Origin of the sequence: Pseudonocardia lutea, assembly GCF_042658055.1 — a bacterium.
GTDB classification, from domain to species: domain Bacteria; phylum Actinomycetota; class Actinomycetes; order Mycobacteriales; family Pseudonocardiaceae; genus Pseudonocardia; species Pseudonocardia lutea.
This window is the reverse complement of record NZ_JBHSQK010000087.1, coordinates 1-105,174: the sequence shown is the minus strand read 5'-3', so window position 1 is coordinate 105,174 and position 105,174 is coordinate 1. Positions and strand designations below refer to the sequence as shown.

At 74.2% G+C, this 105,174-nt stretch carries 94 protein-coding genes, 1 tRNA gene and 1 pseudogene; 34 read left to right on the top strand and 62 right to left on the bottom strand.

Features of this window, described 5'->3' with window-relative positions:
* Nucleotides 1-251 (bottom strand): annotated as a pseudogene (locus ACFQH9_RS27165) (TerC family protein); the annotation flags it as partial.
* A gap of 152 nt (nucleotides 252-403) precedes the next feature.
* Nucleotides 404-1,420, bottom strand: coding sequence for a hypothetical protein (locus ACFQH9_RS27160; RefSeq protein ID WP_379570385.1), 1,017 nt, complete (start codon nucleotides 1,418-1,420; stop codon nucleotides 404-406).
* Between the two features lie 173 nt (nucleotides 1,421-1,593).
* On the opposite strand from ACFQH9_RS27160, the gene ACFQH9_RS27155 reads away from it, so the two are divergent.
* Nucleotides 1,594-3,594: a hypothetical protein gene (locus ACFQH9_RS27155; RefSeq protein WP_379570383.1), complete on the top strand. Its 2,001-nt coding sequence runs from the start codon at nucleotides 1,594-1,596 to the stop codon at nucleotides 3,592-3,594.
* 26 nt (nucleotides 3,595-3,620) lie between these two features.
* Here ACFQH9_RS27155 and ACFQH9_RS27150 read toward each other — a convergent pair whose 3' ends face one another.
* Entirely contained in the window at nucleotides 3,621-4,367 is a 747-nt protein-coding gene (locus ACFQH9_RS27150) for a Crp/Fnr family transcriptional regulator (protein ID WP_379570381.1), read from the bottom strand.
* 115 nt (nucleotides 4,368-4,482) lie between these two features.
* On the opposite strand from ACFQH9_RS27150, the gene ACFQH9_RS27145 reads away from it, so the two are divergent.
* The 3 genes from ACFQH9_RS27145 to ACFQH9_RS27135 all read left to right on the top strand — a co-directional run bounded on the left by ACFQH9_RS27145 (nucleotide 4,483) and on the right by ACFQH9_RS27135 (nucleotide 8,971).
* A complete protein-coding gene (locus ACFQH9_RS27145; protein ID WP_379570379.1) occupies nucleotides 4,483-5,235 on the top strand; it encodes a hypothetical protein in 753 nt (250 codons plus the stop codon).
* On the top strand, nucleotides 5,232-7,172 hold the full coding sequence (locus ACFQH9_RS27140; protein ID WP_379570377.1) for a hypothetical protein: 1,941 nt from the start codon (nucleotides 5,232-5,234) through the stop codon (nucleotides 7,170-7,172). Before ACFQH9_RS27145 ends, ACFQH9_RS27140 begins: the two co-directional genes overlap by 4 nt.
* Before the next feature lie 161 nt (nucleotides 7,173-7,333).
* Nucleotides 7,334-8,971, top strand: a complete 1,638-nt coding sequence (locus ACFQH9_RS27135; protein ID WP_379570375.1) for a flavin-containing monooxygenase — start codon at nucleotides 7,334-7,336, stop codon at nucleotides 8,969-8,971.
* Between the two features lie 99 nt (nucleotides 8,972-9,070).
* Here ACFQH9_RS27135 and ACFQH9_RS27130 read toward each other — a convergent pair whose 3' ends face one another.
* From ACFQH9_RS27130 to ACFQH9_RS27105, 6 genes are read right to left on the bottom strand one after another with little or no spacing between them, the layout of a single operon-like run.
* Nucleotides 9,071-10,993: an oxidoreductase gene (locus ACFQH9_RS27130; protein ID WP_379570373.1), complete on the bottom strand. Its 1,923-nt coding sequence runs from the start codon at nucleotides 10,991-10,993 to the stop codon at nucleotides 9,071-9,073.
* Nucleotides 10,990-11,184 (bottom strand): ferredoxin, encoded by a 195-nt coding sequence (locus tag ACFQH9_RS27125; protein WP_379570371.1) that lies wholly within the window; start codon nucleotides 11,182-11,184, stop codon nucleotides 10,990-10,992. Before ACFQH9_RS27125 ends, ACFQH9_RS27130 begins: the two co-directional genes overlap by 4 nt.
* A 10-nt stretch (nucleotides 11,185-11,194) precedes the next feature.
* Nucleotides 11,195-12,421, bottom strand: coding sequence for a cytochrome P450 (locus tag ACFQH9_RS27120; RefSeq protein WP_379570369.1), 1,227 nt, complete (start codon nucleotides 12,419-12,421; stop codon nucleotides 11,195-11,197).
* The gene (locus ACFQH9_RS27115) at nucleotides 12,418-13,218 is read right to left on the bottom strand and encodes an ester cyclase (RefSeq protein WP_379570367.1); all 801 of its coding nucleotides are present in this window, start codon (nucleotides 13,216-13,218) and stop codon (nucleotides 12,418-12,420) included. The genes ACFQH9_RS27120 and ACFQH9_RS27115 overlap by 4 nt, the downstream gene beginning before the upstream one ends.
* Complete coding sequence (locus ACFQH9_RS27110) at nucleotides 13,218-14,027, bottom strand: enoyl-CoA hydratase/isomerase family protein (protein ID WP_379570365.1); 810 nt, start codon at nucleotides 14,025-14,027, stop codon at nucleotides 13,218-13,220. Before ACFQH9_RS27110 ends, ACFQH9_RS27115 begins: the two co-directional genes overlap by 1 nt.
* Entirely contained in the window at nucleotides 14,024-15,553 is a 1,530-nt protein-coding gene (locus ACFQH9_RS27105) for an acyl-CoA carboxylase subunit beta (protein WP_379570363.1), read from the bottom strand. Before ACFQH9_RS27105 ends, ACFQH9_RS27110 begins: the two co-directional genes overlap by 4 nt.
* A gap of 214 nt (nucleotides 15,554-15,767) precedes the next feature.
* On the opposite strand from ACFQH9_RS27105, the gene ACFQH9_RS27100 reads away from it, so the two are divergent.
* On the top strand, nucleotides 15,768-17,636 hold the full coding sequence (locus ACFQH9_RS27100) for an acetyl/propionyl/methylcrotonyl-CoA carboxylase subunit alpha (protein ID WP_379570361.1): 1,869 nt from the start codon (nucleotides 15,768-15,770) through the stop codon (nucleotides 17,634-17,636).
* Nucleotides 17,637-17,700: 64 nt separating this feature from the next.
* Here the strand turns inward: ACFQH9_RS27100 and ACFQH9_RS27095 are convergent, their stop codons facing one another.
* Both ACFQH9_RS27095 and ACFQH9_RS27090 read right to left on the bottom strand, forming a co-directional pair.
* Nucleotides 17,701-18,354, bottom strand: coding sequence for a TetR/AcrR family transcriptional regulator (locus ACFQH9_RS27095; RefSeq protein ID WP_379570359.1), 654 nt, complete (start codon nucleotides 18,352-18,354; stop codon nucleotides 17,701-17,703).
* Nucleotides 18,355-18,452: 98 nt separating this feature from the next.
* The gene (locus ACFQH9_RS27090) at nucleotides 18,453-19,286 is read right to left on the bottom strand and encodes a mycofactocin-coupled SDR family oxidoreductase (protein WP_379570357.1); all 834 of its coding nucleotides are present in this window, start codon (nucleotides 19,284-19,286) and stop codon (nucleotides 18,453-18,455) included.
* Between the two features lie 201 nt (nucleotides 19,287-19,487).
* On the opposite strand from ACFQH9_RS27090, the gene ACFQH9_RS27085 reads away from it, so the two are divergent.
* Nucleotides 19,488-19,907 carry a DUF7144 family membrane protein gene (locus tag ACFQH9_RS27085; protein WP_379570355.1) on the top strand — a complete coding sequence of 140 codons (420 nt, stop codon included), beginning with the start codon at nucleotides 19,488-19,490 and terminating at the stop codon, nucleotides 19,905-19,907.
* A gap of 199 nt (nucleotides 19,908-20,106) precedes the next feature.
* Here ACFQH9_RS27085 and ACFQH9_RS27080 read toward each other — a convergent pair whose 3' ends face one another.
* The 6 genes from ACFQH9_RS27080 to ACFQH9_RS27055 all read right to left on the bottom strand — a co-directional run bounded on the left by ACFQH9_RS27080 (nucleotide 20,107) and on the right by ACFQH9_RS27055 (nucleotide 26,098).
* Nucleotides 20,107-20,532 (bottom strand): nuclear transport factor 2 family protein, encoded by a 426-nt coding sequence (locus tag ACFQH9_RS27080; protein ID WP_379570353.1) that lies wholly within the window; start codon nucleotides 20,530-20,532, stop codon nucleotides 20,107-20,109.
* 5 nt (nucleotides 20,533-20,537) lie between these two features.
* The gene (locus ACFQH9_RS27075) at nucleotides 20,538-21,674 is read right to left on the bottom strand and encodes an NDMA-dependent alcohol dehydrogenase (RefSeq protein ID WP_379570352.1); all 1,137 of its coding nucleotides are present in this window, start codon (nucleotides 21,672-21,674) and stop codon (nucleotides 20,538-20,540) included.
* A 52-nt stretch (nucleotides 21,675-21,726) separates the two neighbouring features.
* Nucleotides 21,727-23,298, bottom strand: coding sequence for an AMP-binding protein (locus ACFQH9_RS27070; RefSeq protein WP_379570350.1), 1,572 nt, complete (start codon nucleotides 23,296-23,298; stop codon nucleotides 21,727-21,729).
* Nucleotides 23,298-23,708, bottom strand: coding sequence for a nuclear transport factor 2 family protein (locus ACFQH9_RS27065; protein ID WP_379570348.1), 411 nt, complete (start codon nucleotides 23,706-23,708; stop codon nucleotides 23,298-23,300). The genes ACFQH9_RS27070 and ACFQH9_RS27065 overlap by 1 nt, the downstream gene beginning before the upstream one ends.
* Before the next feature lie 111 nt (nucleotides 23,709-23,819).
* Entirely contained in the window at nucleotides 23,820-25,340 is a 1,521-nt protein-coding gene (glpK, locus tag ACFQH9_RS27060; RefSeq protein WP_379570346.1) for a glycerol kinase GlpK, read from the bottom strand.
* The gene (locus tag ACFQH9_RS27055) at nucleotides 25,337-26,098 is read right to left on the bottom strand and encodes an IclR family transcriptional regulator (RefSeq protein WP_379570344.1); all 762 of its coding nucleotides are present in this window, start codon (nucleotides 26,096-26,098) and stop codon (nucleotides 25,337-25,339) included. Before ACFQH9_RS27055 ends, glpK (ACFQH9_RS27060) begins: the two co-directional genes overlap by 4 nt.
* A 166-nt stretch (nucleotides 26,099-26,264) precedes the next feature.
* Here ACFQH9_RS27055 and ACFQH9_RS27050 point away from each other — a divergent pair, with 166 nt between their 5' ends.
* From ACFQH9_RS27050 to ACFQH9_RS27035, 4 genes are all read left to right on the top strand, one after another.
* Nucleotides 26,265-27,095, top strand: coding sequence for an MIP/aquaporin family protein (locus tag ACFQH9_RS27050; RefSeq protein WP_379570342.1), 831 nt, complete (start codon nucleotides 26,265-26,267; stop codon nucleotides 27,093-27,095).
* A complete protein-coding gene (gene glpK, locus ACFQH9_RS27045) occupies nucleotides 27,095-28,612 on the top strand; it encodes a glycerol kinase GlpK (protein ID WP_379570340.1) in 1,518 nt (505 codons plus the stop codon). Before ACFQH9_RS27050 ends, glpK (ACFQH9_RS27045) begins: the two co-directional genes overlap by 1 nt.
* Nucleotides 28,613-28,655: 43 nt before the next feature.
* Nucleotides 28,656-30,365: a glycerol-3-phosphate dehydrogenase/oxidase gene (locus ACFQH9_RS27040; RefSeq protein WP_379570338.1), complete on the top strand. Its 1,710-nt coding sequence runs from the start codon at nucleotides 28,656-28,658 to the stop codon at nucleotides 30,363-30,365.
* A 187-nt stretch (nucleotides 30,366-30,552) separates the two neighbouring features.
* A complete protein-coding gene (locus ACFQH9_RS27035; RefSeq protein WP_379570336.1) occupies nucleotides 30,553-31,131 on the top strand; it encodes a DinB family protein in 579 nt (192 codons plus the stop codon).
* A 21-nt stretch (nucleotides 31,132-31,152) separates the two neighbouring features.
* Here the strand turns inward: ACFQH9_RS27035 and ACFQH9_RS27030 are convergent, their stop codons facing one another.
* From ACFQH9_RS27030 to ACFQH9_RS27005, 6 genes are all read right to left on the bottom strand, one after another.
* Nucleotides 31,153-32,175: an LLM class flavin-dependent oxidoreductase gene (locus ACFQH9_RS27030; protein ID WP_379570334.1), complete on the bottom strand. Its 1,023-nt coding sequence runs from the start codon at nucleotides 32,173-32,175 to the stop codon at nucleotides 31,153-31,155.
* Complete coding sequence (locus ACFQH9_RS27025; protein WP_379570332.1) at nucleotides 32,172-32,540, bottom strand: nuclear transport factor 2 family protein; 369 nt, start codon at nucleotides 32,538-32,540, stop codon at nucleotides 32,172-32,174. The genes ACFQH9_RS27030 and ACFQH9_RS27025 overlap by 4 nt, the downstream gene beginning before the upstream one ends.
* Nucleotides 32,537-33,649 carry an LLM class flavin-dependent oxidoreductase gene (locus ACFQH9_RS27020; protein ID WP_379570330.1) on the bottom strand — a complete coding sequence of 371 codons (1,113 nt, stop codon included), beginning with the start codon at nucleotides 33,647-33,649 and terminating at the stop codon, nucleotides 32,537-32,539. Before ACFQH9_RS27020 ends, ACFQH9_RS27025 begins: the two co-directional genes overlap by 4 nt.
* A gap of 1 nt (nucleotide 33,650) precedes the next feature.
* Complete coding sequence (locus ACFQH9_RS27015) at nucleotides 33,651-35,036, bottom strand: phytoene desaturase family protein (protein ID WP_379570328.1); 1,386 nt, start codon at nucleotides 35,034-35,036, stop codon at nucleotides 33,651-33,653.
* 81 nt (nucleotides 35,037-35,117) lie between these two features.
* Entirely contained in the window at nucleotides 35,118-35,498 is a 381-nt protein-coding gene (locus ACFQH9_RS27010; protein WP_379570326.1) for a MaoC family dehydratase, read from the bottom strand.
* The gene (locus ACFQH9_RS27005) at nucleotides 35,495-35,947 is read right to left on the bottom strand and encodes a hypothetical protein (RefSeq protein WP_379570324.1); all 453 of its coding nucleotides are present in this window, start codon (nucleotides 35,945-35,947) and stop codon (nucleotides 35,495-35,497) included. Before ACFQH9_RS27005 ends, ACFQH9_RS27010 begins: the two co-directional genes overlap by 4 nt.
* Nucleotides 35,948-36,061: 114 nt before the next feature.
* Here ACFQH9_RS27005 and ACFQH9_RS27000 point away from each other — a divergent pair, with 114 nt between their 5' ends.
* Nucleotides 36,062-37,681: an AMP-binding protein gene (locus ACFQH9_RS27000; RefSeq protein WP_379570322.1), complete on the top strand. Its 1,620-nt coding sequence runs from the start codon at nucleotides 36,062-36,064 to the stop codon at nucleotides 37,679-37,681.
* Between the two features lie 64 nt (nucleotides 37,682-37,745).
* On the opposite strand, the gene ACFQH9_RS26995 is transcribed toward ACFQH9_RS27000, so the two are convergent.
* Complete coding sequence (locus ACFQH9_RS26995) at nucleotides 37,746-39,341, bottom strand: class I adenylate-forming enzyme family protein (RefSeq protein ID WP_379570320.1); 1,596 nt, start codon at nucleotides 39,339-39,341, stop codon at nucleotides 37,746-37,748.
* Between the two features lie 124 nt (nucleotides 39,342-39,465).
* Between ACFQH9_RS26995 and ACFQH9_RS26990 the strand changes: the two genes are divergently transcribed.
* The 5 genes from ACFQH9_RS26990 (at nucleotide 39,466) to ACFQH9_RS26970 (ending at nucleotide 43,871) form a co-directional block, all read left to right on the top strand.
* Nucleotides 39,466-40,377, top strand: a complete 912-nt coding sequence (locus ACFQH9_RS26990; RefSeq protein WP_379570318.1) for an AAA family ATPase — start codon at nucleotides 39,466-39,468, stop codon at nucleotides 40,375-40,377.
* A gap of 221 nt (nucleotides 40,378-40,598) precedes the next feature.
* On the top strand, nucleotides 40,599-41,387 hold the full coding sequence (locus ACFQH9_RS26985) for a vWA domain-containing protein (RefSeq protein WP_379570316.1): 789 nt from the start codon (nucleotides 40,599-40,601) through the stop codon (nucleotides 41,385-41,387).
* Nucleotides 41,388-41,403: 16 nt separating this feature from the next.
* Complete coding sequence (locus ACFQH9_RS26980; RefSeq protein ID WP_379570314.1) at nucleotides 41,404-41,724, top strand: putative quinol monooxygenase; 321 nt, start codon at nucleotides 41,404-41,406, stop codon at nucleotides 41,722-41,724.
* Between the two features lie 64 nt (nucleotides 41,725-41,788).
* A complete protein-coding gene (locus ACFQH9_RS26975) occupies nucleotides 41,789-42,769 on the top strand; it encodes a threonine ammonia-lyase (RefSeq protein ID WP_379570312.1) in 981 nt (326 codons plus the stop codon).
* Nucleotides 42,770-42,797: 28 nt separating this feature from the next.
* Nucleotides 42,798-43,871 (top strand): NAD(P)-binding domain-containing protein, encoded by a 1,074-nt coding sequence (locus tag ACFQH9_RS26970; RefSeq protein ID WP_379570310.1) that lies wholly within the window; start codon nucleotides 42,798-42,800, stop codon nucleotides 43,869-43,871.
* A 5-nt stretch (nucleotides 43,872-43,876) separates the two neighbouring features.
* On the opposite strand, the gene ACFQH9_RS26965 is transcribed toward ACFQH9_RS26970, so the two are convergent.
* The 9 genes from ACFQH9_RS26965 to ACFQH9_RS26925 all read right to left on the bottom strand — a co-directional run bounded on the left by ACFQH9_RS26965 (nucleotide 43,877) and on the right by ACFQH9_RS26925 (nucleotide 51,875).
* A complete protein-coding gene (locus ACFQH9_RS26965; RefSeq protein WP_379570308.1) occupies nucleotides 43,877-44,377 on the bottom strand; it encodes a DUF2127 domain-containing protein in 501 nt (166 codons plus the stop codon).
* On the bottom strand, nucleotides 44,374-45,564 hold the full coding sequence (locus ACFQH9_RS26960; RefSeq protein ID WP_379570306.1) for a YncE family protein: 1,191 nt from the start codon (nucleotides 45,562-45,564) through the stop codon (nucleotides 44,374-44,376). Before ACFQH9_RS26960 ends, ACFQH9_RS26965 begins: the two co-directional genes overlap by 4 nt.
* Before the next feature lie 143 nt (nucleotides 45,565-45,707).
* Entirely contained in the window at nucleotides 45,708-47,141 is a 1,434-nt protein-coding gene (gndA, locus tag ACFQH9_RS26955) for an NADP-dependent phosphogluconate dehydrogenase (RefSeq protein ID WP_379570304.1), read from the bottom strand.
* A 97-nt stretch (nucleotides 47,142-47,238) separates the two neighbouring features.
* Nucleotides 47,239-47,826, bottom strand: a complete 588-nt coding sequence (locus ACFQH9_RS26950) for a hypothetical protein (protein ID WP_379570302.1) — start codon at nucleotides 47,824-47,826, stop codon at nucleotides 47,239-47,241.
* A gap of 116 nt (nucleotides 47,827-47,942) precedes the next feature.
* Nucleotides 47,943-48,812, bottom strand: a complete 870-nt coding sequence (gene ygiD / locus ACFQH9_RS26945) for a 4,5-DOPA-extradiol-dioxygenase (protein WP_379570300.1) — start codon at nucleotides 48,810-48,812, stop codon at nucleotides 47,943-47,945.
* 11 nt (nucleotides 48,813-48,823) lie between these two features.
* Nucleotides 48,824-49,627 (bottom strand): SCO1664 family protein, encoded by an 804-nt coding sequence (locus ACFQH9_RS26940; protein ID WP_379570298.1) that lies wholly within the window; start codon nucleotides 49,625-49,627, stop codon nucleotides 48,824-48,826.
* Nucleotides 49,628-49,633: 6 nt separating this feature from the next.
* Nucleotides 49,634-50,224, bottom strand: coding sequence for a DUF3090 domain-containing protein (locus ACFQH9_RS26935; protein ID WP_379570296.1), 591 nt, complete (start codon nucleotides 50,222-50,224; stop codon nucleotides 49,634-49,636).
* 61 nt (nucleotides 50,225-50,285) lie between these two features.
* Entirely contained in the window at nucleotides 50,286-51,029 is a 744-nt protein-coding gene (locus ACFQH9_RS26930) for a histidine phosphatase family protein (protein ID WP_379570294.1), read from the bottom strand.
* 24 nt (nucleotides 51,030-51,053) lie between these two features.
* Complete coding sequence (locus tag ACFQH9_RS26925) at nucleotides 51,054-51,875, bottom strand: undecaprenyl-diphosphate phosphatase (protein WP_379570292.1); 822 nt, start codon at nucleotides 51,873-51,875, stop codon at nucleotides 51,054-51,056.
* A gap of 93 nt (nucleotides 51,876-51,968) precedes the next feature.
* On the opposite strand from ACFQH9_RS26925, the gene ACFQH9_RS26920 reads away from it, so the two are divergent.
* Nucleotides 51,969-52,916: an aldo/keto reductase gene (locus ACFQH9_RS26920; protein WP_379570290.1), complete on the top strand. Its 948-nt coding sequence runs from the start codon at nucleotides 51,969-51,971 to the stop codon at nucleotides 52,914-52,916.
* A gap of 110 nt (nucleotides 52,917-53,026) precedes the next feature.
* Nucleotides 53,027-53,275, top strand: coding sequence for a DUF5703 family protein (locus tag ACFQH9_RS26915; protein ID WP_379570288.1), 249 nt, complete (start codon nucleotides 53,027-53,029; stop codon nucleotides 53,273-53,275).
* Here ACFQH9_RS26915 and ACFQH9_RS26910 read toward each other — a convergent pair.
* Together ACFQH9_RS26910 and ACFQH9_RS26905 are read right to left on the bottom strand one after the other, a co-directional pair.
* Nucleotides 53,272-54,063, bottom strand: a complete 792-nt coding sequence (locus tag ACFQH9_RS26910; RefSeq protein ID WP_379570286.1) for an SDR family NAD(P)-dependent oxidoreductase — start codon at nucleotides 54,061-54,063, stop codon at nucleotides 53,272-53,274. The genes ACFQH9_RS26915 and ACFQH9_RS26910 overlap by 4 nt on opposite strands.
* Nucleotides 54,064-54,094: 31 nt before the next feature.
* Complete coding sequence (locus tag ACFQH9_RS26905; protein WP_379570284.1) at nucleotides 54,095-55,411, bottom strand: M20/M25/M40 family metallo-hydrolase; 1,317 nt, start codon at nucleotides 55,409-55,411, stop codon at nucleotides 54,095-54,097.
* Between the two features lie 106 nt (nucleotides 55,412-55,517).
* On the opposite strand from ACFQH9_RS26905, the gene ACFQH9_RS26900 reads away from it, so the two are divergent.
* Nucleotides 55,518-55,601 (top strand) — tRNA-Leu (locus ACFQH9_RS26900).
* 146 nt (nucleotides 55,602-55,747) lie between these two features.
* Here the strand turns inward: ACFQH9_RS26900 and ACFQH9_RS26895 are convergent.
* The 5 genes from ACFQH9_RS26895 to ACFQH9_RS26875 all read right to left on the bottom strand — a co-directional run bounded on the left by ACFQH9_RS26895 (nucleotide 55,748) and on the right by ACFQH9_RS26875 (nucleotide 59,995).
* Nucleotides 55,748-56,665 (bottom strand): lysylphosphatidylglycerol synthase domain-containing protein, encoded by a 918-nt coding sequence (locus ACFQH9_RS26895; RefSeq protein ID WP_379570282.1) that lies wholly within the window; start codon nucleotides 56,663-56,665, stop codon nucleotides 55,748-55,750.
* A gap of 194 nt (nucleotides 56,666-56,859) precedes the next feature.
* Nucleotides 56,860-57,909 carry a glycosyltransferase family 4 protein gene (locus ACFQH9_RS26890; RefSeq protein ID WP_379570280.1) on the bottom strand — a complete coding sequence of 350 codons (1,050 nt, stop codon included), beginning with the start codon at nucleotides 57,907-57,909 and terminating at the stop codon, nucleotides 56,860-56,862.
* On the bottom strand, nucleotides 57,906-58,307 hold the full coding sequence (locus ACFQH9_RS26885) for a 6-pyruvoyl trahydropterin synthase family protein (protein ID WP_379570278.1): 402 nt from the start codon (nucleotides 58,305-58,307) through the stop codon (nucleotides 57,906-57,908). Before ACFQH9_RS26885 ends, ACFQH9_RS26890 begins: the two co-directional genes overlap by 4 nt.
* A gap of 19 nt (nucleotides 58,308-58,326) precedes the next feature.
* Nucleotides 58,327-59,298 carry a zinc-dependent alcohol dehydrogenase gene (locus ACFQH9_RS26880; protein ID WP_379570276.1) on the bottom strand — a complete coding sequence of 324 codons (972 nt, stop codon included), beginning with the start codon at nucleotides 59,296-59,298 and terminating at the stop codon, nucleotides 58,327-58,329.
* Nucleotides 59,291-59,995, bottom strand: coding sequence for a RibD family protein (locus ACFQH9_RS26875; protein ID WP_379570274.1), 705 nt, complete (start codon nucleotides 59,993-59,995; stop codon nucleotides 59,291-59,293). Before ACFQH9_RS26875 ends, ACFQH9_RS26880 begins: the two co-directional genes overlap by 8 nt.
* A gap of 137 nt (nucleotides 59,996-60,132) precedes the next feature.
* Here ACFQH9_RS26875 and ACFQH9_RS26870 point away from each other — a divergent pair, with 137 nt between their 5' ends.
* A complete protein-coding gene (locus ACFQH9_RS26870) occupies nucleotides 60,133-60,903 on the top strand; it encodes a Mut7-C RNAse domain-containing protein (RefSeq protein WP_379570272.1) in 771 nt (256 codons plus the stop codon).
* Between the two features lie 4 nt (nucleotides 60,904-60,907).
* Here ACFQH9_RS26870 and ACFQH9_RS26865 read toward each other — a convergent pair whose 3' ends face one another.
* Complete coding sequence (locus ACFQH9_RS26865; protein WP_379570270.1) at nucleotides 60,908-62,230, bottom strand: MFS transporter; 1,323 nt, start codon at nucleotides 62,228-62,230, stop codon at nucleotides 60,908-60,910.
* Nucleotides 62,231-62,376: 146 nt separating this feature from the next.
* Complete coding sequence (locus ACFQH9_RS26860; protein WP_379570268.1) at nucleotides 62,377-65,835, bottom strand: indolepyruvate ferredoxin oxidoreductase family protein; 3,459 nt, start codon at nucleotides 65,833-65,835, stop codon at nucleotides 62,377-62,379.
* Between the two features lie 166 nt (nucleotides 65,836-66,001).
* Between ACFQH9_RS26860 and ACFQH9_RS26855 the strand changes: the two genes are divergently transcribed.
* The 3 genes from ACFQH9_RS26855 to ACFQH9_RS26845 all read left to right on the top strand — a co-directional run bounded on the left by ACFQH9_RS26855 (nucleotide 66,002) and on the right by ACFQH9_RS26845 (nucleotide 68,312).
* Nucleotides 66,002-66,454, top strand: a complete 453-nt coding sequence (locus tag ACFQH9_RS26855) for an Lrp/AsnC family transcriptional regulator (RefSeq protein ID WP_379570266.1) — start codon at nucleotides 66,002-66,004, stop codon at nucleotides 66,452-66,454.
* 77 nt (nucleotides 66,455-66,531) lie between these two features.
* Nucleotides 66,532-67,407, top strand: coding sequence for an alpha/beta fold hydrolase (locus ACFQH9_RS26850; protein ID WP_379570264.1), 876 nt, complete (start codon nucleotides 66,532-66,534; stop codon nucleotides 67,405-67,407).
* A gap of 83 nt (nucleotides 67,408-67,490) precedes the next feature.
* Complete coding sequence (locus ACFQH9_RS26845; protein ID WP_379570262.1) at nucleotides 67,491-68,312, top strand: alpha/beta fold hydrolase; 822 nt, start codon at nucleotides 67,491-67,493, stop codon at nucleotides 68,310-68,312.
* Nucleotide 68,313: 1 nt separating this feature from the next.
* On the opposite strand, the gene ACFQH9_RS26840 is transcribed toward ACFQH9_RS26845, so the two are convergent.
* Genes ACFQH9_RS26840 through ACFQH9_RS26805 form a run of 8 tightly spaced genes read right to left on the bottom strand, consistent with a single transcriptional unit; the run spans nucleotide 68,314 to nucleotide 79,385 of the window.
* A complete protein-coding gene (locus ACFQH9_RS26840) occupies nucleotides 68,314-70,047 on the bottom strand; it encodes an acyclic terpene utilization AtuA family protein (RefSeq protein ID WP_379570260.1) in 1,734 nt (577 codons plus the stop codon).
* Nucleotides 70,044-70,850: a TIGR03084 family metal-binding protein gene (locus ACFQH9_RS26835; protein WP_379570258.1), complete on the bottom strand. Its 807-nt coding sequence runs from the start codon at nucleotides 70,848-70,850 to the stop codon at nucleotides 70,044-70,046. Before ACFQH9_RS26835 ends, ACFQH9_RS26840 begins: the two co-directional genes overlap by 4 nt.
* A gap of 2 nt (nucleotides 70,851-70,852) precedes the next feature.
* Nucleotides 70,853-71,629 (bottom strand): enoyl-CoA hydratase/isomerase family protein, encoded by a 777-nt coding sequence (locus tag ACFQH9_RS26830; protein WP_379570256.1) that lies wholly within the window; start codon nucleotides 71,627-71,629, stop codon nucleotides 70,853-70,855.
* Nucleotides 71,626-73,125, bottom strand: a complete 1,500-nt coding sequence (locus tag ACFQH9_RS26825; protein WP_379570254.1) for a class I adenylate-forming enzyme family protein — start codon at nucleotides 73,123-73,125, stop codon at nucleotides 71,626-71,628. The genes ACFQH9_RS26830 and ACFQH9_RS26825 overlap by 4 nt, the downstream gene beginning before the upstream one ends.
* The gene (locus tag ACFQH9_RS26820) at nucleotides 73,122-75,110 is read right to left on the bottom strand and encodes an ATP-binding protein (protein WP_379570252.1); all 1,989 of its coding nucleotides are present in this window, start codon (nucleotides 75,108-75,110) and stop codon (nucleotides 73,122-73,124) included. The genes ACFQH9_RS26825 and ACFQH9_RS26820 overlap by 4 nt, the downstream gene beginning before the upstream one ends.
* A 5-nt stretch (nucleotides 75,111-75,115) precedes the next feature.
* Nucleotides 75,116-76,714: an acyl-CoA carboxylase subunit beta gene (locus tag ACFQH9_RS26815; RefSeq protein WP_379570250.1), complete on the bottom strand. Its 1,599-nt coding sequence runs from the start codon at nucleotides 76,712-76,714 to the stop codon at nucleotides 75,116-75,118.
* Nucleotides 76,714-78,237, bottom strand: a complete 1,524-nt coding sequence (locus ACFQH9_RS26810) for an AMP-binding protein (protein ID WP_379570248.1) — start codon at nucleotides 78,235-78,237, stop codon at nucleotides 76,714-76,716. The genes ACFQH9_RS26815 and ACFQH9_RS26810 overlap by 1 nt, the downstream gene beginning before the upstream one ends.
* Before the next feature lie 8 nt (nucleotides 78,238-78,245).
* On the bottom strand, nucleotides 78,246-79,385 hold the full coding sequence (locus ACFQH9_RS26805) for an acyl-CoA dehydrogenase family protein (protein ID WP_379570246.1): 1,140 nt from the start codon (nucleotides 79,383-79,385) through the stop codon (nucleotides 78,246-78,248).
* Nucleotides 79,386-79,472: 87 nt separating this feature from the next.
* On the opposite strand from ACFQH9_RS26805, the gene ACFQH9_RS26800 reads away from it, so the two are divergent.
* The 3 genes from ACFQH9_RS26800 to ACFQH9_RS26790 are packed head-to-tail and all read left to right on the top strand — an operon-like array spanning nucleotide 79,473 to nucleotide 83,063.
* On the top strand, nucleotides 79,473-80,108 hold the full coding sequence (locus ACFQH9_RS26800) for a TetR/AcrR family transcriptional regulator (RefSeq protein WP_379570244.1): 636 nt from the start codon (nucleotides 79,473-79,475) through the stop codon (nucleotides 80,106-80,108).
* Between the two features lie 56 nt (nucleotides 80,109-80,164).
* Nucleotides 80,165-81,868, top strand: a complete 1,704-nt coding sequence (locus ACFQH9_RS26795; RefSeq protein ID WP_379570242.1) for an AMP-binding protein — start codon at nucleotides 80,165-80,167, stop codon at nucleotides 81,866-81,868.
* Nucleotides 81,869-81,896: 28 nt separating this feature from the next.
* A complete protein-coding gene (locus ACFQH9_RS26790; RefSeq protein ID WP_379570240.1) occupies nucleotides 81,897-83,063 on the top strand; it encodes an acyl-CoA dehydrogenase family protein in 1,167 nt (388 codons plus the stop codon).
* Nucleotides 83,064-83,069: 6 nt separating this feature from the next.
* On the opposite strand, the gene ACFQH9_RS26785 is transcribed toward ACFQH9_RS26790, so the two are convergent.
* A complete protein-coding gene (locus tag ACFQH9_RS26785; RefSeq protein ID WP_379570238.1) occupies nucleotides 83,070-84,098 on the bottom strand; it encodes a carbon-nitrogen hydrolase family protein in 1,029 nt (342 codons plus the stop codon).
* Between the two features lie 113 nt (nucleotides 84,099-84,211).
* Here ACFQH9_RS26785 and ACFQH9_RS26780 point away from each other — a divergent pair, with 113 nt between their 5' ends.
* The 3 genes from ACFQH9_RS26780 to ACFQH9_RS26770 all read left to right on the top strand — a co-directional run bounded on the left by ACFQH9_RS26780 (nucleotide 84,212) and on the right by ACFQH9_RS26770 (nucleotide 87,260).
* Nucleotides 84,212-85,147 (top strand): AraC-like ligand-binding domain-containing protein, encoded by a 936-nt coding sequence (locus ACFQH9_RS26780; RefSeq protein ID WP_379570236.1) that lies wholly within the window; start codon nucleotides 84,212-84,214, stop codon nucleotides 85,145-85,147.
* 80 nt (nucleotides 85,148-85,227) lie between these two features.
* On the top strand, nucleotides 85,228-86,886 hold the full coding sequence (locus tag ACFQH9_RS26775; protein WP_379570234.1) for a long-chain fatty acid--CoA ligase: 1,659 nt from the start codon (nucleotides 85,228-85,230) through the stop codon (nucleotides 86,884-86,886).
* A 200-nt stretch (nucleotides 86,887-87,086) separates the two neighbouring features.
* A complete protein-coding gene (locus ACFQH9_RS26770) occupies nucleotides 87,087-87,260 on the top strand; it encodes a hypothetical protein (RefSeq protein ID WP_379570232.1) in 174 nt (57 codons plus the stop codon).
* A gap of 46 nt (nucleotides 87,261-87,306) precedes the next feature.
* Here ACFQH9_RS26770 and ACFQH9_RS26765 read toward each other — a convergent pair whose 3' ends face one another.
* From ACFQH9_RS26765 to ACFQH9_RS26725, 9 genes are all read right to left on the bottom strand, one after another.
* A complete protein-coding gene (locus ACFQH9_RS26765) occupies nucleotides 87,307-87,567 on the bottom strand; it encodes a hypothetical protein (RefSeq protein WP_379570230.1) in 261 nt (86 codons plus the stop codon).
* A 133-nt stretch (nucleotides 87,568-87,700) separates the two neighbouring features.
* The gene (locus ACFQH9_RS26760; RefSeq protein WP_379570386.1) at nucleotides 87,701-88,786 is read right to left on the bottom strand and encodes an HNH endonuclease signature motif containing protein; all 1,086 of its coding nucleotides are present in this window, start codon (nucleotides 88,784-88,786) and stop codon (nucleotides 87,701-87,703) included.
* A 742-nt stretch (nucleotides 88,787-89,528) separates the two neighbouring features.
* The gene (locus ACFQH9_RS26755; protein ID WP_379570229.1) at nucleotides 89,529-90,593 is read right to left on the bottom strand and encodes an NAD-dependent epimerase/dehydratase family protein; all 1,065 of its coding nucleotides are present in this window, start codon (nucleotides 90,591-90,593) and stop codon (nucleotides 89,529-89,531) included.
* The gene (locus ACFQH9_RS26750; protein WP_379570227.1) at nucleotides 90,590-91,216 is read right to left on the bottom strand and encodes a TetR/AcrR family transcriptional regulator; all 627 of its coding nucleotides are present in this window, start codon (nucleotides 91,214-91,216) and stop codon (nucleotides 90,590-90,592) included. Before ACFQH9_RS26750 ends, ACFQH9_RS26755 begins: the two co-directional genes overlap by 4 nt.
* On the bottom strand, nucleotides 91,213-92,226 hold the full coding sequence (locus ACFQH9_RS26745; protein WP_379570225.1) for a branched-chain amino acid ABC transporter permease: 1,014 nt from the start codon (nucleotides 92,224-92,226) through the stop codon (nucleotides 91,213-91,215). The genes ACFQH9_RS26750 and ACFQH9_RS26745 overlap by 4 nt, the downstream gene beginning before the upstream one ends.
* Nucleotides 92,223-93,077, bottom strand: a complete 855-nt coding sequence (locus tag ACFQH9_RS26740) for a branched-chain amino acid ABC transporter permease (RefSeq protein WP_379570223.1) — start codon at nucleotides 93,075-93,077, stop codon at nucleotides 92,223-92,225. Before ACFQH9_RS26740 ends, ACFQH9_RS26745 begins: the two co-directional genes overlap by 4 nt.
* Nucleotides 93,074-93,802 (bottom strand): ABC transporter ATP-binding protein, encoded by a 729-nt coding sequence (locus tag ACFQH9_RS26735; RefSeq protein WP_379570221.1) that lies wholly within the window; start codon nucleotides 93,800-93,802, stop codon nucleotides 93,074-93,076. Before ACFQH9_RS26735 ends, ACFQH9_RS26740 begins: the two co-directional genes overlap by 4 nt.
* Nucleotides 93,799-94,560: an ABC transporter ATP-binding protein gene (locus ACFQH9_RS26730; protein WP_379570219.1), complete on the bottom strand. Its 762-nt coding sequence runs from the start codon at nucleotides 94,558-94,560 to the stop codon at nucleotides 93,799-93,801. Before ACFQH9_RS26730 ends, ACFQH9_RS26735 begins: the two co-directional genes overlap by 4 nt.
* Nucleotides 94,557-95,783 (bottom strand): ABC transporter substrate-binding protein, encoded by a 1,227-nt coding sequence (locus tag ACFQH9_RS26725; RefSeq protein WP_379570217.1) that lies wholly within the window; start codon nucleotides 95,781-95,783, stop codon nucleotides 94,557-94,559. Before ACFQH9_RS26725 ends, ACFQH9_RS26730 begins: the two co-directional genes overlap by 4 nt.
* A 442-nt stretch (nucleotides 95,784-96,225) precedes the next feature.
* Between ACFQH9_RS26725 and ACFQH9_RS26720 the strand changes: the two genes are divergently transcribed.
* The 3 genes from ACFQH9_RS26720 to ACFQH9_RS26710 are packed head-to-tail and all read left to right on the top strand — an operon-like array spanning nucleotide 96,226 to nucleotide 99,000.
* Nucleotides 96,226-97,311 (top strand): ABC transporter substrate-binding protein, encoded by a 1,086-nt coding sequence (locus tag ACFQH9_RS26720; RefSeq protein WP_379570215.1) that lies wholly within the window; start codon nucleotides 96,226-96,228, stop codon nucleotides 97,309-97,311.
* Nucleotides 97,308-98,108, top strand: coding sequence for an ABC transporter ATP-binding protein (locus ACFQH9_RS26715; RefSeq protein ID WP_379570213.1), 801 nt, complete (start codon nucleotides 97,308-97,310; stop codon nucleotides 98,106-98,108). The genes ACFQH9_RS26720 and ACFQH9_RS26715 overlap by 4 nt, the downstream gene beginning before the upstream one ends.
* Nucleotides 98,098-99,000 carry an ABC transporter permease gene (locus ACFQH9_RS26710; protein ID WP_379570211.1) on the top strand — a complete coding sequence of 301 codons (903 nt, stop codon included), beginning with the start codon at nucleotides 98,098-98,100 and terminating at the stop codon, nucleotides 98,998-99,000. Before ACFQH9_RS26715 ends, ACFQH9_RS26710 begins: the two co-directional genes overlap by 11 nt.
* 121 nt (nucleotides 99,001-99,121) lie before the next feature.
* Here the strand turns inward: ACFQH9_RS26710 and mftD are convergent, their stop codons facing one another.
* Together mftD and ACFQH9_RS26700 are read right to left on the bottom strand one after the other, a co-directional pair.
* On the bottom strand, nucleotides 99,122-100,297 hold the full coding sequence (gene mftD, locus ACFQH9_RS26705; RefSeq protein WP_379570209.1) for a pre-mycofactocin synthase MftD: 1,176 nt from the start codon (nucleotides 100,295-100,297) through the stop codon (nucleotides 99,122-99,124).
* Nucleotides 100,298-100,530: 233 nt separating this feature from the next.
* Nucleotides 100,531-100,830 carry a hypothetical protein gene (locus ACFQH9_RS26700; RefSeq protein ID WP_379570207.1) on the bottom strand — a complete coding sequence of 100 codons (300 nt, stop codon included), beginning with the start codon at nucleotides 100,828-100,830 and terminating at the stop codon, nucleotides 100,531-100,533.
* A gap of 647 nt (nucleotides 100,831-101,477) precedes the next feature.
* Here ACFQH9_RS26700 and ACFQH9_RS26695 point away from each other — a divergent pair.
* Together ACFQH9_RS26695 and ACFQH9_RS26690 are read left to right on the top strand one after the other, a co-directional pair.
* Nucleotides 101,478-102,350, top strand: a complete 873-nt coding sequence (locus tag ACFQH9_RS26695; RefSeq protein WP_379570205.1) for a LytR/AlgR family response regulator transcription factor — start codon at nucleotides 101,478-101,480, stop codon at nucleotides 102,348-102,350.
* Nucleotides 102,351-102,503: 153 nt separating this feature from the next.
* On the top strand, nucleotides 102,504-103,478 hold the full coding sequence (locus tag ACFQH9_RS26690) for a hypothetical protein (protein ID WP_379570203.1): 975 nt from the start codon (nucleotides 102,504-102,506) through the stop codon (nucleotides 103,476-103,478).
* The last annotated feature ends 1,696 nt before the right edge of the window (nucleotides 103,479-105,174 follow it).

Sequence of the window (105,174 nt, the reverse complement as noted above, 5' to 3'; positions counted from 1 at the left end):
AGGTTGTCGACCGAGAGGCTCTTCTCGACGATGTAGCCGCTGAAGTACTCGATGCCGAACTGGCTGCCGGCGAAGGACCAGAACACGACGCCGAAGACCACGGCCACGGCGATGTAGAAGACCGACCAGAGCACCGCCTCGCGGAACCCGACCCGGTGCGGCTTCAGAGCCGCCACCACGAGGTCCAGCGCGAGCAGCAGGACGACCGCCCCGATCGTCACAGCCCACGCCAGCCCGCTGACCTCGAGCACCTGTCCTCCTCGCGGTCGTCCCGCAGTCGTCTCGCTCGTCACGGTCCTGCACGGCCGGCCCCGACGGGCGCCGCCTCCGGCAGGCTACCGATCCCGGGGCCCGTCCGCCCCCGATCAGGACGAAAACGACATTGGCCGCGGTTCGGTTCCCGTCAGCGGGTGCGCTCCACCCGGCAGGTGGCCGAGACGGTTCGGGTGCCCGGCGGCAGCGCGGCGCGTTCCTGCGCCCCGCCGCCGTCGCCGTCGTGCTCGTGGCTCGCCTGCAGCCACGCCCCGGCTCCGGCGTCCGCCTCGACCACGAACAGGTCCCGCACGGACCCGACCGGTGAGTCGAAGGTCAGCACGGACGAAGCGGGACCGGTGTCGGTGCGCAGCGCGGCCTCCGCGGAGAAGGGCAGGCCCTCGGTGAACGGCCGCGCGATCAGCCAGTAGGTGCGGCCCGGGTGCGCGGGCCGCACGACCTCGAGATCCACCCGGATCCGGACGGGGATGCCCGGCGCGCCGTCGTCCGCGGCGACCGACAGAAAGCGGACGTCGCCGCCCGGGCCGCCGACCTCGCAGTTCACCCCGGTCGGGCCGGCCGGCACCGCGAGGGCGGCCGCGCCGGGCAGGGCGAGCGGCGCGACGGGCACGGTGTCGTCCGGTGCCCCGTCCCCCGGTGCACCCGCGCCGAGGAGCAGGCCGAACCCGGTGCCCGCGGCGAACAGCGCGAGCCCGGCGAGGACGAGGGCCGCGACGCGGATCCGGCGGGTGGAGCGCCGGGGCGGGGACGGTGCGGCGGCGGGCCCCGTCCCGGGGCGGTCGGTCGGCGCGTCGGCCGGGTCCTCCGGGTCCTCGCCGGCCGCCCAGGCCTCCCGCGCGGCCGTCCAGCGGGCCTCGAACGGTTCCGGGTCCCGACCGTGCACCACCAGGAAGGCCTTCACCGAGGGCCACCGCGGCAGCGTGCTCCGGCCCTCCGACGTGCGGCGCGGGCCGAGCATCCGGGAGCAGGTGGCCGAGGAGACCGTCACGAGCCCGGGATGGTCGGCGCGGGCGCGCACGATCGCCTCCTCGACCTGCCGCAGCCGGTCGAAGGGCCCCTCGGTGTAGATCTCGCGCAGCGCCGTGACGACGGCGCGGACCGGCTCCGGCAGGTCCTCCTGCACGGGGTCCAGCCCCTTCTGCGGCATCGCCGCCGCCTCCCTCCCCGCCCCCGTCCCGCGTCGACCGACAGTGATCGACTCGTTGCAATGTTGCCGTTGGTTACACCTGTCCGCCGAACGATCACGGAACGGCACCGGGTCCCGGAGCATCGGGCGATCGACGAGACTGCTCCCACGGACCGGCAGGAGGTGAGCACGGGGTGGGCGGACCCACGCGCCTGACGCTGCGTCTCGACGCCCCGGTCGGCACCGCCGTCCAGCTCGGGACACTGGCCGTCCCGCTCGGCCCGGCCGCCGTGCCGGCGGCCCTCCCGCCGCGCCCGTTCGGCTTCGTCGGGCGCCGTCGCGAGCTCGCGGAGATCACCCGGGCGGTCCGCGGCCCGGTGCGCGCGGTGCTGCTGACCGGGCGCCCGGGTGCGGGGACCACGGCGCTGGCCGTCGAGGCCGCGTACCGCCTGGCCCCGCTCTTCCCCGACGGCGTGCTCGCCGAGGACCTGCGCGACCCGGGCGGGGTCCTCCCCGGCCCGGACGCGCCCGCCGCCCGGCTGCTCGCCGGGCTGGGCCTGCCCGTCCCCGGCGGGGCCGCGCAGGCCCGCGCGGCGCTGCGGTCGGCCCTGGCCGAACGGCGCGTCCTGCTCCTGCTCGACGCGGTCGCCGACGCCGACCTGGTCGCCGGGCTCCTGCCGGCCCGGACCGGCTCGTTCGCCCTGCTCACCGCGGCCGGGCCGGTGGCGCTGCCCGAGGACGCCGCGGTGCGGGTGGAGGTGGGCGGCCTGGACCTCGACGACGCCCGCGCCCTGCTCGGCGGCCCGGGTCCGGGCGTCGACGCGCTCGCCGCGGTCTGCGACGGCCTCCCGCTCGCGCTGCGGATCGTCGCCGCGCGGCTGGCCGCGGAGCCCGACCTCACGCCGGACCGGCTCGCCGCCACCCTGCGCGACCGGCACCGCACGCTGACCGGGCTGCGGATCGGCGACCGGACGCTGCGGGCCTCGTACGCCGCGGCCTACGCGCACCTCGGACCGACCGAGCGCCGCGTGCTGCGCGGGCTCGGGGCGATGCCGCTGGCGGACCTGACCCCGGCGACGGCGGCGGCGCTGGCCGGGTTGGACCCCGGGTACGTCGAGCCGGCGCTCGCCGTGCTGGCCGCGGCCCACCTCGTGGAGCGGCGGCCGGGCACGCCCCCGCGCTACGCGCTGCCCGGCCCGGCGCGGCGGTTCGCCGAGGAGGCGCTGCGCGACACCGGCGGCGAGCGGCTGACCACCGCCGGCCGGGAGCGGGTCGCGCGCACCTACGTCCGCGCGCTCGACCGCGTCCGGCCCACCCCGGGCCGCCCGGCGGACCACGCCTGGTTCGCGGCCGAGTGGGACAACCTCGTGGTGGTGGCCGAGGACCTCGAACGCGGCGACCGGTCCTGCCTGGACCACCTCGCGGACGTCCTCGCGGACCGCGACGCGCTGCGGGCTCCGTGGCCGCGCTGGTACCGCGTGCAGGCCGCGGCGCTGCGGTGCGCGGAGGCGACGGGCCCACCGGAGCGGCGTGCCGAGCTGCAGGTGCGGATCGGGGTCGCGCAGCGCGAGCGCGGCCGCGCGGACCTGGCGCTCGCCGCCCTCGACGGGGCGGAGCAGCGGTTCCTCGGCGCCGGTGATCCCGTCGGGGCCGCCGGGGCGCTGCGGGCGCGGGCCGAGGCGCACCGGGAGCGGGGCGAGCCGGACCGGGCCGAGGAGCTCTACCTGCGGGTGGTCGCGATGCTGCGTACCCACCGCGGCGCCGAGGCGATGGAGACCGCGGCGTGGGCCCTGCACGGGCTGGGGGCGGTCTCGTGCGCCCGGGGGCGCATCGAGCGGGCGCTGCAGTGCGAGGCGGGCGCGCTGGAACGGTTCCGCGTGCTGGACCACCCGGCCGGCCAGGCCGCCGTCCGGCAGGGCATCGGCGACGCCCGCCGGGCCGCGGTGGCCGCGGGCGACGGGCCGGGCGAGGCGCGGGCGCGCCGCTGGCTCGCCGCCCTCGCTCACCAGGACTCGAACGGGTGCTCCGTCGGCAGCGCGGCGCCGTCGTGGCCGAGCAGCGCGAGGACGTCCTCGTCCGTGGCGAAACCGGACGGGGCCGGCCGGGTGCCCTCCTCGGGCTCGTCGGAGCTCACCGCGCGTCCTCCCGCTGATCGGTCCTCGGACCCGGATGGTCGCCGGGATCGGCAACCGTGATGTCGCACCCGTGCCACCTGCGGCGATCAGCCCCCGGACTCCCCCAGCCGCCGCTCGAGGCCCGCGAGGTCGAGCACCCGCAACTTCCGCGGCGAGGACCGGTAACCGGTGTCGACCAGCCCCGCCTCCTGCAGCCGGGCCAGTTCGAGCCCGACGATCCGCGGCCGGGCCCCGACCAGATCGGCGATCTTCGGCTGGGCCAGCGGCACGTCGACGACCACGGAGCCGCCGGGGCCCGGGACGCCGAACTCACGGGCGTGGTCGAGCAGCACGCGACCGATCCGGGTGCCGATCCGGCCCTGCGTGTACCGGACCCGCCGGTCCGTGACCGCCCGCATCTTGGCGACGACGGCGGCGGTGACCGCCCGCTGCGCCTCCGGGTCCGCACCGAGGAACCGGTCGAGTGCCGGGCGGGGCAGCACCCGGCACCGGGTGCGGACGGCGGCGCGGACCATGGCCGAGCGCGGCCGGCGGTCGACGTAGCCGAACTCGCCGAGCAGGGAGCCGGGCCCGCGGAAGGCGAGGAACACCTCCGCCCCGTCCGCGGCGGTGACGCTCACCGTGGCGAGGCCCTCCTCCAGCAGGAGCATCGACTCCGAGGCGGAGCCCTGGAAGAGGATCGTCGTGCCGGGGACGAACTCGGCGGGGTGTCCGAGGGCGCGCAGCGCCTCCCAGAGCGCGGGATCCAGGGCCGGGTCCGGAGCCGGCGCGGCCCGGGGCGCGACGCCGGCCCGCGGGCCGTGCGCCCCCTCGATCCGCTCCTGGGTCGTCACCGACCCCACCCCCCGGTGCCGTGCGGACCGGGCGGCCCGCACGCCGAACCTACCCGGACGGAGGCCCCACCTCGTAGGCTCCCTGTCGGCGGCGGTTCGGGGTACGGGGGCACGGGTGGTCGGACGCCGGGGGGACGCGGGCGAGCGGTTGTGCGTCGCGGTCGACCTGGAGGGCTACGGCAGGCGCTCGGACGCGGCGCAGGAACGGGCGCAGGAGGCGCTGGCAGGGCTGCTCGACACCGCCTGGCGCGCGGCCGGGGCGGGCGGGGTGGCCGGGCCGCTGCGCCAGCCCAACGGCGACGGCGAGGTGGCCCTGCTCGGGCCGGAGGCCGAGCCGACCGCGGTCGTGGCGATGCTGGTGGCGCTGCGCGCCGGGTTGGCGGCGCTCAACCGGTCCGCCCCGCAGGAGCGGCTGCGGCTGCGCGCGGCCGCCCACCGCGGCCCGGGCCGGCCGGCCCGCAACGGCTTCGCGGGCAGCGGCGTGGTCCGCACCTGCCGGTTCCTCGGGTCGCGCGCGCTGCGGGCCGACCTGGCGCATCGGCCCGGCGCCGACCTCGCGGTCGCGCTGTCCGATCCGCTCTTCGGCGAGCTGCGCGGCGTGCTGCGGCCCGCGGACTTCCGGCGCGTGCTGGTCGTCGAACCGGCCAAGGTCTTCTCCGGCCACGCCTGGCTGCACACGGGCGGCCCGCTCCCGGCGAGGGTGAGCGACACGGTCGAGACCGGCGAACCGGGGCGGACCCCCGGGCCGGAGGGCGCCACGATGCGGATCGAGATCGCCGACGGCGGCCAGGTCGGCGCCGTCGTCCAGGCGCGGGAGCTGCACGGCGGCCTCGTCCTCGGTCCGCCGGGCGCCCGGGGCGGCCGGTGACCGGGCCGGAGCTGGATCTGCGGGTCGCCGGGCCCGTCGGGACGGTCGTGCAGGTGGGCCGGGTGGTCCTCGAGCCCCCGGGGGCGCCGCCGGTCGAGGCGGACACCCTCGTGGGCCGGGAGGACGAGCTGGCCGCGGTGCTGCGGGCGATCGACGCCGGGGCACCCGGTGTGGTGCTCGCCGGCGGGCCCGGGCTGGGGACCACGGCCCTGGCGCTCGCCGCCGCGGCGCGCCTGTCCGCGCGGTTCCCGGGCGGGGTCCGGTTCGTGCCGTTGGGCGGATCGGACGCGGGGTCGGCGCTGCGCGAGCTGCTGCGTGACCTCGGGGTGCGCGCGGGCGAGATCCCGAGCTCGACGCCGCACCGCACGGCCCTGCTGCGCACGGTCCTCGCGGCGACGCCCACCCTGCTGGTGCTCGACGGCGCCCGCGCGGCCGGCCAGGTCCGCGCGCTGCTGCCCGGTGGGGGGTCGTCGGTGCTGGTCACCGCGGACGAGGCGCTCGACGAACTGCGCCTGGACGGTCTGACCGCGATCGCGGTGCGGGGCCTGCCGCCCGGCGCGGCCGCCGCGCTGCTGGCCGCGAGGGCGCACCTCGACCTCAGGACGTCGGGCCCACCGCCCGACGGCCTGGTGACGCCGGGGGCCGCGCTGCTCGCGGCCTGCCACGGCTCGCCCCTCGCCGTGCGTCTGCTGGCGGGCGCCTGCCCCACCCCGGCGGCGGCGCTGCGGGCGCTCGAGGAACTGCGGGCACTGCCCGGTGCGCGGCACGACGCGCTCGCAGCCGCTCGCGCCGCGGCCCGGATCGCGCTCGCCCCGCTGCCCGCCGCGGAGCGGGAGGTGCTGGAGGCGGTGCGGGCCGCCGGACTGCCGGCGGTGGACCCCGCGCGCTGCGCCGCCCTGCTCCCGGACGGGACACCGGTCGGCACGCTGCTGGGCGCCCTGCTCCGGCGCGGGCTGCTCAGTCCCCGGCCCGGCCCGGGCGCCGGCCCGTGGTGCGCCCTGCCCACCGCCGTCGCGGACGTGCTGCCGGTCGAGGGGCCGGCGGCGGACGTGCCGCCGCTCGACGCGTCCCCGGACTGCGTGGCCCCGACCGGCCGGTGCGCCGCCCCGGTCCTCCCGTCCGACGCCGCGGCGGCACCGGACCACCCGGCGCCACCCGTCGGCGACCCCAGCACCCTCCTGCAGCGGCTCGCCCGGCAGGCCGCCGCGCACGCCGACCCGGCCCTCGGTGCCGACGCCCTGGTCCACCTCGCCGCCGCTCGCACCCGCCGGGACGACGACACGGCCGCCCTCGCCGCCGCCACCGCCGCGCTCGACCTCGCCGACCGCACGGGCGACCCGGTGCTGCTCGGCCGCGCCACCCACCGCCTCGCCGCCGCGCTCGCCGCCGCGGCGGACCCGGGTGCACCGGGCGGAGCCGCCTCCGCGGCCGCCCTGCGCGAGGCCCGCACCGCCTTCGACGTCGCCGTCGAGCTCCTCGCCGGCCGCGACGACGCCGCGCACGCCCACGCCCTCACCGACCGCGCGCGCCTGGCCCGGCGGCGGGACCGTCCCGCCGAGGCCCTGGCCGACCTGCACGCCGCGCTCGCGCTGTACCGCACACTCGGCCTGCCCGCCGACGTCGCCGCGACCTGGCAGGAGGTCGCCGCCGTCGAGCGGGCGACCGGGAACCCGTGCCGCGCCGTCGCCGCCCACCGCTCCGCCCTGGCCGCGCTCGCCGAGGCGGGTGACCCGACCGCCCGGGCCTGGACCCGGCTGGCCGCCGGCCTCGTGCAGGTCGGGGAGCTCCCGGAGGGGGCCCGGGCGGACCTGCTCGCGGCCCGGCTGGCCGACTCCCCCGCCGCCCGCTCCGTCCGGGAGCTCCGCGAGCTGGACCCGGCCGCGCCCGACTGGGCGCTCGTCGTCGCGTCGACCGGGCACCACGCCGGCGGAGAGTGATCAAGAGCACATCGGACCCGCCCGGGTCAAGGTGTTCCCGGAACGAAGCCGTGCCCGGGACTGCGTCGCCGCGCACGTCGCGGGCTTGACAAACGCTCGGTTGACTGGGGTGCACGTCAACCAGCCCGTCTGCAGAGTCGCAGCCTGGAGGTAGCACGCGCATGACCAACGACAGGACGGTCGACGCCGTCATCGTCGGGGCCGGGTTCTCCGGCCTCTACCAGCTCCACCGCTTCCGCGAGCTGGGCCTGACCACCCGGGTGTTCGAGGCCGCCTCCGGCGTCGGCGGCACCTGGTGGTGGAACCGGTACCCCGGCGCCCGGTGCGACGTCGAGAGCCTCGCCTACTCGTACTCCTTCTCCCCGGAGCTGGAGCAGGAGTGGACCTGGAGCGAGAAGTACGCCACCCAGCCCGAGATCCTCGGCTACGCGCAGCACGTCGCCGAGCGCTTCGACCTGGAGCGCGACATCACCTTCGACACCCGGGTCGAGAGCGCGGTCTACGACGCCGAGCGCCGGCGCTGGACGATCACGACCGACACCGGCGAGGTCGTCGACTGCCGCTGGTTCGTGATGGCGACCGGCTGCCTCTCGGTGTCGAAGGCGCCCGAGATCCCCGGCGCCGAGCGCTTCCAGGGCCCGACCTACCACACCGGCCACTGGCCGCACGAGGGCGTGGACTTCACCGGGCAGCGCATCGCGGTGATCGGCACCGGTTCCTCCGGCATCCAGTCGATCCCGATCATGGCCGGGCAGGCCGCGGACACCGTCGTCTTCCAGCGCACGCCCAACTTCTCGATGCCCGCCGGCAACCGGCCGCTCACCGAGGAGGAGGTCGCCGCCCGCAAGGCGACGTACCGGGAGTACCGCAAGGCGCAGCAGCTCTCCACGTTCGGGGTGCCGGTCCCGGAGCCCACGCAGTCCGCGCTGGAGGTCCCGGAGGAGGAGCGCACCGCCACCTACCAGGCCGGGTGGGAGCAGGGCAACCTCGTCGCGGTGCTCGCCTCGTACACGGACACGCTGGTGGACAAGGACGCGAACGAGACCGCCGCCGAGTTCGTCCGGTCGAAGATCCGCGAGAAGGTGCGCGACCCCGAGCTGGCCGAGCTGCTCTCCCCGCGCAGCTTCCCCTACGGCACCAAGCGGCCGTGCCTGGACAGCGGCTACTACGAGACCTTCAACAAGGACAACGTGCACCTCGTGGACATCCGGCGGACTCCGCTGGTGGAGATCACCGAGAAGGGTGTGCGGACCTCCGAGAACGAGTACGAGGTCGACGCGATCGTGTTCGCCACCGGCTTCGACGCCATGACCGGCGCGATCACCCGGGTCGACATCCGCGGCAAGAACGGGGTGTCGCTGAAGGAGAAGTGGGGCGAGGGCCCCCGCTCCTACCTGGGCCTGTCGGTCGCCGGGTTCCCGAACCTGTTCACGATCACCGGCCCGTCGAGCCCGTCCGTGCTGTCGAACATGATGGTCTCGATCGAGCAGCACGTGGACTGGGTCACCGACTGCGTCCGGTGGATGCGGGACAACGGCGTCGAGGAGCTCGACGCGACGCCCGAGGCCGAGGACGAGTGGGTGCGCCACGTCGAGGAGGTCGGCGACACGACCCTCTACCCGACCGCGGACTCCTGGTACATGGGCTCGAACGTCCCCGGCAAGCCGCGGGTCTTCATGGCCTACATCGGCGGGGTCGGCGTGTACCGCGAGCGGTGCGACGACGTCGCCGCCAAGGGCTACGAGGGCTACACGAAGTACCCGGACGTCACGGCGGCGCCGGAGAAGCAGTCCGCCTGATCCCCGCGAGTCGGCACTCCTGAACCACCGAACCGCACATCCCGGGAGCTCCCGGGATGTGCGGTTCGGTGTACGGGGACCGCCGACTCGCGGGACGGGTCAGACGGTGAGGCCCGCGTCGGCGCCGGCGTTGACCGCGCGGACGAAGTCGGCCGGGGACTCGGCGTCGCCGAGCACCCGCACCTCGATCCCCTGCGCCTCGCCGAGCTCCAGCCCGGCGGTGACCGCCGAGCCGGTCGGGCGCCAGCCGATGGCCAGGGCGACGAGGTCGGCGTCGAGCGCGTGGGCGGTGCCGTCGGCCTCCTGCCAGTGCACGACCCCGGGCTCGATCCCGACGACCGTGGCCCGGGTCAGGACCTCGACGCCGTCCTTCTTCAGCTGCCGCACCAGCTGCCGGCGGGTGATCGCCTCGATCCCGCGGCCGATGCTGCCGCGCATCTCGACGATCGTGACCTCGGCCCCCCGCGCCCGCACGAGCTCGGCGGTCTCGCAGCCGGTGGCACTGCCGCCCACCACGACCAGCCGCGTCCCGGGCCCGACCTCGACCTCGCCGCGCAGCAGCTTCTGGGCGTCGTGCACGGTGGGCCCGTCGATGCCGGGGATCGGCGGCACGAGCGGGTCCGCACCCGTCGCGACGATCACGACGTCCGGCCGCTCGGCCGCCACGGTCCCCGCCGAGACCGGCGCCGACGTGTGGATCTCCACCCCGAGTGCGGTGAGCCGTCGCGCCTGGTGCGCGCGGAACCGCAGCACCTCACGCTTGCTCGGGGCCAGCCCGGCGACCTCCAGCTTCCCGCCCAGCTCCGCGTCCCGCTCCCAGATCGACACCTCGTGCCCGCGCAGCCGGGCGAGCCGCGCCGCCTCCAGCCCCGCGGGCCCGGACCCGACCACCATGACCCGCCGCGGCCGCGCCGCGGGCTTGACCTCCCAGGTCACCTCGCGGCCGACCTCGGGGTTCACCGAGCAGCGGGCCCGCTCGCCGCGCCCGACCAGGTCGACGCACGCGTTGCAGGCGATGCAGGGCCGCAGCTCGTCCCGGCGTCCGTCGCGGACCAGCAGCGGCCAGTCCGGCTCGGCGATCAGGCCACGTCCGAGCAGCACCATGTCCGCCTCGCCCGACCCGACCACGGCCTCGGCGAGCTCCGGGTCGTCGAGCCGGCCGACGGCCATCACCGGCACCGCCACGGCCTGCTTGACCGCCCGGACCAGCGGCCGCATGTGCCCGCGCGACACGGACATCGGCGCCAGGGTCTGCTGCAGCGTCAGCCACGTTCCCGAGGACACCGAGATCGACGCGACCCCGGCCTCCTCGAGCCGCCGCGCGACAGCCACCGCCGACTCCAGGTCGAACCCGCCGGGCTCGGCGTCGGTGCCGTTGAGCCGCCACACCAGCGGCAGGTCGCACGCCGCGACGATCGCCCGGGCGACCTCCACCGAGAACCGGGCGCGGTTCTCCAGCGAACCGCCGTAGGCGTCCGTGCGGTGGTTGTGCTGCGGGGACAGGAAGTTCGACGGCAGGTAGCCGTGCGCCCCGTGGACCTCCAGGTAGTCGAACCCCGCCTCCTGCGCGTACCGGGCCGCCCGCGCGTAGTCGGCGACGATCCGCTCGATCTCCGGCACGGTCAGCTCGTGCGGGATCGGCGACGCCGAGTTCAACGGCACCGGCGAGGGCGCCACCGACGGCCCCTCCACGACCTGCCGGCCGGGGTGCATGAGCTGCACGCCGACCGCGACGTGGGCGCCTTCTCCGACCCGCCCGTGCAGGGCCTCGACGACCCGGCGCAGCCCGGGCAGGTACTCCTGCCCGCAGATCCGCGGCTCCGGCCCGACGGTGTCCGCCGAGACCAGGCAGCCCTCCACCGTGATCGCCCCGACGCCCCCCTCGGCCCGGCGGCGGTAGTAGGCCACCGTGTCGTCGGTGATGAACCCGCCGTTGTCCAGGCAGGTGCCCATCGGGGCCATGACCAGGCGGTTCTTCAGCGTCAGCGAGCCGAGCCGGACCGGCGTGAAGAGCACGCTCACGACAGGACCTTCAGCGCGCGGACCGGGCACGCGTCGACGCCAAGCCTGGCGTTGTCCTCCTCGCCCGCGGGCACCTCACGGTCCGGCCCGACGGCCGAGTAGCCGTCGTCGTCGAGGGGGAAGAGGTCCATGTCGACGATCGAGCACTGGCCGTGCGCCTCGCAGACCTCCGGGTCGACGCCGATCCTCATCGGGCCGTCCTCACGAGTGGGTCACCACCAGCTGCTCCATCGAGCGGGAGGCCAGCACGTCCTTCCACACCGGCTCCTCCGCCAGCGCCAGCCCGGGCAGCCGCTCGACGATCCGCGCCACCGCGATCCGGGTCTCCGTCCGCGCCAGCTGGGCGCCGATGCAGGCGTGGATGCCCTTGCCGAAGGCGACGTGCGGGTTCGGGCTGCGGCCCAGGTCGAGCGCGTCCGGGTCGGCGAACTTCTCCGGGTCCCGGTTGGCGGAGGCGAGCACGAGGTGCACCCGCTCCCCCGGCCGGATGGTCTTCCCGCGCACCTCGGTCTCGGCGACCACCCAGCGGTTGAGCACCTTGATCGGGCCGTCGAAGCGCAGCAGCTCCTCGACGGCGGGACCGATCAGCGCGGGGTCGCGGCGCAGCCGGTCGAGCTGGTCGGGGTGGCGGAGCAGCGCCAGGACCGAGTTCGCGATCGAGTTGGTGGTGGTCTCGTGGCCGGCGAAGAGCAGCAGCGCGCACATGCCGACGAGCTCGTCGTCGGTCAGCCGGTCGTCGCCCTCGCGGGCCATGAGGGCGGACAGCATGTCCTCGCCCGGCTCGGCCCGGCGCTCCCCGATCAGCGCGTGGAAGTAGGCCTCCATCCCGCGCAGCCCGCGCAGCGCCCGCTCGTGCCGGTCCGCCCGCGCCGCGCCGCCGGTGCCGAAGGCGACCAGCGCGAGCTCGTCCGACCACTCGCGGAACCGGTCGCGGTCCTCCGGCGGCGCGCCGAGCATCGTCGCGATCACCGTGGCCGGCAGCGGGTAGGCGACCTCGGAGATCAGGTCCCGCGGTCCGGAGCCGCGCAGGAACGCGTCGACGTGCTCGTCGACGATCCGGGTGATCATCGCGTCCATCGCCGCGATGCGCTGCCCCTTGAACGCGCCGGCCGCGAGCTTGCGCAGCCGGGTGTGCACCGGCGGGTCGTTGACGACCATCCAGCCCGTCATCAGGCCGAGCACGCCGGTCGCGGCGGACCGGGCACCGGCCTGCCGCTTGCGTTCCAGCACGGGGCGGACCCGGTCGTTGGAGAAGGCCTTGTTCTGGAAGGCGGCCGAGACGTCGTCGTAGCGGGTGATCAGCCAGGCCCGGTGGGCCTCGCTCCAGTGCACCGGGTCGCTCTCGCGCAGGGCCCGGACGACGGAGAACGGGTCCGCGCTCGCCGCCGGGGTGGTCAGGTCGACGGAGTCGATTCCGGGCACGGTCACGACGCACTCCCCACGGTCGGCCGGGACAGGCTGCGGGCCAGGCCCAGGCGGTCGCGCACGATCCGGCCGCCGGTCACCCGGCCGTCGGCCACGGTGACGAGCCCGACGAGGTGCAGCGTGCCGGGCGCGCCGGCGAGCGCGGCGTCGTCGATCCCGGCGTCGGGGCCGAGCCCGCCCACGTACGTGCCGGTGCGGGTGACCCGGAAGGCGACGTGCGGGCCGGCCGAGAACAGGTCGTCGACCTGCGACGACGCGTCGGCGAGCAGGAGGTCTGTGGCTCCGTCGTCGAGGGTGACCGGGCCGGGCGCGGCCTCGTCGACCCAGGCCCGAACCACCGCCTCGGCCTCCGGGTCCGGGGCGAGCGCCACGGTGTCCCACGGTGCCAGCGCCGGCGGCTCGACGTCCGCGGGCACGCCCGAGGCGAGCTGCCGCCGTCGGGCCAGGTAGTCCTGCTCCACGAAGTTCTCGACGAGCTTGGTGCCGTTCCAGCGGTACAGCCCGAGCCCGGTCCACGCCGCACCCCGGCCGTCGTGCTTGACCGAGCGCCCGTGTTCGGAGAACCGCATGGCCAGCCGGTCGCCGTTGGTCACGATCTCGTGCACCGTCAGGCACAGGCCGGGGAACTGCGCGAACTGCTTCTGCGACGCCGGGATGTAGAGCTCGTCGCGGCCCGTCACCTCGTGCGGGCCCATCCGCAGCGTGTAGCCCGGCTCCATGATCTCCGGGCAGACCGAGACGTCGTGCCGGTTGGTGTAGTCGTTGACGTAGCGCCGCATGAGCGCGACGAACGGCTCCATCACCGCCCCTCGAACTTCGGCGCGCGCTTCCCGACGAACGCCGCGATCCCCTCGGCGGCATCGGCCGTGGCGTGCAGGGTGGTCAGCGCGGCCGTCGAGTGGTCGAACTCCCCGCGGTCCACGCCCCGGTTGACCAGTTTCTTCCCCGTGGCCAGCGCGAGCGGGGCCATCCCCGCGATCCGGGCGGCGATCTCCCGCGCGGTGTCCATCAGCGCCGCCGCCGGCACCACCTTCTGGGCCAGCCCGATCCGCAGCGCGGTCTCGGCGTCGACCCGCTCCCCGGAGAACATCATCAGCTTGGTCCAGTGCCGCCCGATCACCGACGGCGCGCGCAGCACCCCGAAACCGGGCACCAGCCCGACCGCGCTCTCCGGCATGCCGAAGGTCGCGGTGTCCGCCGCGACGACGACGTCGCAGGCCAGGGCCAGCTCGCAGCCGCCGCCCAGGGCGTAGCCGTTCACCGCGGCGATCACCGGCAACGGGGACTCCTCGACCGCGGCGAAGGTCCGCATGCAGTCCTGCTGGAACGCCCGCTTGGCCGCGACGTCGGTCAGCGCGGCGAAGCTCGCGATGTCGCCGCCCGCCGAGAACGCCTTCTCCCCCGCCCCGGTGACGATCACCGCCCGGGTGCGGCCGTCGGCCTCGAGGGTGGCCAGCGCCTCGCGCATCTCCACCCAGAAGCCGCGGCCCATCGCGTTGAGCCTCGCCGGGTCGTCGATCGTCAGCGCGGCGACGGCCCCCCGGCCGTCGCCGACCTCCTCGACCTCCACCCGCACGTTGCGGGTGGCGATCCCGTTCTGGCTGGTCACAGGGCGCCTCCGAGAGACAGTCCACCGAGCGCGATGTCGATGCTCGCCGCCACGACCTCCCGGGTCCGGCCCGGTTCGACGACGTCGTCGAGCGAGAGGTGCGCGGCGGCCTCCCAGGGCTCCGCCTCGCTGATCCATTCCGCCGTGAGCTCCGCGACGAGCGCGGCGTGCGCCTCCGGGCCCTGCTCGGCGAGCACCGTCTCCAGCTTCCGCCGGTGGATGGTGCGGATCCCGGTCTCCGGGGCCATGAACCCCAGCTCGGCGCTCGGCCAGGCGTAGAGGAAGTCGGGCCTGGTCGGGCGCCCGCCCATCGCGAAGTGCCCGCCGCCGTAGGCCTTGCGCAGCACCACGCCGACCTTGGGCACCGTGGCCTCGGCGATCGCCGAGACCAGCGCCTCGTAGCCGTGCAGGATCCCGCCCCGCTCGGCCTGCGTGCCGATCATCAGGCCCGGCACGTCGTGCAGGAACACCAGCGGCAGCCCGAAGGTGTCGCACAGCTGCACGAACACCTTCTCCTTCGCCAACGCCGCCGGGTCCAGCGCGCCCGCCCGCACGATCGGCTGGTTCCCGACCAGCCCCACCGGGCGGCCCTCGATCCGGGCCAGCGCGCACAGGAGGCTCGACCCCCAGCCGTCGGCCCAGGGCAGGATGCTGGCCTCGTCCGCCACGCAGGCGAACACGTCGCGCATGTCGTAGCCCGACCGCGTCCCGAGCGGGACGATCTCCTCGAGGTCCTTCGGGTCCCGCCCCGGCGGGAGCGGCGGCGCCACCGGCGGTCGCTGCGCGGAGTTCTGCGGCAGGTAGGACAGGAAGGCGGCGATCGCGTCCATCGCGTCGGCCTCGGTGTCCACGACCAGGTGCGCGTTGCCCGCCTCGGTCGCGGCCGCCGGGCCGCCGAGCTCGGAGTCGGTGACCTTCTCGCCGATCGCCGGCTCCACGACGCTCGGCCCGGACAGTGCGATCGACCCGGAGCGCACCATCACCACGTAGTGCGCGGTGGAGGCGTGCAACGCCGAGTCGCCGTAGCTCGGGCCCAGCACCGCGGCCGCGCGCGGCACCACCGGCTGACCCGGCGGCGGCTTGAGGAACGTGGTGAAGTCCAGCGGGAGGCCGGAGAACCGCCACCCGGAGACGTCGGGCATCCGGCCGCCGTCGGCGTCGCAGAGCAGGACGAGGGGGAAACCGTGCCGCTGCGCGTGCTCGATCAACCGCCCCTGCTTGCGCATGCTGATCGGGGCGGTGGTGCCCGCGACCACGCTGGAGTCGATGCCGATCACCCCGATGCGGCGGCCGTCGAGCAGGCCGAAGCCGGTGACCACCGCGTCGCCCGGGATGGGCTTCTCGCGCCGCAGCTCGGGCAGGGCGAGCGCCCCGATCTCGAACCACGTGTCCCGGTCGACGAGCAGGTCGATCCGCTCACGCACGGGCAGGCGACCGGACTCCCGGTGCCGGCGCAGGCCCTCCGGGCCGCCGCTGGCGTGGGCGGCCTCCTGCTTCTCGCGCAGGAGCGCGATCCTGCCCGCCATGGTGTGCGCGCCGGTGTCTCCGGGGGGAGCACTGGCCGCACTGCCACCGGAGGCACCGCCGGGGGTGCCTCCTGGCGCCGTGGGGCCGTCCGTTGCCGTCACGGGACCTCCGCTCGTACCGGTGTCCGTCGGGTCTCACCGACGGACGCTAGACTACCAGACGGTCGATTGGTAGACAGACTTCGTCGACCCCCCGAGTAGAGCGGAGCGACCCGTGTCGATCCAGACCGTCCTCGTGGCGAACCGCGGCGAGATCGCCGTGCGGATCATCCGGTCCTGCCGGGAGCTCGGCCTGCGGGCCGCCGCGGTGTACTCCGATGCGGACGCCGACGCGCTGCACGTCCGGCTGGCCGACGAGGCACACCGGATCGGTCCGGCCCCGGCCCGGGCCTCGTACCTGGACGTCGACGCCCTCCTCGGCGCGGCCAAGGCCGCGGGCGCCGACGCCGTGCACCCCGGGTACGGCCTGCTCAGCGAGGACGCCGGGTTCGCCGAGGCCGTCACGGGCGCGGGGCTGACGTTCGTGGGGCCGTCGGCCGGGGTCATCGCCCGGATGGGCGACAAGGTCGCCGCCCGCGCGCTGGCCGAGGAGTGCGGGGTCCCGGTGCCGCCGGGGACCGGTGACCTCTCCGCGGAGGAGGCCACCCAGGCAACGGCCGAGCTGGGGTTCCCGCTGGTGGTGAAGGCGTCGTTCGGGGGCGGCGGGCGCGGGATGCGGGTGGTGCACTCCGCCGACGAGCTGGCCGACGCCATGGCCGCCGCCGGGCGTGAGGCCGGCGCCGCGTTCGGGCGGTCCGAGGTGCACCTCGAGCGGTACCTGGAGCGCCCGCGGCACGTCGAGGTGCAGGTGATCGGGGACGCGCACGGCACCGTCGTGCACCTCTTCGACCGGGACTGCTCGGTGCAGCGGCGGCACCAGAAGCTGATCGAGGAGGCGCCGGCATCCGGGCTGTCGGACACGCTGCGCGCGCGACTGCTCGACGCCGCCGTCACGCTCGCCCGGGAGGTGGGCTACGTCGGGGCGGGGACCGTCGAGTTCCTCGTGCTGCCGACGTCCGAGGAGTTCTTCTTCCTCGAGATGAACACCCGGCTGCAGGTCGAGCACGGCGTGACAGAGTTGGTCACGGGGCTGGATATCGTCGCCACGCAGCTTCGGGTGGCCGACGGCGCGCCGCTCCCCTTCACCCAGGACGACGTCCGCGTCTCGGGTCACGCGATCCAGGCCCGGATCGCGGCCGAGGACCCGTGGGCGGACTTCCGGCCCGCCCCCGGGGCGATCACCGGGCTCGCGCTCCCGCTCGGGCCGGGGGTGCGCAACGACTTCGGCGTCGAGGCAGGCGGCGGCCCGGGCAGCAGGGTCGCCGCCGAGTACGACTCGATGTTCGGCAAGGTGCTCGCGCACGGCGCGGACCGCGAGGCCGCCCGCCGCCGGCTCGTCGCCGCGCTCGGCGAGCTGCGGGTGGAGGGCGTCCCGACGACGGCGCCCTACCTGCGCGAGGTGTTGGACTCGGAGTCCTTCGCCGCCGGCACGCACGACACCGGCTCGGTGCAGCGGGAGTGGGTGCCGGACCCCGCGGCGAAGCCCGGCGCCGGGGTCGGCCCCGGAGCCGGTGGCGGTACCGGTGTCGGCGCGGTGGGCGCCGGGCCGGCCGGGTCGGGCGCGGTCGGGTCCGGCGCGCTCGGCGGCGTGGGGTCGGGCGGCGCGACCGTGCCGACCCGCAGGGTCCGCATCGCGACCGACCGCGGCCCGGTGGAGGTGGCGGTCTACGGCCGCACCGTCAGCCCGGGCGCCACGGCCACGGCCTCCACCCGGCCGACCCGCGAGTCCGCCGGCGCGGCGGCGGGAGCATCCTCCGCGGCCGGCGCCGTGCCCGTCGCCCCGATGGACGCGACCGTCGTCGAGGTCCGGGTGCAGCCCGGCCAGGAGCTGGCGCCCGGTGACGTCGTCGCGGTGCTCGAGGCCATGAAGATGGAGATGGAGATCCGCACGGAGGTCGGCGGCACGGTCGGCGAGGTCCTCGCGACACCCGGCGCCCCGGTCGCCGCCGGTTCCCCCCTGGTCACCCTGACCCGACGGCCGTGATCACGATCTCGGCGAGGCCGGGCCCGACGGGTCCGTGACCACGGGCGGCAGCCCCGGACGACTCTCACCGCGAGGCGCGCGCCCGCAACGCCTCCTCGCTCGCGATCCCGCGGATCGCCATCTCCGCCATCTCGGCCCCGATCTGCTCGGGGGTGAAGGTGCCGCCGGGACGGAACCAGCGGTACACCCAGTTCGTCGACCCCAGGATGGAGAGGGCCGCCAGCCGCGGGTCGAGGTCGGCCCGCACGAGCCCCTCGGCCTGGCCCTGCTCGACCAGGTCGCGGAACACGCCCTGGTAGGCGTGCTCGGAGCCGAGGATCTCCTCGCGCCGCTCGGGCGGGAGGGCCGACAGCTCGTGGAGGAAGACCGCGGTGGGGACGAGGTTGCGGCAGGTGTGCTCGACGTGCCCGCGAATCACGCTCTCCAGCCGCTCCAGCGGCCCGCCGGGCACCTCCGCCCGGGACCGCACGACGGCCAGGCCCTCCTTGTGGACGGCGCTGATCACGTCGAAGAGCAGGTCCTCCTTGGACTGGATGTAGTAGTAGAGGCTGCCCTTGAGCATCCCGAGCCGGTCGGCGATGTCCTGGAGGGACGCGCCGTCGTAGCCCTTCTCGTAGAACACCTGGGTGGCGACCTCGATCAGCTCGGCCCAGCGCTCCTCGCGGGGTTTACGCTCTCCCCCGGAACGCCGCGCACTCCGCCCGGCCGGCTGCCGCATCCCCGCTCCCCTCGCCGCGGTCGAATCGCAGGAGCCTACCAAACGGTCGACAGTCATCGGGCGACCTCACGGTCCCTGTCCCGCTGCGCCCCCTCGCCCTACTTGACGTTCGCGCCGGCGTCGACGGGCAGCGTGACGCCGGTGATGTAGCGGGCCTCGTCGCTGCCCAGGAAGAGCACGGCGTTGCTGATGTCGATCGGCTCCACCCAGGGGACCTGCAGCGCGTTGAGCGACAGGAAGCCGGGCAGCGCCTTCTCCTGGCTGGGCTCCGGGTCGTCGGGCGCGAAGAGCTTCCAGGTGCCCGGGTTCTGGATCATGTCGGTGTCCACGTTGGTCGGGTGGATCGTGTTGACGCGGATGCGGTGCGGCGCCAGCTCGTTGGCCAGCGTACGCATCAGCCCGACGATCCCGTGCTTGGTCGACACGTAGTGCCCGACGTTCTGGATCCCCTTCAACCCGCCGATCGAGCTGGTGAACATCAGCGACCCGCCCCCGCGCTCGATCAGGTGCGGCACAGCCGCGCGGGCGGTGTTCCAGACGCCGGTGAGGTTGACGTCGAGCATCTCCTGCCACATCTCGTCGGTGATCTCGAACGCGGCGCCGAAGCTGGCGATGCCCGCGTTGGCCACCGCGATGTCGAGCCCGCCGAGCTCGGTGACGCCCTCGTCGACCGCCGCGGTGAGCGCGGCGCGGTCGCGGACGTCCGCCACCCGCGCGACGATCCGCCGGTCGAGCTTCTCCACCTCGGCGACCGTCTCGGCGAGGTCGGCCGGGGTGGCCGGCGGGTACTTGTCCACCGTGGCCAGCGGCCCGCAGAGGTCGACGGCGATGACGTCGGCCCCCTCCTGCGCCAGCCGGACCGCGTGGCTGCGGCCCTGCCCGCGCGCGGCACCGGTGATCAGCGCGACCTTGCCCTCGACCCGTCCCGCCATGGCACGTCTCCTCGCGTCGTCGGTCAGCTGTGTCTACCAAACGACCGTCCGACCCGGAAGGGCGGAGCGAGGGATCAGCGCCCGACGCCGCCCGCGACCCCGGCGTCTCGCCCGACGGTGGCCGTTCACCCGCGGCGGATGACGACCGGGCCCGTAGGGCCGCGCCAGCCTGCCCGGACACGGCCGACGGAGGAGGACGACGTGACCGGAGACCTCACCGCGGGGGCGTCGCGCGCGCCCCGGCGGAGCCGATGGGTCGTGGTGGTGCGCCTGGCCGCGGTGCTGCTGTTCCTGCTCGGGTGCTGGAACGTCTGGGACGGGATCAACGCGCTCGCCCGAGGTGGGTTCGTCGTCGCCGACGCCGAGCAGGTCCTGCTCCTGGAGGTCACCAAGTGGGGCTGGGTCCTGCTGGCCCTCGGGGTGGTGGAGCTCGCGGCCGCGCCGGCCCTGCTCCGCGGAGCCGGGTGGGCACGGGTCGTGGCCGTCCTCGTGGCCGGCTTCAACGGGATCGTCCAGCTGGCCTTTCTCGTCGCCTATCCGGTCGGAGCGGTCCTCATCCTGGTCCTCTCCGCCCTCATCGTGTGGGCCGTCGTGCGCCACGGCGCCGAGGTGGCCGGTTGAGGGCACGGGCACCACGGGAACGTCCGTCGTCCGGTGCGGGCCGCGTTGCCCGCTCCCCCGCCCTCCGGCCGACGTGAGGGCTGGTCAACGGTGCGGAACGATCACCTTGACGACGTCCACGAGGTTCCCGTCGATGGAGCGCTGGACGACCTCGGCGCCGGTGCTCCTGCCGCCTCCGCGGAGAAGAGTGCGTCGGCGGTCATGCGTCGAACCCCTCCATCTGCGGGGCGGTCAGTGGCGAGATCGCCCGGCCGGAGATCTTCCAGGTGTCGCCGACGCGGCGGTACTCGTCACGGTTGAGCGCGATCGCCTTGATCGAGGCCCCCGACCTGGTCTTCCCCTCGGAGAACACGTAGTTCGTGCCGTGCGCGGTGTCCGGCCCGTCGAACTCGACGATGTGGTTGGTCATGATGTGGAACTGCTCGGCCATCGCCTCGGCGTCGGACTTGAAGAAGCCGTGGATCTCGTCCCGGCCCTCGAACCTGGCGAGACCCACCGCCGTGGCGTCCCAGTAGGCGTCGTCGGTGTAGGCCGAGAGGGCCTCGTCGGGGTCGAAGAGATCGAGCCCCCGGGCGTACCGGAGCGTGGCGTTGACGATCTGCTGGATGTCCTCTGCGCGGCTCATGTCCCTCAGTCCTCGTACACGATCACGCCGCGGAGGTTGAGGCCCTTCTGCATGTCCGCGAACGCCTGGTTGATGTCCTCGAGCGCGTAGGTGCGCGTGATCAGCTCGTCGAGCTTGAGCTGCCCGGTCCGGTAGAGGTCCGTGAGCAGCGGGATGTCGTTGCGGGACTGCGTGGTCCCGTACAGCGAGCCCTGCAGCCGCTTGCCGGACATCGCGAAGGTGAACAGGTCGAACTCGACGTCGCGCTGCAGGATCGGCGCGGCCGAGGTCAGCACGATGACGCCGCCGCGGCGGGTCATCTCCTGCGCCGGGTTCAGCAGGTTCCCGTAGGCGACGCCGACGGTGACGACGACCCGGTCGGCACCCTGGCCGTTGGTCAGCTGCTCGACGAGCTTCGCGGCCTCCTCGTAGTTGGACACCGCGTGCGTGGCGCCGAACTCCTGGGCCTGCTCCTGCTTGAAGGGCACCGGGTCGATCGCGATGATGTTCCTGGCGCCCTTGTGTCTCGCGCCCTGCACCGCGTTGATCCCGACGCCGCCGATGCCGACGACCACGACCGTGTCGCCGAGCTGCATGTCCGCGGCGTAGACCGAGGAGCCCCAGCCCGTCGGCACGCCGCAGCCGATCAGGGCGGCCTTGTCCAGCGGGATGTCCTCGTCGATCTTGACGACGGCGTCGACCGGCGCACAGACGTACGGCGCGAAGGTGCCGAGGAAGGACATGCAGCCCACGCCCTTGCCGTTCCCGTCAGCGTCCCTGGCGTGCACGCGGTGCGTCCCGTCGGGCGCGTAGCCGGCGAGCACCCCGGCACCGAGCTCGCACATGTTGGAGCGGCCCGAGACGCACATCCGGCACTTCCCGCAGGAGGGCAGGAAGGAGAGGACGACGTGGTCGCCGACCTCCAGGTCGTGCACCTCCGGGCCGACCTCGGTGACCACGCCGGCGCCCTCGTGCCCGCCGAGGACGGGCGCCCAGGGCAGCGGGATCACGCCGTCGTCGAGGTGGTGGTCGGAGTGGCAGACGCCGGACGCGGCCAGCTTCACCATGACCTCGCGGCGCTGCGGGGGGTCGATCTCGATCTCCTCGACGCTCCAGCCGGAGTTGGTGCCGGGCTCCCAGAGCAGGGCTCCCTTGGTCTTCATGAATGCTCCCCTTCGGGCACGGGCACGGACATGAGCAGGGGACGAACGGGGGTCAGACGGACCGGTCGCGGTCCGCCCAGTACGGGGCGCGGAGATCGCGCTTGAGGATCTTCCCGGTGGGCGCCTTGGGCAGGGCGTCGACGAACTCGACCGACCGGGGCTTCTGGTACGAGGCCAGGTGCTGCCGTGCGGTGTCGATGATCTCCGCCTCGGTCGCGGTGGTCTCCGGCTTGAGCACGACGAACGCCTTGACGGCCTCGCCCCACTCGTCGTCCGGCACGCCGATCACGGCGCACTCGAGCACCGCCGGGTGCCGGTTGACGGCCTCCTCGACCTGGATCGAGTAGATGTTCTCGCCACCCGAGATGATCATGTCCTTGGCGCGGTCGACGATGAAGACGTAGGAGTCCGCGTCCCAGGTGGCGACGTCCCCGGTCCACATCCAGCCGTCGCGCAGCGTGGCCGCGGTGAGGTCCGGCCGGCCCCAGTAGCCGAGCATGTTCGCCTCGGACCGCACCACGATCTGCCCGGCGGTCCTCCCGTCCTTCGGCACCTCGACGCCGTCCGGGTCGACCACCCGCACCGTGGTCACGAACCCCTCGCGGCCGCACGACATGAGGCGTTCGGGACGGACCCCGCGCACCGCGTCGAGGTGGTCCTCCTGGGAGAGGAAGCACATCGTGGTGCCCTCGGTCTGCCCGTAGCCCTGGATCAGGGTGCACGGGAAGTTGTCGAGGGCCGCCTTGACCACGCTCGACGGCATCGGGCCGCCGCCGTACTGGATGTTGCGCAAGGACGAGATGTCGTAGCCCGAGAAGCCGGGCACGGCCATCATCCAGTTGAGCATCGTGGTGATGCCGAGGAAGGCCGAGACCCTCTCCTCCTGGATGAGCTCCAGCGCGGTGCGGGCCTCGAAGTTCATCAGCACGAGCGGGCAGCCGTGGCGCATGTAGTTCATCGAGAGCACCACCGGGATGTGGTACATCTGCCCGGTCAGCATGTAGACGTCCGTGGGGACGATCCGCTCCGCGACCGTCTGGTTCAGCATCCCGAACGCGGCGCTGGTGTGGCTGTGCAGTGCCCCCTTCGACTCCCCGGTGGTGCCGCCGGTGTAGAGGATGAAGAAGGGGTCGGCGTCGCCGGTCGTGGCGGAGCGCTCCGGTTCGTCCGTGCCGCTGCGCGCCAGCAGGTCCTCGTAGCTGCCGTCGCCGCCGCGGCCGTACTGCAGCCAGTGCGGCACGTCGACCGCGGCCTGGAGCTGCTTGGCGGTGTCGAGCCATTCGTCGGAGGCGATCAGGGCCTTCGGCGCCGCGTCGCCGACGATCTTGGTGAGCTCGGGGACGCCGAGCCGCCAGTTCAGCGGCTGCGCGACGAGCCCGGCGCGGCCGGCCGCGTAGTACAGCTCCTGGTACTCGATCGAGTTCTTGGCGAGGATCGCGACCCGCTCGCCCTTGGCGAGCCCGAGCCCGCCGTCGCCGGTGCCGGCGAGGCCGTTGGCCAGCCGCCGCACCCGCTCGTCGAGCGTGCGCCAGTCCATCCGGCGCCCGTTCGGGGCGTCGACGATCGCGTCCCGGGTGGGGGTCAGCGCCGCCCACTTCTCCGGGATCCGTCCGATGTTGACCATCAGTAGGGCAGGTCGAGGTAGATGTGCCGGGAGGCGATCAGCCAGGCGTCGCCCTGCCTCACCAGCTCGTCGCGGTACCACCCGCTGGAGAGCACCTGCAGGGCGCCGTTCTCGACCGACAGCAGGCTGAGGTTGGAGGTCGTCGACGCGGTGTCCGCGGTCTCCCTCACGATCACCAGGTTCGAGATGTTGTGCCGGCGCTGGTCGGTCTGGCCCTCCAGCGAGTCGGCGTGCAGCTTCCGGATGGCCTCGCGGCCGGCGAACGGGCCGATCGTGTCGCCGTCCCGGCCGATCTGCATGGTCATCGTCGCGGTCTCGGTGAACTGCGCCGCGATGAGGTCGACGTCGTTCTCGTCGTAGCCCCAGGCCGCGCGGCCCAGGGTGTTCTCGATCTCCGCACGAGCGGTCATGGGGGCCTCCGCACCGCTGGTCAGCATCGTCTAACGGCCGTTTGGTAGCGGTGAGGCTAGCACCAGCCCGGAGTGGCCCACAACACTCCGCCACCCGGTCGGGACGGGGGCTCAGCGCACCCAGTCGTAGCTCCGCGCCACCGCGCGGGCCCAGTTCTCGCGCTCGCGCTCGCGCACCGCGGCGTCCATGTCCGGCTCCCACATCGCCGCCCGGTGCCAGTTGGCGCGCAGCACCTCCAGCCCCGGCCAGTGCCCCACCGCCAGACCGGCGACGTAGGCCGCCCCGAGCGAGACGGCCTCGGAGCCGAGCGGGCGCTCCACCGGCACGTCGAGCACGTCGGCGACGTACTGCATGAGCAGGTGGTCGGCGGTCATGCCGCCGTCGGCCTTGAGCCGGGTGACCGGGATGCCGGACTCGGCGTTCATCGCGTCGACGACCTCGCGGGTCTGCCACGCCGTGGCCTCCAGCACCGCCCTGGCCAGGTGCCCGCGGGTGATGTAGCTGGTCAGGCCCACGATGACGCCCCGGGCGTTGGCCTGCCAGTGCGGCGCGTAGAGCCCGGAGAAGGCGGGCACCACGTAGCAGCCGCCGTTGTCCGGCACGGTCATCGCCAGGGTCTCGATCTGCGCCGCGGTACCGATCATGCCGAGCGAGTCCCGGAACCACTGCACCAGCGAGCCGGTCACGGCGATCGAGCCCTCCAGCGCGTAGACGGGCCGCTCCCCGATCAGGTAGCCGACCGTCGGGATCAGCCCCTGCGCCGAGCCGCCGATCCGGGCGCCGGTGTTCTTCAGCAGGAAGGCGCCGGTGCCGTAGGTGCACTTGACCTCGCCGGGCGCGAAGCAGGTCTGCCCGACGAGCGCGGCCTGCTGGTCGCCGAGCGCCCCGGCCACCGGCACCCCGGGCAGCACCTCCGCGCACACCCCGTAGACCTCGGCGTTGGACCGGATCTCCGGGAGCATCCGCTCCGGGACCTGCAGCGCCGCGAGCAGCTTGGGCGACCACTCGAGGGTGCGCAGGTCCATCAGCATGGTCCGGCTCGCGTTGGTCACGTCCGTGACGTGCACCCCGCCCGCCGGGCCGCCGGTGAGCCGCCAGATCAGCCAGCTCTCCATCGTGCCGAACAGGACGTCGCCCGCCTCCGCCCCTTCCCGGGCCCCCGGCACGTGGTCGAGCAGCCAGCGCAGCCGGGGGCCGGCGAAGTAGGTCGCCGGACCGAACCCGCTGGTCGCGGCGTAGAGCGGGCCGAGCCCCTCCTCGACCAGCCGGGCGACGATCGGGCCGGTGCGGGTGTCCTGCCAGGTGATCGCGCGGGCCAGCGGGGCGCCGGTGTGCCGGTTCCAGATCACCGTGGTCTCGCGCTGGTTGGCGATCCCCAACGCCACGATGTTCTCCGGCTCCAGCCCGGCCCGGCGCAGCGCCTCCGGCACCACCCGGGCGACGTTGCGCCAGATCTCCTCGGCGTCGTGCTCCACCCGCCCCGGCTCGGGGTAGTGCTGGCGGTGCTCGCGCTGGGCCACGGCGAGCATCCGGCCGGAGCGGGAGAACAGCAGGCAGCGCGTCGACGTCGTGCCCTGGTCGATGGCCGCGACCACGCGCTCGCGCGCCGGCGAGGTCCGCGGCTCGCTCATCGGGGCGTCACCAGCAGCGCGGAGATCTCCCGACCGGCGTGCTGCAGCTGCTCGGCGAGGTGCCGGCGCGGCTCCCCGCCCCCGCCGAAGAGCTCCTCGACGGGCCCGGCGATGCCCAGGGCGGCCACCGTGAGCCCGCCGCCCGAGCGCAGCGGAACCGCCGCGCCGCCGACGCCCGCCTCGAACTCGCCGACGTCCGTCGCCATGCCGCGGGCGCGGGCGGCGGTGAGATGGGCCTCGAGCATCGCCACGGTGCTCGCCGTGCGGCCGGTGTAGCGGCGCAGCTCCAGCTCGCGGGCCGGCGGCGTCGCCACGGGCGCGAACGCGAGCAGGCACTTGCCCCAGGCCGTCGCGTGCAGCGGCTGCTCGGTGTTGGTGCGCAGGGTCTGCGGCGAGCCGTCCGGCCGGAAGACGTGGTGCACCAGGCTCGCCATCGTGCCGACCGGCGCGGCGAGGTAGACCGCGCAGCCGGTGCCGCCGGCCAGCGCGTCGGCCCAGTTCATCGCGCGCGCCCGCAGGTCGTGGCGGTCCCAGCCGCCGCCGAGCCGGCGCAGCCCGGCCCCGGGGCGGTAGAGCGCGGTGGTCCGGTCCTGGTCGACGAACCCCTCGTCGCGCAGGGTGCGGACGAGGCCGTGGACGGTCGGTCGGGGCAGGTCGAGCGCGGCCGCCAGCTCGGCGAGGGCGAGCGGGCGGCCCGCGCCGCCGAGCAGCCGCAATATCGCGGCCGCCCGTTCGACGGACTGGATCGCTCCCGGCACGGGTGGGAGCCTACGGGGTGGTGTGACGCGGTCGACAGGATCAGTTCGACATTGTCGAACGTCGACCGTTGTCGCGCCTGGCACGCGTTCCTAGCGTCTGTCCCGTTCGGCCCCCGCTCGGCGCGCACGCCCGGGCGGGGGCCGTCACGACCGGAAGGAGAGTTCGATGCGGAACTCCTACTTCGGCGCGCTGAGCGCCGAGTTCGCCGGGACGATGATCCTGCTGTTGTTCGGCTGCGGCGTGGTGGCGCAGGTCCTCACCGCACCGGCGGACAGTCCCCTGGGCGACCACGACTCGATCACCTGGGCCTGGGGCATCGGCGTCACACTCGGCGTGTACGTCGCCGCCCGGATCTCCGGCGCCCACCTCAACCCCGCGGTCACCGTCGCGCTGGCCGCCTTCCAGGGCTTCCCCTGGAAGCGGGTGGTCCCCTACGTCATCGCCCAGACCCTCGGCGCCTTCGTGGCGGCGCTGATCGTCCGCGTCGTCTACGCGGACCTGATCAACCGGGCCGACCCCGGCCACACTGCCAAGACCCAGATCATCTTCTCGACGCTGCCGGGCAACGGGGGCGGCGGGGTCTCGATCCCCACCGCCTTCCTCGACCAGGTCGTCGGCACCGCGATCCTCGTGTTCGTGATCTTCGCCCTGGTCAACGCCCTCAACAACCCGCCGCTGGCCAACCTCGCACCCGTCGTGATCGGCCTGCTCGTCGTGGCGATCGGCATGGCCTTCGGCGCCAACGCCGGCTACGCGATCAACCCGGCCCGTGACTTCGGGCCGCGGCTCGCGTCGTACATCACCGGCTACTCGACGGCCTGGGTGGATCCGAACGGCACGCCGTACTGGTGGCTGCCGATCGTCGCGCCGATCGTCGGCGGTCTCGTCGGCGGCGCCTTCTTCAAGATCCTCGTCGGCCGCTACCTGCTCCCGGACGACACCGAGGAGCAGCCGGTCGGGCGCGAGGTCGTCGTCGAGCACGGAGGGGACAAGTAATGGCGGAGTACGTCGGTGCCGTCGACCAGGGGACGACGAGCACCCGGTTCATGATCTTCGACCACGGCGGCAACGAGGTGGGCCGCCACCAGCTCGAACACGAGCAGATCCTCCCCGAGGCGGGCTGGGTCGAGCACAACCCGGTGGAGATCTGGGAGCGCACCTCCTCGGTCATCCAGACCGGGCTGAACAGGACCGGGCTGTCCGCGAAGGACCTCGCGGCGCTGGGCATCACCAACCAGCGCGAGACCACCGTGGTGTGGGACAAGAACACCGGCCGGCCGCTCTACAACGCGATCGTCTGGCAGGACACCCGCACCGACCGCATCGCCTCGCGACTGGAGCGCGAGGGCCACGGCGACACGATCCGTCGCAAGGCCGGCCTCCCGCCCGCCACCTACTTCTCCGGGGGCAAGATCCAGTGGATCCTGGAGAACGTCGACGGCGTCCGCGAGGTCGCCGAGCGCGGCGACGCGATCTTCGGCAACACCGACAGCTGGCTGGTCTGGAACCTCACCGGCGGCCCGAACGGCGGGGTGCACGTCACGGACGTGACCAACGCCAGCCGGACCATGCTGATGGACCTCGAGACCCTCGACTGGGACGACGAGCTGCTCGCCCTGTTCGGGATCCCGCGCTCGATGCTGCCGAGGATCTGCTCGTCGAGCTCGCCCGAGCCGTACGGGAAGACGCTGGCGAACGGCCCGCTCGGCGGCGAGGTGCCGATCACGGGCATCCTCGGCGACCAGCAGGCCGCCATGGTCGGGCAGGTGTGCCTGGCCCCCGGCGAGGCCAAGAACACCTACGGCACCGGCAACTTCATGCTGCTCAACACCGGCACCGAGCTCGTCCGGTCGGACTCGGGACTGTTGACCACGGTCTGCTACCGGTTCGGCGACGAGCCGGCGGTCTACGCCCTGGAGGGCTCGATCGCCGTCACCGGCTCGGCCGTGCAGTGGCTGCGCGACCAGCTGGGGATCATCTCCGGCGCCGCGCAGTCGGAGTCGCTCGCCCGCCAGGTCGAGGACAACGGCGGGGTGTACTTCGTGCCGGCCTTCTCCGGCCTGTTCGCCCCGTACTGGCGCTCCGACGCCCGCGGCGCGATCGTCGGACTCTCGCGCTACAACACCAACGCCCACCTGGCCCGGGCCACGCTCGAGGCCATCTGCTACCAGAGCAAGGACGTCGCCGACGCGATGGAGAAGGACTCCGGGGTGCACCTGGAGGTCCTCAAGGTCGACGGCGGCGTCACGGCCAACGAGCTCTGCATGCAGATCCAGGCGGACGTGCTGGGCGTGCAGGTCTCGCGGCCCGTCGTCGCGGAGACCACCGCGCTCGGGGCGGCCTACGCGGCGGGCCTGGCCGTCGGGTTCTGGAAGGACACCGACGAGCTCCGGGAGAACTGGAACGAGTCCAAGCACTGGGACCCGAAGTGGTCCGGGGAACAGCGTGAGAGCGGCTACGCACAGTGGAAGAAGGCGGTGCAGCGGACGTTGGACTGGGTAGAGGTCGACTAGGCACCCGGCCACCGGCCTCCCGCTGGGAAAGGAACATCTGATCATGAGATCCGTCGCGCTCTCCCCCTCCGCCCGCACGCGGGCGCTGGAGGACATGGCTCGGGAGGAGCTCGACGTTCTCGTCGTCGGCGGGGGCGTCGTGGGCAGCGGGGCTGCCCTCGACGCCGCCACCCGCGGCCTGCGCGTGGGCCTCGTCGAGGCCCGTGACTTCGCCGCGGGGACGTCGAGCCGCAGCTCGAAGCTCATCCACGGCGGTCTGCGCTACCTGGAGATGCTGGACTTCCGGCTCGTCGCGGAGGCCCTCCAGGAGCGGGGGCTGCTGATCCAGAAGCTCGCGCCGCACCTGATCCACCCGGTGCCGTTCATCTACCCGCTGCAGCACCACGTGTGGGAGCGGTTGTACGCGGGCTCCGGCGTGGCGCTCTACGACACCCTCGGCCTGCTCTCCGGGCAGTCCCGGGGCGTCCCGCACCACCGCCACCTCACCCGCCGCGGCGCCCGGAAGATCGTGCCGTCGCTGCGCAAGGACGCCCTGGTCGGCGCCCTGCAGTACTACGACGCGCAGGTCGACGACGCCCGCCACACCATGTTCGTCGCCCGCACCGCGGCCGCGTACGGGGCCCACGTGGCCACCCGCGCGCGCGTGGTCGGGCTGCTCAAGGAGTCCGGCCGGGTCATCGGCGCCGAGGTCCACGACCTCGAGACCGGCGACCTGGTCAAGGTGCGGGCCAAGCAGGTCATCAACGCCACCGGTGTGTGGACCGACGAGACCCAGGGCCTGGCCGGCGAGCGCGGGCGGTTCCACGTCCGCGCGTCCAAGGGCATCCACCTCGTGGTGCCGCGGGACCGGATCCGCTCGGACTCCGGGCTGATCCTGCGCACCGAGAAGTCCGTGCTGTTCGTGATCCCGTGGGGCCGGCACTGGATCATCGGCACCACGGACACCGACTGGGACCTGGACAAGGCTCACCCGGCCGCGTCGAAGGCGGACATCGACTACCTGCTCGAGCACGTCAACGCCGTGCTGGAGCAGCCGCTGACCCACGAGGACGTCGAGGGCGTCTACGCCGGGCTGCGGCCCCTGCTGGCCGGCGAGTCGGAGTCCACGTCGCTGCTCTCCCGCGAGCACGCCGTCGCCACCCCGGTGCCGGGTCTGGTCGTGGTGGCGGGCGGCAAGTACACGACCTACCGGGTGATGGCCAAGGACGCCGTCGACGCCGCCGTGCACGGCCTGGACGCCAAGGTGCCCGAGTCCGTCACCAAGAACGTGCCGCTGCTCGGCGCCGAGGGCTACGAGGCGCTGCAGAACTCGGTGCACGTCATCGCCGAGCGCTCGGGGCTGCACCCGGCGCGGATCGAGAACCTGCTCGGCCGGTACGGCTCGCTGATCGACGAGGTGCTCGACCTGGTCGCCGAGGACAAGACCCTCGGCGAGCCGCTGACCGGCGCCCCGGACCACATCCGGGCCGAAATCGTCTACGCCGCCTCGCACGAGGGGGCGATGCACCTCGACGACGTCCTCACCCGCCGCACCCGCACCAGCATCGAGACCTTCGACCGGGGTCTCGGCGCCGCGCAGGAGGCCGCGGACCTGATGGCCCCGGTGCTCGGCTGGACCGAGGAGCAGAAGGCGAAGGAGGTCGAGCACTACCGCGGGCGGGTCGCCGCCGAGCGGGAGAGCCAGACCATGCCCGACGACGCCACCGCCGACTCCGCCCGGATGGGCGCGCCGGACGTGGTGCCCGTCAGCTGATCCGGCGATACCGTCGCACTATGGTTCCATAACGCGCTTCTCGACCAGGATTGTCGCGTTATGGAACCATAATGCGTTTCTCGGGGCCGGTGGATTCGCGTTGTGGAGCCATACTGCGTGGCCGCATCCTGGCCCCTTCTCGCGGTACGGTGCCCGCCCGACCTGCTGCCGACGCGAGGAGGCGTCCGTGACCGAGCCGGCGACCGAGCAAGCAACAACAGAGCCCGCGACGGGCACCCTGCGAGGCGAGCGCGCGGACCTGCTGGAGTCGCTGCGCCGGCACCGCGGTTTCCTGCGGCAGACCGTCGCCGGCCTGACCGACGAGCAGGCCCGCACCCGCAGCACCGTGAGCGAGCTGACCCTCGCGTCGCTGATCAAGCACGTGGCGGACACGGAGCAGGGCTGGATCGACTTCGCGCTGGGCAGGCCGGGCGCGATGGGCGGCGACGCCGGCTTCGACGCCGAGGCGATGCAGGCGGCGATGGAGTCGGGCGAGTTCGTCGACACCCGCTTCCAGCTCACGGACGCCGACACCCTGCCCGCCCTGCTGGAGCACTACGAGCGGGTCGCCGCCGCCACGGACGAGGTGGTGGCCACCGCGGACCTCGACGCCACCCAGCCCCTGCCCAGCGCCCCCTGGTTCGAGCCGGGCGCGGTGTGGTCGGTGCGCCGCGTGCTGCTCCACGTGCTCGCCGAGACCTCGCAGCACGCGGGCCACGCCGACATCATCCGTGAGGCCATCGACGGCGCGAAGACCATGGGCTGACCCGGTGAACGGCGCGTTCGCTCATTCCTGGTGAGCGAGAGCGCCGTTCGTCCGGTCCAGCAGCGCGGCCTCGGCGGTCCGGGTGACGGTCTGCAGGGGACCGTCGAGCTCCCCGGCGACCGCCCCGGGGGTCAGCAGGACGGCGAGGTCGACGCCGGCCTCGTGCATCGCGGCGGCCCGGGCGGCCACCGTGGCGCCGTCGCCCACCGCGCACAGCCGGTGCACCAGCTCGTCCGGCACCAGGGCGAGGGCGCCGCGGCGGTCCCCGGAGCGCCACAGCCCGGTGGCCCGGCCGATCTCCGGGAACACCCCGGCGAAGGAGCCGGCGTGCGTCGGGACCATCGCGTACTGCAGGCAGAGCCGGCGCATGCGCTCGGTCGCCTCCGGCACCCGGTCGCCGGCGTAGGCCCAGAAGGACACCATCGCCCAGACGCTGCCGGGCTCGCGGCCGGCCTCCTTCTCCCCCTCGCGGACCAGGGCGAGCCTGCCGGCGATCTCGTCGACCGGGGACCAGGTGAGGAACACCCCGTCGGCCACCCGGCCGGCCAGCCGCAGCATCTTCGGGTTCATCGCCCCGACGACGATCGGCGGCGGCTCCGGTGGCAGGAGCGAGGCACGGAAGCCCTGCGTGCGCGGGTGCTCGACGGCCACCCGCTCCCCCGCCCAGGCCGCCCGCAGCACCCGGACGTAGCCCTCGACCGTCGCGAGCGGCCGGGTGTGAGCTCGGCCGTGCCAGTCCTCGGTGATCATCGGGCTGCTCGCACCCAGCCCGGCGAGGATCCGGCCGGGGGCGGCGGACGCGAGCGTCGCGAAGCCCATCGCCGCCAACGCCGGCGAGCGCGGGTAGACCGTCGCGATCCCGGACCCGAGCCGGATCCGCGAGGTGCTCGCGGCCAGCACCCCGAGCATCGAGAACACCTCGGGGCCGGTCACCTCGCCGACCCACGCCGAGTCGTACCCGGCCTCCTCGGCGGCGCGGACGAGCCGGAGGTACTCGGGGACGCCCAGGCCGTCGTCGACGGGGAGGGTGACCCCGAGCTTCACGGGGCCACCTGGCGCCGCACGTCCCTCGTGTCGTACCAGGTCGTCACCCTGGCGATCCGCCCGTCGCGCAGGTCGAACACGTCGAGCGCGGGGAAGACGACCGGTCGGCCGTCCATGAGCTTCCCCGCGAAGTCGATCTCGGTGACGATCGCGTCGCGGGTCTCGATCCAGCGCGTCACCCGGTCCGAGTGCTCGGCGTAGTTCGCGAGGACCTCGGGGAAGTGCGCGAGCGCCGCCTCCCGCCCGACCACGGGCTCCGCCCCCACCGTGTGGATCTCGACGTCCTCGGCGAACACCCCGACCAGCTCGGCGAAGGCGTCGGCGTTGATCGCGGCGAAGTAGGCCTCGACGACCGCCCGGCTCACGAGCCCACCAGCTTCTTCAGCTCGGCCATCGCCTGGAAGGACCACTTCGCCAGCGACGGGTCGCCGAACGCCGTGATGTTCCACATGACCAGGTGCTCGAGGCCCGCCTCGCGGTACTCGTGGAGCTCCTCGGCGACCTGCTCGGGGGTGCCGCAGAAGGCGTAGTGCCGCACGACCTCCGGCGGGATCGCGTCGATGATCCGCAGGGACTCCTCGCGCGGGATCGTCGTCGGGATGAAGTCGTGGAAGCCCGAGCCCGCATCGAGCGGGGGTTCGACACCGAGGTCTCGGAACACCTGCGAGGGCAGCAGCACGCACAGCGCCCGCACCAGCGGCGCCTCGGTCAGCCGCCGCACGGTCTCCTCGTCCGGGCCCAGGAGGAGGTAGCCGAGCATGCCCGGGGTGATCGTCGCCGGGTCGCGGTCGGCGTCCTGTGCGGCCTGCTGGATCGTGGTGAGCGCCTTGCCGTAGTCCGGCGCGGTCATCTTGGTGGGGAGCCAGCCGTCGGCCTTGGTGCCGGTCAGCTTCAGCATCCGCGGGCCGTGCGCGGCGGTCCAGATCTCCGGTGGGGTGTCGCCGTAGGGCTGCAGCCCCAGCACGGCCTTCTCCAGCGTGTGGAACCTCCCCCGGTAGTCGACCGGCCCGTCGGCCTCCCAGAGCAGCCGCATCACGTCGATGCCCTCGGAGAGCTTCGCGACGGGCTTGTCGAACGACATGCCGTACGGCGTGACGTTGAGCTTCTCCCCCGATCCGAGCCCGATGATCGCCCGGCCCCTGGTCACGTGGTCCAGGGTCAACGCCGTCGCCGCCGCCATCGCCGGGTTGCGCCGGATCAGGTCGGTGACGACCACCCCGACCTTGATGGTCGAGGTCTGCGCCCCGACGACCCCCATCATGATCATCGGGTCGAAGTACGTGTGCGGGTTGGCCTGGACCGTCGCCAGAGGCGTCAGGTCCGGGGTCCACATCGTGTCCGCGTGCCAGCCCATCAGGTGGTCCGGCCACCACACGGCGTCGTACCCCTCGGCCTCGCTGCGCTGCGCGAACCTCACCGCGGCGTCGGCCGGCGGCATGATCTGCCCGGGGACGCCCAGCTGCAGGCGGTTCACCTCAGTACCTCCACCCGTCGCCGAAGGTCGGGATCCGGCCGCCGAGGTAGTCCTCGACGCAGGTCAGCGCCGCGCGGGCGGCCCGGTCGGTGCCGATGCCGCGGCTGCGGAAGGTCTCCGAGGCGAACCACAGCCCCTCGACGTTGGGCGCCCGCCAGTGCGGCCGGTACCTCCCGACCAGGCCGGGCATCTGGATCACGCCGAAGCTCGGCTCGAACACCAGGTGCCGGCGCCGCCAGATCGGCTTGGCGAAGCCCGGCCACATGACCTCGGCGTCGCGCTCGAAGGCCTCCATGGTCGCCCGGCACCACTCGCGGTCCCGCCCCTTGGCACCGGGGATGATCGCGCCCATCACGTGCAGGTGCGTGCCCTCGGGCGAGCACGACGGGTCCATCGCGGACTGGTCGAACATGAAGCCCGAGCACTCGGTCGACGGCGTCGCGGTCCAGGTCGCGAGCTCGCGCGGGTGGAACTGCGTGACGGGCTCCTCGGTGGCCAGATAGAGCCCCAGCCAGGCGATCCGGAACTTGTCCTGGGCGAGGAACTCGATCTGGGAGGCGTACCACTCGGGCAGCGCGGACCGCGGGACGACGTCGAGCACGTTCCACACCGGAAGGGTCGAGATCACCGCGGGTGCGGTGAGGATCTCCTCCTCGAAGAACTCGTTGGGCAGCACCTTGGGCTCCCGCCCGACCGCCACGCCCTGCACCGCGCCGTTCTCGATGATCACCCGCTCGACCGAGGTGCCGAGCCGCAGCTCGCCGCCGTTCTCGGTGACCGCGTCGGCGAGGTCGCGCCAGATCCCGTCCCAGCCCTGCCCGGGCCAGCAGGAGTAGGCGGCGGTGTTGCGCTCCTCGAAGTGCATCTTGCGCACGTAGAGGTTGTCGCTGGCGGAGTGGTCGTACCAGTTGTCGGTCATGCACTCCAGCACGGAGATGAACTCGAAGAGGTCCACCACGCCCTGGTCGTGCGTGTACTGGTGGATCCACTCGCGCAGCGAGCGGTCGTCCCAGTCGTCGAGCTCCTCGTAGGGGGTCTCGACCAGGGCCTTGATCACCTTCTTGAGCTCGGTCCGGTCGGTGTAGCGGTCGCGGATCGAGCCCCAGCCCTTGCCGTTCTCCCAGATCGGCATGTCGTTGCTGACCTCGCCGTGGATCAGCTCCTTGCCCACGTGCTCGAACACCTTCGTGATGCCGGACCCGCCGTCCTCGATGAGGTGGCCGCCGAGGTTGACGGTGAACCCCTCGTCCGGCACCGCCATGGCGCGCCCGCCCAGGTGGGGGCTGCGGTCGAGCACCACGACCCGCTTGCCCTCCTTGGCCAGCAGCGCACCCGCGGAGAGCCCGGCAGCGCCCGCCCCGATGACCACGACGTCGTAGCTCGGCATGACACCTCTCTCTACCAACCGACCGGTTGACACGGTGTCACGGCGGATCGGATCCCGCAAGCGTCCGTGCGCGGGAAGCGCTCATCGCGCACGACGGATCCGGACCGTCCCCGAGACTGCCCGCGCCCCGCCCGTCACGTCCAGCCAGACCTCGCAGTCGACGAGGTCCCCGTCGACAGCCGTGACCCGCCCGCCCGCGACGACCCGGTCGCCGGCGAACACGGTGCCGTGGAACCGGAAGCGCGAGGCGACCACCCGCCCGTACTGCTCGAGCAGGGTGTGGATGTAGCCCAGGTTCAGCGGCCCCTGGTTGACCACCCGCGACCCCATGCCGAGCTTCTCGGTGACGGCCGGGTCGAGGTGGATCATGTTCGGGTCCCGCAGCAGCGCCGCGGCGATCTTCATCTTCTCCGGGTCGACCGACTCGACCACGCGCTCCGGCAGCGCGTCCCCGACCTTCATGCCGATCCCGCCGCCGAGCGGCGCGGGAACACGTAGGTCGGCCGGACGGTCACGTGCACGGCCCCGTCCGGCCCGGTCAGCTCGATCCGCACGGTCACCAGGTCGAACACCCCCGTGCGCATCCCCGTCTTCCGCCGCGCGGACTCGACGACGCAGGTCACGGCGTAGTCGACGTCGAGCCGCAGCGGCTCGGCGAAGTCCACCGCCCACTCGCCGAGCATCGGCCCGTCGGCGGAGGAGGCGCCGAAGACGGCGAAGACCTCCTCGAGGCCGAGCCCGACGCCTCCCTGCGCGGCGAGGAACGCGAACGTGGGGTGCGCGAGACCCGGCTCTCCCGGGGGCGCACCCAGGGCGTCCCGGAGCAGCCAGTCCGCGTAGTACTCGACCCGGGCGGTGCCGCCGGGCATGCTGTGACCGACGGCGCCCGCGAGCTCCTCCTCGGTGATCACGAGGAGCAGCGTACCTACTGGACGGTTGATAGTCAGCTACCTCGACGCGACCCCCGGGCGTTGCTACCGTCCACTGTCAAACGGTCGTTGGACAGCTCGGGAGGGCCGACGAGGATGCCGGACACCACTGTTCCCGACCTGCTCGAGCGCCGCGCGGTGGACGCGCCGGACCAGGGCGTCGTCTTCCCCGACGGCCGCGAGACCTACCCCGAGCTGGCCCGCTCCACGCGCCGGCTCGCGGCCGCGCTCTGGGCGCTCGGCGTGCGCCCGGGCGACTCCGTGGGGCTGCTCCTGCACGGCTGCCTCGACAGCTACCGGCTCTGGCTCGCCGCGGCCCGGATCGGCGCGGTGACGGTGCCGCTCAACACCCGGCTGAAGCCGCGCGAGCTGAGCCACCTGATCGAGGACGGGGACCTGCGGCTGCTGCTCACCACCGCGGAGTTCGCGCCGGTGCTGCACGAGGCGCTGCCGGGGCTGGCGGAGGGCACACCCGGCCGGCTCGCGCTCGACGCCGCCCCACTGCTGCGTGCCGTGGTCGCCCTCGACGACCCCGCGCCGGGGTTCCTGCACGGGCTGGACGAGTCCGCGGATCCCGGGGCGGCCGACGAGGCCCGGGCCGCCCTGCGCGCCGCGGACCCGATCCTCATGCTCTACACCTCCGGCACGACGTCGCGCCCGCGCGGCTGCGTGCACGACCACGCGTCCCTGGTCGCCGAGGGCGAGGCCGTCGCGGAGCGGCTCGGCCTGCGGCCCGACGACCGGTTCTGGGCCCCGCTGCCGATGTTCCACTGCGGCGGGTTCGACGTGGCGATCGCGGCGCTGGCCGGGCGCTGCGGGATGGTGCACGTGGGCACGTTCGAACCCGGACGGGCCCTGGACCAGCTCGAACGCGAGCGCTGCACGATCGGTTTCCCCGCGTTCGAGACGATCTGGATGCCGGTCCTGGAGCATCCGCGCTACCCCGAGGCCGATCTCTCCGCACTGCGCCTGGTGATCAACGTCGGGGCGCCGGAACGGATGCGCGCGATGCAGGCGCGGCTGCCACAGGCGGTGCAGACCTCCTGCCTGGGCATGACCGAGTCGTTCGGGTTCTGCTGCATGGGCTCCCCCGACGACCCCGCCGAGGTCCGCGCGACCACCAGCGGCCTCCCGTTGCGGCACATGGAGGCGACGGTCGTCGACCCGGAGACCGGGGAGCCCGTCCCGCCCGGCAGCCCGGGCGAGTTCCGGTTCCGCGGCGCCTCCCGGATGGTCCGCTACCACCGCGACCCCGAGACGACGGCGGCGCGGATCGACGCCGAGGGCTGGTTCGCCTCCGGGGATCTCGTCGTCGCCGACGAGGCGGGACGGCTGCGGTTCGTCTCGCGCCTCAAGGACATGCTCAAGGTCGGCGGGGAGAACGTCGCGGCGGCCGAGGTGGAGGGCTTCCTCTGCGAGCACCCGGCCGTCGGGCTGGTGCAGGTGGTCGGCGCGCCGGACGCCCGCTACGGGGAGGTCCCGGCGGCGTTCGTGCAGCTCCGTCCGGGTGCCAGCGCCACCGAGGAGGAGCTGGTCGCCTTCTGTCTCGGCCGGATCGCGACCTTCAAGGTGCCGCGGTACGTGCGGTTCGTCGACGACTTCCCGATGTCCGGGACCAAGGTGCAGAAGTTCCGGCTCAAGGAGCGCCTGGCCGACGAGCTGACGGCCGCGGGGATCACGGAGGCCCCCGTGCTGAGCTCCCGCGCAGCCTCCTGACCACGCTCTCGACCTGCACCGACGACACTTCCGCTCACGAGGAGCGAGCGGGAGCGCCGTTCGCTCAGCCCGTCCGGATCCGCGGGGCCTCGGTGATGCCGCGCTGCTTCAGCTCGTCGGCGATCCGCTCCCGCAGCACGTACTTCTTGATCTTCGTGCCGGACATGGGCCACTCCCCCGGCGCGATCCAGCGGACGTAGCGGGGCACGCGGTAGGTCGCGATCCGCCCCACGCAGAAGTCGATCAGCTCCTGTCCGGTCACGCTCGCCCCCGGCTTGAGCTGCACGAACGCGGCCGGCACCTCGACGTAGTACGCGTCGGGTGCCGCGACCACCGCGACCAGGTCCACCGCCGGGTGTCCCAGCAGGTACCCCTCCACCTCGGCGGCGGCCACGTTCTCGCCCCCGACCTTGAGCATGTCCTTGAGCCGGGAGCGGAAGGTGAGCCGGCCCTGGGCGTCGGCGACGACGAGGTCGCCGGTGTGGAACCAGCCCGCGGCGTCGATCACCTCGGCCGTCCGCTCCGGGTCGCGGAAGTAGCCGTCGAAGGCCGTGGGACCGCGGAAGAGCAGCTCGCCGGGGGTGCCCGGCGGGAGGTCGGCACCGGTCTCCGGGTCCACGACCCGGACCTCCATCCCCGGCATCGGGTGCCCGCCCGTGGTCACGCGCTTCTCCAGCGGGTCGTCCGTGCGGTTCAGCGACAGGAAGGCCGACGACTCGGTCATCGCCACGCACGACACGTGCACCGCGCCGGGCAGCCGGGAGGCCATGTCGCGCAGCCGCTCCGGCACCCCGACGGCCATGACCAGACGGATCCGGGACAGGTCGAAGTCGGCGAGGTCCGGCCGGTTCAGCACGGGCATCCAGATCGTCTCGAACGCCGCCAGGGCCACCGTGACCCGCTCGGCGGTGAGCAGCTCGAGGGTGGTCGCGGGGTCGAACCAGCCGGGATGCACGAAGGCGGCACGGGCGGCGAGGCAGCTGAGCAGGAAGGTGATGCCGCCGCCGTGGAAGAGCGGGATGGCCGTCCACACCCGGTCCGCCGGGGTCAGCGCCATCCGCTCGCCGATCCCGTCCGCGAGCCGGGTGAGGGCCTCGTGGCTGAGCATCGCGCCCTTCGGGGCGGCCGTGGTCCCCGAGGTGTAGACGATCACCGCGGTGTCCCGGACCCGGACGCCCGGCTGGCGCGCCCACACGTGCTCGTCCGACGCGGCCAGGCGGTCGGCGGCCGCGAGCGAGTCCGGGTCGTCGAGCACGAGCAGGTGCTCCAGCTCGGGCGCACCCTCCGCCGTCGCCTCGCGGACCAGCGGGACCGACTCCGCGTCCGTGGCCAGCACCCGCATCCCGGAGTGCACCACGATCTGCCGCAGCTCCACGGCCTTGAACCGTGCGTTCACCGGCACCGTGACCGCGCCGATCTTCGCCGCCCCGATCATCAGGGCGACGAGGTCGACGGACGCCGGCAGCAGCGTCCCGACCCGGTCGCCGCGGCCCACGCCGAGCCCGAGCAGCCGGCGCGCGTACCGCTGCGCCCGCTCCGCGAGCCCGGCGAAGGTGGCCCGCCCGTCCGGGAAGACCAGCGCCTCGTCCGCCGGGTGCTCGGCCGCACGCCGGTCGACGAGGTCGCCGAGGGTGGTCGGAGCGATCCAGCGGCGGGTCATGGCGGCCTCCCGGGGTCGACGGCGACTCGTGCCGATTCTCGCCGGCCCCACCCGCCATCGTCCACCGTTCGTTTGGTAGACGGTCAGGGTTGACGAAGCTCCGCGCACGAGGTCGGATGGTGATGTGAGTGCATCAACGACGAGTCCCACGGTCGACGGCGCCGCGCGGGACGCCATCGCCCGCGCCGTGGTCGGCCGCGACCGCGAGCTGACCCTGGTCCTGGCGGCGGTGGCCGCGGGCCGGGACATCCTGCTCGAGGGCCCGCCCGGGACGTCGAAGTCGACGATGCTGCGGGCCATCACCGAGCACTGGGACGTGCCGTTCGTGCTGGTGGAGGGCAACGCCGAGCTCACCCCCGCCCGACTGGTGGGGCACCACAACCCGGCCCGGGTGCTGCAGGAGGACTACTCCGCGGAGAACTTCGTGCCGGGCCCGCTGGTCGAGGCGATGCAGCGCGGCGGCTTCCTCTACATCGAGGAGCTCAACCGCGCGCCGGAGGACACCCTCAACGTGCTGCTCGGCGCGATGGCCGAGCGCGCGGTCACCGTCCCCCGCGTCGGCACGATCTCCGCCGGCCCGACCTTCCGCGTGCTGGCCTCGATGAACCCGTTCGACAACGTCGGCACCGCGCGGATCTCCGACTCGGTCTACGACCGCTGGTGCCGGCTCGCCGTGGGCTACCAGTCCGCCGAGGAGGAGGGCGACATCGTCGCCCGCCGCACCGGCTGCGGGGACCGGGGCCTGATCGACGACGGGGTGGCCCTGACCCGGGCCACCCGCAGCCACCCCGAACTGCGCCGCGGCTCGTCCGTGCGCGGCGCGATCGACCTGGTCGCGATCGCCATGGAGCTGCAGCAGATCGACCCGTCCGCCGAGCACAGCCGGGTCGTGCTCGACGCGGCGCTGCTCGCGCTGTCCGCGCGGGTCGGGGTGGACGAGGCCTCGGACGCCACCCCGGAACGGGTCATCACCGAGATCTGGGAGAACCATTTTTTCTCCGCCCCCGGCGGGCAGCGCCGGGCCCGCACCGCCTGAACCTCGACCCCAAGGACATCGCCGTCGCGCTGCCCACCGCCGACCCCGGTGAGCGACGGACCCTGGCCCCGCTGCGGCGCAAGCCCAAGCGCCTCGACACCGCGCCCGAGCTGTTCTCGAAGGGCAAGGGCGCGCCCGTCGTCGCCGAGCTGAACCCGGACCGCGGCCGAGACGATCCAGCCGGGCAGGACGAGCTCCCGGCCGGCGGGCAGGGCGTGCTCGTGACCTCGCAGACCGCGCGGCAGCGCGAGCTCGGCGAGCTGCTCGAGGACACCCCGCCCGATCCCGCGGTCGCCTCCATGGCCCAGGCCATCGCCCGGCGGCTCTCGGTGCGCCGCCGCCCGCGCGACGCCCGCGCCGAACGCGGCACGGGCGCGCTGGCGTCGGTGCCCTACGCCTACCGCTCGGACGACATCGACCTCGACAAGACCATCGAGATGCTCGCCGAGCGGCCGCGGCCGGAGGACACCGACATCATCGTGCGCGAGCGGATGAGCAGCCGGCGCGCCGCGGTGCTGATCGTCGACGTGTCCGGGTCCATGCGCGGGGAGAAGGTGCGGATCGCCGCGGCCACCGTCGCCGCGCTGTCCGCGGACCTGTCCGGTGCCTCGGACCAGCTCGCCCTGGTCGCGTTCTGGTCCGACGCCGCCGTCCTGAAGCCGCTGACCACCCCGGCCACCCCCTCGGCGCTGCTGGACCAGCTGCTGCGCATCCCGGCCCGCGGGCTGACCAACGTCGGGTTCGGGCTCTCGGTCGCGCACGCCGAGCTCGCCCGCTCCGCGGCCCGCCGGCGCACCGCCATCCTGCTCACCGACGCCGTGCACAACGCCGGCCCCGACCCCCGCGACCTGGCCCGCCGCTTCGGTGAGCTGCACGTGCTGCTCGAGACCGACGGCGAGCACGACCTTCCGCTGGGGCGCGACCTCGCCCGCCTCGGCCACGGCACCCTGCACCCGGTGCACACGCACCGGGACGTCGCCCCCGCCCTGAACCGCATTCTCAACCGCTGAAGGAGAAGAACACCCGATGAGCCCCGTGATCGTCGTCGCCACCGTCTCGCCCAAGCCCGGCGAGGAGGAGGCCGTCCGCGAGGCGTTCCTCGCCGCCATCCCGAAGGTCCACGGGGAGCCGGGCTGCGGCAAGTACGCGCTGCACGAGAGCACCGGCGATTCGACCGACCTGCTCTTCGTGGAGCGCTGGGAGTCGGCCGAGGCGCTCAAGACCCACGGCGCCGGACCCGCCCTCGCCGAGGCCGGCGCCGCGCTCAAGGGCCGGCTCGCCCGGCCGATCGAGGTGAAGACCTTCACGCCGATCCCCGCCGGCACCCCGGAGCAGGGCACGATCTGAGGGCGCCGACCGGAGGACCCCGGCCTGCTGCACGGCGGCCGGGGCCATCCAGCAGACTCCTCCCGTGACGGTTCGCAGCTCCCTGATCGGCCTCCCCGAGATCACCGCCGCCGCCGAGCGGATCGCCGGGCACGTCGTCCGGACCCCGACGGTCGAGAGCCCGGGCCTGTCCGCCCTGCTCGGGGTGCCGGTCACCGCCAAGCTTGAGCTGCTGCAGCGCACCGGGTCGTTCAAGGCCCGCGGGGCGACCGCGAAGCTGCTCTCGCTCACGCCCGAGGAGCGGTCGGCCGGTGTCGTCGCGGTCAGCGGCGGCAACCACGGCATCGCCGTCGCGGAGATGGCGGCCGCCCTCGGCATCGACGCGGCGGTGGTGATGCCGGAGTCGGCGTCGTCGCGGACGGTGGCGGCCTGCCGCGCCACGGGATCGGACGTGCACCTCACCCCGGACATCGCCGGGGCCTTCGCGCTGGCCGCGGAGCTGCAGGGGGCCGGCCGGACGATGGTGCACCCGTTCGACGACCCGGTCGTCGTGGCGGCGCAGGGCACCGTCGGGCTCGAGCTGGCCGAGGACGCCGGCGGCCTCACGGACGTCCTGGTCAGCATCGGCGGCGGCGGGCTGGTCTCCGGCGTCGCGGCCGCGCTGCGGGCCACCCGGCCGGGCGTGCGGATCTGGGGCGTGGAGACGACCGGGGCCGAGGCCCTGTCCGCGGCGATCACCGCGGGCGGGCCCACGCCGGTCACACTGTCGTCGATCGTGACCTCGCTCAGCGCGCCGTCGGCCTCCCGGCTGACGTACGAGCACGTCACGGCCCTGGTCACGGACGTCGTCGTGGTGCCCGACGCCGAGGCGGTGCGCGGCACGCTCGACCTCGCGGCGCACGCGAAGCTCTGGACCGAGCCCGCCGCGGGCTGCCTGGTCCCGGCCGCGCGCCGGATCCTCGACCGGGTCGGGCCGGGTGCCCGGCTCGGACTGGTGGTGTGCGGCGGCAACGCCACGTTCGCCGACGTCGCGGCCTGGGCCGAGCGGTTCGGCGTCCGGGACTGACCGGCCGCCTCCGCGCGTTGAACCGGGCGTGGACACGCAGGTCGTGGTGATCGGCGCCGGGCAGGCCGGGCTCTCGGCCGCCTGGGGGCTGCGCCGCACCGGGCTGGAGCCCGGTCCCGGGTTCGTGGTGCTCGACGCCGAGGAGGCACCGGGCGGGGCGTGGCGGCACCGCTGGGACACCCTGCGCGTGGCCGGCGACGCCTTCTCCGCGCACCGCATCCACTCGCTGCCCGGGCTGGCGTTCGCGCCCGAGGACCCCGACCGGCCCGCCAACCAGGTCGTGCCGGAGTACTTCGCGGCCTACGAGCGGGAGTTCGACCTGCAGGTCCGGCGGCCGGTGCGGGTGAGCGCGGTGCGGTCGGTGGGCGCGGACCTCGCGGTCGACACGGACGCCGGGACCTGGACCGCGCAGGCCCTGGTCAACGCCACCGGCACCTGGACGCACCCGTTCGTGCCCGCCTATCCCGGCGCGCGGGAGTTCCGCGGCCGGCAGCTGCACGCCGTCGAGTTCCCCGGGCCCGAGGCGTTCACCGGGCAACGGGTCGTCGTGATCGGCGGCGGCACCTCGGCCGTGCAGTTCCTGCTGCAGCTCGCCCCGGTCGCGGCGGCGACCACCTGGGTCACCCGGACCCCGCCGCGCTGGCGGGAGGGCCCGTTCGACGACGTCGCCGGGCGCGAGGCCGTCGCGCTCGTCGAGGAGCGGGTGCGGGCGGGGCTGCCGCCGCGCCCCGTCGTCAGTGTGACGGGGCTGCCGCTGACTCCCGCGTACCGGGCCGGGATCGAGAGCGGCGTGCTCGACCGCCGCCCGATGTTCGCCCGGATCACCCCGGACGGTGTGGCCTGGGCCGACGGGACCACCGAGCCCGCCGACGTCCTCCTCTGGGCCACCGGCTGGCGGCCGACGATCGGGCACCTCGCCCCGCTGCGCCTGCGCTCGCCGCACGGCGGGATCGCGCTCGACGGCACCCGCGCCGTCGCCGACCCGCGCGTCCACCTCGTCGGCTACGGGCCCTCCGCCAGCACCATCGGCGCCAACCGGGCGGGCCGGGCGGCCGCGCACGAGATCGTGCAACTGTTGCGGCAGCGGGGCGCGGCGGCCTGATCACGTCAGGCCTCGCGGCGCTCCCGCCGGAGCATCCGGTACTCGCGGAACACGAGTACGGTGATCGCGAGGTCGAGCGCGGCGAGGAAGGGCAGCACCAGCGAGCCCGTGTGCACCGCCCGGATCACCTCGTACACCACGAACAGCAGCAGGACCGCGATCGCGACCGGGTAGGCGGGCAGCCACTTGCGCAGCAGCGCCACCACGAGCGCCAGCTTCACCGCCCCGTGCAGGGCCAGGTAGAGCACGGCGAAGGTGCGGTCGCCGGACGCGAACTCGGCGGTCCCGGCGACGAAGTGCCGGGCCAGGGTGCCGTCGGGCGGCCCGAGCAGGTCGTGGGCCAGGACCTCGGCGACCAGGTGGTGCACGGCCGCGCCGGACACCAGGACCAGCACGAGCGCGCCGATCAGCTCGGCCGCGCCGTCGATCCCCTTGACGAGCAGGGCGAGCTGGAAGAGCCGCTCGGTGCGGGACGCGGCGACCGTGTCCTGCTCGTCGGGGCTCACCGGGTGATTCCGGTGTGGCCGAGCGAGTAGCGGCCGGGCTGGGGCCACACGCACAGCCCGTGCGGGCCGTTGCCCACCGGGATCTTCCGGATCAGGCTGCCGTCCGCGGTGGAGAGGACGTAGATCTCCCGGTCGTAGCGGCCGGAGAGCCACAGCTGGGAGCCGTCCGCGGACACGTTGCCCATGTCGGGACTCCCGCCGCCGGGGAGCTGCCAGGTCGTGAGGATCGCGCCGGTGTAGGCGTCGAGGACGCTGATCGAGCCCTCGTGCCGGTTGGTGACGAAGAGCCGGGTGGCGTCGCGGGAGAGGTATAGGCCGTGGGCACCGTGCCCGGTCGGGATCTCCCGGATGACCCGGGTGGCGGCGCCGTCGAGCACCCACAGCCCGTTCTGGTCGTGGTCGGCGACGTAGAAGACCGAGCCGTCCGGGGCGAGCTTGATGTCCTGCGGGCCCATGTGGGTGTTGCGGGTGGGCATGTCGATCGTCCGCAGCAGGGTGCGGCGCGCGACGTCGACCACCGCGACCCGCCCGGCGAACTCGCAGGTGAACACGGCGGTACGGCCGTCCGGGGTGAAGTCGGCGTGGTCGATGCCGGCGCAGTCCGGGGTGGGCAGGTCGCCCTGCTGCACCCAGGTGTGCGGGTCGTAGAAGACCAGCCGCTTCTGCGCCTCGGCCACCGAGATCGCCGTGGTGCCGTCCGGGGTGAAGTACATGTTGTAGGGATCCTGCACCGGGATCGCCGCGCCCGGCTTCCCCGTCACCGGATCGAAGGGCACCACCTTGTTGAGGATGTCGTCGGTGGCGTAGAGCGTGCGCATGTCCCACGAGGGCACGACGTGCTGCAGCTCCCCGCCCAGCCGGTAGGTCCCGACGGTCGCGAACGTGGCCGGGTCGATCACGCGGACCTCGCCGGACTTGGTGTGCGGCACGTAGACCAGCGGCTTCGCGGCCCTCGCCGCGTCGGAGAGCATGTTCGCCCCGGCGTCCGCGTAGACGTTGCGCGCGTTCGTGACCGGCGGCATGCCGGGCAGCGCGTCGCTGGCGGCGGCCGGGGCGGGCGTGGTGCCGGCCCCCGGCGTCGGCGCGGAGGTGGGCACCGACGCCGGCGTCCCACCCCCGCTGCACGCCGTGACCAGCACCGTCAGCCCGGCCACCGCCGCCGCGGCGAGCCGCCCTCGCACACCCATCACGCAGGTCCCCCGTCACTCGCACCGCCCCGGGCGGACAAGCCTGCCCGCCGGGGCCGGGTCCCGCCAGGGTCACCCGCCCCTACGGCCCCGACGGGTTCGACGACGTCGGGCGAACGAGTCGACGGGGAGCGGACGGACGATCAGTCGGTGCGGACCTCGGCGCCGTCCTGGGCCCAGCGGGTGTGGAAGGAGCCCTCGGCGTCGGTGCGCCGGTAGGTGTGGGCGCCGAAGTAGTCCCGCAGGCCCTGGATGAGGTTGGCCGGGCCGCGCTCGCGGCGGTAGCCGTCGTAGTACGACAGCGAGCTCGAGAAGGCCGGGATCGCGACGCCCTGCTCCGTCGCCACGGTCACCACCCGCCGCCAGGCGTCCTGCGCGTCCGCCACCGCCTCGGTGAAGTACGGGACCATGAGCAGGTTGTCGAGGTCGGGGTGCTCGGCGTAGGCGTCCCGGATCCGGTTGAGGAACTGGGCCCGGATGATGCAGCCGCCGCGCCAGATCGTGGCCATGTCGCCGAGCTTGAGGTCCCAGTCGTTCTCGATCGAGGCCGCGCGCATCTGGGCGAACCCCTGTGCGTAGGCCACGACCTTGGACGCGTAGAGGGCCTGGCGGATGTCGTCGACCAGCTGCTCGTCGGCCTTCTGCGCCGGCGACGGGCCGGCCAGGGTGGTCGACGCGGCCCTGCGCTCGTCCCGCAGCGCGGAGAGGGTCCGGGCGAACACGGCCTCGGTGATGCCGGTCAGCGGGACGCCGAGGTCGAGTGCGTCCTGCGAGGTCCAGCGGCCGGTGCCCTTCTGCTCGGCCTGGTCGACGATGACGTCGACGAGCGGCTTGCCCGTCTTCTCGTCCGTCTTGGCGAGGACCTTGCCGGTGATCTCGATGAGGAAGGACTCGAGGTCGCCGCTGTTCCACTCCTCGAAGATCTTCCCGATCGCCGGCGCGTCCAGCCCGACGACGTGGGTGAGCAGGTCGTACGCCTCGGCGATGAGTTGGATGTCGGCGTACTCGATGCCGTTGTGCACCATCTTCACGTAGTGCCCGGCGCCGCCGGGGCCGACGTGCACGCAGCACGGGGTGTCGTCGACCTTGGCGCTGATCGCGGTGAAGATCTCCTCGACCTCGGCGTAGGCCTCCGGGTCGCCGCCGGGCATGATGCTCGGCCCGAGCAGCGCGCCCTCCTCGCCGCCGGACACGCCGACGCCCATGAACCGGATCCCGTTCGCGGCGCACTCCTCGGTACGGCGCACGGTGTCCGGGAAGTGCGAGTTGCCGGCGTCGATGATGATGTCGCCCTCGTCGAGCAGCGGGGTGAGCTCCTCGATCACGGCGTCGACGGGCCTGCCCGCCTTGACCATCACGATGATCCGCCGCGGCCGCTCCAGCGAGTTCACGAAGTCCTCGACGGACTCCGACGCCGTGAACTCGCCCTCGCCGCCGTGCTCGGCCATGAACTGCTCGGTCTTCGCGGTGGTGCGGTTGTGCACGGCGACCGGGACGCCGCGGCTCGCGATGTTCCGGGCCAGGTTCGCGCCCATCACCGCCAGCCCGGTGACGCCGATCCGGCTCTTCTCCGCCATGCGCTGCTCCCTGGGTCTGGGTCCGGGTGTGCGGCCCATCCTGCCCCCCGGGGCCGGGCCGGGGCGACCCGTCGTCGGCGCGAGGACGTGTGATCCGCTACCCGGCGGGCGGGTCCTCGCCCAGGCCGGCGCGCCAGATCGTGAGCACGCGCGCGGCGACGCGGTGGTGCGCGGCGAGGGCCTCGGGCGGCGGCGTCTCGAACACCGGCCCGTCGGCGCCCCAGCGGTGCAGCAGGTCGGTGTCCGAGCCGTGGTCGATGTCGAGCAGCACGTGGACCAGGGTCATGTCGGGGACGAGCACGGTCAGCGCCGCCGCGGTCCCCGTGGCCGGCGGGTCCAGCACGGGCGACGGGCCGGTCGGGTCGGCGGGCCCGGGAGGGTGGGGCAGCAGCCGGCTGCCCAGCTCCCGCGCGGCGGCCCCGAGCACCGCGACGTCGCCGGGATCCGCGGTCAGGTACACCAGGCGCGGGCTCAGGTGGGGTTCCCCCCGCCTGGCCGGCCGGCACGCCGGTTCCAGGACGGCGACGAGACGGCGGCCGCACTCCAGCGCCAGGTCCGGGGGCAGCGCGCTCGGGCGGGCGGTCCCGGCCAGGGTCGCGAGGCCCATGACGACCGAGGAGACCAGTCGGGTCCACTCCCCGGGCGCGTACGGCAGCGCGCGGCGAACGCCCGTCCCCGGATCCACCGGCCCCACCTCCTCGTCACACAGCGTGGCGAACGGCGGGTGGCGGGGCCATACGTCGAGGTGCGTACACGACGCCGGGTACCCGGCCGGAGGCGCAGGTGCAGGACCGCGCGTGCCTAGATGTTCGTGGACCCCGGCGGGACGCCGTCCGGGAGCGGCGCGGCGTGCTCCTCCCCCGCCGCCGCGGGCACGTCCGCGAGGTCGAGGGTGTACGAGGTCATGGACAGCGATCCGTAGGTGTAGCCGTCGACGAGCACGTCCGCGCCGTGCCCGGCGGCCGCGCCGAGCCCGGCGAGGTAGAGCACCGGGACGAGATGGTCCGGCGTCGGCACCGCCGCGGCCCAGTCGGCCGCCTGGCGCAGGCGCAGCACCTCCTCCGGCTCGCCGGTGAGCACCGCGCGGGCGGCGTCGTCGAACCGGTGGGCCCAGTCGAAGCCGGAGTCGCGGTGGGCGGCGTCCATGCCGGCGAGGTTGTGCACCACGTTCCCGCTGCCCAGCACCAGCACGCCGCGCTCGCGCAGCGGGGCGAGCCGGGCGCCGAGGTCCAGGTGGTACTCGAGCGGCTTCGTCGCGTCGATGGACAGCTGGACGACGGGCACGTCCGCCTCGGGGAAGACGTGCGCGAGGACCGACCAGGTGCCGTGGTCGAGCCCCCAGCTGTCGACGTCGGCCCCCACCCAGGTCGGCTTGACGATCTCCGCGACCTCCTCGGCGAGCTCCGGCGCGCCGGCCGCCGGGTACTCGACCGCGAACAGGTCCTGCGGGAAGCCGAAGAAGTCGTGGATCGTGCGCGGCCGCGGCATCGCGGTCACGGCGGTGGCGTTGACGTACCAGTGCGCGGAGATCACCAGCACCGCGCGCGGCCGGGGCAGTGCCTCGCCGAGGGCCCGCCAGGACTCCGTGTACCGGTTGCGCTCCAGGGCGTTCATCGGGCTGCCGTGCCCGACGAACGCCGCCGGCATGGGGGTGCCCGCTGCCGTGCTCATGAGCGGGGATCCTAGAACGCCGGCCAGGGGATGGCGGGCCCGTAGCCCGACGGCTCGGGGAACAGCGGCACGGCCAGCATCAGGTCGACCCGGTCGGTCAGCGCCCGGATCTCCGACAGCGTGACGTGCGGGCCCAGCTCCTCGCCGAGGGTGCCGGCCAGCTCGGCGCGCAGCTTCGACAGGGCCTCGATCTCGGCGTCGGTGAACTCCTCGCCGACCCAGCCCCACAGCACGGTCCGGAGCTTGTCCTCGACGTGCATCGTGAGCCCGTGGTCGACGCCGTAGACCCGGCCGTCGTCGCCGGCCAGCACGTGCCCGCCCTTGCGGTCGGCGTTGTTGACGACGACGTCGAACACCGCCATGGCCCGCAGCCGCGGGTCGTCGGCGTGCACCAGCACCGCGGGCCGGCCGTCGTCGTCGCGGGCGCGCAGCACACCCCGCCAGCCCGGCTTGACCTCCTTGGGCGGGCGGATGTCGACGAGGTCCTCGGACCTCCCGGTCTCCACCCAGGCCTGGACCATGCCCGGGCCGAACGGGCCCTCCCGGAGCACGGTCGGCGGCACGACGTGCCAGCCCGCGGCCTCGGAGATCAGGTAGCTGGCGACCTCGCGCCCGGCCAGGGTGCCGTCGGGGAAGTCCCACAGCGGACGCTCGCCGCGGACCGGCTTGTAGACGCACTGCAGGGTGCAGCCGTCCGCCGAGACCGTGCCGAACAGGGTGGCGTTGGAGGCGTCGACCATCCGTCCGGTGACCTCGATGCGTCCCCTGCGCAGGACGTCGAGGACCGCGGGGTCGCGCAGGTCGGAACCGGTCAACCGCGCTTACTCGCCCGCGCCGGAGACGTCCCCCATCGGGGAGCGCTGGTGGTAGCCGTTGAGCCGCACGCACACGTGCCCCTGCGGGTCCAGCGGCTCCGCGCAGAGCGGGCACGGGGCGCGGCCGGCGGACACGACCTTCTCGGCCCGGTCGGCGAACTCGCGGGCCTGCAGCGGGGACAGGAACACCCGCAGCGCGTCGGGCCCCTCCTCGGTGTCGTCGAGGACGACGGACTCGTCGATCTCCTCCTCGGTCACCGCGAGCAGCTCGACCACGATGGACTTGGAGTCCGCGTCCCAGCCCAGGCCCATCGTGCCGACCCGGAACTCCTCCTCCAGCGGCACGGCCAGCGGGTCGTTGTCCGAGGACTCGACCTCCTGCCCGGTGTCGACCTCGGTGCCGAAGCGCCGCGCGATCTCCGCGAGCAGCGCCTCGATCCGCTCCGCGAGCACCGAGACCTGCTGCTTCTCCAGCAGGACGCTGATCGTGCGCGCGTCCTGGATGGCCTGCAGGTAGAAGGCCCGGTCGCCGGGCTCGCCGACGGTGCCCGCGACGAAGCGCTCGGGCTGGCGGAAGACGTGGATGACGCGTGACATGGCGAAACCCAGAGTAGGCCAACGCCGCGGGCGTGGCACCCCGGTGGGGCGGACGAGCTCCTCAGGCCCCCGTGGAGCCGCCGACGACCGCGTCGGACGAGGGTTCGGCGGCGGGTTCGGCGGCGGGTTCGGCCACGCCGTCGCCCTGTCCCTCCTCGCCCTCCTTCGGCGGGGGCGGCAGGAGCGCCGCGACGTCCCCGCCGACGTCGTTCACCCGGGCCACGAAGGGCCGGGTCCTCGTGTAGGTCACCACCGAGATCGAGCAGGTGTCGACCACGATCCGCTGGAAGTTGTCGAGGTGGCTGGCGAGCGCGTCGGCCAGCACCGCCTTGATGACGTCGCCGTGGCTGCAGGCCACCCAGATCGCGTGCGGGCCGTGCGCCTCCGCGATCCGCCGCTCGTGGTGCCGGACCGCGGCGACCGCGCGGGCCTGCATGCCGGCGAGCCCCTCGCCGCCGGGGAACACCGCGGCCGACGGGTGTGCCTGGACGACCTTCCAGAGGTCCTCCTTGGCCAGCTCGGCGAGCTTGCCGCCGGTCCAGTCGCCGTAGTCGACCTCGGACAGGTCCTCCTCGACGAGCGGCACCAGGCCGCGGGCCTCGGCCAGCGGCGTGACGGTCTGCCGGCAGCGCAGCATCGGCGAGGTGACGATCTCGGCGAGCGGCAGCGGCGCCAGCCGCTCGACCACCGCCGCCGCCTGCTCGCGGCCCTTGTCGTCCAGCTCGACGCCCGGCGTCCGGCCGGCGAGCACGCCGGCGGTGTTGGACGTCGACCGGCCGTGCCGGAGCAGGATCAGGGTGGTCACGACGATCGAGCCTACGTGTCGGGGTCAGGTGGCGGAGACCGCGCCGATGCCCAGCGCCGCCATCAGCGCCACGCCGAGCGCGATCCGGTAGGCGACGAACACGTAGACGGTGTTCTTCTCCACGAACTTGAGCAGCCACGCGATCACGGCGTAGCCGACCACGCCCGCGATCAGCACGGCCACGATCATCTGGGCCGGGGTGGGCCCGTCCCCGGCGAAGACGTCGGGCAGCGTGAACAGGCCCGACCCGAAGACCGCGGGGAGGGCGAGCAGGAACGAGAACCGCACGGCCGCGGCCCGCTCGAGGCCGAGGAACAGGCCGACCGTGATCGTGCCGCCGGACCGCGAGACGCCCGGCACCAGGGCCATGGCCTGCGCGAAGCCGAGGATGATGCCGTCCCGCATCGTCAGCTCCTCCAGCGGGCGCACCTGCCGGCCGTAGCGCTCGGCCAGGCCGAGCAGGATGCCGAACACGACGAGGGTGGTCGCGATCAGCCAGAGGTTGCGGGCGACCGTCTCGATCTGGTCCTTGAACAGCACCCCGAGCACGACGATCGGGATGCTGCCGAGGATGACCATCCAGGCCATCCGGTAGTCCTGGGTCGCCCGGACCTCGGGGTCGCGGAGCCCGCGGAACCACGTCGCCACGAGCCTGCCGATGTCCCTGGCGAAGTAGACGAGCACCGCCAGCTCGGTGCCGATCTGGGTGACGGCGGTGAAGGCGGCGCCCGGGTCGTGGCCGAAGAACAGCCCCGACACGATCCGCAGGTGGCCGGACGAGGAGATCGGCAGGAACTCGGTCAGTCCCTGGACCAGGCCGAGCACCACGACCTCGAGCCAGCTCATCGGACGTCCCCCCGGGTCTCGGTCACGGGGCGTCACGGTAGCGAGGGCGGGGGCGGGCACCGCGGACCCACCCCCGGGTGGCAGGCTCGTCGGGTGCTGCGCAGGAGGGTGGGCGGGTCCGGGTTGCAGGTCTCGCGCATCGGCCTGGGCACCATGACCTGGGGCGAGGACACGGACGTCGAGGGCGCGGGCGAGCAGCTCGTGGCCTTCGTCGAGGGCGGCGGCACGCTGGTCGAGACCGCCGACGTCTACGGCGACGGCGCGGCGCAGGAGGTCCTCGGCGCGCACCTCGAGGCCGGCCTCGTCGCGCGGGACGACCTGGTGATCGCCGCGCGCGGCGCCCCGCCGGCCGGCGCCCTGGGGCAGCAGGCGGCCCGCGGCGCCCTGCTGCACGGGCTCGACGCGACGCTGCGCCGGCTGCGCACCGACCGGGTCGACCTGTGGCAGCTGCCCGGCTGGGACCCGCAGGTCCCGCTCGAGGAGACGCTGTCGGCGGTCCAGGTCGCGGTGCTGAGCGGCAAGGTCCGCTACGCCGGCCTGGTCGCGCCGGCGGGCTGGCAGCTCGCCACGGTCACCGAGCGGGCCCGGGCCGTGGGCAACGTCGTGGTCCCGGTGTCGGCGCAGGCGGAGTACTCCCTGCTGCACCGCGCCCCGGAGGCCGAGCTGCTGCCCGCGGCCCGGCACCACGGCCTGGGCCTGTTCGCCTGGGCGCCGCTCGGCCGCGGCGTGCTGACGGGCAAGTACACCGACGGCACGCCGGCGGACTCGCGCGCCACCTCGCCGGTGCTCGCGGCCTACGTCGAGGCGCGGCGCAACGAGCGCAGCGCCCGGATCGTGCAGTCCGTGCTCACCGCCGCGGACGGGCTCGGGACCTCGCCGCTGGCCGTCGCGCTGGCCTGGGTGCGGGACCGGCCCGGGGTCGCCGCCGCCGTCGTCGGGGCGCGGGACGCCGCCCAGCTCGCCGCGTCGCTGGCCACCGAGGCCGTGTCCCTGCCGCCGGAGATCAGGGCCGCGCTCGACGACGTCAGCGCCGGCCCCTGACCGAATCGCGACGCTCGCCCCCAACCCTGGCCCCGCGCGCCGACACCCTCGTATGGTGGGTCCGTAACCCCTGGTTCACCGGGGGTCGCGAGCACTGCAGGAGGTGACCGGTGGCAGGTACCGGTGCGACGGAGGCGGTCGATCTCGACGGGAATCCCCACGTGGAGGGGGACTGGGAGTACCGCCCCCTCCGGATCGACGGCGACGTGCCCCGGCTGACGGCCGCGGTGCGCCTCGCGATCCAGGCCGAGTACGCGGGATGGGAGCTCTCCCGGGTCCGGCTCTACCCCGGCGGGGTGCGCAAGGTCTGGCTGCGCCGCCGGCGCACCGGGCAGATGCTCCCGGAGCTGTCCTACTAGCTCCGCCGTCCGCTCCGCCCGGTCTCCCAGTCCACGGGCGGCGGCGCCCCGGCGCCCTTCGGTCCGGGGACGCCACGGAAGCCGTACGGGGCGGGTTCGCGCCCGGGCTGCACGAACCAGCACTCCCCCGGCTCCCCGCGCTCCAGGACCGCCTCCACCGCGGTCGCCACGTCCTCGGCCGTGAGCAGCGGGAAGTCGCCGAACTGCTCCTTGGCGCGGGCGATCAGCGGGGTGTCGGCGAAGCCGGGGCACACGGCGTTGACCACGATGCCCTCCGGCGCCAGCACCGGGGCGGCCGAGCGGACGTACCCGACGACCGCGTGCTTCGAGGCCGTGTAGAGCGCGTCCCCGGGCATCGGGACCAGACCGGCGAGGGAGGCGATGGCCACGATCCGGCCGCCGCCGGCCCGGCGCAGCGCCGGGACCGCCGCGGTCAGCCCGAACACCACGTGGTCGAGGTTGACGCCCATGATCGCCCGGTAGCCGGCGAGGTCGAGATCCGCGATCCCGGACTGGCCGGAGGTGATGCCGGCGTTCAGCAGCACCACGTCGAGGTGCCCGCGTACCCCCTCGGCCGCCTCGACCAGGGCGGTCACGGCCTCGGGGTCGGTGACGTCGGCGACCCGTGCCGTGCCCCCGATCTCGCCGGCGACGAGCTCGGCGGCGTCGCCGTCCCGGTCGGCCACGACCACGTGCGCGCCCGCCCCGGCCAGCCGCCGGGACGCGGCCGCGCCGATCCCCGAGGCGCCCCCGGTGACCAGGGCGACCTTGTCGGTGAGGTCCATCATCGGTTCCGCCGGCTCCGTCCCGTGTCGTTGCTCACGCCGTGCGCAGGAAGCGCTCGAGGACCCGGGTGCCGAACTCCAGCGCGTCGACCGGCACCCGCTCGTCGATGCCGTGGAAGAGCGAGGCGAAGTCCAGGTCCGGGGGCAGCCGCAGGGGCGCGAACCCGAAGCAGCGCATGCCCAGCTGCTGGAAGGACTTCGCGTCCGTGCCACCGGAGAGCATGTAGGGGACCGCCCTCGCCTCCGGGTCCTCGGTGCGCAGCGCCGCCGCCATCGCGTCGACGAGCGCGCCGGAGAACTCGGTCTCCACCGCGGGCAGGTCCTGGATCCACTCGCGCTCGACGTCCGGCCCGAGCAGCTCGTCGACCTCCCGGAGGAAGGCCTCCCGACGGCCGGGCAGCACCCGGCAGTCGACGGTGGCCTCGGCCGTCGACGGGATGACGTTGGCCTTGTAGCCCGCGCTGAGCATGGTCGGGTTCGCGGTGTCGCGGACCGTGGCGCCGACCATGCGGGCGACCGGGCCGAGCTTGGCGAAGGCGCCCTCGATGTCCTCGTCCGGGAACTCCATGCCGGTGAGCTCGCGGATGTGGTCGGCGAAGGCGCGCACGGTGTCCGTCACGATGAGCGGGAACCGGTGGTTGCCCAGCCGCGCGACCGCCTCGGAGAGGATGGTCACGGCGTTGTCCTCGTGCAGGAAGGAGCCGTGGCCGGGCTTGCCCTTGGCGCGCAGCCGCATCCAGGCCATGCTCTTCTCGGCCGACTCGATCAGGTAGACGCGGCGGTCCTGGCCGAGGGTGAGGGAGAACCCGCCGACCTCGCCGACGGCCTCGGTGCAGCCCTCGAACAGGTCCGGCCGGTGCTTCACCAGCCACTGGGCCCCGTACGAGCCACCGGCCTCCTCGTCGGCCACGAAGGCGAAGACGAGGTCGCGGGGCGGGACGTGGCCCTCCCGCTTGAACTGCCGCGCGACCGCGATCGTCATCGCGACCATGTCCTTCATGTCGACGGCGCCGCGGCCCCAGACGTAGCCGTCCTGCACCGCGCCGGAGAAGGGGTGCACGGACCACTCGCTCGGCTCGGCGGGCACGACGTCCAGGTGGCCGTGCACCAGCAGCGCGCCGCGCTCCGGGTCCGCCCCCTTCAGCCGGCAGAACACGTTCGCGCGGCGGGGCCCGCCGGACTCGAGCACCTCCACCTCGTAGCCGACCTCGGAGAGCTTCCCGGCGACGTACTCCGCCGCCTCCTGCTCCCCCGTGACGGTCGCCGGGTCGCCGGTGTTGGACGTGTCGATGCGGATGAGGTCCGAGCAGAGCTCGACCACCTCGTCCACGGCGCTGCGCGGGCCGGTCATGACCATGTTCCTACCACCCCGGGCCCACACGCATGCCCCCTCCGCGGGGGCCGGGTCGGCTCCGCTATGCTTCAACGGTCGCACCGGGCGGGCCCGGGCGGTGCAGGTCCGAGTGGCGGAATGGCAGACGCGCTAGCTTGAGGTGCTAGTCCCCGAGTAGGGGGTGGGGGTTCAAGTCCCCCCTCGGACACAGAGAACATCTCCCCGATCACGACCCCGGTCCGGTGGACCGGGGTCCCGTCGTTCTCGGGGGTCTCGTCGTTCTCGGGCTCCCGTGATCGGCGGTGGGGTGCGCCGAGGGCCGCCGGCGGAGCCCGGGGCGCACGCAACCGTCGATCAGGCCGTGACCGTGGCCGAGGCGGCGGCGGTGGTCGTGGCGAGGCGGCGGGCCGGGCGGGCGCGGCGGAGGAGGCCGGCCAGGAGGACCAGGCCGCCGGGGAGGGTGCTCACCACCGTCAGGACGCCGTAGACCACGGCGGCGGACAGGCCCTGGGCCGCGCCGAGACCGACCGCGCCGAACGCGACGGCGGCCACGGCCTCGCGCGGCCCGAACCCGCCGACGTTGACCGGCAGGCCCATCACGAACAACGCCAGCACCAGGAGCGGGAGCAGTTGCGCGGTGGGAGCGGTCGCGCCGACGGTGCGGGCCGCGACCAGGAACAGGCCGAGGTACCCGGCGAGCGCGGCGAGGGAGAGCAGAGCCACACCGGGCCAGGCGTCGCGGGCGAGGAGTCCGCGGCGGGCGTCGGCGAGCAGGGTGCCCAGGCCGCTCCGGACCCGGCGGACGCGCAGCGCGACGACCACGGCCGCCCCGAGTACCCCGAGCGCCGGGGCCCAGACCTGGACCGGCACGGACAGCGCGGACAGCACGGACGGCTCGCCGACCAGCACGACCGTCCCGACCACCACGAGCGCGATCTGCCCGGCGACCTTCTCCAGCATCACCGCCCGGGCTCCGCGGCCGACGTCGCCCACCGCGCGGCCGTGCTCCACCGCCCGGCCGACGTCGCCGAGGATCCCGGCCGGGAGCACCGAGTTGAGGAACAGCGCCCGGTAGCAGTGCGCCACGGCCGGGCCGAGCCGCAGCGGCATCCCGAGCCGCCGGGACACGAGCACCCAGCGGGCCGCGCCGGCCACGGTGGTCGCGGCGCCGATGCCGAGCGCCGCCAGAACTGCGGCGAGGTCGACCGCCCGCAACCCGTCGAGGACCGGACCCGCCCCCAGCCGCCAGACCACCAGGACGAGCAGCGCCACCGCTGCCGCCGTCCGGACCCGCGACGACCCCAACACCGCCCGCGCTGCAGCACCCACGGACCGCGCTATGGCTCCATGACTCGTCTCGGCCGCAGGGCCCGAGGGCCTGATGGGTCCGTACTGCGGCTCGACACCAGGGTCCGAGGGCGTTACGGATCCATACTGCGTCGCCGGGGTCGGCAGGACCGGAGCGCTCACGACCGCACCCCCTCGAGGATCGCGGCGAGGGCGGCGGAGGGGACCTCCCAGCCCGGCACCGTCGCCCGGCGCTCGCGCGCGGCGCGGCGGAGGCGGGCGCGCAGGGACGGGTCGTCGAGCCAGGCCTGCAGCCCGTCCGCGAGCCCGCGGGCGTCCGGCGCCACCAGCAGGCCGGGCACCTCGCCGGAACCCGTGGTGCCCAGGGCCTCCCGCACCCCGCCGACATCGCTGGCGAGCACCGGGACGCCGCGGGCCAACGCCTCCAGCACCACCATCCCGAAGGCCTCCGCGCGCGAGGGCAGCACGAGCAGGTCGGCGACCGCGTAGGCCTCGGCGAGGGCCGCGCCGGCGAGCGGGCCGTCGAGCCGGACCCGGTCGGCCAGACCGTGCCGGTCGAGCGCGCGCCGGACCAGGTCGACGTGCGCGGGCGCGCGGCCGAGCGGCCCCACGAGCCGGCAGCTCCACGGCCGCGACGCGACCCGCGCCAGCGCCCCGACCAGCAGGTCCTGCCCCTTCGTCGGGGTCACCGAGCCCACGCAGAGCAGGCTCGTGCCGTCCGAACCCGGGGCCAGGGGCGCCGGATCGGCCCCGGGCGTGACCACCGGGACCTCGCGCAGGCCGTGCAGCGACTCCAGCCGCCGGGCCGACCACGTGCTCGTCGCGACGACCGCGGCCGCGGCGTGCAGCACCGCCCGCTCGCGACCGGCCAGCGCGGGATCGGCACCGGCCTCGTCGGCGAGCGGCAGGTGCACCAGCACCACCGGCCGCAGCCGCCCGGCCTCCGGCACCACGACCTCGGGGACCCCGCAGGCCACGAGCCCGTCGAGCAGCACCACGGCGCCGTCCGGGAGCGCCGCCAGCGCCGCCGCCAGTGCCGCGCGGTCGGCCGCCGAGGGGTGCGGCCAGCTCCCGCCCGCCGCGATCTCGTGCACCCCGCCGAGCCGGGCCAGCACGCGGCGGTCGTAGACGTTGCCGCCGGAGGGCCGCCGCGGGTCGTCGACGTCGGCGGGCAGCACGGCCGCCACCACGGGCGCGGACACGATCACGGGAGGGACCGCTCGTAGCTCGCCCACGCCACGTGGGACTCGTGCAGCGTCACCACGATCCCCTCCAGGCCCCGGGCGCCCTCGCCCAGCTCACCGGCGGCGACCCGCTCGGCGAGCCGGTCGGCCACGACCTTCGCCAGGAACTCGGTGGAGGTGTTGCGCCCGGCGAACGCGGGATCGTCGTCGAGGTTGCGGTAGGTCAGGCCGCTCAGCACCGCCTGCAGGGCCGCGGTGGCCAGCCCGATGTCGACGACGAGGTCGTCGGCGTCGAGCTCGCGGCGTCGGAAGGTCGCGTCGACGACGAACGTGGCGCCGTGCAGGCGCTGCGCCGGGCCGAAGACCTCGCCGCGGAAGCTGTGGGCGACCATCATGTGGTCGCGGACGGTGATCCCGAACAACGTGCTCCTCCTCGCGGTGTCAGTAGTCGACACGGTGGAGGAGCCCGGACGGTTCACCGTCCGCCGCGAGAACCCGCGGCAGGTCCGTGGGCAGCGCGTCGAAGGACCCCTCGCTCGTGACGAGGGCGTCGTAGCGCGGATCGGCCAGCAGGCGCAGCGCGAGGGCGATCCGGTCGCCGAAGGTCCGGCGGGCGCGCCGGGCGGCGGAGACCATCCCGACCTGGCTGCTGCGGATGGTCAGCCGGCCGGGATGGAAGGCCTCGCCGAGCGGCACGCGGACCGGGCGGTCGCCGTACCAGGACATCTCGACGACCTCGCCCTCCGGCCCGAGCAGCTCCAGCGCCCGGGCGAGCCCCGCCTCGGTGGCACTGGTGTGCACCACCAGGTCGCAGCCGCCGGCCGCCTCCTCGGGCGGGACCCATTCGACGCCGAGGGCGCCGGCGACCGCCGCCCGCGCCGGCAGCGGGTCGACCAGCTGGACCCGCACGCCCGGGAACCCCGCGAGCAGCGCCGCCACGCAGCAGCCCACCATCCCGCCCCCGACGACGGCGATCCGGTCCCCGACCAGGGGCGCGGCGTCCCACAGCGCGTTGACCGCGGTCTCCACGGTCCCGCCGAGCACCGCCCGGGCCGGCGGCGTGCCGTCGGGCACCGGGGTCACCGCGGAGGCGGGGACGACGTACCGGGTCTGGTGCGGGTACAGGCAGAACACCGCCCGGCCGCGCAGCGCGGCCGGCCCCTCCTCGACCACGCCGACGTTGAGGTAGCCGTACTTCACCGGCGCCGGGAAGTCGCCCTCCTGGAACGGCGCCCGCATCGCGGTGTGCTGGCTCGCCGGCACCCCGCCGCGGAAGACCAGCGCCTCGGTCCCCCGGCTGACGCCGGTGTGCAGGGTCCGGACCAGCACCTCGTCCGGGCCCGGGGCGGGGACCTCGACCTCGTGCAGCGAGACGCGCCCCGGGGCGTCGAGCCAGAGCGCGCGCTCAGCCATGCCCGGTGCGGCCGTTCCGTCGGTCTCCCCGGGGCAGGTACCGCAGGAACACCAGGTTCCCGATCCGGCGGGTCTCGGCCAGGGTCATCCGCGACGTCGGGCCCTGCGGGAAGTCGGCGGGGTTGACGAACCGCGGCGCGTCCCGCTGGCCGACGAAGAAGGGCGCGTAGACCATGTGCAGCTCGTCGACCACGTCGGCGGAGAGGAAGAGCGTGTGCACGGCCCCGCCGCCCTCGACCATCAACCGTTCGATCCCGCGCCCGTGCAGGTCGGCCAGCATCCGCGGCAGCTCCAGCGGGTCCCCCGCGCCGACGACGGTCGCGACCCCGCCGAGCTTGGACCGCACCTCGTCGAGGGTGGAGTCGCAGGTGTACACGAAGCGGGCGGTGTCCCCCGCGGTGAAGAAGCGCGCCCCGGGGTCGACCTTGCCGCACCGGGTCAGGGTGACCTTCGCCGGTGTCTCCGGCCGGCCCGCGGCGACCCGCGCGCGGCGGCGCTCCGCCGAGCGGACGAGCAGCCGCGGGTCGTCCGTGCGGATGGTGTTGGCCCCGACGAGCACGGCGTCGGCCCAGGCCCGCACGTCGTCGACGCGGTCGAGGTCCTCCTCGTCGGACAGGATCAGGCGCGCCTCGGCGACGTCGTCGATGTAGCCGTCGAGGGACACGGCCGCCGAGGCGATCACGTACGGGCGGTCCATGGTTCCGCATCGTGCCGTCTCGGGGAGTCCCCGTGCCACGTGCCGGGCGGGGACTGCCCCGGACGGCCCAGCGCGGTTCCTCCGCCGCCGCCGTGCCGTGCGGCGCGGGGTCGCCGGCCGCCGGTACCGTCGGCGTGGTGCCTCCCCCGGCGCAGGACCCGAGCCCGGCCCGCTCCGGCCCGGTGGTCGTGCGGACGGACCCCGGGCTGTGGTTCCTGCTGTCGCGCGAGCGTCGCCGCGACCGCGCGACCGTGCCGTGGGACGGCGACGCCACCCTCGGGCACGTGGTGCAGAGCCTCGGCGTGCCGCTCACCGAGGTCGGCGGGCTGCGGCTCGACGGCCGCCCGGCCTCGCCGCAGGAGCGGCCGGTGCCGGGCGCGGAGCTGGAGATCCTGCCGGTGCAGCGTCCCCAGGAGGTGCCGGGCGCCACCGGCTTCCTGCTCGACGTCGGCCTCGGGACCCTCGCCCGCCGGCTGCGGGTGCTGGGGATCGACGCCGCCTACCGCAACGACGCCGCGGACGCCGAGCTGGTCCGCGAGGGCGCCGCGCAGCACCGGATCGTGCTCACGCAGGACCGCGGTCTGCTGATGCGCCGCGCGCTGTGGGCCGGGGCCCACGTGGCCGGCGACCGGCCGGACGACCAGCTCGCGGACGTCCTCGACCGCTTCGCCCCGCCGCTCGCCCCCTCGACCCGCTGCACCGCCTGCAACGGCGAGCTCGCGCCGGTCGCCGCGGAGGAGGTGGCCGGCGGGCTGCAGCCCGGGACCCGGCGCAGCTACGCCGAGTTCGCGCGGTGCCGCTCCTGCGGGCGCGTGTACTGGCACGGCGCCCACGGGAAGGGCCTGCAACGGATCGTGGAGGCGGCGCGCGCGGTCGTCGGACGCCGGTCGGCGCAGCCCGGCCGCTGAGGCGTCACCCGGCCGGCGCCCGCCGGCGCGTGCGGCGGAGCAGCCAGGTCACGACGGCCGCGGAGACCATGCAGATCCCGACCACCCACAGCCCGAGCTTGTTGTTGCCGGTGGCGTCGGACAGCGCGCCGGTGACGTACGGGGCCACGAACCCGGACAGGTTCCCCAGCGAGTTGATCAGCGCGATCCCGGCCGCGGCCGCGGCGCCGGTGAGGTAGGCCGTCGGCAGCGACCAGAAGCCGGGCAACGCGGCCAGCACGCCGCAGGCACAGATCGTGACCGCGACCATCGCGAGCCAGGGGTTCGCGAGGTAGAGCGCCACGGGGATCGCCAGGCCGCCGATCAGCGCCGGCACGGCCACCCGCACGGTCGGGTTCGTCGAGCGCCGGGTCCACACGATCATGACGACCAGGCCGACGACGTACGGGATCGCGTTGATCAACCCCTGCTGCACGGTGGTGAAGTGGGTGCCGTACTGCGCGGAGAAGCTCTTGATGATCGTCGGCAGGAAGAAGCCGAGCGCGTACAGGCCGTAGACCACACCGAAGTACACCCAGGACAGCGCCAGCACCCGCGGGCTCCGGAGCGCCCCGAGCACGGACCTCGGACCGGCCTCGGAGACCTCCCGGCCCTCGGCGGCGAGCGCACGCTCCAGTGCGTCCCGCTCGGCCTGCGGCATCCAGGAGGCGACGGCCGGCCGGTCGGTGAGGGCGAACCACACCACGAAGGCCAGCAGGATCGCCGGGATGCCCTCGAAGAGGAACATCACCCGCCAGCCGGTGAGCCCGAACAGCCCGTCGCCGTGCTCGATGATCAGCGACGACACGACGGCGCCGAGCGCGGTGGAGATCGGGATCGCGGTCATGAACCACGCCGTCATGCGGGCCCGCTGCGCCGCCGGGAACCAGTACGTCAGGTACAGGATGATGCCGGGGAAGAAACCGGCCTCGGCCACGCCGAGCAGGAAGCGCAGCACGATCAGCACCGTGGCGTTCGGCGTGAACGCCATGAGAGTGGCGATGATCCCCCAGGTCACGAGGATGCGGGCGATCCACCGGCGGGCGCCGAAGCGGTGCAGCATGAGGTTGCTGGGCACCTCGAGCAGCAGGTAGCCGATGAAGAACACCCCGGCCGCGACGCCGAAGAGCGTGGCCGACAGGCCCAGCTCCTCGTTCATCCCGTTCGGCCCGGCGAACCCGATGTTCACCCGGTCCAGGTAGTTGACGAAGTACAGCAGGATGAGCAGCGGGATCAGGCGGCGGCCGGCGCGGCGCACGCCGGAGCGGACCAGCGGGTCCTCGGTCCCGACGGCGGTGTCGGAGCTCATGGCAGGGTTCCCTCCCCAGACGGATCCGGTCAGCAGACCGTGCGCGGGTCGAGGATGCCCCGGGACCCGCGTGCGCGCTGGACGGAGCAGGGCGACGCCCTCCAGGAGGGGCTACGGCCGCCGGGGCGACCGTCGCCGCTCACGGGTCAGCGGGCGGCCAGGGCCTCGAGCGACTCGGTGGCCCTCGCCCGGAAGCGCTCGACGGCCGCGAGCTTGACCTCCTCGTAGCCGCGGACCTCGTCGGCCAGCTCGGCGATCGCGACGACGCGGTCCACCGTCTCCGGCGTGAGCGACCCCAGCGCCGCCCGCACCAGCGCCTGGTACTCCCCGACCAGCGCCCGCTCGGTGCGCCGGACGGCGGCGTGTCCGAAGACGTCGAAGGGGGTGCCGCGCAGGCCCTTCGCCGCGCGCAGGCCGCGGAAGGCCAGCTCGGCGGTGCGCCCGGAGAGCCGGATCTTGTTCTTCATCCCGAGCGCCCGGAGCACCGGCGGGTGCAGCAGGACCGACACACTCGCGTCCGGCCCGAACTCCGCCGCGCGGCGCGCCTTCTCGACGGGGTCCAGGTGCAGCCGCGCGACCTCGTACTCGTCCTTGTACGCCAGGAGCTTGTGCAGCCCGCGGGCGTAGGCGAGCGCCACCCGCTCGCCGGCGGCGCCGGCCTTCTCCGCCGCGATCGCCGCGACCCGGCGGACCTCCTCGGCGTACCGGGCGGCCAGGGCCTCGTCCTGGAAGCCGGTGAGGTCCTCGACCCGGACCGCGACGGCCTCGTCGAGGCCCTCCGGGAGCAGCGCGGCGAGCTCCCGCGACCGGGCCGACACCTCCACGGTCGCCCGCACCGGCGGCAGCGCGGCGGCCAGGACGGCCTCGCGGTCGAGCACCGCGGCCCGCCCCCACCGGAACGCGGCCAGGGTCTTCTCCACCGCCGCCCCGTTGAGCCGGATCGCCTGCTCGATCGCCTCGGCGCTCACCGGCAGGCAGCCGTGCTGGTAGGCCGCGCCGAGCAGCAGCACGTTCGTGGGCATGTGGTCGGCGAACAGCGCCTCGGCCAGCCCCTGCGCGTCGACGTGCAGGTTCTCGTCCCCGGTCACCGCGGCGATCCGCTCGAGCGCGTCGTCCGGCGAGCCGGGCAGCACCACGCGCCCGGTCACCATCGCGGCCGTCGGCACGATCGCGCTGTTCACCACGGCCACGGTGTGCCCCGGCCGCGCGACGGCGAGGTTGGCCGCGTCGGCCGTGCCGAGCAGGTCGAAGCCGATCAGCACGTCGGCGGTGCCGCGGGAGGCGCGCAGCGAGCCGCGGACCGGCTGCTTGGCGATCCGGACGTCGGACACGACCGGGCCGCCCTTCTGCGCCAGCCCGACCTGCTCGAGCCCCGCGGCGAACCGGCCGTCGAGGTGCGCGGCCATCTGCAGGATCTGCGACACCGTGACCACGCCGGTCCCGCCGATCCCGGGCATCCGGATCAGCGTCTCGGCGCCGTCGAACCGCGGCTCGGGCTCGACGAGTGCCACCGGCAGCGGCGGGACCTCGCGGCGCGCCGCGGTCCCCGGCTCGACCAGCAGGAACGACGGGCAGTCGCCCTTCAGGCAGGACAGGTCCGCGTTGCACGAGGCCTGGTGGATCCGGGTCTTGCGGCCGAACTCGGTCTCCACCGGCTGCACGGACAGGCAGGTGGACTTGTCCCCGCAGTCGCCGCAGCCCTCGCACACCCGCTCGTTGACGACGACCTTCTCCGCGGGCGTGGGCAGCGCGCCGCGCTTGCGCAGCCGCCGCTCCTCCGCCGCGCACCGGTCGTCGTGGATCAACACGGTCACGCCGTCGAGGGCCGCGAGCTCGGCCTCGGCCGCGGCGAACTCGTCGCGGTGCCGCACCGAGGCGATCGGGTCGAGCGCGACGCCCCGGTACCTGCCCGGGTCGTCCGTGGTGACCACGATGCGCCGGACGCCCTCGGTGGCCAGCAGCGTGGTGATCTCCGGGACCGACAGCCGCCCGACGGCCTGCTGCCCACCGGTCATCGCGACGGCGTCGTTGTAGAGCAGCTTGAAGGTCATGGTCGCGCCGCCGGCCACCGCCGCCCGCACGGCCAGCGAGCCCGAGTGGTGGAAGGTGCCGTCACCGAGGTTCTGCACGAAGTGCCGGTCGTCGGTGAAGGGGGCGAGGCCGAGCCACTGCGCGCCCTCGCCGCCCATCTGGGTCAGGCCGATCCGGTGGCCGCGGCCCTCGCCGTTGATCGCGATCATGGCGTGACAGCCGATGCCCACGCCCACCAGCGTGTCGTCGCTCGCGCGGGTCGAGGTGTTGTGCGGGCAGCCGGAGCAGAAGTACGGGGTCCGTGAAGCTCCCGCGATCGGCAGCCCGATCCGCGAGGGCTTCTTCGGCTCGATCGCCGACAGGTGCACCGCCGCGGTCCGGGGCAGCCGGTCGGGACCGAGGCGGGCGGCGATCGCCCGCGCCACGTCCTCCGCGCCCAGCTGCCCGCGGGCGGTCAGCAGCGGCCGGTTGCGCTCGTCGCGCCGGCCGACCACGAGCGGCGCCCCCGGCACCCGGTAGAGCGCCTCCTTGAGGTGCCCCTCCAGGAACGGCACCTTGTCCTCGACGACGAGCACCTCCTCCAGCCCGGCGGTGTGCGCGGCGAGGTCCTCGGCGTCGACCGGGAAGGGCATGGCGAGGCGGATCAGCCGGACGCCGAGGTCGTCGAGCGCGGCCTCGTCGAGCCCGAGGTCCTCCAGCGCGCGCTGCACCACCGCGTAGCCGGTGCCGCTGGCGAGGATCCCGAGGCGGGCCCGCCGGGCGGTGAAGGTGACCCGGTTGAGCCCGGTCTCGCGGGCGTAGGCGCGGGCCAGGTCGAGGCGGCGGGTGAGCATGTCGTGCTCGGCGTCGAGCGCGGCCGGGCCGACGAGCGCGCCGACGGCCGGGCGGGGCCGCGCCGGCGGCATCGGGATCCCGACGCGCAGGCCCTCGACGTCGACGGTCGCCGAGGCGTCGGCGATGTCCGCGACGATCTTGAGCCCGGTCCACAGCCCGCTCGCCCGGGACAGCGCCACGGCGTGCAGCCCCAGCTCGACGATCTCGGGCACGCTGCCCGGCGCGAGCAGCGGCATCGCCAGGCTCTGCGCCATCGGCTCGCACGAGCTGGGCACGGTCGAGGACTTCGACGCCGGGTCGTCGCCGATCAGCGCGACCGCACCGCCGAGCGTGGCGGTGCCGGCGAGGGTGCCGTGCCGGATGGCGTCGGCGGCCCGGTCGAGGCCGGGGTTCTTGCCGTACCAGAGGCCGACGACGCCCTCGTGCCGGCGGCCGGGCACCTCGCCGAGGAGCTGGGTGCCGGCGACCGCGGTCGCGGCGAGCTCCTCGTTGACACCCGGCTGGAACACCACGCCCGCCGGGTCGAGGAACCGTCGCGACCGCAGCATCTCCGAGTCGAGCCCGCCGAGCGGCGAGCCCTGGTAGCCGGACACGAACACGCGGGTGTCCAGCCCGCGGGCGGTGTCGAGCCGGCGCTGCTCGAGGGTCAGCCGGACCAGCGCCTGGATCCCGGTGAGCAGGACGCGGCCGCGGTCGGCGGCGTAGCGGTCGTCGAGGGTCACGGTGGTGTCGATGCTCAAGCTCGGCTCCCGTCGCTCCCGGGGCGCCGGTTCCCGGCGCGCGTGGCGTCGAGCACACCGGAGCGACCGAGTCGGACGCAAGCAAATCCGGGGAAGTGCCCGGCAAGACGCAAACCAGATCGCTCTATGCTCGATCGCGAGTGAATTTCTTGCGCGAGGAGGACCCGTGCCCGAGATCGACTCCATCGACTCCATCGACCGCCGGCTGCTCGCCCTGCTGCAGGAGGACGGCCGCCGCACCTACTCGGACATGGCCGGGATCGTCGGGCTGTCGGTCGCGGCGGTGAAGCGGCGCGTCGACCGGCTGCAGGAGGTCGGTGTCATCACCGGCTTCACCGCGCAGGTCGACCACGCCAAGCTCGGCTGGGGCGTCGAGGCCTTCACCGAGCTGCGGTACGCCGGCACCACCCGGGTCGCCGACATCGTCGCCACCGCGAGCACGGTGCCGGAGGTGCAGTCGATCTTCACCATCGCCGGCGACCCGGACGCGCTGGTCCGGGTCCGGGTCCGCGACGTCGCGCACCTGCAGGAGGTGATCGACACCCTGCGCACCGCCGGCACGGTCACCGGCACCAAGACCCTCCTGGTGCTGGGGGCGTGGAACCGCGGCGCCTCCTGACTCCCTTGACCCGCCCGCGGGCGGCCGACGACGATCACGGCAGCCACGATCTCCGGCGGCTGCGACGAGGAGGTCCTGTGACCGAGCCGACCACCTTCACGATCACCGGCCGCGACGGCACGGAGGTCACCGCCTACCGGTGGGAGCCCGAGGGCACCCCGCGCGGGATCGTGCAGCTCACCCACGGGATGGGCGAGCACCTGCGCCGCTACGACCGGCTGGCCGGGGCGCTGACCGGGCGCGGGTTCGTGGTGCAGGGCCAGGACCACCGCGGCCACGGCGCCACCGCCGGCACCCCGGAGCGGTACGGCGTCCTCGGCACCACCGGGTGGACCGGCCTGGTCGACGACATCGGGATCCTGCTCGACGCCGGCAGGGCGGCCTTCCCCGGTGTCCCGGTCGTGCTGCTCGGGCACAGCATGGGCTCGTTCGCCGCCCAGCAGTGGGTGGTCGACCACAGCGGCGAGATCGACGGACTCGTGCTCTCCGGCACCGCCGCGATCGACCTGATGGAGCCCGGCCTGGACCTCGACGGACCGATGGACCTGTCCGCCTTCAACGCCCCGTTCGAGCAGCGGACCGGGTACGAGTGGCTCTCCCGGGACGCGGCGGAGGTGGACGAGTACGTCGCCGACCCCGCCTGCGGCTTCGGACTCGACGTCCCCGGGTCGAAGGCGATGTTCGCGGGCGGCCGGGCGCTGGCCGATCCGGCCCGGGTCGCCCGGATCCGCCCCGACCTGCCGGTGCTGATCACGGTGGGCGACGCCGACCCGGTCCACGGCGGGCTCGCGCTGCTGCACCCGCTCACCGAGCGGCTCGCGGCGGCCGGCGTCGAGGACGTGACCGTGCGGATCTGGCCGGGCGCGCGGCACGAGGTGTTCAACGAGACCAACCGGGACGAGGTCGTCGCCGACCTGCTGGGGTGGCTCGACCGGGTGGTCCCGCCCGCCTGATCCGCCGGGATCGTCCCGGGGGCGTGACATTCGGGGCGGTCGCGACGATTCCCCTGTCGTTCCCTGACGACGGAGGAGCCCGGATGGCCGACCTGCACGCCCGCGAGCCCCTGGTGTGCCTGCACGGGCTCGGTGGCAGTGCCCGCGCCTGGGACCGGGTGCTGCCCGACCTGCGCGCCCGCCACGAGGTCCGGACCGTCGCCCTGCGCGGCCACGTCGGCGGCGAGGGTTTCCCGGTGCGGGTGCACCCGACCGTCCCCGCGCTGGTCGACGGCGTCGAGGCGGCCCTCGACGCGGCCGGCGTCGGGAAGGCGCACCTCGTGGGCAACTCGCTCGGCGGCTGGCTTGCCCTCGAGCTGGCCGCCCGCGGCCGCGCGCTGTCCGTCGTCGCGCTGTCGCCGGCGGGCGGCTGGCTGCCGGACAGCGAGGAGGTCCACCGGGTCTGGCGGCTGCTGGTGCCGGCGCACGACCTGGCCCGCCGCACCGAGCGCCACCTGGACCGGGCCGTGCGGCTCGCGCCCGCGCGCAGGGCGCTGCTGCGGCTCGGCGTCGAGCACGGGGACCGGCTGGAGCCGGCCGACGCCGCCGCCTTCCTGCGGGACAACGCCCGCTGCCGGTTCCTGCGCCCGATCCTCCGGTCCGCGATCCCCTACGACTTCACGGTGCCCGCACCGGATGTGCCCGTCCGCATCGCGTGGTCCGCGCAGGACCGGCTGCTGCCCGCGCCGCGGTACTCCGAGCGGTTCCGCACCCTGTTCCCGGAGGCCGAGCGGCTCCTGCTGCCCGGCGTCGGGCACGTGCCGATGTACGACGACCCGGCGCTCGTCGCGCGGACGATCCTGGAGGTCACCTCACCCGACGCGGCTCCCGCCCGCGCCGGGGACACGCTGCCCACCCGCTCCTGAGTCACGCGAGCAGCGACTCCGGCACCTCGACGACCCGGCTGCGCAGGTACTCCCCCAGCCCCTTGGCCTGCGGGTCCGGCCGGGTGGAGGAGGCGACGCCCTCGCCGAGGATCCCGTGCACCACGACGTTGAGCGCCCGCAGGTTCGGCAGCGGATGCACCTCGATCGGCAGGTCCGCGGCCTCCGGTCCGAGCAGCTCCCGGGCCTTCTCCGCGGTGAGGAACCCGCGCAGCCACGCGTACTCCTCGCCCGTACGGGTCCAGACGCCGATGTTCGCGTCGCCGCCCTTGTCGCCCGACCGCGCCCCGCAGACCGTGCCGAGCGGCACCCGCCGGGTGGGGCCGCCGGGCCCCGGAGGGGTCGAGGGCCCGGCGGCGGTCCGGTTCCCGGCCGGCGTGGTCACCGGCGGGTCCGCCACGACCCGGCGCTCCCCGCCCGGCAGGACGACGGTGTGCACGACCGCCTCCCGCGGCACGGCGGCCGGCCGGTAGACGCCGTAGGCGGACTCGGCGCTCGGCGGGGTGGTGGTGTGGAAGCCCGCGTAGCCGCCCAGGGCGAGCTCCATCGTCGCGTTCGAGAAGGCCCGGCCGACCGTGCGCGGGTCCGGGTCCTTGACGGTGATCCGCAGGTGCGCGGTGGCCCGCTCGTTGGAGGGCGCGTCGGGCGTGTCGAACCGCAGCAGCCGGACGTCGACCTCCGCGAACCGCTCCCGCCCGCCCAGGACGTCGAACAGCAGCTCCTCGGCGAACGCCGCCTTGGCCTCGACGTCCAGCCCGGTCAGCACCAGTGTCATGGTGTTGCGGTAGCCGCCGGCGTCGTTGAGCGCGACCTTCAGGGTGGGCGGCGGCGCGCTGCCGCGGACGCCGGAGATCGCGACCCGGTCCTCGCCGTCGGGCCGCAGCCGGATCGTGTCGAAGTGGGTGGTGCAGTCCGGGCCGAGGTAGGCGGGCGGGCCGATCTCGTAGAGCAGCTGGGCGGTCACGGTGCCCACGGAGACCAGCCCGCCGGTGCCGGGATGCTTGGTGATCACCGACGAGCCGTCCGCCGCGACCTCGGCGATCGGGAAGCCCGGGTAGCGGCGGTCGGTGATCTCGTCGAGGAAGGGGTAGTTGCCGCCCGTGGCCTGCGGCCCGCACTCGATCACGTGCCCGGCGGCCACCGCGCCGGCCAGCGCGTCGAAGTCCCCCTGACCCCAACCGTGCCACCAGGCCGCCGGCCCGACGACGAGCGACGCGTCCGTGACCCGGCCGGTCACCACGACGTCCGCCCCGGCCGCGAGGGCCTCGGCGATCCCCCAGCCGCCGAGGTAGGCGTTGGCGGACACCGGCTTGCCCTCGACCGGCGGGGTGATCGCGCCGAGCGCGCCGCGCAGGTCGTCGCCCTCCACGAACGCGACCTTCGCCCCGGTGCCGAGCGCGTCGAGCGCGGCGGCCAGCCCGGCCGGGTTGAGCCCACCGGCGTTGGAGACGACCTTGATCCCCTTCTCCAGGCAGAGGCCGAGGACGTCCTCCATCTGGGTCAGGAACGTCCGCGCGTAGCCCGCGGCAGGGTCCTTGGCCTGCGCCTTCGCGAGGATCACCATGGTGAGCTCGGCGAGGTAGTCCCCGCAGAGCACGTCGATGTCGCGCGAGCCCGGCCCGCCCTCGACCATCTCCCGCGCCGCCCGCAACCGGTCCCCGTAGAAGCCGGAGCAGTTCCCGATGCGGACCGGCCTGTTCCGGTCGACCCCGGTCATGCGGTACCTCCCACGAACAGCCCCGGCTCCCGGCCCCGCCCGGGCTCGCCCGCGAAGGCCTGCCCGATCTCCACCCATTCCTGCGCGGCCGGCCCGGTGACCACCAGCGCGAGGTCGTCGCGGTGCCGCCGTTGCGTGATGAGCAGGGCGAAGTCCAGGGCGGTCCCGGTGATCCGGTCCTCGGCGTCCTCCGGCCCCCAGGCCCACAGCGACCCGTCGGGGGCGTCGAGCTCCACCCGGACCGGCGCGGCCGGCAGCTCGCGGCCGTGGATCGCGTAGCTGAACGCCCGCGCCCCGACGCCGATGTGCGCCACGTGCCGCAGCCGGGCGCTCGGCTCGCGGATCACCCCGAGGGCGTCGGCGATGTCCTGGCCGTGCGCCCACGTCTCCATGATCCTCGCGGTGAGCGACGACGCCGCGCTCATCGGCGGCCCGAACCACGGCACCCGCAGCCCGGGGTCGAGGCCCCGGAACACCTCGACCAGGCGCTCGCGGGACAGGTCGAACCAGCGCAGCAGCTCGCCGCCGGACAGGTCGCGGAACCGGGCCGCCACCGCGTCGGGGTTCACCCCGCCCTCGGCCTCGATCCGCTCCAGCTCGGCGCGGAACGCGTCGGGATCCGTCGCCGACTGCACCGCGACGTCGTCGAAGTAGGCGAGGTGGGAGACCTGGTCGGCGATCGTCCAGCCCTCGGCCGGGGTGTCGCGGGCCCAGCCGTGGTGGTCCAGCGGGGCCAGGAGCGCGCGCAGCTCCGCGGACTCCGCCGCGAGATCGTCCGCCAGGGCGGCCATCGAGACGGGCATGCCTACCTCCCCTTCCACACCGGCGCCCGCTTGTCGCGGAACGCGGCGGGTCCCTCCTGGGCGTCCGCCGACCGGTAGACCGGCGCCCAGATCTCCTCGGCACGGTCGTACGCCTCCGCGCGGGTGCACTCCGCGGAGAGGTACCCCGTGCGCTTCGCCGCCCGCACGGACAGCGGCGCGTTGGCCGCGATCCGCCGCGCGAGCTCCTGCGTCCGCTCCCGCAGCTCCGCCGCCGGTACGACGTGGTTGACCAGCCCGACCTCGCGGGCCCGCGCGGCGTCGAGCGGGTCGCCGGTCAGCAGGATCTCCAGTGCGACCCGCGGTGGCACCAGCCAGGACAGCGGCGCCGCCCACGGCGAGCCGCGGCCCACCTTCACCTCGGTGACGGCGAACCGGGCGTGCTCGGCGGCCACGACCAGGTCGCACTGCTGGGCGAGCAGGAACCCGCCGGCGTAGGCGACGCCGTTCACCGCGGCGATCGTCGGCTTGGGGACCTCGACGTTGCGGCCGAACTGCGGCAGGAAGTCCGGCGGCGGGATCTCCAGCGAGGTCTCCGCCATCTCCTTGAGGTCGCCGCCGGCGCAGAAGGCCTTGTCCCCCGCGCCCGTCAGCACGAGGACGGCGGCGGAGTCGTCGGCGACGAACCGGCGCGTGCCCGCCCACAGCCCGTCGCGGACCTCCTTGCTCAGCGCGTTGCGCGCCCCGGGCCGGTCGATGGTCAGCCAGGCGATCCCGTCGACGACCTCGTACGTGACCACGTCGGTCAGGGTCTCGGTCACGGGAACCTCTTCCTCAGCTCGGGCCGGTCCAGCTTGCCGCTGCCGGTGCGCGGCAGGGCGTCGACGATCTCGATCCGCCGCGGCCGGTGCATCCCGCGCAGGTCCGGGTTGGTGGCGCACCAGGCCGCGATCTCCTCGACGGTGAGGTCGGGCCGCCGGGGCACGACGACCGCGGTCACCTGCTCCACCCAGCGCTCGTGGGCCGTGCCGATCACCGCCACCTCGGCGAGGTCGGGGTGGTCGGCGAGGTGCTCCTCGACCATCTGCGGGAAGACGTTCTCCCCGCCGGAGACGATCATGTCGTCGATCCGGTCGACGTAGTACAGGTAGCCGTCGGCGTCGGCGGACACGAGGTCGCCGGTGCGGAACCAGCCGTCGGACCACTTCTCCGGCGCGTCGAGATGCCAGTACCCGGGCGTGACGGCGTCGCCCTGCACCCAGAGCTCGCCGACGCCCTGGTCGCCGGGTCGCAGGTCGGGCCCGCCGTCGACCGGCACCAGCCGCGTCCGCACGACCTGCTCCAGCGGCTTGCCCATCGAGTCCGGCCGCCGCGGGTCGCCGGGCGCGTAGGACACCACGAGCCCGCTCTGCTCGGTCTGCCCGTAGATCTCGACGCCCTGGATCCCGGTGCCGGCCGCCAGCCGCTCGATCGCGGCGGTCGGGGTGCGGGAGCCGCCGAACATGCAGATCCGGAAGGAGTCGAGGACGACGGGCTGCTCCGCGGTCCGGTTGCCGACGTCGATCATCATCGTGGAGATCAGGCCGCCGTAGGTGGGGCGCAGCCGCTGCGCGAGGTCGAGCCAGACGCCGACGTCCCAGCGCGGCATGAACGTGATCTGTCCGCCGCGCAGCAGGATCGGCAGGCTCGCCAGCTGCAGCCCCCCGACGTGGAACAGCGGCATGCAGTTGAGCACGTGGTCGGCGGCGGTGAGCGCGTACAGGTCGACGACGCCGTCGACCTGCGCCGTGATGTTCCGGTGGGTCTGGCGCACGCCCTTGGGCACGCCGGTGGAACCGGAGGTGTACATGAGGCAGGCGTCGTCGCGGTCCAGCCGGGGCACGACCTCGCGCACCGGGTCGTGCGCGGCCACGACCCGGGCGAACCCGCCGTCCGGCCCGGTCGTGAGGATCTCCGGCCCGGCTCCGCCGAGCAGCGTCTTCAGCCGCTCGACCTCGCCGGGCGGGACGACGAGCCGGGTCACCCCGGAGTCGGTGATCGCGTGCCGCAAGGGCGCGTCCGGGAACAGGAAGTTCAGCGGCACGCCGACGGCGCCCGCCTGCCAGGTGCCGAGCAGCCCGATCAGGTACTCCAGGCAGTTCGGCAGGAAGAACCCGATCCGCTCCCCCGGCCGCACCCCGGTCGCCCGCAGGTACGCCGCGAACCGCCCGCCGCGCTCGGCGAACTCGGCGTAGCCGATCTCGGTGTCCTCCAGGCGGAGCGCGACCTGGCCGGCGTGGTCGGCCGCCGCGCGCCGGAGCAGGGTGGCGATGTTCACGACGCCTCCTCCGCGGGCTTCTCCGCGGGCTCCTCGACGACGGCGAGGACCTGCCCGGTCTCCACCTGGTCCCCGGGGCCGGCCCGGACCTCGCCGACCACGCCGTCGACCGGAGCGACCACGGTGTGCTCCATCTTCATGGCCTCGAGCACGACCAGGGCCTGCCCGGCGGTGACCGCGTCGCCGGGCGCGGCGAGCACCCGGACCACGCCGCCGGGCATCGGCGCGAGCAGCGAGCCGGCGTGCGCGACGGCGTCGGGGTCGGCGAAGCGGGGCACCTCGGCCAGCGCGGCGGAGCCGTCCGGTCCGTCCACGAAGCACCAGCCCGGGACGCGGTGCACGGTGTACCCGCGCCGCACCCCGTCGACCTCGAGCTCGACCTCCCCGGGCGTCGCGTCGAGGAGGCGCACCGCGAGCGGCTCGCCGTTCACCGACGCCGTCAGCCCGCCGCGGCGGAAGGCGTACGCGACCTCCAGCGTCTCGTCCCCCAGGGTGTAGGCGGCCCGCTGCGGCATCCCCCCGACGTTCCGCCACCCGCTCGGCAGCCCGCCCAGCACCTGCGCCGCGGCCCGGTTCGCCGCCTGGCTCGCGAGCGCGGCGGCCACCGCCCGTGCGTGTCGGGTGGTGTCGGAGCACCCCGTGCCACTCACGAGCTCGCCGTGCCTGGTCAGGTAGCCGGTGTCGGTGCGGCCCGCGAGGAACTCCTCCTCGCGGAGGATGCCGACGAGCAGGTCCCGGTTGGTCGTGACGCCGTGGATCTCGGCCCGCTGCAGCGCGCGGGCCAGCGTGCGGGCGGCCTCGGCGCGGGTGCGGCCGTGCGCGATCACCTTGGCCAGCATCGGGTCGTAGTGCGGGCCGACGACCGAGCCGTCCTCGACCCCGGTGTCCACGCGCACGCCGGGCAGGTCCGGGATGCGGAAGCGGTGCAGGGTGCCGGTCGCGGGCAGGAACCCGGCCGGTACGTCCTCGGCGTAGAGCCGCACCTCGATGGCGTGCCCCGCGAGCACGGCGCCGGTGACCTCGGGCGGCAGCGGCTCGCCCTCCGCCACCCGCAGCTGCAGCGCCACCAGGTCCAGGCCGGTGACCAGTTCGGTGACGGGGTGCTCCACCTGCAGCCGGGTGTTGACCTCGAGGAAGAAGAACCTCCCGTCCTGGTCGAGGACGAACTCGACGGTCCCGGCGCCGGTGTACCCGATCGCCTTCCCGGCGGCGACGCGTGCGGCGCCCAGCTCGGCGCGCAGCCCGTCGTCGACCGCCGGCGACGGGCTCTCCTCCACGATCTTCTGGTACCGCCGCTGGATCGAGCACTCGCGCTCGAACAAGTGCACGACCTCGCCGTGGGTGTCGCCGACGATCTGCACCTCGACGTGCCGCGGGTCGACGACGAACCGCTCCAGGAACACCGTCCCGTCGCCGAACGCCGACGCGGCCTCCCGCCGCGCGCCCGCCACGGCGTCGGCGAGCTCCGCCGGGTCGTGGACGACCCGCATCCCCCGGCCGCCGCCGCCGAACGCGGCCTTCACCAGCACCGGGAAGCCGATGTCCGCGGCGATCGCGCTCAGGTCCGAGGATTCGTCCACCGTCGCCCCGGGCAGGACCGGCACGCCCGCCTTGTCCATGAGCGCCTTGGCCTCGAGCTTCGAGCCCATCGAGGCGATGGCCTCCGGCGAGGGCCCGACGAAGGTCAGCCCGGCCGCGGCGCAGTCCCGGGCGAACCCGGCGTTCTCCGACAGGAACCCGTAGCCGGGGTGGACCGCGTCCGCACCCGTCGCGCGGGCCGCCTCGATCACCAGCTCGCCGCGCAGGTAGGTCTCCGACGGGGACGCGCCGGGAAGGCGTACCGCCTCGTCGGCGAGCCGGACGAACGGGGCGTCCGCATCGGGGTCCGAGTGCACGGCCACGGTGGCGATGCCGAGGGCGTGGGCGGTGCGCATGACGCGGGCGGCGATCTCCCCGCGGTTGGCCACCAGCAGTTTCTGGATCATGCGGCTCACATCCGGAAGACGCCGAAGCCGCGGCGGCCGGCGACGGTCTGGGAGTGCACGGCGGACAGGGACAGGCCGAGCACGGTGCGGGTGTCGCGGGGGTCGACGATGCCGTCGTCGTAGAGCTTCGCCGTCACGAAGAAGGAGTGCGACTCCGCCTCGATCTGCTCCTCGATCGCGCGGGTGCGCGCCGCGTCGGCCTCCTCGTCGAACGGCTTGCCCTGCGACGCCGCCGACGCCCGCCCCACGATGGACATGACCCCGGCGAGCTGCGCCGCGCCCATCACCGCGAGCTTCGCGCCGGGCCAGGCGAACATCAGCCGCGGGTCGTAGGCGCGCCCGGACATGCCGTAGTTGCCCGCGCCGAAGGACGACGCCATGTTGATCGTCAGGTGCGGGACCCGGCTGTTGGTCACCGCGTTGATCATCTTGGCGCCGTCCTTGATGATCCCGCCCTGCTCGTAGTCCTTGCCGACCATGTAGCCGGTGGTGTTCTGCAGGAAGATCAGCGGCGTGTCCGTCTGGTTGGCCAGCAGGATGAACTCGGTCGCCTTCTTGGCCTCCTCGCTGAACAGCACGCCCCGGTGGTTGGCGAGCACCCCGACCGGATAGCCGTGGATGCTCGCCCAGCCGGTGACCAGCGAGGTGCCGTAGAGCGGCTTGTACTCGTCGAAGTCCGAGCCGTCGACGGTGCGGGCCAGGATCTCCCGCGGGTCGAACGGCACCTTCGGGTCCGGCGGAACGATCCCCAGGATCTCCTCCGGGTCGTACTTCGGGGGCTCTGGGTTCGCCGCCGGCGCCGGCCCGAGCTTGTGCCAGTTGATCCGGGACATGATCTGCCGGCCCAGCCGGATGGCGTCGCGCTCGTCGGCCGCGAAGTAGTCCGAGAGGCCGGAGATGCGCGAGTGCATCTCCGCGCCGCCGAGGGACTCGTCGTCCGATTCTTCGCCGGTGGCCATCTTGACCAGCGGCGGGCCGCCGAGGAACACCTTCGCCTGCCGGTCGACCAGCACGGCGTAGTCGCACATCCCGGGCACGTACGCGCCGCCCGCGGTGGAGTTGCCGAACACCAGCGCGATCGTCGGGATGGCCAGCGAGGACAGCTCCGTGAGCTCGTGGAAGATCCGCCCGGCCGGCACGAAGAGGTCCGCCTGGGTGGGCAGGTCGGCGCCACCGGACTCGACGAGGTTGATCACCGGGAGCCGGTTGATCCGCGCGATCTCCAACGCGCGCAACGTCTTCTTCAGCGAGTACGGGTTCATCGCGCCGCCGCGCACGGTCGGGTCGTGCCCGATCACCACGCACTCCACCCCGGACACCACGCCGATCCCGGTGAGCACCGAGGCGCCCACGGTGAACTCGGTGCCCCACGCCGCGAGCGGGGAGAGCTCCAGGAACGGGGTGTCCGGGTCGAGCAGCAGCTCCAACCGCTCGCGCACCGGGAGCTTGCCGCGGTCGCGGTGCCGCTGCGTGTAGCGCTCCCCGCCGCCGGCGATCGCCAGCTCCAGCTGCTCGTTGAGCTGGTCGATCACCTCCAGCTGGGCCGCGCGGTTGCTCGCGTAGGTCTCCGACGAGACGTCGAGCAGGGTCCTCAGGACGGGCATCAGCGTCCCCCGTAGTGGTCCGCGAAGCTCTCGCGGACGACGTTCTTCTGGATCTTCCCGGTCGAGGTCCGCGGCAGCTCGTCGACGACGATCACGGACTTGGGCACCTTGTAGCCGTCGAGCCGGTCCTTGAGGGCGACCCGCAGCGCCTCCGGGTCGACCGTCTCCCCCGGCTTCGGCACCACGACGGCGGTGACCGCCTCGCTCCACCGCTCGTGCGGCAGCCCGACCACCACGACCTCGGCGACCTTCGGCTCGGCGTCGTAGACCGCTCGCTCCACCTCGATCGACGCGATGTTCTCGCCGCCGGTCTTGATCACGTCCTTGGAGCGGTCGGCGAACCAGAGCACGCCGTCCTCGCCGAAGCGCCCGACGTCGCCGGAGTGGAACCAGCCGTGCCGGAACGCCTCCGCGGTCGCCGCCGGGTCGCGCAGGTACTCCTGCATGGTCGACGGCCCGCGGTACACGATCTCGCCCTGCTCCCCGCGCGGCAGCAGGTTCCCCGCCGGGTCCATGATCGCCACCTGGACGCCGGTCAGCGGGGTGCCGACGGCGCCGACGTGCGTGAGCTGGTGCTCGGGCCGGAAGAGCGTGGTGATCGGCGACATCTCGGTCTGCCCGAACAGCAGCGCGAAGTCGCACCCGAATCCGTCGAGACACGCCTTGATCTGCGCCTCCGGCATCGGCGCCATCGCGTAGACGGCGCGTCGGAGCGAGGACAGGTCCCGGGAGCCGAACGACGGGTGCTCCAGCGCCGCGCGGTACATCATCGGCAGGCCGAAGACCTGCGTGATCCGCTCGCGCTCGACGGTGTCGAGGAAGCGGCCGGGCTCGAAGCCGCGGTGCACGTGGATGGTCGCGCCGACGGTGACGGCGGGCGTGCAGAAGGCGTTGAGCTGAGCCGTGTGGAACATCGGCATCATCGCCAGGAACCGGTCGGCGGCGTTCCAGCCGGAGTCGAGCGCCGCGGACATCGACTCGAGGTGGATCGCCAGGTGCGTGCCCACCACGCCCTTGGGGAACGACGTCGTCCCCGAGGTGTAGAGGTAGCTCAGCGGCGCCCGGTCCGGGATCTCCACCTCGACCGGGGAGCCGTCGGCGGACTCCAGGTCGGCGAGGGTGACCGGACCGTCCCCGACGACGATCGTCTCGGGCAGGTCGAGCTCGGCGAGGCCCGCCAGCAGCCCGCCCTCCACCACGATCCCGCGGGCGCGCGAGTGGTCGAGGACGTACGCGACCTCCTGCGGCCGCCAGCCCAGGTTGATCGGCACGCACACCACGCCGGTCCGCGCGCAGGCGTAGTACACCGCGAGGAACTCCGCGCTGTTCGCCGACGCCAGGGCCAGCGCGTCGCCGACGGCGTAGCCGCGGGCGCGCAGGCCGTGGGCGAGGCGGTTCACCCACGTGTCGAACTCGGCGTAGGTCCAGCGGCGGTCCCCGTCCACGACGGCGAGGTGCTCGGGGCGGGCGGAGGCGGAGCGGGTCAGGGCGTCGCCGACGTTGACCCGCTGGATGATGTTCATCGGCGCTCCTAGTAGGACCGCGGGAGGCCTAGCGAGTGCTGGGCCACGAAGTTGAGGATCATCTCCCGGTTCACCGGGGCGATCCGCAGCAGCCGGGCCAGGCCCCAGTACGGCAGCAGCCCGAACTCCTGCGCCACGCCGTTGCCGCCGTGCGTCTGCATCGCGGCGTCGAGCGCGGCCAGCGCGGCCTCGGCCGCGGCGTACTTGGCCATGTTCGACGCCTCGCCGGCCGGCAACCCGTTCGCGTGCAGCCACGCGGCCTTGCGCGTCATCAGCGCGGCCAGCTCGGTCTCGATCTTCGCCTTGGCCAGCGGGTGCGCCACGCCCTGGTGGGCGCCGATCGGCCGGTCCCACACCTGCCGGTCCTTCGCGTACCGGGCCGCTCGGTCCAGGGCGTAGCGGGCGATGCCGACGCAGAGCGCGGCACCGGTGATCCGCTCCGGGTTGAGCCCGTGGAACACCTGCCGGAAGCCCTGTCCCTCCTCCCCCACCAGCGCCGACGCCGGGAGCCGGACCTCGTCGAAGTGGAGCGTGAACTGCTTCTCGGGGAGCATCACGTCGACCGGGAGCACGGTCTTCTGCAGGCCGGGGGCGTCCGTGGGCACGAGGAACAGCGACAGCTGCCCCTCGTCCCCGGTCCGGGCCACCAGAAGCAGCGCCTCCGCGTCGTCGACGCCGGAGATGTAGTACTTCTCCCCGGTCACGATCCATTCGTCGCCGACCCGGCGGGCCCGCGTCGCGAGCTTGTGGGTGTTCGACCCGGCCTCCGGCTCGGTGATCGCGAAGACCACCTTCTGCCGGCCGCTCGCCAGCCCCGGCAACCACTCCTTGCGCTGCTCCTCGGTGCCGTACCCGGCGAGCACCTCGGCCGAGATCGCGTGCGTGACCAGCAGCAGGAGGATCGGCGCGCCCTGCGCCGCGATCTCCTCGCAGACCAGGGCGAGCTCGACGAGGCCTCCGCCACCCCCGCCGTACTCCTCCGGCACGTTGACCCCGGCGAACCCGGCGTCGCCGAGGGCGTGCCAGAGCTCGGTGCACTCGGTGCCCGCGCGGGCGTGCTCCACGTAGTACGCGCCCCCGTAGGGCGCCGCCACGGCCCCGACCGCCGCCAGCAGGTCGCGGTGCTCGTCGCTCTCGGCGAAGTCCACTCCGACTCCCGTCGCCTCGCAGAACCCGGATTGTGATCCTCGGTTCACTCGTGGCGGACCCTACCGTGCGGCTGCCATGATGACCAGATGCCGATCGTCCCCACCGCCGCCGGCGCGACCGCCACCTCCGGCGGGCGCAGCCGGCGGGACCCGGAGCGCCGCGAGCGGATCCTGGCCGCCGCCGCGGAGCTGGCCTCCCGGCGCGGGTTCCACACCGTCGGGATGGCCGACATCGGCGCGGAGGCCGGGATCGTCGGGTCGGGCGTCTACCGGCACTTCGACAGCAAGACCGCGATCCTGGTGGCCCTGCTCGACCGGGTGATGGCCCGCCTGCAGGAGGGCGCCGCGGCCGTCCTCGCGGGGCCCGGCGACGAGCGGGAGCACCTTTCTGCGCTGGTCAGGGACCACATCCGGGTCGCGATCGAGGACCGGAGCGTGCTCGCGGTGTACCACCGCGAGGTGCACACGCTGCCCGAGGAGGACCGGCGGCGGCTGCGCCGGCTGCAGCGGCACTACCTCGAGGACTGGGTGCACGTGCTCGCCCCGCTGCGCCGCGACCTGGCCGACGGCGAGCTCCGCCTGGCCGTGCACGCCGCCATCGGTGCGATCCAGTCCACGCTGTTCTTCCGCAGCGGGCTGGCCCCGGAGCGGCTCGCCGACCTGCTCGACGGGATGGCCCACGCGTGCCTCGGCGTCGAGCCGGCACCCGCCGTGCAGATGTGAACCCGGGATAACTCCGTTCTTGCCAGCGTGACGGCGATCACGGCATGCTGGCCTGCATGCTGCCCCTCCAGCCGCACGGCACGGCGCTGCCCGATCCCGCCTCGATCGACGTCGAGACCCTGCGCGGGCGCCGGGCCGTGCACCGCTGGGAACGCACCTCCGTCGGCGATCTGTTCGAGCGCGTGACCTGGAGCTATCCGGACCGGGTCGCGCTCGCCGCGGTCGACGGGGCGTGCGGCGAGGAGCGGTTCTCCGAGGTCACCTACCGGGAGGCGGACGACACGGCCGACCGGGTCGCCCAGGCCCTGGCCGCGGCCGGGCTCGCTCCGGGCGACCGGGTGCTGCTGATCTGCGAGAACTCGGTCGAGGCGCTGCTGGCGAAGATCGGGGTCGCGAAGGCAGGCATGGTGGCCGTGCCGCTCAACCCGAGCCTGGCGCCGGACGTCCTCGAGCACCTGGTCGGGCTGACCGAGCCGCGCTTCGCGTTCGTCGACGCCGAGCTGTGGCCGCGGGTCGAGCAGGTGTTCGCGGTGACCGGGCTGTCGGTGGGCGCCACGATCACCGTCGGCGGCGGGCCGGTCGCGGGCAGCCCGTCCTTCGGCGACCTCGTGGCGGGCGCGCCCGCCGGGGAGCCGGAGGTCGAGATCCACGGCGACGACATCTGGCAGCTGCTGTTCACCTCCGGCACCACCGCGATGCCGAAGGGCGTGATGCTCTCGCACAGCTACGCGCACCTGGCAGCGCTGAACTTCGCGCTGTCGCTCACCCGCGGCCTGCGGCACGACTCCGACCTGCGGCTGTGCACCTTCCTGCCGATGATCTACCACATCGGGGACGAGCTCTTCCCGTTCGGCGCCTTCGTCTCCGGCGGATCCGTCGCGCTCGGCCGCCGCCCCGCTCCGGGACCGGTCGCCGAGGCCGCCGCGGCCTTCCGCGCCACCGCGCTGTGGGCCGGGTCCCCGCAGTTCGTCACCGCCCTGGCCGACGAGCTCGACGCCCGTCCCGACCTGGACGTCGCGGCCCTGTCGATCCTCGTCTACGGCTGGGGTGCGCTGTCCCCCGCGGTGCTGCGGCGGCTGGAGACCCGGGCCGCTCCGGGCTTCGTCACGCTCGGGATCTTCGGCCAGACCGAGGCGATCGCCTGCCACCGGTTCTGGCCGACGAGGTGGCCGGAGGTGCACGCGCGCTCCGCGCCCGCCGTCAACTACGTCGGGGTGCCGAGCGGGATGCTGGCCTCGGACGTCGTCGACGAGCTGGGCGAGCCGGTCCGCGGCGAGCCCGGCGAGGCGGTGTACCGCTCGCCGATCATGACCGCCGGCTACTACCGCAACCCCGAGGCCACCCGGGAGGCCTTCCGCGGTGGGTGGTTCCACTCCGGTGACTCCGCGACCGTCGACGAGGAGGGCCTGCGGGTGATGGTCGACCGGTACAAGGACATCGTGAAGACCGGCGGCGAGAACGTCTCGAGCATCCGGGTCGAGGCCGTGCTGCACCAGCACCCGGACGTGCTGCGGGCGGCGGTGATCGGGCTCCCGCACGAGCACTGGGGCGAGGCGGTGACCGCCGTCGTCGTGCCGAAGGAGGGGCGCAAGCCCGAGGCCGAGGACCTCATCGCGCACTGCCGGGAACGGCTGGCCGGCTACGAGACGCCCAAGGGCGTGGTCCTCGCCGACGCCCTGCCGGACACCGTCGGCGGCAAGGTGCTCAAGTACAAGCTGCGCGCGGCCCACGCCGACCTGTACCGGCGCCCCGCGCCGTGAGGCCCTCACGGCGCGGGACACTGGGCCGGTGGACTTCACCGAGGAGGACGACCACCGGCTGATCCGCGAGGCCGTCCGGGACATCTGCGCGAAATTCCCCGACGAGTACTGGAGCGAGCGGGACACCACCCACACGTTCCCCTGGGAGTTCTACGCGGCGATGGCCGAGGGCGGCTGGATCGGCATCGCGATGCCGGAGGAGTACGGCGGCGGCGGGCGCGGGATCACCGAGGCGTCGATCGTGCTGGAGGAGGTCGCCGCCTCCGGGGCCTGCATGAACGGCGCCAGCGCGATCCACATGTCGATCTTCGGGATGCACCCCGTGGTGCTGCACGGCGGCGACGACCTGCGACGCCGGGTGCTCCCCGCCGTCGCGTCCGGGGAGCTGCACGTCGCGTTCGGGGTGACCGAGCCCGACGCCGGGCTGGACACCACGAACGTCACCACCCGGGCGGTGCGCGACGGCGACGCCTACGTGGTGCACGGGCGCAAGGTCTGGACGTCGAAGGCCCTGGAGTCGGACAAGGTGCTGCTCCTGGTGCGCACCACCCCGCGCGCCGAGGTCGCGAAGCCGACCCAGGGCATGACGCTGCTGGTCGCGGACCTGAAGGACCCGGCCGTCGCGATCTCGCCGATCGACAAGCTGGGGCGCAACGCGATCGCCTCCTGCGAGGTGGTGTACGACGGGCTGCGCGTGCCCGTGGACAACCGGGTCGGCGAGGAGGGCGCGGGCTTCCGCTACCTGCTCGACGGCCTCAACGCCGAGCGCGTGCTCATCGCGGCCGAGGCGCTCGGGATCGGTCGCGCGGCGGTGCGCAGGGCCGTCGCGTACGCCCGCGAGCGGGTCGTGTTCGACCGGCCGATCGGGTCGAACCAGGGCATCGCCTTCCCGCTCGCCGACGCCCACGCCCGGCTGCGCGCCGCCGAGCTCGCCATCCGCGAGGCGTCCTGGCGGATCGACCGCGGCCTGCACGCCGGGGAGCAGGCCAACACCGCCAAGTACCTCGCCGCCGACGCCGCCTTCCAGGCCGCCGACGCCGCCGTCCAGACCCACGGCGGCTTCGGCTACGCCCGCGAGTACCACGTGGAGCGCTACTTCCGGGAGGCCCGGCTGCAGCGGATCGCCCCGGTGCCCCAGGAGATGGTGCTCAACTACCTCGCGCAGCACGTGCTGGGGCTGCCCCGGAGCTATTGACGCGGGCTACTGACCCGCGACCGGCTCGGCCCGGAGCATCTCGGGCCCGAGCTCGCCGTCCAGCTCGACGCCCGGTGCCGAGAAGGGCACCACCCGGTCGCCCGGCGTCTTGTTGAGCAGCAGGCGGGTGACGTCCGGGCGCGAGTAGTGCCCGGAGGGGTCGGCCGCCGCCTTGGCCAGCGGGATCAGTCCGAGGTCGAGGTCGGCGTAGACGAGGCCCTCGGCGTCGGGCGGGAGCGGCTCGGAGATCAGCCGGCCGTCCGGGGCGTAGATCCCGGCGTACCCGCCGCCCGGCTTGAGCAGGGCGCGCTTGGTGTCGTCCGTGCACATCAGCCCGACCATCGCCGGGGAGACGGTCGCGCAGGGGGCGATCACGAAGGTCTGCCCCTCGACCGCGTAGATCCGGCTGGCGGCGGTGTTGACCTCCGGGCCGAGCGCGTAGGCGCCGCCCTCGTAGAGCGAGAAGCTGGGCCAGGCACCCACGTGGACCTGCTCGTTCTGCGCGTACATCGCGTACTTCGACAGCGGCTGCAGGTGCTCCCAGCAGCAGAGCCCGCCGAGCCGGCCGAGTGGCGTGTCGTACACGGACAGGTCGCTGCCGTCGCCCTCGCCGAACACGGTCCGCTCGACGTGCGTGGGCTTGAGCTTGCGCCGCCGGGCGATCGTCCCCCCGTCGGGCCCGATCATCCACTGCGCGATGTAGAGGCTGCCGCCCTGCTTCTCGGAGATCCCGAGGACCACCGTGATCCGGTGCTCGCGCGCGGCGGCGGCGAGACGATCCGCCTGCGGCGAGCCGTAGACCAGGGAGTTGTCGTGGTAGCGGGGGAAGAACTGCAGCCCCCACGCCGGCGCGTCGAGCCAGATGAACCAGGGGTAGCCCGGCAACCAGGTCTCCGGGAAGCCGATCAGCTCGGCCCCGTTCGCGGCGGCCTCGGCGATCAGGGCGACCGCCTTGTCGACGCCGGCGTCGAGGTCGAGGAACGCGGGTGCGGCCTGCACGGCGGCGGCCCGGAAGCGGGGGTGCGCGATGCTCATGCCCCGGCAGCGTGCCGTGCGACCGGGCGCGGTGCTGGTCCCTGCGTGTCGTTCTCGTTGACTCTGCGACGCACTCCCTTGCCGGCGGTCCGCGTCCTCCCTACCGTCGCGGCATGGCGCGCGTGCTCAGCACCGGGACGGTCGAGGCGCGCGACCGCCTCGCGTTCTGGAACGACGCGGTCTCCGACGCCTACGTCCGGCTCTCCTGCACGGCCCCCGGCGGCGACGTCGTCGGGGACATCCGGGTCGACTCGCTCGCGACGCTGGAGCTGTCCCGGGTCACCGCCACCGCGCAGCACGTCGTCCGGACGCCGTCGTTGATCGCCTCGGCGGCGGAGGACTACTTCCTGGTCAGCCTGCAGACCCGGGGACACGGGCGGATCAGCCAGGACGGCCGGACCGCCGAGCTCGCCGCCGGCGACTTCGCGCTCTACGACTCGACCCGGCCCTACGCGCTGGAGTTCGACGGGCCGTTCCAGCAGTACGTGCTGATGCTGCCCGGCCCGACGCTCCGGTCCCGGCTGCGCGACACCCCCGCGTCGACCGCCCGCCTCCTGGAGGGCGCGGCGGGCGCCGGGCACCTCATGATCGAGATGATCCGGACGCTGGCCCTCGACGTCGACGTGCTCGAGCCGGCCGCGGCCGTCGCCGTCGCGCAGGGGGTCGAGCACATCGTCGTCGCCGGGCTGAGCTCGCTCGGCCAGGCGCCGCCGCCCGAGCCGTCGTCGGCCGCCCGGCGCGAGGAGGTCAAGGCGTACGCCCGGCGCCGGCTCGGCGACCCGGGGCTCACGGTCGGTGCGATCGCCGCCGCGCTGCACACCTCGGTCAGCAGCCTGCACCGCGCCTTCGCCGACGAGCCGTGCTCCCTGGCCGAGTGGATCTGGGCGGAGCGTCTCGAGGCCGTCCGGGCCGACCTGCTCGACCCGGCGCTGCGCCACCGCACCATCTCCGACCTGGCCTTCGACCGCGGGTTCGTCGACGCCTCGCACTTCAGCCGCGCCTTCCGCGCCCGCTTCGGCCGGACGGCGCGCGAGGTCCGGAAGGGGTGACGCCGGGCGGAGGGGGTTGCCGTGCGGATCAGTAGCATGTCACGCTCCACCGTGATCCGGGTCTCACCGTGGAGGCGCCCATGCGCGGTCTGATGTTCGACAGCCAGCTGCTCCTGCACTCGTTCCTCTGGCGGACGGAGCGACTGTTCGCGGACAAGCAGATCGTCACCCGGCTCGGGCCCGGCGAGTACCACCGCTACACCTACCGGGACTTCGGCAAGCGGGCCCGCCGGCTGGGCGACGCGCTCCGGACGTGGGGGGTCGGGCCCGGGGACCGGGTCGGGACGCTGGCCTGGAACCACTATCGGCACCTCGAGACCTACTTCGGCGTGCCCGGCATCCAGGCCGTGCTGCACACGATCAACCTGCGGCTCTCCCCGGCGCAGCAGAAGTTCACGATCGACAAGGCCGAGGACCGGCTGCTGCTGGTCGACGTCGACCAGCTCGACCTCGTCGCCGACCTGCTCGAGCTGGGCCTGCCCACGGTCGAGGCGGTCGTCGTGCTCACCGACGAGGTGCCCGCGCACCGGATCGGCATCCCGGTCCACTCCTACGAGGAGCTGCTCGCCGCCGCGGACGAGAACGCGCAGTTCGAGGAGTTCGACGAGCACTCGGCCTCGGCGATGTGCTTCACCTCGGCGACCACCGGCGACCCGAAGGGCGTCGTCTACTCGCACCGGGCGATGGTGCTGCAGGCCATGTGCCTGGCGATGCACGACAAGCTGAACATGAGCGAGCGGCAGGTCTGGCTCGAGGTCGCGCCGATGTTCCACTGCAACGGCTGGAACATCCCGCACACCGCGCTGCTGCAGGGCGCCACGCTGGTGCTGCCCGGCGCGCACCCGACCCCGGACGACTACGTCGACATCATCGAGGACCTCGGCGTCACCGGGATGAACGCCGCCGTCACCATCGGCACGATGATCCGCGACGTCGTGCGCGCGTCGGACCGGCCGCGGGACCTGTCGACGCTCTCGACGCTGTGGCTGGGCGGGCAGGCGCCGTCGAAGGCCGTCATGAAGTGGTTCGCCGACGAGTACGACTGCGAGGTCATGCAGGGCTACGGCATGACCGAGAACAGCCCGCAGATCTGCTTCTTCGCATTGAAGTCGACGCTGGCGGGCGGCACCGAGGACGAGATCTACGCGTTGCGCCAGACCCAGGGCCTGCCGATCCCGCTGCTGCAGATCAAGGTCGTCGACCAGGAGACCGGCGAGGAGCTGCCCTGGGACGGCGAGAGCATCGGCGACTTCCACGTCCGCTCCCCCTTCACCGCCTCGGCGTACTACGAGGACGACCGGACCAAGGACTCGATCGTCGACGGCTGGCTGCGCACCGGCGACGTCGGCTGCATCGACCCCGAGGGATACGTCCTGCTCAAGGACCGGTCGAAGGACCTGATCAAGTCCGGGGGCGAGTGGATCTCCACGATCGACCTGGAGAACGCGCTGATGCTGCACCCCAAGGTCGCCGAGGCCACGGTCGTCGGGATCGAGGACGAGAAGTGGCTCGAACGTCCGCTGGCCTGCGTGGTGCCCGGCGACGACTCGCTCACCCCGGAGGAGCTGCGGGAGCATCTGCTCGCCGAGGGCTTCGTCAAGTTCTGGGTCCCGGACACCTTCCTGTTCGTGCCCGAGGTGCCCAAGACCAGCGTCGGGAAGTACGACAAGAAGGCCATCCGCGGGGCGGTCGCGGACGAGGGCCTGGAGCGGGCGCGGGTGCGGCTGGGCGCAGGGTAGTCCGGGCGGTCGGTCGGCGCGGGTCGGTCGGCGCGGACCGGGCGGGCGCCTGGTCCGGGGTCGGCCGATCGGCCGACGCGGCCGTCGGGCGCCGGATCCGTCGGTCACCGGATCCGGATCGGGGCCCGGGCACGTCACCGTGGGCACAGGGCGTTCAGCCCCCGCCGGAAGGTCCGGCGGCACCCACGAGAGGAACCACGATGTCCACGCTCATCACCGTCCGGCCCGGCCGCACCTTCCCGGACCCGGAACACCGGCACGCCTGGGCCGCCGGCTCGCACCACTGCACCTCGGACGGCGTGGTCAGCTACCGCCAGTGCCTGTCCTGCGGAGCCTGGGGCCTCTTCGCCCCGACGGCGTCGTCGGGGGCGTGAGCACCGCTGTACCGGCCTGATCTGTCACCGCCGCCTGGCCCGGCGCTCATGGCGATCGCCTGCAGCGGATGTCGGTGGTACCTAGGACACCGCGGTCAGTGGTGAACCCAGATGTCGCCGAAGACGTAGAGGTAGCCGATCCGGTCTCCCTGCTCGACCAGCTGGAACAGCATGCCCTCGGCCTCGTCGGTGAGATCCTGATCAGGCCGGTCCGGGCCCCGAATCCCGAAGCGCCGCTTGGCGACGTCGCCTCGTGCAGATGCGAGTCGGTCCAGCCCGTCGCTGACTGAACGACCTCGTGCAGCACAGCCAACGACACCTCGCCCGGCGCCTGCAGACGGGGCCGGACCGGCTGCCACACCCCCGTACACCGGTGCTGTCAGCTTCGCCAGCACCGACAGGACCGGGATCACCGTTTCCGACGCAGCCCAGGCGCTCGGTCAGGCGAACTCGGCGATTCGCGTCGGCCCTTCGCGGGCTCGGGTCGGGTTCCACGTCCGTGGTCGGGTCCGTGGTTTCTGTTCGGCGTCGATCCAGGGCGGCGGGATGAACTCCGGGAGGCCGCCGCGCAGGCGCACCGCCCAGTCGGTGGTGTGGATCTGGCGGTGATGGGCCTTGCACAGCATCACCAGGTTGCCCAGCGCGGTGGGCCCGCCGTGCTCCCAGGGGAGCACGTGGTGGATCTCGCACCAGGACGGGGGCCGGTCGCAGCCGGGGTGGGCGCAGCCCCGGTCGCGGGCGGTGACCGCGCGGCGCAGCCCGTCGGGGATGCTGCGGGTGAGCCGGCCGACGTCGAGGGGCTGACCGGCCCCGTCGAACACGACCGGGACCACCCCGCAGTCGCAGGCCAGGTGGCGCAGCGCGGCCGGGCTCAGTTGCCCGCCGAACTCCAGCATCCCGGCCCGGGCGCGGGTTTCGAGGTCGGCGAGGCGGATCTGCACGGTCAGCACCGGGCGCCGCCCACCCACCGCCGGCAGCTCGGCGTGCTCGAGGACCCAGCCGCACACCTCGGCCAGCGCCTCGGCCTTCCGTTCGACCCGGCTGCGCCCCTCGTCGGCGGTCAGCGGGGCGGCCTTGGCATCGAGCACCGCGGCGACGGCCTCGAACAGCGCGGCGTCGTCGTAGCGCCCGACCAGCCGCCCGCCGGGCTTGGCCGCGAAGCGGGTCAGCCGCAGCTCGTTGACCAGCGGGGGTGGGGTGTCGTCGGGTTCCGGGCCGTCGGCGTCGAGGGCCTCGAGCAGCGCGGTGCCCCACTGCTGCACCTCCCGCGGGGTGTAGCCGGCGGCCGCGTCGGCCAACTGGATCTCCGCACCCGCCCAGACCTCGGGGGCCAGCCGCGTCGCGGGCGGGGAGCCGAGCAGCCGGACGATCACGGCGACGTGGGCCAGCGAGGTGCCCCCGGCGGCGAACACGTCCGCGGTCGCGGGCAGCCGAGCCGGCAACTCGGTGCCATCGAGCCCGACCCGCGCGCACACCGCGTCGGCCACCGCGACCCGCTGCGCGGCCACCCCGCGGTCGAGGCGCAGCAGCGCAGCACCTCGACCAGCTCACCCGCCGTGGCGCCGGGCCCGGCAGCGGCCGCCAACGCGTCCACGGCCTGGGCGAGCAGGCGGTGCGCGTCGGCGACCGGATCGGGGAGCATGATCGGAGCCTACTCGAACATCTCTTCGAACACAAGGTAAAGTCCGCAGCTCAGCGCAGGTCCTCGAAGCTTCAGGAGATCGAACAGCCGACGAGTGCGCCGCGGTCGACGTGGTCGTCCAGCCCGACCACCACACACTGTCCGCTCACGTTCCGACCCGATCCCCCTCACCGGTGGGCGCAGTCCGCCATCGCGACGCTTCCGCGGCCGAGGCGACACCCGAAGCGAGGGCGTCGACGCCGGACAGCGAGATCACCGCCGCCGCAGCGGCGCACGACGAACGGGCGCAGCTACCGACGGGCGGCGCCGCTTCGGACAAGGTCCTGCCGTGCTGGCCGGGTGCTCCCGCCACTCGAGGCGCCCGCACCATGTTCCAGCAGATCCGCGACAGATGCGTCCCAGCACATCGAGAACAGGTGCGCGTCATGCTCACCGGACCCGGACCCGGCGAGCTTCGACCGCGCTGGGCCCGGCGCCGAGGCCTCCACCCTCGACTGTCGGCACATCGATCCCTTGTGCGACACCTCCCGCGTGAGCGTGAGACCCCGCCCGCGCCCCGGACAGCCGCACGCGGGCAGCCCGCGGGCCGAGCCCTGCGGCGACCCTGCGAAGAGCCCTCCCGCGCCTCAGCCCGGCAGCACCTTCCGCTCCCGCAGCACCCGGAACCAGTGCCGGAAGGACTCCTCGGTGTCGTAGCAGTCCCCGAACCCCGCCTGCCGCACCTTGATCGTGCTCACCAGCGCGGGCGGGCGGGCCTCGGTCGCGCCGTGGGCGAAGCAGTAGTCGGCGTAGAAGTGCGACTCGCCGAGCAGGGCGTCGAGGGAGGGCTCGACGAGGCCTTCCCGCTCCGCGATCCGCCGCCAGAGGTCGGCGTGCGCGGGGAGGAACTCGGCGAGCCGGACGGGCTCGTCCGGCGCGGGGTCCATCCCCAGCTCGTCGGCCAACGCGGGCCACAGGTCACGCCAGCTGAAGGCCTCGCCGTTGGTGAGGTTGAAGTGCTGGTCCCGGGCGGTCTCGGCGGTGGCCGCCCAGAGCGCGGCGTCGCCCACCAGCCGGACGTCCACGGCCTCGCTCGCGATGCCGGCCCCGCCCGGGTAGCCGAACGGCAGCCCGAGCTCGCGGCGCAGCGCGGCGTACACCCCGATGACCGGCGGCAGGTTCATCGCGACCCCGGTCGTGGGGCCGACGACGATCTGCGGCCGCAGGATCGTCCAGGCGAATCCGTGCGCGGCGGCCGAGGCGCGCAGGTGGTCCTCCTGCAGCCAGTAGAAGTTCTCGTGCGGGTCGCGCGGGAACCGCTCGCGCGCGGGGACCGGGATCGGGTGCAGGTGCACGCCGTAGGCCTTGGTCCCCTGCAGCAGCGTGACGTGCTCCAGCCCCTCGGCCAGCGGGTCCAGGAGGGCGCGGAACATCGTAAGGTTCGTCCGCATCTGGTCCTGCTCGCGCCAGCCGCGGATCAGCCCGGGTTTCTCGTGCAGCGCCCCGTAGACCAGGTGGGTCGGCCTCAGGTCGGCGACCGCCTCGGCCACGGCCGCGGCGTCCGTCAGGTCGACGGCGAGGTGCCGCACCGGGCGCACCGGCGGCCGCCGCGACAGCGCGACCACGTCCCACCCCGCCTCGGCGAAGGACTCCACCGCCGCCTCGCCGACCAGCCCGCTCGCCCCGGCGACCAGCACCGTCCGCCCGCTCATCGGTCTCCCTTCCGCAACCCGCCCACCACGAACTCCGCGTACTCGTCGGCGATCCGGTCGACCCGGCCGTCGTCGGCGCGGTCCGGGTCGTACCAGACGGTGATCCAGTTGAGCGCCCCGAGCACCGGCTTGGTCGCGAGCCGCGGATCGGTCCCGCGCACGCTGCCCTCGCGCTGGCCCTGGGCGACGACGTCGGCGAAGAGCTGCTCGTACTCGTCCCGCATCGCGACGATCTCGTGGAGCGACTCGTAGCGCGGGCCCTGCCCGAGCCGGCGCATCTCCACCGCCTGCACGGCCACCCGCTGGAACGCGTGGCGCGTCATCATCATCGCGGCGTGCGTGCGCACCATTCGCGCGAGCCGGCCGACGGCGTCGTCGTCGCCCTCGGCGAGCGGCCGGATCTCGGCGAGCAGGTCCCGCATCCCGGTGTGCACGACGTCGAGGAAGATGTCGGCCTTGCTCCGGTAGTAGTGGTAGACCCGCCCCTTCGTCGCCCGCAGCTCGTCGGCGATGTCGTCGATCGTGGTGGCGTCGTAGCCGTTGCGGGTGAAGGCCACGGCGGCGGCCTCGAGGATGTCCTGGCGTCCGGGCCCGGCGCCCGAGCGGGACAGCTCGCGCGTCACCGGGATCTCCGCACGCGGCGCACCAGGGCGTGCCAGATCCCGACGAGCCCGGTCGGCGAGGCCAGCAGCACGATCGCGAGCACGCCGCCGAGCACGATCTTGTCCGCGTCGCCGCCCAGCGAGAACAGCTGCTGCTGGGAGGTGAGCAGCGCGGCGCCGACCAGCGGCCCGAGCAGCAGCCGGCGCCCCGGCAGGATCACGGCGGTGAGCATGAACAGCAGGAAGGTGGGCGAGAGCAGGTCCGGGCTCACGTAGCTGCGCTGGTAGGCGTAGAGCCACCCGGCGAGCGCCGTGATCGGCGCGGACAGCACGAAGACCAGCATCCGGGTGCGCCGGACGTCGACCCCCATCGCCGTGGACAGCTCGCCGTTCATCTGCGCCATCAGCGCGGTGGTGCCCAGCCGGGACCGGCGGAACCGGGACACGAGCAGCACGACGAGCACCAGGCAGACCAGGGCGATCGGCCACAGCTCGGCGTTCGTGCGGGCGGCGTAGGTCCCGCCCACCGCCGGCAGTTCGAGCAGCGGGACGCCGACGACGCCGTCCGAGCCGCCGAGCGCCTGCGTGTTCTGCACGACGGTCAGCCCGATGATCGCGGCCGCGTACGTCACCAGGGAGAACACGAACTCCCGGGTGCGCAGGGTGGCGAGGCCCAGCAGCAGCGCGAGGACCAGCGTCACCACGATCGACGCGAGCAGCGCCGGGATCGGCGTCCACCCGGACCGCACCGCGAGGATCGCGGTCGTGTAGGCGCCCGCCGCCCAGAACAGCGTGTGCCCCAGGCTGACCTCGCCGAGGTAGGACAGGACGACGTCGACGCCGTAGGACATGATCGCGAAGATCGCGACCAGCACCACCGTCGTGTAGATCCGGTCGGATCCGCCGAGCAGGGCGGGCAGCAGGTAGGCGACCGCGACCAGGACCACCCAGAGCAGCGCGCGGCCCCAGGTCGGCACGCGCCGCGCGGGCGGTGCCCCGGTCGTCTCCCGGGTCGCGACGTCGGCGGTCATCGGCGGGCCCCCAGTCCCTGCGGGCGGACCACGAGCACCACCAGCAGCACGACGAACGCCGCCGCCGTGGAGTAGGCCGGTGGGAAGAACGTGCCGAAGAAGGCCGTGAACAGACCGAGCCCGATGGCCACGACCAGCCCCCCGACGAGGTTGCCGACGCCCGCGAGCACCACGACGAGGAAGGTGATGATGACCTCCTCGAAGCCCATCGAGGTGAGGATGGGGCTGCGCGGCCCCACCACCGCCCCGGCAAGGGCGGCGCAGACCGCGGAGAACACGAACACGGCGAGGTAGACGCGGGCCGCGTCGATCCCGTAGAGCTGGGCCAGCTTCGGGTCCTCGGCGACGCCGCGGACCATCCGGCCGAGGTCGGTTCGGCCGAGGACGACGAACGTGACGGCGTAGAAGGCCAGCGCCAGCACGACGATCAGCACGTCCTGCCCGGTGATCCGGGCGGCCCCGAGCGCCAGGTCCTGCTGCTGCAGCGGGCTGTCGATCGTCTGCGGGTCGCCGCCGAACAGCAGCGCCGCGCCGCCCTGCAGCAGGTAGCCGAAGGCGAGGGTGACCAGCATGAGGTTGACGATGTTCTGCTCGAGCGTCATGCGGGTCATCAGCAGCTGCAGGACCACGCCGAGCAGCCCGACGACGACCAGCGCGACCGGCACCGCGACGCCGTAGGGCCAGCCGAACCGGCTGATCACGAACCACGTCACGAACGCGCCGAGCATGTAGAGCTGCCCGTGCGCGAAGTTGACCAGGCGGGCCGCGCCGAGCAGCACGGTCCAACCCACGGCGAGGAGCGCATAGCCCGCGCCGAGCGCGAGCCCGTTGACCAGGGCGGCGACGATCACGAGCCCAGCCCTCCCAGGTAGGCCTGGGCGACGCGCTCGTCCTCGCGCATCTGCGCGGCGGTGCCGGAGGCGACGATCCGGCCCTGGTCCAGCAGGTGGAGCCGGTCGGCGACCTCGAGCGCGGCCCGCACGTTCTGCTCCACCAGCAGCACGGACAGGCCCGAGTCGACCAGGTCGCGGATGTGCGTGAGCACCTCGACGACCAGCCGCGGGGCCAGGCCGACGGACGGCTCGTCCAGGATCAGCAGGCGGGGCGCGGCCCGCAGTGCGCGGCCGATCGCCACCATCTGCCGTTCGCCGCCGGAGAGCGTGGAGCACCGCGCCCCGTTCCGCTCGCGCAGCCGGGGGAAGACGTCGAGCACGTCGTCGACGCCGTAGGCACGCCCGGCGGAGGCCCGCGGCGGCCGGACGACCTGCAGGTTCTCCCGCACGGTCATCCCGTCGAACACGCCCTTGCCCTCGGGGACCAGCACCAGCCCGAGCCCGGCGCGGCGGTGGGCGGCGAGGCGGCCGACGTCCCGGACGCCGAGCACCACGGACCCGGTGACCGACGGCCGCCCGCGCGACCAGCCGGCGACCGCGTCGACCAGCGTCGACTTGCCGGCACCGTTCGCGCCGGCCACGGCGACGAGCTCGCCGGCGCCCACGTCGAGCGAGACCCCGTCGACGGCGAGGCTGTGGCCGTAGCGCACCCGCAGGTCGCGCACCTCGAGCAGCGGGCTCATGCCGTCCGCCCCAGGTAGGCCTCGAGCACGCGCGGGTCCCGCTGGACCTCGGCGGGCGGGCCGTAGGCGATCGTCTCGCCGCGGTCGATGACCAGCAGCCGGTCGACGATCTCCATCACGAGGTCCATGTGGTGCTCGATGAGCACGATCGCGAGACCGCGTTCGCGCAGGTCCCGCAGGAGGTCGGCGAGGGCGCGCATGTCCTCGCCGCCGACGCCGGCGGCCGGCTCGTCCACCAGCAGCACGCTCGCCCCGGGTCCGTGGGCCAGGGCGACGGACAGCACGCGCTGCAGGCCGTACGGCAGGTCGTCCGGGTGGGTGTCGTGGTGGCGTTCGGCGATCCCGAAGTCCGCCAGGAGCGCGCGGGCCGCGGCCCGGCACTCCCGGCGGGCCCGGGCCTCCCGCCACGGCGCGACGATCGCGCCCCCCAGCCCGGTCCCCCGCTCGACCTGGAAGGCCGTCATCGCGTTCTCCAGCACGCTCAGCCCGCCGAAGAACGAGTTCTGCTGGAAGGTCCGGCGCAGCCCGCGCCGCGCGAGCACCTGGGTGGGCACCCCGTCGGTGTCCTCGCCGTGCAGCAGCACCCGGCCGCTGCGCCGCACCACGTTCGTCACCGCGGCGAAGCTGCTGCTCTTGCCCGCGCCGTTGGGGCCGATGACACCGAGGATCTCGCCGCCGTCGACGGCGAACGACACGTCGTCGAGGGCCTGCAGGCTGCCGTACCGGACCGAGAGACCCTCCACCCGGAGGGCGGTCACGAGTTCCAGACCTCCCCCGGGACCGGCACCTCGTCGAGGACCTTGATCTTCCCGCCCTCCACGGTGAAGGCGTAGACCTTCGTCTGCATCTGGCCCTTGTCCGTGAAGGTCACGTCGCCCATCACCGTGTCGGTGAAGGTCTGCCCGTGGATCGCGTCCGCGACCGGCTGGCGGTCCAGCGTGCCGGCCTTGGCCACGGCGGCCGCCCAGACGTCCACGCTCTGCGCGCCGAGCGCGGCGTACTTGTCCGGCGCGTTGCCCGTCTTCTGCCGGAACGCGTCGGCGAACTTCTGGTTCTCCGGGTAGCCGTTGAAGGGCGCGACGTCCGGGAAGTAGATGTCCGCGGACAGCAGCCCGTCGACGGCGGAGCCCCCGGCCAGGTCGATCACCTTGGGCGACACGGTGCCGAGCGCGGCGACGTGCGGCGCGCCGATCCCGGAGCGGGCGTACTGCTGGGCCAGCGCCGGCATCCCGGAGGACTCGGCGGCGTTGGCCGAGAACACCGCCTGCGGCGCGGCGCCCTGGATGTTCGACAGCGGCACGCGGAAGTCCGTGGCGGAGTAGTCGAAGGTCTGCTCGGAGGCCACCGTGACGCCGGCGGGCTGGAGCTGGGCGGTGAGGAGCGCGCCCAGGTCCTTGCCGTAGGCGTCGTTCTCCAGGAGGTAGCCGACGGACTTCGCGCCGAGGTTCTTCGTCAGGTACTGCCCGGCGACGTACGCGCCCACCGCGTTGCCGGCGTTGAGCCGCACGGCGTCCGGGTCGGCGTTGCCGAGGATCGTCGCGTTCTGCGGAATCGTGGTGATGTTGAGGATGCCGGCGCGCACCAGCACCGGCTGGATGGCCAGCGTGACGGGCGAGTTCCAGCCGCCCATCACCACCGACACGCCCTCGCCCGCGAGCTGCGTCGCCGCGCTCACGCCGTTGGCCGGGTTGCTCTGGTCGTCCTTGGCGACGATCTGCAGCTGCCGGCCCAGGACGCCGCCCTCGGCGTTGATCACGGCCGCCTGGACCTGGATGGCGTCGAGCACGTCCTGCCCGTTGGGGCCGGCCGGCCCGCTGAGCGGCACGATCACCCCGATCTTGACCGGCCCGGACGCGCTCGCACCGGAGCCGCCCGAGCCCGAGTCGCCCGACGGCGCCGAACCGGTGTTCGCACACCCGGCCGTCAGGGCGACGGCGCCGATCACGGCACAGAGCGCCGTCCACATCCTCGTGAAACGCACCGGGTCCCCCAGGTCGTCGTTGACCGTACTACTCGGTATGACGCCCGATGGTCGCCGACGAACCCGGAGAGGTCAAGGCACCCGCATTACCCGTACGGTTGTCCGGTCAATTCGCGGCCGTTCCCGGGATCCGGGCGCGTGGTTGTCCGGTCCGCCCCGGCGTCGCACGATGGGGGCATGACGACCGCTGCGCACCGTGACGGGTCTCCCGCCGCACTGCGGTCGTTCGACCTCGAGCGCTTCTGGCCCTCGCGCCGGAGCCACGCGTTCGACGAGGGATGTCGCTGAGGGCCGACGCGCCCGCCCCGACCCCGGGCCCGCCGTCGCGCCCTGCCCCGATCCCCGCCCGAGCGCCGCGCGCCACCGACGCGCCATGCCACCCGCCGGGTCGTCCCGGCCGATCCGGGGCGGACCGGCGCCCCGGAAGGACCCACCACCGATCATGTTCGCCCCCGCCCTGCGCCGCCGCGCCTCCGTCCTGCTCGCCGCGCTCGCCGCGGTCGGCCTGGCCGCGGGCTGCTCCCGCGCGCAGGAGAGCACCCCGGCCGCCCCGACGAGCGCCTCCCCCGCCGCCGAGCTGCGCCTCGGCTACTTCCCCAACATCACCCACGCGCCCGCGCTGATCGGCGTGGCGCAGAACTACTTCGCCGAGGAGCTGGGCAGCGGCACGAAGCTCACCACCCAGACCTTCAACGCCGGCCCCGACGAGGTCAACGCGCTGCTCGGCGGCTCGCTCGACGCCGGCTTCATCGGCTCCAGCCCGGCCATCAACGCCTTCGCGAAGTCGAACGGCGAGGCCGTCCGGCTGATCGCCGGCTCCACCTCCGCGGGGGCGCAGCTCGTGACCGGCCCGGACGTCACCACACCGGAGCAGCTCAAGGGCAAGGTCATCGCCACCCCGCAGGCCGGCAACACGCAGGACGTCGCGCTCAAGAAGTGGCTCAAGGAGAACGACCTCGAGATCGGCGACGGACCCGACAAGGTGACCGTCCAGAACATCGACAACCCGCGCACGCTCGACCTGTTCAAGCAGGGCCAGGTCGCGGGCGGCTGGCTGCCGGAGCCGTGGAGCTCCCGGCTGGTCGACGCGGGCGCGAAGGTCCTGGTCGACGAGAAGTCGCTGTGGCCGGACGGCAAGTTCCCGACCACCGTGCTGATCGTCCGCACGCAGTTCCTCCAGGAGCACCCGCAGACCGTCGAGGCCCTGCTGCGCGGCGAGCTGAAGGCCCTCGAGTTCGCCAACTCGAACCCCGACCAGGCCAAGAAGATCACGAACGACTCGATCAAGCAGATCACCAACTCGTCGCTCTCCCAGCCGGTGCTCGACCGGGCCTTCTCCGAGCTCAGCTTCGACAGCGACCCGTTGGCCTCGACCTTCCCCCAGCTGTCCAAGGACAGCGTGACCGCGGGCGCCACGCCGAAGGAGACGAACCTCCAGGGCTTCGTCGACGTGACCGCACTCAACACCGTCCGCAGCGCCGCCGGGCAGACCCCCGTCGACGCCGCGGGCCTCGACAAGCAGGGATGAGCCAGGTGACTCTCACGGACTCCGATCCCGGGCTCGCCCGGGCCCGACCCGACCGCGCGCAGACCGCCGTGGAGCTCACGGGGGTCGGCAAGACCTTCGGTACCGGGGCGGGTGCGGTCACGGCGCTGCGCGGGATCGACCTGCGCGTCGCCCACGGCGAGTTCCTCTGCCTGCTGGGTGCCTCCGGCTGCGGCAAGTCCACCCTGCTCAACCTGCTCTCCGGGCTGGAGGAGCCGACGGCGGGCACGGTCACGGTGACCACGGCGCGGCCGTCGTTCATGTTCCAGGAGCCCGCGCTCATGCCGTGGCTGACGGCCGCGCGCAACGTCGAGCTCCCGCTGCAGCTGGCGGGGCAGGGCCGCAGCGCGCGCCGCACACGGGCCCGCGAGCTGCTGGAGCTCGTCCGGCTCGACGGGGTGGGCGAGAAGCGGCCGCACGAGCTCTCCGGCGGTATGCGCCAGCGCGTGGCGCTGGCCCGCGCCCTGGCCGCGGCCACCAGCACGGACGGCGGTGCGCCGGGTCTGCTGCTGATGGACGAGCCGTTCGCGGCGCTCGACGCGATCACCCGGGACGTGCTGCAGGGCGAGCTGCTCCGGGTGTGGGAGGCCACCGGCACCACGGTGGTGTTCGTGACGCACGACGTCCGGGAGGCCGTCCGGCTCGCCCAGCGCGTCGTGCTGCTCTCCTCGCGGCCGGGCACGGTGGTGCGCGAGTGGCGCGTCGACGAGCACGGGCCGGAGCTGCACGACGAGATCACGGGCCGCCTGCGACAGGTGATCACCAGCCATGCCGCCTGAGCTCGTGGAACGCCCGGGCACGACCGGCACGACCGACACGGACGACTCCGCGAGGGCGCTCGCCGGGCTCGACGCCCTCGACACCCCCACCGTCAACCGGGTCCCGTGGTGGCGGCGGGCGTCGTCGAGCGTGCTGCCGCCGGTGGTCGCGCTCGTGCTGATCGTCGTCGTCTGGCAGCTCGTGTGGGCCTCGGCGGTGCTGCCCGAGTACAAGCTGCCGGCCCCGGCCGCCGTGTGGGACTCGTTCCTGACCATCGTCGCCGACGGCAGCATCTGGTCGATCCTGTGGACCTCGATCAGCCGGGCCTTCCTCGGCTTCGTGATCGCGCTGGTCATCGCTACGCCACTGGGCCTGCTGGTGGCGAAGGTGCCGGTGGTGCGCTCGGCGATCGGGCCGCTGTTGTCCGGGCTGCAGAGCCTGCCCTCGGTGGCGTGGGTGCCGGCGGCGGTGCTCTGGTTCGGCCTGACCGACGCCACGATCTACTTCGTGGTGCTGCTCGGCTCGGTGCCGTCGATCGCCAACGGCCTCGTGGCGGGCATCGACCAGATCCCGCCGATCCTGCCGCGGGTCGGCCGGGTGCTCGGCGCCCGCGGCCTGGCGAGCGCCCGGCACATCCTGTTGCCCGCCGCCCTGCCCGGCTACCTGGCCGGCTGCAAGCAGGGCTGGGCGTTCTCGTGGCGCTCGCTGATGGCGGCCGAGATCATCGCCGTCGGCCCGGCCCTCGGCGTCGGGCTCGGCGCGTACCTGAAGGACGGCAGCGACTTCAACGACATCGCCGGGGTCTTCTCGGCGGTGCTGCTGATCCTCGTGGTCGGGATCGGGGTCGAGCTGCTCGTCTTCCGCCCGCTCGAGCGCCGGGTGCTGCGGACCCGCGGCCTGGCGGGCGCGTAGTCCCGCCGCAGCAGGGAGCCATAGCGCGCGCCGACGGAGGCCACGAACGCGTCATGGCTCCATGACGCACTTCGGCCGGGGCCTCGGGTGCGTCATGGAGCCGTGATGCGGCGGGGGCGGGCTACTTCGTGGTGAGGGCGAAGTTCTCCGGGATCACCAGGTCCTCCCGGGACAGCTCGTGGATGCTGGCCTTGCCCAGCCCCAGCAGCGTCGAGTCGATGCCCTGGCGCAGCACCTCGAGGGTGTTGGTCACGCCGTGCTGGCCCGCGGCCGCCATGCCCCACAGGTAGGCGCGCCCGATCAGCACCGCCTTGGCGCCCAGCGCGAGCGCCTTGACCACGTCGGAGCCACGGCGGATGCCGCCGTCCTGCAGCACCTCGATCTGGTCGCCGACCGCGTCGACGACCGCCGGCAGCGCGCGGATCGAGGCCGGGGTGCCGTCGAGGTTGTTGCCGCCGTGGTTGGACACCGAGATCGCGGTGCAGCCCGCGTCGACGGCCCGGCGGGCGTCGTCCGGGTGCATGATCCCCTTGACCGCGAACGGGCCGTCCCACTGCTCGCGCAGCCAGGCCACGTCGTCCCAGGTCACCGGCGGGGTGCTCATCCACTGGCCGTAGGCGCCGAAGAAGGTCGGCGCGGGCTCGTCGCCGATGGCCAGGTTCGGGGTGGTCAGGTCCGGCAGCTTGCCCGTCCGGGCGAAGTCGAACAGCCAGCGCGGCTTGCGCAGCACCTCGGGCGCGAAGTGCAGCGCCGCCTTGAGGTCCACCTTCTCCGGGATCATCGGGGCGTCCCAGTCCCGGGCGGAGTCGAACGACCAGTCCAGGGTCATGATCAGGCCCTTGGCGCCGGCCTTCTTCGCGCGCTCGGCGCGGGCCAGCAGCTGGTCGCGCGTGCCGACCCAGTACATCTGGAAGAAGGTCTTGTCGTTCACCGCGGCGACGTCCTCGACGGACCGGCTCGCGAACGAGCTCAGCCCCATCGCGGTGCCGGCCCCGGCCGCGGCGCGCGCCACGGCGACCTCGCCCTCCGGGTACACGGCCTGCACACCGGTCGGCGAGATGATCACCGGGAACGAGATGTCCTGGCCCATCACCGTGGTCGCCTGGTTCCGCTGGGCCGGGAGGTCGGCGATGCGCGGGCGGAAGCCCAGCTCGCTGAAGGCCTCCACGTTGTCGGAGATCGTGACGCCCTTCTCGGTGCCCGCGACCAGCGCCAGGTACACGGAGCGGGGCAGGCGCTTCTTCGCCCTCCGCTGTGCCTCGGCGATCGTCTCGAACCAGTTCTTGGTGCTGGCCATCGCGCCTGCCCCTTCGCAGCTCGGATCCGCGTGTCTGGGGTCACCCTACTATTTCGGCACTCGGTGCCAAAGAGTGGGCGGCGAACCCGTGACGGAGCCTCTCCGACAGGGCAGGAGCCGCCCACTCCGGCCGGGCCGGGCGGCCTGGGACCGGGGCCCCGAACNGGCCCGCGACGCCGGATGCGTCGGGGCCCGTCGAGGATCGGGCAGGTCGCGCGGTGCCCGAGCCGGCTTCAGCCGGTCCTGCGCAGCTGCGGGGCGCGGCGCAGGGCCGAGCGGGTCACCGCCAGCTCGTGCGCGACCTCGGCCGCGATGAGCTCGGCGTGCAGGTCGACCTGCTCGGGATTGCCGGCCAGGGCGCGGTGCCGGGCGACGAGGTCCTCCAGCGCGTCGAGCAGCCGGTCGACGATCTCGGTGCGGCGGCCGTCGCGCGTGGGCTTCGGCAGCCGGACGGTCGGCGGGTCGAGCTTCGCGGCCGGCTCGGCCCGGGGTGCCGGGGCGGGAGCCTGCCCGTCGTGGATCGGGGCGGTCATGTCGTACTCCTACGGACGAACGTGAACGGCGGCGGGATCGGCGGTGTTCCGGACGCCGGCCCGACACAGGGCGCTCGCGGTCCGCAGGTGGTCGACGCAGCGACGACGGATCAGCGACGGACGGATCAGGCAGCGGGATGAGCACGAGGGGCGCATCGGGGATCTCCGGGACGACGGCGGGCGGGGACCGGTCAGCGACCGTGACACCAGCCGCGCGCGAGGCGACCGTGACGGCAGGGCGAAGGCGGCACGTGCGGCGCCGCTGCCTCGTCCCGGGTCACGATCACGGAGTCCAGAGTGCCCGGACGGCCGCGCATGCGGCAACCGGGTTACCGTCCCGGCGGGTCAACATCACATCCGGCGCCGCCCGGGAACCTTTCCGCCCCGTCGCTCGTCCCGGAGCCGGTGCGGAGGGCCGGGGAACGGTGAACGGTCGTCCGGTGTTCCCGGACGGTCGTCCGGCGACTGGACACGTCCGGACACGCCGGTGCCCGCGGGGCGGTAGGGCCGTTCGCCTCTGCGGGAGGAACAGCCGTCGACCGGTCGTCGAGCGGGCCGTACCCCTTCGCTAGCGTTGTGCCGGCAGTCACCCACAGGTGTCGGGGCACGACAGGTGGCGGTGCCCGCTCCCCGGCCCGCTCCCCGACATGCCCGAGGAGGCGCTCGTGAGCACGCAGGTCTCGGACGGACTGACGGTCCTGGCCGTCGACGACGAGGAACCGGCGCTTCAGGAACTGGCCCACCTGCTGAGCGAGGACCACCGCGTCGGCACCGTGCTCACGGCGCCCGACGCGACGGAGGCCTTGCGGATCCTCGGGAGCAGGCCCGGCGCCGGCCCCGGGGAGTCCGGGGTGGACGTCGTGTTCCTGGACATCCGGATGCCGGGTCTCGACGGGCTGGAGCTGGCCCGCGTCCTGTCCGCCATGGCCTCGCCGCCCCCCGTGGTGTTCGTGACCGCGCACGACGACCGCGCCGTCGACGCGTACGAGATCGGCGCCGTCGACTACCTGCTCAAGCCGCTGCGCTCCGAGCGGCTCGCCGGGTCGATCGACCGCACCCTCGCCACCCGGGCGCAGAGCAGGCCCGCGCCGTTGCAGCCGGTCCCGCAGGGCCCGCCGACCCGGCCGGAGCCGCCTGAGGACGAGGTGATCCCGGTCGAGCTGGCCGGCACGACCAAGCTGGTCCCCCGGTCCACCGTGCGGTTCGTCGAGGCCCAGGGCGACTACGCGCGGCTGCACACCACGGAGGGCGGGCACCTGGTCCGGATCCCGCTGTCCGTGCTCGAGGAGCGGTGGCGCGAGGCCGGGTTCGTGCGCATCCACCGCGCCTACCTCGTGTCGCTGCCGCTGATCACCGAGCTGCGGCTGTCCGGCTCCGGGTACGTCGTGCGGATCGGGCACGGGCCGGGCGCGCCGGAGCTCCCCGTGAGCCGTCGGCACACCGCGGCGCTCAAGCGGATCCTGCGCGGCCGCCCGCCGCGCGAGGAGGGGCCGACCGGCCCGCTCGCCCGCATCCGCTGACCCGGCCGACCGGGCTCCGCCTTCCCTCGCCCGACCGACCGTCGGGCGCCGCCGGTCGCCGCCGGTCGCCGCTGGGCCGACCGGGTGCACCCTTCGTCGCGCACCGCGTGTCGCCGGGCGGCTCCGATCGGGTGCGCCCTAGCGTGATGATCGATGGCGGCCTCGCGACGCACCCGGCTCCTGCTCCCCCTCGTCGGGTGCCTGCTCGTGCTCGTCGCGTGCGCGACCAGCGCCGCCGCACCGCTCGACGCGACCACGCCGCCGTCCGGCGACGCGTCCACGGCCCCGCCGGCCGCCGACCCGACGAGCACCCCCACACCGCCGCCCGTGCCCGAACTGCCCGGCGGCGGCCACACCCTCTTCCCCGGGCGCACCATGGTCGCGCTCTACGGCCACCCGGGCGCGCCCGCACTCGGCGTGCTGGGCGAACAGGGCGTCGACGCCTCGGTACAGCGGGCCCGCGCGCTGGCGGCACAGTTCGCGCCGCTCGCCGGCGAGCCGGTGGTGCCCGCCTTCGAGATCATCACCACCGTCGCCAGCTCCGCCCCGGGCGCCGACGGCGACTACTCGGCAAAGTCGGCGCCGGAGGACCTGGTCCCGTGGATCGACGCGGCCGCCGCGGCGGACATGTACGTCGTGCTCGACCTCCAGCCCGGCCGCAGCGACTTCCTGACCCAGGCCCGCCGCTACACGGACCTGCTGCGGCGCCCGAACGTCGGACTCGCCCTGGACCCCGAATGGCGGCTGCGCCCGGGGCAGAAGCACCGCGTCCAGGTCGGCTCGGTCGACGTCGCCGAGGTCAACGCCGTCGCGACCTGGCTCGCGGACCTCACCCGGGAGGCGCGGCTGCCGCAGAAGCTGCTGATGCTGCACCAGTTCCAGGCGCAGATGATCCGGAACCGGGAGCAACTGGTCACGGATCGTGACGAATTGTCCGTCGTGCTCCACGCCGACGGATTCGGCACGCGCGCGGAGAAGCTGGAGACCTGGAACCGCCTGCACCAGGCCGTGCCGGCCGGTGTCACCTGGGGCTGGAAGAACTTCTACGACGAGGACCGGCCGATGTTCGACCCGGCCCAGACGCTGGCCGTCGGGCCGGCCCGGCCGGTGTTCGTGTCCTACCAGTAGGGGTACCCCCGGCCGAGTCGTGACGGGCAGTATCCTCGCCGGGATCTCGCCGCCGAGATCCCGCGTGCCGGCGGTGGGACCGGTGCCCTCGACGAGGACACCCGCACACCGCCACCTCACGTACCAGCACGTACGGTCCCGAGTCGCCTGTGGAGAAGGGGGTGTCCGACGTGGCCGACGACGCACGCACCGGACGCGCCCCCGAGGGCGTGCGGGAGGTCCGCGACGCCCGGGAGCTCCGGGACCCCCGAGGCATCGGCGAGGTCCCCGTCCGGCGCCGCCCCTCGCACTCCGGCGAGCCCTGGCCGCGGCGTGCGGAGCGGCCCCCCGCGCAGGAGCCCGCGCCGCCGCGGCGGCCCGCGAACGGCTCGCTCGACGGGACCGCGAACGGCTCTCTCGACGGCGCGCTCGACGGTTCCCGGAACGGCTCGGGCAACGGCTCGGGCAACGGCTCGGGCAACGGCTCGGGCAACGGCTCACCGAACGGTGCCCGCAGGGGCCTCGGGAGCCGACCGGACCGGTCCCGCGGCGACGCCGCGGCCCCGCCGCCGAGGGAGCCCTGGCCCTCCCGACGGCACGCCCCGGAAGCGCCGCGCCCGGACCTCCCCGGCTCCGCCCGGCGTGATCCCGCGGGCCGCGGCGCCCCGGCGGTGCCCGGGCCGGGCGCTCCCGGGCCCACCGGCTCGGACCTCCCCTCGCGCAGCAGGCCGAGCGGAAGCGGTACGAGCGGAAGCGGCCCGGGCGGAAGCGGCCCGGGCGGCCGGCGGGCCGCGGTCGATCCGCGGCGCGACCCCGACCGCTCGGGCAGCTCGGGCGGCCTCGGCAGCTCCGGTCGGCCCGGCGGCTCCGCTCGGCCCGGCAGCACCGACCGGTCCGACCGCTCGGCCGGCGGCCCGCCGCCCACCAGGGCGGGCGGACCTCTGCCCCTCGGTTCCCCGAACGGGACGCCGGTCCACCCCGGTCGCCCCGCCCCGGGTCGTCCGGGCCGGCCGGACGGATCCGACCGGTCCGCCGGCAGTCGCTCCGGCGGCGGCCCCCGCGATCCCCGCGACCCGGGCGGTCCGTCCGGGTCGTCCGGTCCCGGGGACCGTTCCCGTGATCCCGGCCGACGGTCCGAGGGCCCGGGCGGTCCCGGCCGCGGTGCGCGGGGCCCGGCCCGGCCCGAGCAGAACCGACCCGAGCAGAACCGACCCGAGCAGGGCCGGCGTGATGCCGCCCGACCCGACCAGGGACGACCCGACCAGGGACGACCGGACCAGGGACGACCGCAGCGCCGGCCCGTTCGTCCGCCCGGTCCCGGCGCCCCCGCCCAGCCCGGCGATCCCCGTTCCGGCGACCGCAGCACCGGCGCGTCCGCGCGCAGCGGCCCCGGCGCGCCCGCGGCACCACCCGCCGCCCCGCCAGGTCCGCCCGGCCGCGTCCCCGACCAGAGCCGGCGCTCCCCGACCGATCCCGGTCGCCCCCCGTCCGGCGCGGGCCGGCCCGGCCAGCAGGATCAGCCAGGCCGGTCCGGGCAGTCAGGGCAGTCCGGGCAGTCCGGGCGCCAAGGCCGACCGGCAGGGCAGGGGCAGCCCGACCGCCCGGGCACGCGGCGGCGGGAGGGCGCGGCCGCGCACCGCACCCGTGCCGCGATCGGCTCCGACGGGCGGCCGCCCGACCAGGCCGGACGGCGCCCCGGCACGCTGCCGCCCGGCGG

Coding starts and splice junctions, on each gene's coding strand:
- ACFQH9_RS26840 (WP_379570260.1), bottom strand. CDS start 70,047: ATGACCGGGGTCGACCGGAACAGGCCGGTCCGCATCGGGAACTGCTCC.
- ACFQH9_RS26910 (WP_379570286.1), bottom strand. CDS start 54,063: ATGATGGACCTCACCGACAAGGTCGCCCTGGTCACCGGGGGCGCCTCG.
- ACFQH9_RS26800 (WP_379570244.1), top strand. CDS start 79,473: ATGCCGATCGTCCCCACCGCCGCCGGCGCGACCGCCACCTCCGGCGGG.
- ACFQH9_RS27065 (WP_379570348.1), bottom strand. CDS start 23,708: ATGACCGCTCGTGCGGAGATCGAGAACACCCTGGGCCGCGCGGCCTGG.
- ACFQH9_RS27080 (WP_379570353.1), bottom strand. CDS start 20,532: ATGAGCCGCGCAGAGGACATCCAGCAGATCGTCAACGCCACGCTCCGG.
- ACFQH9_RS26875 (WP_379570274.1), bottom strand. CDS start 59,995: ATGGACCGCCCGTACGTGATCGCCTCGGCGGCCGTGTCCCTCGACGGC.
- ACFQH9_RS26935 (WP_379570296.1), bottom strand. CDS start 50,224: ATGTCACGCGTCATCCACGTCTTCCGCCAGCCCGAGCGCTTCGTCGCG.
- ACFQH9_RS27115 (WP_379570367.1), bottom strand. CDS start 13,218: ATGGAGCCGTTCGTCGCGCTCATGCGGCGCTACGTCAACGACTACACC.
- ACFQH9_RS26690 (WP_379570203.1), top strand. CDS start 102,504: ATGGCGGCCTCGCGACGCACCCGGCTCCTGCTCCCCCTCGTCGGGTGC.
- ACFQH9_RS26820 (WP_379570252.1), bottom strand. CDS start 75,110: ATGATCCAGAAACTGCTGGTGGCCAACCGCGGGGAGATCGCCGCCCGC.
- ACFQH9_RS26905 (WP_379570284.1), bottom strand. CDS start 55,411: ATGACCGGCCCGCGCAGCGCCGTGGACGAGGTGGTCGAGCTCTGCTCG.
- ACFQH9_RS27125 (WP_379570371.1), bottom strand. CDS start 11,184: ATGAGGATCGGCGTCGACCCGGAGGTCTGCGAGGCGCACGGCCAGTGC.
- ACFQH9_RS26815 (WP_379570250.1), bottom strand. CDS start 76,714: ATGCCCGTCCTGAGGACCCTGCTCGACGTCTCGTCGGAGACCTACGCG.
- ACFQH9_RS27105 (WP_379570363.1), bottom strand. CDS start 15,553: ATGGCGGGCAGGATCGCGCTCCTGCGCGAGAAGCAGGAGGCCGCCCAC.
- ACFQH9_RS26715 (WP_379570213.1), top strand. CDS start 97,308: ATGAGCCAGGTGACTCTCACGGACTCCGATCCCGGGCTCGCCCGGGCC.
- ACFQH9_RS26960 (WP_379570306.1), bottom strand. CDS start 45,564: ATGGGTGTGCGAGGGCGGCTCGCCGCGGCGGCGGTGGCCGGGCTGACG.
- ACFQH9_RS26835 (WP_379570258.1), bottom strand. CDS start 70,850: ATGCCCGTCTCGATGGCCGCCCTGGCGGACGATCTCGCGGCGGAGTCC.
- glpK (WP_379570346.1), bottom strand. CDS start 25,340: ATGAGCGAGCCGCGGACCTCGCCGGCGCGCGAGCGCGTGGTCGCGGCC.
- ACFQH9_RS27040 (WP_379570338.1), top strand. CDS start 28,656: ATGAGATCCGTCGCGCTCTCCCCCTCCGCCCGCACGCGGGCGCTGGAG.
- gndA (WP_379570304.1), bottom strand. CDS start 47,141: ATGGCGGAGAAGAGCCGGATCGGCGTCACCGGGCTGGCGGTGATGGGC.
- ACFQH9_RS26695 (WP_379570205.1), top strand. CDS start 101,478: ATGCCCGAGGAGGCGCTCGTGAGCACGCAGGTCTCGGACGGACTGACG.
- ACFQH9_RS27015 (WP_379570328.1), bottom strand. CDS start 35,036: ATGCCGAGCTACGACGTCGTGGTCATCGGGGCGGGCGCTGCCGGGCTC.
- ACFQH9_RS27160 (WP_379570385.1), bottom strand. CDS start 1,420: ATGCCGCAGAAGGGGCTGGACCCCGTGCAGGAGGACCTGCCGGAGCCG.
- ACFQH9_RS26710 (WP_379570211.1), top strand. CDS start 98,098: ATGCCGCCTGAGCTCGTGGAACGCCCGGGCACGACCGGCACGACCGAC.
- ACFQH9_RS27135 (WP_379570375.1), top strand. CDS start 7,334: ATGACCAACGACAGGACGGTCGACGCCGTCATCGTCGGGGCCGGGTTC.
- ACFQH9_RS26770 (WP_379570232.1), top strand. CDS start 87,087: ATGTCCACGCTCATCACCGTCCGGCCCGGCCGCACCTTCCCGGACCCG.
- glpK (WP_379570340.1), top strand. CDS start 27,095: ATGGCGGAGTACGTCGGTGCCGTCGACCAGGGGACGACGAGCACCCGG.
- ACFQH9_RS26980 (WP_379570314.1), top strand. CDS start 41,404: ATGAGCCCCGTGATCGTCGTCGCCACCGTCTCGCCCAAGCCCGGCGAG.
- ACFQH9_RS26735 (WP_379570221.1), bottom strand. CDS start 93,802: ATGAGCCCGCTGCTCGAGGTGCGCGACCTGCGGGTGCGCTACGGCCAC.
- ACFQH9_RS27090 (WP_379570357.1), bottom strand. CDS start 19,286: ATGGCGGGACGGGTCGAGGGCAAGGTCGCGCTGATCACCGGTGCCGCG.
- ACFQH9_RS26780 (WP_379570236.1), top strand. CDS start 84,212: ATGGCGCGCGTGCTCAGCACCGGGACGGTCGAGGCGCGCGACCGCCTC.
- ACFQH9_RS26880 (WP_379570276.1), bottom strand. CDS start 59,298: ATGGCTGAGCGCGCGCTCTGGCTCGACGCCCCGGGGCGCGTCTCGCTG.
- ACFQH9_RS26995 (WP_379570320.1), bottom strand. CDS start 39,341: ATGACCCGCCGCTGGATCGCTCCGACCACCCTCGGCGACCTCGTCGAC.
- mftD (WP_379570209.1), bottom strand. CDS start 100,297: ATGGCCAGCACCAAGAACTGGTTCGAGACGATCGCCGAGGCACAGCGG.
- ygiD (WP_379570300.1), bottom strand. CDS start 48,812: ATGAGCACGGCAGCGGGCACCCCCATGCCGGCGGCGTTCGTCGGGCAC.
- ACFQH9_RS26700 (WP_379570207.1), bottom strand. CDS start 100,830: ATGACCGCCCCGATCCACGACGGGCAGGCTCCCGCCCCGGCACCCCGG.
- ACFQH9_RS26785 (WP_379570238.1), bottom strand. CDS start 84,098: ATGAGCATCGCGCACCCCCGCTTCCGGGCCGCCGCCGTGCAGGCCGCA.
- ACFQH9_RS26755 (WP_379570229.1), bottom strand. CDS start 90,593: ATGAGCGGGCGGACGGTGCTGGTCGCCGGGGCGAGCGGGCTGGTCGGC.
- ACFQH9_RS26865 (WP_379570270.1), bottom strand. CDS start 62,230: ATGAGCTCCGACACCGCCGTCGGGACCGAGGACCCGCTGGTCCGCTCC.
- ACFQH9_RS26925 (WP_379570292.1), bottom strand. CDS start 51,875: ATGAGCTGGCTCGAGGTCGTGGTGCTCGGCCTGGTCCAGGGACTGACC.
- ACFQH9_RS26775 (WP_379570234.1), top strand. CDS start 85,228: ATGCGCGGTCTGATGTTCGACAGCCAGCTGCTCCTGCACTCGTTCCTC.
- ACFQH9_RS26720 (WP_379570215.1), top strand. CDS start 96,226: ATGTTCGCCCCCGCCCTGCGCCGCCGCGCCTCCGTCCTGCTCGCCGCG.
- ACFQH9_RS26845 (WP_379570262.1), top strand. CDS start 67,491: ATGGCCGACCTGCACGCCCGCGAGCCCCTGGTGTGCCTGCACGGGCTC.
- ACFQH9_RS27050 (WP_379570342.1), top strand. CDS start 26,265: ATGCGGAACTCCTACTTCGGCGCGCTGAGCGCCGAGTTCGCCGGGACG.
- ACFQH9_RS26795 (WP_379570242.1), top strand. CDS start 80,165: ATGCTGCCCCTCCAGCCGCACGGCACGGCGCTGCCCGATCCCGCCTCG.
- ACFQH9_RS27000 (WP_379570322.1), top strand. CDS start 36,062: ATGCCGGACACCACTGTTCCCGACCTGCTCGAGCGCCGCGCGGTGGAC.
- ACFQH9_RS27095 (WP_379570359.1), bottom strand. CDS start 18,354: ATGCGGCAGCCGGCCGGGCGGAGTGCGCGGCGTTCCGGGGGAGAGCGT.
- ACFQH9_RS27070 (WP_379570350.1), bottom strand. CDS start 23,298: ATGGTCAACATCGGACGGATCCCGGAGAAGTGGGCGGCGCTGACCCCC.
- ACFQH9_RS26810 (WP_379570248.1), bottom strand. CDS start 78,237: ATGAACATCATCCAGCGGGTCAACGTCGGCGACGCCCTGACCCGCTCC.
- ACFQH9_RS27075 (WP_379570352.1), bottom strand. CDS start 21,674: ATGAAGACCAAGGGAGCCCTGCTCTGGGAGCCCGGCACCAACTCCGGC.
- ACFQH9_RS27010 (WP_379570326.1), bottom strand. CDS start 35,498: ATGAAGGTCGGGGACGCGCTGCCGGAGCGCGTGGTCGAGTCGGTCGAC.
- ACFQH9_RS26745 (WP_379570225.1), bottom strand. CDS start 92,226: ATGACCGCCGACGTCGCGACCCGGGAGACGACCGGGGCACCGCCCGCG.